The sequence below is a fragment of the Streptomyces sp. NPDC057249 genome, from assembly GCF_042669245.1.
Taxonomy (GTDB): Bacteria; Actinomycetota; Actinomycetes; order Streptomycetales; family Streptomycetaceae; genus Streptomyces.
In genome coordinates this window covers 1-112924 of sequence record NZ_JBHUXS010000013.1, presented here as the reverse complement: position 1 = coordinate 112924, position 112924 = coordinate 1, and the positions used below count along the sequence as shown (strand labels likewise).

The following is a 112924-nucleotide window of genomic DNA, read 5'->3' as shown; positions in this document are numbered from 1 at the left end:
CTTGCCCGCGTTCTCGATGACGACGGGGACGCGGTAGGCCTTGTTGCCCTTGGTGTGCCCGATCGCGAATTCGCTCGGCGTGTACGTCGTCGGGTCGCCGACCGTGACCGTGAGGTCGTCGTCGTACACGGCCGAGTCGCCGGCCTCCAGCGCCTCGCCGGTGGGCTTCTCCTCCTTGCCCGCCTTGTCGTCGCCCTTCGCCGCGCCGTCCTTGTCCGCCTTGTCGCCGCCCGCCTTCGGCTTCGCGGACGCCGTCGTGTCCGACACCGCCTTGTTCAGGTCGTCCACCGCGTCGTCGACCGCCTTGAAGGTGATCACCGCGCCGACCACCGACATGATCAGCGCGATCAGCGCGAGGACCGTGCCGAACGTGGCCATGTTCTTGTTCGTCGCCTCGCCCCTCTTGGCGCGGCCCCGGCCGACGAGCCCCAGGATCAGCGCGATCGTCCCGAGGATGCCCGCCAGCCAGAAGAGGAACGGGATCAGGCCGGAGACCGCGCCGATGAGCCCGAGGATCAGGGCGGCGATGCCCAGGCCGTTGCGTGCGGGGCGCAGACCGGGCGCGTGGGCGGGGCCGTACGGCTGCTGGGGCTGGGAGTGCGGAGGCTGCGGGGACTGCGGCGGCTGCGTGAACTGGGACATGGCTGTGCCCTTCGGCAAGTACGGGATGACTGGTGAGCGGTTCGACCGGGTCGCTCGTTCAGCGACAGGTCAATCACAGCATCATCTGTGAACCGAGTCAACACGGTTCACGCGAAACGGGTTCGTGCACGCCGTGAATCGGTGGCGAGTGCGCTGCTGTGAACGGGTCGGTATGCTCACCCCGACCCGCCAGCGGTACAGCACAGGGAGACAGCAAGTGCCGGAGAACGCGACAGAGGTGACCGCCGCCGGGATCGCCCGCCTGGCGGGCGTGGGGCGCGCCGCCGTCAGCAACTGGCGCCGTCGGCACGCGGACTTCCCCCAGCCCGTGGGCGGCACCGAGACCAGCCCGTCCTTCGCCCTGCCCGAGGTCGAACGGTGGCTGCGCGACCAGGGAAAGCTGGTCGAAGTCCCCCTCCGCGAACGCGTCTGGCAGCAGCTGGCCGGCCACCCGGCAGGCCCCGTCACCGCCCTCGTCCACACCGGCTGCGCCCTGCTCCTGGTGCACCGCAGCCCCGCCGCCTGGCGGGAGATCACCGGCGTCTCCGACGAACGGATGGCCGGGGTGCTCTCCCTCGCGCTGGACGACGCCCTCGCCGACCGCTTCGGACCCGCCGGGAACGGACGCGCCGTCCGCACCCCGGACCGCGCCGAACTCCTGCCGTCCGTGCCGCTGCTGCGCGGCGCCGCCGAGCTGGCCGCCGAGACCGGCGTCCGCGAGACGTACGAGTTCCTGCTCGGCCGTCAGCTCGACGCCAACCCGCGCCAGTACACGCTGACCCCGCCCGGTCTCGCCGAACTGATGGCGGAACTGGCCGGCACCGGCCGACCGGACGTGCGCACCGTGCTCGACCCGGCGGCGGGCACCGGCGCCCTGCTCACCGCGGCCCTCGGCGCGGCGGACGCCTCGGGAAGCACCGAGGCCACCGCCCCCACCGCCCTCCACGCCCAGGAGAGCGACCCCGGCCTCGCCGCCGTCACCGCACTCCGCCTCGTCCTGCGCACCGCGGACACCCCGCGCACCACCCCCGCCGGCCGCACGGTCGACGTGCGCACCGGGGACACCCTGCGCACCGACGCCTTCCCCCGGCTGGCCGCCGACGCCGTGCTCTGCCACCCGCCGTTCAACGAGCGCAACTGGGGCCACGACGAACTCGCCTACGACCCCCGCTGGGAGTACGGCTTCCCGGCCCGCACCGAGTCCGAACTCGCCTGGGTGCAGCACGCGCTGGCCCGGCTGCGCGACGGCGGCACCGCCGTCCTCCTGATGCCGCCCGCCGCCGCGTCGCGCCGCTCCGGCCGCCGCATCCGCGCCGACCTCCTGCGCCGGGGCGCCCTGCGCGCCGTCATCGCGCTCCCGGCCGGCGCCGCACCCCCGTACGGCATCCCGCTCCACCTGTGGGTGCTCCGCAGGCCCGGCGCCCAGCCGCGGCCCAACCCCGAACTGCTGCTGATCGACACCGCCGAGCCCGCCGAGCAGGCCACCGGTGGCGGCCGGGACCGCCTCGACCGGCCGGCCCTGCGCCGGGCCGTGCTCGACGCCTGGCACACGTACGACGGATCGGGCGGAGCCCGCACGGGCGAACAGCCGGAAACCCCTCCCGGCGCCGCCGCCCGCACCGTCCCCGTCATCGAACTCCTCGACGACGACGTCGACCTCGCCCCCGCCCGCCACCTCCCGTCCCCCGCCGCCACCGGCGGACCCGCCGAGCTGGCCGGCGTACGGGAGCGGCTGACCAGGACCCTCGGGCTCGCCACGGACCTCGCCCCGCCGCCCCCCGCCCCCGCCGCGCCCGTGCACCGCCCGGTCACCACCATCGGCGAACTCGCCCGGGCCGGCGCCCTCCAGCTCCGCCACGGCGGCGCGGGCACCGGGACCGGCCCCGTCCTCACCGAGCACGACGTGCTGGGCTCCGCCCCGCCCTCCGGCACCCCGGCCGCCGGCGGCACCCCCGAGGAGCCCGTCCTCGTCGCGGCGGGCGACGTCGTCGTGCCCGTGCTCGGCGGCGTCACCGTCGTCCGGGTCGTGGACGAGGCCACCGCGGGTGCCGCGCTCGGCCGCAACCTCCAGCTGCTGCGCCCCGACCCGGCCGTGCTCGACCCCTGGTTCCTCGCCGGCTTCCTGCGCGGCACCACCAACAACCGGCAGGCCAGCAGCCACGCCTCCACCGCCACCCGGCTCGACGCCCGCCGCCTCCAACTGCCGCGCCTGCCCCTGGCGGAGCAGCGGCGCTACGGCGAACGGTTCCGCGCGCTCGCCGCGTTCGAGGACGCGCTGCGCCTCGCCGGACGGCTCGGCGGACAGCTCGTCCAGGGCCTCTACGACGGCCTGACGGACGGTACGGTCACGCCGGAGTGACCGGAACCACAACGGTTCCGTACAACCCCGGGCCCTCTGTCGGTGTCGCCCCTTACGCTCGGAGCCGCACGCACGCCCGTGTGCGCGCGGACGTTTCACGACCAGGCAATCCAGGAGCAGCCATGTACGCCCAGGGTCTTCCGCCCACGGCGCCGCGCCGGGTCCCCGGCAGGGCCTGGATCGTCGCCATGCGCGTGCTGTTCCCGCTGCTCGCCGTCTGCTCCCTCGGCCTGCTCCTGTGGGCGCCGCTGCTCCGGCTGGCGTTCGTCCGCCGCCGGGCCCTCGACTGGTGGACGGCCGGCGCCGGCTTCGTGTTCGTCTGCGTGCTGCTGCCCATCCTCGGCAGGGACGACGCGAACCCGGAGCCGAACGGCGTCGACAACGTGTTCATCCCGCTGCTGCTCCTGGCGCTGGCGGGTGCCTGTGCGCACTACCTCGTCGCCGATGTGCGTTTCTACGCGCGGCTGACGGGGAAGACCGCGGGCTTCCCGCAGCCGGGCCCCGGGCACGCGTACCTGACCACCGTGCCCACACCGCCGTACGGACAGCCGCAGCCCTATCCGCCGCACCCCGGGCAGCAGCACCCCTACCCGCTCCCGCTCACGCGCTGCCCCCAGCCCGAGGACGCCCGCCCCGCCCCGCAGCACCCCGCGCCGCCCCAGCGCATCGACCAGGTCCGCGCCGAGCTGGACGAGCTGAGCGACTACCTGCGCAAGGAGGGGGGCCGGTGAGCGGCCGTCTGATCGGCGGGCGGTACGAGCTGGCGACGATCCTCGGCCAGGGCGGCATGGGCCAGGTCTGGACTGCCTACGACCAGCGCCTCGACCGCCGGGTCGCGGTCAAGCTGCTGCGCCCCGACCGGGTCACCGGACCCATCGGCAGCGAGGCCGCCGACGAGCTGCGCCGCCGCTTCGTCCGCGAGTGCCGGGTCACCGCACAGGTGGACCACCCCGGCCTGGTCACCGTGCACGACGCCGGCAGCGACGGCGACGACCTGTTCCTCGTCATGCAGTACGTGGAGGGCGCCGACCTCGGTGACCACCTCGCCGAGCACGACCCCTACCCCTGGCCCTGGGCCGTGGCGGTGGCCGCGCAGCTGTGCGCCGTCCTCAGCGCCGTGCACGCCGTGCCGATCGTCCACCGCGACCTCAAGCCCCGCAACGTGATGGTCCGTCCGGACGGCACCGTGCTCGTCCTCGACCTCGGCGTCGCCTCCGTCCTCGACACCGACACCACCCGCCTCACCAACACCGGCTCGCCCATCGGCTCCCCGGCCTACATGGCCCCCGAGCAGGCCATGGGCGGCGCGGTCGGCCCGTACACCGACCTCTACGCCCTCGGTGTCCTCCTGCACGAACTGCTCAGCGGCGACGTGCCGTTCGCCGGGTCCACCGCCCTCGGCGTGCTCCACCGGCACCTGTACGAACCGCCCCTGCCGGTCCGCCGCATCCGGCCCGACACCCCCGAGGCACTGGAAGCGCTCGTGCTGCGGCTGCTCGCCAAGGACCCCCAGCACCGCCCGGCCAGCGCCCAGGAGGTGTACGAACACCTCGCCCCGCTGCTGCCCGCGCGCGGCTCCCGGCCGCCCGCCGGGCCGCTCGACCCCACCCGCCCGTTCCTGCGCCCGCACGCCCCCTGGCCCGACCGCGCCGCGGTCCCGCCGCCGGCCGTGCCCGCCGCCCCGCCCGCCCGGACCGACGTCGCCGCCGCCGTGGACGAGGTCAAGCGGCTCCTCGGCGAGGGGCGCATCACCCAGGCCGTGGACATGCTCGGCGGGCTCCTCCCGGTCGCCGCCGAGCAGCACGGAGCCGGCTCCCCGGTGGTCCGCATCCTGCGCAAGCAGTACGCGGCGACCCTCATGGACGACGGCCAGTACCGCCGCGCCCTGCCCGAACTGCGCCGGCTCGCCGACGACCGGGCGGCCGAGGCGGGCCCCGCCGACCCGCAGACCCTCGGCCACCGCTGCGACGTCGCCCAGTGCCTGGAACAGCTCGGCGAACCCGCCGCGGCGCTCGCGGAGTACCGCGCCGTCCTGCCGTACTACGAGAACCAGTACGCCACCGGCAACGACCCGGCACGCTCGTACGAGATCCGGCACCGCATCGGACAGCTGCTGCTCGCCCTCGGCGACCACGCGAACGCGCGCGCCCAGCTCCAGTCCCTCCTGTACGACACCGAGCGCGCCTACGGCCCGCACCACCCGCTGCCCGCCGACCTGCGCCGCCGACTGGAACGGCAGATGGAGGTCCGGGGCGGCTGAGACCCGGGACGGGCCGTTCACCCGATGGCCGTCCACCGGCCACACCGGGCTCCGGAAGGCGACACATCGACCGGTTGATGTACATGGGTGCTGATCTCGCTGGTGGTGCCTTGCTACAACGAGGAAGAGATCCTCGAACGCTTCCATGAACGCGTCACGGACGAAATGTCCCGCCTGGGGCACGCGTTCGAGGTCGTGTACGTCGACGACGGAAGCGCCGACCGGACCCTGCCCCTCGTCCAGGAGCTGGCCACCGCCGACGCGCGTGTCCGCTACGTCTCCTTCAGCCGCAACTTCGGCAAGGAGGCCGCCATGCTGGCCGGTCTCCAGCACGCCGAGGGGGACGCCGTCGTCCTGATGGACGCCGACCTCCAGCACCCGCCGGAACTGGTCGGCCGCATGCTCCAGGAGCACGCCCGGGGATACGACCAGGTCATCGCCCGCCGCACCCGCGCCGGCGACCGCGTCACCCGCACCCTCACCGCCCGCGCCTACTACTGGCTGATCAACCGCCTCGTGGACGTCGAACTGGTCGACGGGGTCGGAGACTTCCGGCTCCTGTCCCGCCACGCCGCCGACGCCGTGCTCTCCCTCACCGAGTACAACCGGTTCTCCAAGGGCCTCTTCGCCTGGGTCGGCTTCCCCACCACGACGTTCAGTTACGAGAACGCCGTACGGGAACAGGGCCGCTCCGCCTGGACCTTCGGCAAGCTCCTCAACTACGGCCTGGACGGGCTGCTCTCCTTCAACAACAAGCCCCTGCGCGCAGCCCTCTACCTCGGCCTGCTCCTCACCTCCGTCGCCCTCGCCTACGCCGCCTGGATCGTCGGCGTCGCCCTCGTACGGGGCGTCGACACCCCCGGCTACGTCACCCTGCTCGTCGTCGTCACCGCGCTCGCCGGCGTCCAGATGGTGCTCGCCGGAGTCGTCGGCGAATACGTCGGCCGCATCTACTACGAGGTCAAGCGCCGCCCGCACTACCTGGTGAAGGCCACCAACACCCGGGCCCGCGAAACCGCCGAGCCGGAGCCCCGGGAGTTCGCGCGCCGATGACGGTCACCGCACAGATGGCACGGTTCGCCCTCGTCGGCGCGGTGAACACCGGCACGTACTACGGCCTCTACCTGCTCCTGCTGCACCGGCTGCCGTACATCGCCGCCCATGTGGTCGCCTTCGCGCTCAGCATGATCGGCTCGTTCTTCCTGAACTCGTACTTCACGTACCGCACCCGGCCCACCTGGCGGAAGTTCCTGCTCTTCCCGCTCACCAACGCGGCGAACTTCGTCATCACCACCGGCGGCGTCTACCTCCTGGTCGGCCTGGCCGGATTCAGCGACCGCTACGCCCCGCTGGTGGCCGCCGCGGCCGCCATCCCCATCACGTTCGTGGTCTCGCGCACGATCATGCTGCGGCCGGACGCACCCCCGAAGGCGGCCGAACGCGTCGGGTGAGCCGCCCGGCGGCAGACCACATCCCCAACTCCTCCCGAATCGTTGGTCGAATCAGTGGCCCGGACCGGTTCCACTCCCTAACATCGATCACCGCAAGGCTTTGTGCTCCGCCGCACAATCTCCTCGGGAGGCTCCTTTGCACCGCCGCCGTCGCACCGCGCTCACCGTCTCCGCCGCGCTGCTCGCCGCAGCGCCGCTCCTCACCGCCTGCGGCAGCCAGGCCCACCCCGGCGCCGCGGCCGTCGTGGGCGGCGACCGGATCACGGTGTCCACCGTGCAGGCGCAGGTGGCCGACGTACGCGAGGCGCAGGGCTCGTCCGCCCACTCCGCCCAGCTCACCGACCAGTCCGGCCAGCTCGCCCGGGCCAAGCTGCACGGGCTGATCCTGGACCGCGTCCTCGACCGGGCCGCGGCGGACGCGGGCGTCACGGTGAGCCGCGCGGAGATCCAGCAGATGCGCCAGTCGGCCGTCGCGCAGTACCGCGGCGAGAAGGGGCTCCGGCAGGCCGTCCTCCAGGAGCGCTGGCTGGCCCCGGGCCAGATCGACGCCTTCCTGCGCGAGCAGATCCAGATCACCAAGCTCGGCCAGGCCCTCGACGCCGACCCCTCCACTCCCGAGGGCACCAAGGCCATCGGCGACGCGCTGACCAAGGCGTCCAAGGCGCTGAACGTCGACGTCAACCCCCGCTACGGCACCTGGGACGACCAGCAGATCCAGCTGGCCGACTACAAGGCCCCGTGGATCTCCCAGGTCACCAAGCCCGCCGAGGCGGCAGCCGGGGCCGGGGCCTGAGCCTCCTCGGACGGCCGGGGTAGATTCGGGGCGTGAACGCTGAAGACCCCGGCCGCATCGTCCTGCTCACCGTCAGCCACCGGGTCGCGCCCGGACTGCTGTCCTGGCCCGCCTGGCAGGCGCTGCACGGCGCCGACGAGGTGCGCTGCGGCGAGCCGGAGCAGCCGCAGCTGCCGTATCTCGGCGAGGCCGGCGTCACCGTCACCCCGGGCGTCCCGGACGCCCATGAACTCGTGGACGCCTGCGCGGGCGGCCGGACCGTGGTCGTCCTCACCGGCGGCGCGGGCAACCAGCCGCTCACCGACGGCCTGGCCCGGCTGGCCGGCTCCGGACGGGTGCGGATGCCCGACCTGGAGCTGCTGCCCGGCTCGTACGACCTGCCGGGCGCCCGCCTCCTCGACCTCGTCCAGATCATGGACCGCATCCGGGCCGAGTGCCCGTGGACCTCGCAGAAGACCCACGAGGGCCTCGCCAAGTACGCCATCGAGGAGGCGTACGAGCTGGTGGAGGCGATCGAGGCCGGCGACCGCGAGGAGCTGCGCGAGGAGCTCGGGGACGTGCTGCTCCAGGTGGTCTTCCACGCGCGCATCGCGGAGGAGGATGAGGAGGAGCCGTTCTCCGTGGACGACGTCGCCGGCACGCTCATCGAGAAGCTGATCCACCGCCACCCGCACGTCTTCGGCGACGAGACCGCCGAGACGCCGGAGGACGTCCACGCCCACTGGCTGCGCACCAAGGCGATCGAGAAGCAGCGGGAATCGGTCACCGACGGCGTCCCGCTCGGCCAGCCCGCCCTCGCGCTCGCCGCGAAGCTCGCGGGCCGGGCCCGTACCGCCGGCATCGACGTGCCGCTCCCCGAGGGCGACGACATCGGCCACCGCCTCCTGGCCCTCGCCGTACGCGCCCAGGAGGAGGGCGTCGACCCGGAGGCCGCGTTGCGCGCCGCGGGACGCGCGTACCGGGACGCGATCCGGACGGCGGAGGGCACCGGATAACGTCGGGGAGTGAACGACAGCCCCGGCGGCCCTTCGCTATCCCGTCTTGGCATCCACTGCCGCGAATTCCACCGGCAGGGTCCGGAGGCCACGCATGATGAGACCGCCTCGCCACCGAAGGTCACCCGGATCCACGGCGAGCTGTATGTCGGGCAGGCGACGGAACAAGGTTTCCAGCGCGGTGCGTCCCTCAAGCCGTGCGAGCGGGGCCCCCAGGCAGTAGTGGATGCCGTGCCCGTAACCGAGATGCTGGTTGTCCCGACGGGACAGATCGAGAGAGTCCGGCTCGGGGAACCGGGCCGGATCGCGATCGGCCGCCGCCAGAACCACGAGCACGGGATCACCCTGGCCAATCCGCGTTCCTCCGATGTCAAGCGGCTCCGTGGCATAGCGCCAGGTGGCCAGCTCCACCGGCCCGTCGAAGCGCAGCAGCTCCTCGATGGCGGTGTCCAGAAGGCGGTCGTCTCCTCGCTGGACCGCGCTCTGGAACACGGCACGTTGCGAGGGGTTCCGGAAGAAAGCGTGCGCGCTGTTGCCGATCAGGTTGATGGTCGTCTCGAAACCCGCGAAGAGGATCACGAAGCACATCGCGGCGGCCTCGTTCTCGGTGAGGTGTTCTCCGTGGTCGCTCGCCCGGATCAGTGCTGAGATCAGGTCGTTGCCGGGGTTCTTCCGCTTGCGGTGGATCAGTTCCGCGAGATAGGCGCGGATCTTCTTCACGGACCGTGCGACCCCACCGCGCGGGCCGCCGCCGTGCCGGATCATCATGCCTGCCCAGTCCCGAAAGTCGTCCTGATCCTCCTCGGGTACGCCGAGCAGATCGCAGATGGCATAGATGGGAAGCGGAAAGGCGAGGTCGTGGATCAGATCCGCCTCTCCCCTTTCCGCGAAGTCATCGATAAGCCGATCCGTCAACTCCTGCACGCGGGGCCCGAAGGCGGCGATCGTCCGTGGTGTGAACGCCTTGGATACAAGCCGACGCAGTCGCGTGTGATCGGGCGGGTCGATGTTCAGCAGGTGCGTCATGAGATTGGCGCTGCGCTCGCCCGGGATGCCGGTCTTGCTCTTGCCTTGGGCATCCTCCGCGTGGTGCGCCGGATTCTTCGAGAGACGGCTGTCCGCGAGCGCCTGCCGCGCGTCTGCATAACGGGTAACGAGCCATGCCTCCACACCGCTCGGCAAGGTCGTCCTGTGTACGGGGCTGTGCTCCCTCAGCCAGCCGTAGGCGGGATACGGGTCGGTGGCGAACTCCCAGGTGAAGAGTTCGGGCGGCGGAGTGCGGTTCACATGACGACGGTATCCGGCCCCGTGGCTCCGGTCGTGACGGAGGCGACCGGGGGACTGGTCGACGATCACCCCACACGAACGAGTGATGGGGCGCCCATTTCCTCAGAAACGGTTCGTATGCGCAGCATATTCTCTTCGGAAAATGGCACCGGCCTCACAGCGCTTGGTAGAGCGCCATGAGGCCGAAACCCTTCCCGGCGGTGCGTCAACACCCCGGGGACGGAACAGTCTCGGAGGACTGAACATGCCCATTGTGGCACGCCTACGCCTGCCCGCATCAGCTGCGATCGTCGTGGCGAAGTACACACGCGTCTCCACCGGCGAGCAGGTCGACGGCTTCGGTCTGGAAGACCAGAACCAGGTCTCCTCTCGGCCAGTGAGGACATCGACACCAGCACGGAGACCGGTTGGTCCCAGTTCATGCGCCACATCACCCTTGCCGAGATGGAGTGGCGGCGTATCAGGGAACGGACATGCGCCGGCCGCGAGCTGAAGATCAGCTACGGCGGCTGGCCCGGCGGCCCCGCCCCCTACGGCTACAGGATCGCGAAGGACACGACAGCGGTAGGCGGGCGGCAGAAGACGTTCAGTGTTCTGGTCACCGATGATGACGAGTCCAGGGTGCTCTACGCTGCCACCGAGTGCATCGTCGACCGGGGCATGAACATCTCCGAGGCGTCCGAAGAGCTGAACGCGAGAGGGCTTCTCACCCGCAGCGGTCTGCCGTGGGGTGCGGCGAATCTCCGCAACCGCCTGCATAGCGGGACCATCCACCGCGGCTACGTCGTCTATCGCAAGACCGACCGAGGTGCCGGCAGGAACAACACTCGGCTCCGCGAAGACGGCAGCCCTGTCCACGGTGACCCGATCAGGATCGGTGTTCCGCCCATTCTGTCCGAGGAGCGCGCCGGGCTGCTCATGGAGACGCTCGGAAGGATCGGGTTCCAGAACGGTCGCATCGACGACCGGAGCTATCCCCTGGCCGTCGGGGTGTGGCGGCGTACCGGCATTCAATGCTGCCCCCGCTCACCGTGACTATTCAGCCGGGTGCCGGGCTTCCGCCGCAGATGCGCAGCGAGGCGTTCGACGTCAGGAAAACGCCGTGATGCCGAAGGTTTGGTGGCCTACGCGGTTTCGTGGCGACACGTGCGCACACCGAGAGAAGTGACGTCCCGTCAAATCTGTGACTTCCACGTGATCTCTGCTGCATCGACTTGTGACTCACGTTCGAGTTTCGCTAGGTTCACCGTTCGACTCACCAGTCGCTTGTCAGTCACACGGAAGGCATCTCCCATGGGCTCCGCGAACGGCAGACACCGCCGCCCTCGTCAGGCACCCGCCATCGTCGTCGCCGCAGGCGTGACCGGCTCGGCCATCGCCATCCCGCTGCTCGGCGCGGCGAGCGCACACGCGGCGGACTCCTCGACCTGGGACCGGGTGGCCGACTGCGAGAGCGGCGGGAGCTGGAGCGCCGATCTCGGCAACGGCTCGTACGGCGGCCTCCAGTTCACGCCGGAGCTGTGGAAGGCGTACGGAGGCGACGCGTACGCCGAGCGTGCCGACCTCGCCAGCCGCTCGCAGCAGATCGCGGTCGCCGAGCGGGTCCTGGCCGCCAAGGGCCCGACGGCGTGGCCGAGCTGTGCGGTGGTCTCCGGGCTCACCCGGGCCGCGGGCGCGGCGGACGTGGACCCGGGCGACGAGGACGCGGACGAGCCCGCCCGGAGCGCCGACGCGGGCCTCGACGCCGGTCTCGGCACCGACCCGGTGGACGACGCCTCCTCGGGCTCCTCGGCCACCCCCTCGGACGAGGCGGCCGACGGGGCCGCCGCGGGCAAGGAGGCCGGCAGGAGCTCCGGCAAGCACGCGGGCCGGAGCGCGGAGGAGAGCGGCAAGGGCGAGGCGTCCGCCTCCCCGACGGCCGACCCCTCCGCCGACCCGTCCGGCACTCCGTCCGCCGACCCGTCCGGCACGCCCCCGGCCGACCCGTCCGCGGACCCGTCCGGCAGCGCGACGGACGACGCGCGGGCGCAGGGCGGCAAGCACCGGGGCGCCCCGGCCGCCGACGACGCCTCCGGGGCGGCCGACGGGCGTGACACGGGCCGGCACGCCTCGCGGGGTGACGGCGACGCACGTGACAGCGCCACGCGGCCGGCTGACGACACGTACACCGTACGGCCGGGCGACAACCTCTGGGCGATCGCCGACGCGCAGGACCTGCCCGGCGGCTGGCCCGAGCTGTACGAGGCCAACAAGGACGAGGTGGGCTCCGACCCGGACCTCATCCTGCCCGGCCAGAACCTCGATCTGGGTCTGGCCGGCCAGGCCCCGGAGAAGGTCGCCGAGAGCGCCGGATGAGCCGTTAGAGGCCCCTGCGCTTTGGGTGGTTTAAGAGGCCCATGTCCCACTTTTGACCGAGTGAGACATGGGTCTCTTTGCGTGAACTGACGCTTCTTGTCCGGGAGGTCCGGTCACATCCGTTCCGACCTGCGCAAACGAGGGTTCGTCGGATGCTCTTACGGGATGATTATCCGGTATGTCCGTCTTTGAATATGACCGTTGGGTGTGATTACGGTCGGAACCGCTCGCACCGCGGGCCCCGTCGACCGTCACGCCGAATCCTGCCGTCGGTCGGAGGGAACAGACGCGAAAGCGCCGTAGGCAGGAGCGGGGGACCCAGGTAGGCGCTGGGCCTGATCGTCGGGAGACGTGACAGGACCGGCTAGGGGTGAAGTCGCGCCAGGAGCGCGGCCGGGCAACTCACTTGGCCCGAACCCGACAGCTCACCTCGCAGGCGTCGGTGAGGAGAAGACTCGATGCTGCTCAACCGCAAGGGCAACAAGCACCGCCGCCCCTCCAAGGCCGTCCGTGTCGCCACGCTCGCCGGTGTCGCCGGTGCCGCCGTCGCCGTGCCGCTGATGGGCGCCACCAACGCCTCCGCCGCCTCCGTCGCCACGTGGGACGCCGTCGCCCAGTGCGAGTCCGGTGGCAACTGGTCGATCAACACCGGCAACGGCTACTACGGCGGCCTGCAGTTCTCCCAGTCCAGCTGGGCCGCCGCCGGCGGTACGCAGTACGCGCCCCGCGCCGACCTGGCCACCAAGGCGCAGCAGATCGCCACCGCCGAGAAGCTCCTCGACATGCAGGGCCCGGGCGCCTGGGCCTGCGCCGGTGCCGGCAACCTGACCAACGACGGTGTCGACCCGGGCGTCGACACCGGCTCCGGTGCCGCGAAGCAGGAGGCCGCCCCCAAGCAGGAGGCCGCCCCGAAGAAGGCCGAGCGCACGGAGGCCCCGGCCACCAACCGCTCCGACCGCTCGGACGCCCCGAAGAAGACGGTCACCACCCCCACCGGCAAGAACGTCGCCAAGGGTGACGGCGAGTACAAGGTCGTCGCCGGTGACACGCTGAGCAAGATCGCCGCCGACCACCACGTCAAGGGTGGCTGGGAGCGGCTGTTCAAGCTGAACAAGGACATCGTCCAGGACGCCGACCTGATCTACCCGGGCCAGCAGCTCCACCTGACGAAGTAACGCGGTCCCTCCTCGCTGACCGCTCAGGCCGCCCCGGCCCGGCACGCACTCTCCCCCCGTGTGTGCCGGGCCGGGGCACGCCGGTTCCGGGGCGGGACGGCCCCCGTGATCGTTCAACTGTTGTAGTTACCGGTCAGTAAATATTTGCCCTTTCGCCCCGGTACGCCCGCCCTTGGGTCCTTTTTCGTCCCAGGGGACGGGCGGTCGGCCGACGCAGACGGCCGGGCCGGTTAGGCTCTTGTGGCAAGGCCAAAGCGACCCTGCACAACCAGCGTCATATCCCAGAAGGAGATGCCTCGTGCCGTCCATCGACGTCGTCGTAGCCCGGGAAATCCTCGACTCCCGGGGCAACCCCACGGTCGAGGTCGAGGTCGGCCTCGACGACGGCAGCACCGGTCGTGCTGCTGTTCCGTCCGGCGCCTCCACCGGCGCGTTCGAGGCCATTGAGCTTCGTGACGGCGACCCCAACCGCTACCAGGGCAAGGGCGTCGAGAAGGCCGTCCTCGCCGTGATCGAGCAGATCGGCCCGGAGCTCGTCGGCTACGACGCCACCGAGCAGCGCCTCATCGACCAGGCGATGTTCGACCTGGACGCCACGGAGAACAAGGGCTCGCTCGGCGCCAACGCCATCCTCGGCGTCTCCCTCGCCGTCGCCCACGCCGCCTCCGAGGCCAGCGACCTCCCGCTGTTCCGCTACCTCGGCGGCCCGAACGCGCACCTGCTGCCCGTTCCGATGATGAACATCCTGAACGGCGGCTCGCACGCCGACTCCAACGTGGACATCCAGGAGTTCATGATCGCGCCCATCGGCGCCGAGTCCTTCTCCGAGGCGCTGCGCTGGGGTGCCGAGGTCTACCACACGCTGAAGAAGGTCCTGAAGACCAAGGGCCTGTCCACCGGCCTCGGCGACGAGGGCGGCTTCGCGCCGAACCTGGAGTCCAACCGCGCCGCCCTCGACCTCATCATCGAGGCCATCAAGGAGGCCGGTTACGCCCCGGGCAAGGACATCGCGCTCGCGCTCGACGTCGCCGCCTCGGAGTTCTACAAGGACGGCTCGTACGAGTTCGAGGGCAAGTCCCGCTCGGCCGCCGAGATGACCGAGTACTACGAGGAGCTGGTCTCCGCGTACCCGCTGGTCTCCATCGAGGACCCGCTGTACGAGGACGACTGGGCCGGCTGGAAGGTCATCACCGACAAGCTGGGCGCCAAGGTCCAGATCGTCGGCGACGACCTCTTCGTCACCAACCCGGAGCGCCTGGCCCGCGGCATCGAGGAGGGCTCCGCCAACGCCCTGCTCGTCAAGGTCAACCAGATCGGTTCGCTGACCGAGACCCTGGACGCCGTCGAGCTGGCCCAGCGCAACGGCTTCAAGTGCATGATGTCGCACCGTTCCGGCGAGACCGAGGACGTCACCATCGCCGACCTCGCCGTCGCCGTGAACTGCGGTCAGATCAAGACCGGCGCCCCGGCCCGCTCGGACCGCGTCGCCAAGTACAACCAGCTGCTGCGCATCGAGGAGATCCTCGACGACGCCGCGGTGTACGCGGGCCGCTCGGCGTTCCCGCGGTTTCGCTCTGCGAACTGACGAACACGGCAAGGGCTGACGCCCCCCGCGGGTGTCCCCGCCTCCGTCCGTCCCCGCGTCCGGTCACGTACCGTGTGCGGGGACGGACGTCGTAATGGGGAGGCGGGAACATGGCCGTGAAGGACCGGGACCGGTTCTCCACCGCGACCCGGCTGCGGCTGCTCGGTGAGCAGACCGCGGCCCGCGTCTACCGGTCCCAGAACCGGCGCCAGGCCCGCCGCTCCCGGCTCACCGGCCGGGCCGCCTTCCTGGCCCTGGTCGTCTGCTCCCTGGTCGTCGCCCTCGCGTACCCGATGCGGCAGTACGTGTCGCAGCGCGACGAGATCGCCGACCAGCGCAGGCAGGCGAGGGAGGCCGAGGCGCGCACCGAGGAGCTGCGGGACCAGAAGGCCCGGCTCCAGGACGACGCGTACATCAAGCGGCTGGCCCGCGAGCACCTGCACTACGTTCTTCCCGGGGAGACCGGCTACACCGTGGTCGACCCCGACGCGGCCAAGGAGCGCGACGGGAAGCCGGCCGAGACGGACCGGCCCTGGCACTCCAACCTGTGGGACGGCGTGGACAGCGCCGACCGCGGCTGACGGCCGTACCCACCCCCGTACCTCTGCAGAACCCGCGGTTCGAGCAGTCCGATCAGCACCCTAGGCAGGCATGGAAACGCCCCCTCCCCAGACCGAGCCCACCGTCCCCACCGAGGCGGACATCGCCGCGTTCCGGCAGCAGCTGGGCCGCCCGCCGCGCGGGCTGCGCGCCATCGCGCACCGCTGTCCGTGCGGCAACCCGGACGTGGTCGAGACGCAGCCCCGGCTGGAGGACGGCACGCCGTTCCCGACGACGTACTACCTGACGTGCCCGCGCGCCGCGTCCGCAATCGGCACGCTGGAGGCGAACGGGGTCATGAAGGAGATGACCGAGCGCCTGGGCACCGATCCCGAGCTGGCGGCGGCCTACCGGGCGGCGCACGAGGACTACATCGCGCGGCGCGACGCCATCGAGGTGCTGGAGGGCTTCCCGAGCGCCGGCGGCATGCCGGACCGGGTGAAGTGCCTGCACGTGCTCGTCGGACACTCGCTGGCGGCCGGTCCCGGTGTCAACCCGCTGGGCGACGAGGCGATCGCGATGCTTCCGGAGTGGTGGCGCAAGGGTCCGTGCGTGTCGCCGTGCGGCGAGCAGGGCACGGACGAGGGCTGAGGGGGCGGCAGACATGACACGCGTGGCCGCCATCGACTGCGGCACCAACTCGATCCGCCTGCTGGTCGCGGACGCCGACCCGGTCACCGGGGAACTCGTCGAGTACGCCCGGTGCATGGAGGTCGTCCGGCTGGGGCAGGGCGTCGACCGGACCGGCCGGCTCGCCCCCGAGGCGCTGGAGCGCACGTTCGCCGTCTGCCGGCGGTACGCGGCGGTGATCGAGGAGCACGGTGCCGAGCGGGTGCGCTTCGTCGCCACCTCCGCCTCCCGGGACGCCGAGAACCGGGACGACTTCGTGCGCGGGGTGCTGGACATCCTGGGCGTCGAGCCGGAGGTGATCAGCGGGGACCAGGAGGCCGCGTTCTCGTTCGCCGGGGCCACCAAGGAGCTGACCGGGCGCGACGACCTCGCGAAGCCGTACCTGGTCGTGGACATCGGCGGCGGCTCCACCGAGCTCGTCGTGGGCGACGACCGGGTACGGGCCGCCCGGTCCGTGGACATCGGCTGCGTCCGGATGACCGAGCGCCACCTCGTGCGGGACGGCGTCGTGGCCGATCCCCCGCCGCCCGAGCGGATCGAGGCGGTCCGCGCCGACGTGGCCGCCGCCCTGGACCTGGCGGAGGAGACCGTCCCGCTCGCCTCGGCGGCCACGCTGGTGGGCCTGGCGGGGACGGTCACCACGGTGGCCGCGATAGCCCTGGGGCTCAAGGAGTACGACTCCGAGGCGATCCACCACTCCCGCGTCTCCCTGGAGCAGGTCCGGGAGATCACCGCCCACCTGCTGGCCTCGACCCATGCGGAGCGGGCGGCGTTCGGTGCCATGCACCCGGGCCGGGTCGACGTGATCCCGTCCGGTGCGCTGATCCTCCAGGCCGTGATGGAGCGGACCGGGGCGCGCGAGGTCGTGGTGAGCGAACACGACATTCTGGATGGAATCGCCTTCTCGCTGGCCTGAGCCGGGCGCTCATGCGTCGTCCCGCCCGCACTGTTGAGTGGGCGGGACGTGCCTGGTGGGGCGCCTTCCGGGCCGCCTCGCCACCAACTTCGTGAACTTCTTCACAAGGAATTGCCCACCCCGGGCCGGTCTTCTGCCCCGGATGGGTCGCGCCGGGGGTGAGCGGGGTCACTCGAGGGCCGGACCGAAGGGTTCCGGGAGGGGCGCGGCCGAGCGGGCCGGGAAGGCCCTCCGTCCGGGGCCGAGGGCCAAGGGCCAGCTCGCAGGCGGTGAACAACGTTCACCACGGTAACGGGGTTCCCGGTGCGGGTCATGACCTGGGTCACGTGAGCGGCGAACTATAGCAGAGGGTGGCCACAACCTTGTGAAGGGGCTCACGAGCATGCCCCCCGAGTGGGGTGGATACTCGATGGCATGAGCACCACGGAGCGTCCCAGGATCCTCGTAGTAGGCGGTGGGTACGTAGGTCTGTACGCAGCTCGGCGCATCCTCAAGAAGATGCGCTACGGCGAGGCGACCGTCACGGTCGTCGACCCCCGGTCGTACATGACCTATCAGCCCTTCCTCCCCGAAGCTGCCGCCGGCAGCATCTCGCCCCGGCATGTCGTCGTCCCGCTGCGACGCGTCCTGCCCAAGGCCGAGGTGCTCACCGGGCGGGTCACGACCATCGACCAGGACCGCAAGGTCGCCACGGTCGCGCCGCTCGTCGGCGAGGCCTACGAGCTGCCCTTCGACTACCTGGTCATCGCGCTCGGCGCGGTCTCCCGCACCTTCCCGATCCCCGGCCTCGCCGAGCAGGGCATCGGCATGAAGGGCATCGAGGAGGCCATCGGCCTGCGCAACCACGTCCTGGAGCAGCTGGACAAGGCCGACTCCACGACCGACGAGGACGTCCGCCGCCGGGCCCTCACCTTCGTCTTCGTGGGCGGCGGGTTCGCCGGTGCGGAGACCATCGGCGAGGTCGAGGACATGGCCCGCGACGCGGCGAAGTACTACACGAACGTGAAGCGCGAGGACATGCGCTTCATCCTCGTCGACGCCGCCGACAAGATCCTTCCCGAGGTCGGTCCGAAGCTCGGGACCTGGGGCCGCGAGCACCTGGAGTCCCGTGGTGTCGAGGTCTTCCTCTCGACCTCCATGGACTCCTGCGTCGACGGCCACGTGGTGCTGAAGAACGGCCTCGAGGTCGACTCCAACACCATCGTGTGGACCGCCGGTGTGAAGCCGAACCCGGCGCTGGCCCGCTTCGGCCTGCCGCTCGGCCCCCGCGGCCACGTGGACACCACCGAGAAGCTCCAGGTGCAGGGCACCGACTACATCTGGGCCGCGGGCGACAACGCCCAGGTCCCGGACATGGTCGGCCGCAAGGCGGGCAACCCCAACGCCTGGTGCCCGCCGAACGCCCAGCACGCGCTGCGTCAGGCCAAGGTCCTCGGCGACAACGTCATCTCCGGGATGCGCGGCTTCCCGCAGGGCGACTACAGCCACGCCAACAAGGGCGCGGTCGCCGGCCTCGGCCTGCACAAGGGCGTGGCGATGATCGTCATGGGCAAGATGAAGATCAAGCTCAAGGGCCGCCTCGCCTGGTACATGCACCGTGGCTACCACGGTCTGGCGATGCCCACCTGGAACCGCAAGATCCGGATCTTCGCCGACTGGACCCTCGCGATGTTCCTCAAGCGCGAGGTCGTCTCCCTCGGCGCCATGGAGACGCCGCGCGAGGAGTTCTACGAGGCCGCCAAGCCGGCCCCCGCGCCGGCCGCCGCCAAGCCCGTGGGCGAGAAGGCCAAGGCCTCCTAGCTCCGCGAGGCCGCAACGGCCGCAGTACGACGCCCGAAGGGGCCGTCCGCCATCCGTGGTGCGGGCGGCCCCTTCGGCGTATCCGGGTGCGAGCGGGCGGCGTACGGGCACGGGCCGCACCCCCGGCGGATGGGTGCGGCGTGCACCCTTTTTGCCGTTCCCTTGCCCGGTAGCGGGATGGCGGAGCCGTCGCAGACTGTTATGGGGGATGTACCACGCCGAGGCGCCCCGGGTGCCGGGGGCGTGGTCCGGGACATGTGTGGGCATGTCTGGGCACGTCGGGAAACACCGTCACGGAGGTGTGCGCCATGGCTGACGCCGCATTGCGGCTGACCGCTCTCGCCCAGCAGTTGCTGGGCCAACCCCTGCCGGTCCGCGTCCGGGCCTGGGACGGCAGCGAATCCGGACCGCCCGGGGCCCCGGTCCTCGTCATCAGGAACCGCCGGGCCCTGCGCCGGCTGCTGTGGAAGCCGGGCGAACTGGGCCTGGCCCGTGCCTGGGTGGCCGGCGAGCTCGACATCGAGGGCGACCTCTACGAGGCCCTGGACCTGATGGCCGGGCTCATCTGGGAACGCGGCCCCGACGCGCCGGGTGGTCTCCAGGCGCTGCGCGACCCGAAGGTGCGCGCCGCCGCCGCCGACCTGCTGAAGCTGTCCGGGCCCTGGCTGCCGCCCGCGCCGCCGCCCGAGGAGGTGCGCCGTCGCAGCGGCACCCTGCACACCAGACGCCGCGACAAGGAGGCCATCAGCCACCACTACGACGTGGGCAACGACTTCTACGAACTGGTTCTGGGTCCGTCCATGGTCTACTCCTGCGCCTACTGGGAGGACGCCGGAACCCTGGAGGGCGCCCAGCGCGACAAGCTCGACCTCGTCTGCCGCAAACTGGCCCTCAAGGAGGGCGACCGCCTGCTGGACGTCGGCTGCGGCTGGGGCTCCATGGCCATCCACGCCGCCCGCGAGTACGGCGCCCGCGTCACCGGCGTCACCCTCTCCACCGAACAGGCCGCCTACGCCCGCAAGCGCATCGCCGACGAGGGCCTGACCGACCGGGTGGAGATCCGGGTCCAGGACTACCGGGACGTCCGGGACGGACCCTACGACGCCATCTCGTCCATCGGCATGGCGGAGCACGTCGGCTCCGTCCGCTACCGGGAGTACGCCGACGACCTCTTCGCCCTCCTCAAGCCCGGCGGACGCCTCCTCAACCACCAGATCGGGCGCCGCCCGGAGAAGGACGAGTCGGCGTACGAGATCGACGCGTTCATCGACGCGTACGTCTTCCCGGACGGGGAACTGGCCCCGGTCGGCCGGACCCTCGCCATCCTGGAGGAAGCCGGCTTCGAGGCCCGTGACGTCGAGGCGCTGCGCGAGCACTACGCGCTGACCCTGCGCCAGTGGGTCGCCAACCTGGAGCGGGGCTGGGAGAGCGCCGTGAAGATGGTCTCGCCCGGCCGGGCCCGGGTCTGGCGGCTCTACATGGCCGCGTCCGCCCTCTCCTTCGAGCGCAACAAGATCGGGGTCAACCAGATCCTCGCGGTGCGCCCGGAGCCGGACGGCGCCTCGCGCATGCCGCTGCGCGCCCGCGCCTGGAAGGCCGACGCGACCGCCTGAGCGGCGCGGAGCACGGGAGCACGCACGGAAGGGGCCGGTGTCCGCGGACACCGGCCCCTTCCCCGTACCGCTGCGGTCACTCGGTCTTGATGGCCGTCAGCATGTTGAGCCTGGCGGCGCTGCGGGCGGGCCACAGGGCGGCGAGCACGCCCACGGCACCGGCCAGGAGCAGGAAGACCGCGATCCGACCCCAGGGGATCACCAGCACGTACTGCGGGATCTCCGCGGCGACGGTCTGCCCGATCGCCCAGCCGAGGAACAGCCCGAGCCCGATGCCGACGAGCGCGCCGAACAGCGAGATCACGACCGCTTCGAGCCGGATCATCCGCTTGACCCGGCGCCGGTCCAGGCCGATCGCCCGCAGCATCCCGATCTCCTGCTGGCGCTCGAACACCGACATGGCCAGGGTGTTGACGACCCCGAGCACCGCGATGATCAGGGCCATGCCGAGCAGGCCGTACATGATGTTCATCGCGAGGTTGACGCCGCCGCCGAACATGTCCCGGATGTCCTGACGGTCCATGATGCTCATGCCCGGGTTGTCGCCCAGCGCGTCCACCAGCGCCTGCTCGTTGGCCGCGCTCGCGCCGCCGTCCGTCTTGACCCAGACCTCCTGGATGTCGCCCTTGCCCTCGTGCGGGGCGACGGTGGCGCGGGGGACCAGGACCGGCGAGAGGAACTCGTTGTCCTCGTAGAGCGCGCCGACCTTCAGCGTCTCCTTCTGCTTGTCGTCGTACGTGACCGAGACGGTGTCCCCGGGCTTCCAACCGTGCGACTTCGCGGTCTTCTCCGCGACCGCGATCTGCCCCTTCTCCAGGGTGTCCAGTGAGCCGGCCACGGTGTCGATGGTGAGCACCTGCTGCACGTCGCCCGGGGTGACGCCGGACGCCGAGACGCCCTGCCCGCCGATCGTCAGCCAGACGGCCTGCTGGGGCGAGGCGGCGGTGACGCCGTCGGCCTTCTCCAGGGCGGTCAGCGCCGCCTCGTCGAGCGGGCCACCGCTGGCCATCGAGACCACGTAGTCGGCCTTGACGTTGTCCGTGGTCACCTTGTCGACCGCCTGGCCGAGGGTGACGCCGAGCACCGAGATCCCGGTGACGAGGGTGAGGCCGATGGCCAGCGCGGATGCGGTGGCGCCGGTGCGCCGGGGGTTGCGGACGGCGTTCTGCGCGGCCAGCTTGCCGGAGACCCCGAACAGCCGCCGCAGCAGCGGGCGCACCAGGGCGATCACCGGGCGGGACAGCAGCGGGATGAGGACGATGACGCCGATCAGCGCGACGAACGTGCCGCCCGCGATGAGCAGCTGGCCGTCCGACCCGGCCTTGGCCGCGCCGCCGACGATCGCCGCCGTGCCGAGCAGCGTGATGACGCCGCCGATGGTGTTGCGCACGACGAGGGACTTGACCGTGGCCACCGCGTGCGCGCTGTTCATCGCGGCGACCGGCGGGATCTTCGCGGCCCGGCGGGCCGGCAGCCAGGCGGCGAGGACGGTGATCAGGACGCCCACGGCGAACGCGGCGATCACCGTGACCGGGGAGATCACCAGCGGTCCGGCCGGGATCTTGCCGCCGAGCAGGCTCATCGCGGAGCGCAGCCCGGTCGCGAGGCCGAGGCCCACCGCGAAGCCGACGACGGAGGCGATGAGGCCGACCACGGCCGCCTCCAGGAGCACCGAGCGCTTGACCTGGCGGCGGGACGCGCCGACGGCGCGCATCAGGGCCAGCTCCTTGGTGCGCTGGGCGACCAGCATGGTGAAGGTGTTGGCGATCAGGAAGACGCCGACGAAGAGGGCGACACCGGCGAAGGCGAGCAGCAGCTTGTTGAGGTCGCTGAGCTCCGACTCGATGTCCTCGGCCTGCTTGTCCGCGCGGACCTTGCCGGTCTCCGCCTCGGCGTCCTTCGGCAGCAGCGGCTTCACGGCCGCCAGCAGCTTCTCGTCGGAGGCGCCGGGCGCGGCGGCGACGGAGACGTCCTTGAACTCGCCGGGGCGCAGGAACAGCTTCTGGGCGACGGGCGTGTCGAAGAGGACCAGGCTGCCGCCGGCGTTGACCGCGCCGTCCTCGGTGGTGAAGATCCCGGTCAGGGTGTATTCCTTCACCGGCCCGTTCGTGGCGACGCGTACGGTGTCGCCGACCTCGTACTCGCCCTTCCGCGCGGTGTCCTTGTCGAGCGCGACACCGCCGGGCTCCACGGGGCCCTTGCCCGAGGTGAAGTCGTACGCGGGGTCCCGGCCGTCCTCGCCGGGGGCGAAGTTGGAGCCGGTGTTGGACCAGCCGTTGCCGATGAGCTTGCCGTCGGGGTCGGCGACCCCGGCGAAGCCGTCGACCCGGCCGGTGGCGGACGCGACGCCGTCCAGGGCCCGGATCTTCTTCAGGGTGGCCTCGTCGACGGCCTCGGTCTCCTTGTCGCGCTGGTCGGCGTAGGTGGTCACGGCGACGGCGATGTCGTCGTAGCTCTTGGCCGACTGGTTGCGGAAGGCGTTGCCGAGGGTGTCGGTGAAGACCAGGGTGCCGGAGACGAAGGCTACACCGAGCATCACGGCGAGGATCGTCATCAGCAGTCTGGCCTTGTGCGCGAGCACGTTGCGCAGGGCGGTACGGAACATGTCTGTCAGTCCTGGGTGTCTGCCGGCCCCGGGAACGGAGGGCCGGAGGAAGAGGTACGAAGCGCCGGTGCGGGCCGGCTCAGCTGGTGCGGCCCTTGGCGTCGAACGCCTTCATCCGGTCCAGCACCCCGTCGGCGGTGGGGTGGATCATCTGGTCGACGATCGCGCCGTCCGCCAGGAAGATGACCCGGTCCGCGTAGGAGGCGGCGACCGGGTCGTGGGTCACCATCACGACGGTCTGGCCGAGTTCGCGCACGGAGTTGCGGAGGAAGCCCAGGACCTCGGCGCCGGAGCGGGAGTCGAGGTTGCCGGTCGGCTCGTCCCCGAAGATGATCTCGGGCTGCGAGGCCAGGGCGCGGGCCACCGCCACGCGCTGCTGCTGGCCGCCGGAGAGCTCGGTGGGGCGGTGCTTCAGCCGGTCGGCGAGGCCCACCATGTCGATGACCCGGTGCAGCCACTCCTGGTTCGGCTTGCGGCCGGCGATGTCCATGGGGAGCGTGATGTTCTCCAGGGCGGTGAGCGTCGGCAGCAGGTTGAACGCCTGGAAGATGAAGCCGATCTTGTCCCGGCGGAGCTGGGTGAGCTGCTTGTCCTTGAGCGCGCCCAGCTCCGTCTCGCCGATGCGCACCGAACCGCTGCTGAAGCTGTCGAGCCCGGCGACGCAGTGCATCAGCGTGGACTTGCCGGAGCCGGACGGGCCCATGATCGCGGTGAACTCGCCCTGCGGGAAGTCCACGGTGACCCGGTCGAGAGCGGTCACGCGGGTCTCGCCCTCGCCGTAGACCTTGGACAGTTCCGTGGCGCGGGCGGCCACCGCGGTGGCGCGGTGAGCGGTGGACATGGTGGTCACAGCAGACTCCAGGGTGGGGTGCGTACGGGAGGGGGCCCGCCCGGCGGCCCGCCGCGTCGGCGTCGGCCCCGGGTCGGGGGTACCGCTCCATCGTCCCCGCCGGACGGCCACCGGTCGTCACTCCCGGTGCCCGTTCCCGGGGCCCTCTTGAGTCGCATGATCCGCCCGCCGGCGTCCTCCTCGGGTATGACATCCGGCCCCGTGCGGTCTACGGGGTCTTCCTCGGCGCCCCCGTCGACCCGCGCGGCACCAGGCGGGCCGTCCTGTCCTCGGACCCCTCCGCGCCACCGTCCGCGACCAGGGACAGCAGGGTCCGGGCCGCGAGGCCCCCGTACGCCGGGATGTCGCGGCTCAGCGCCGTCAGCGGGGGCCGGACGACCCGGGAGAGCTGGGAGTCGTCCCAGGCGACGAGCGAGAGGTCGCCCGGCACGTCGAGCCCCATCTCCTGGGCGACCGACAGCCCGGCGACGGCCATGATGTCGTTGTCGTACACGATCGCGGTGGGCCGCCCGGGCGCGCTGACCAGGCGGCGGGTGGCGTGCGCCCCGTCGTCGCCGGAGTAGCCCGTGTGCACGACGACGGGCTCACCGAGGCCCAGTTCGGCGCAGACCTCGTGCTGGGCCCGGTCGCGCAGGGCGGTGTGGTTCAGCTCCGGCATCCCGGCGACCCGGGCGACCGAGCGGTGGCCGAGGGCGGCGAGATACGCGAAGGTGTCGCGGACCGCCGCCGCGTCGTCGGACCAGACGGCGGGCAGCGGACCGGCCGCCGAGGGATGGCCGATCGCCACGGCGGGCAGGCCGAGTCCGGCGACCCCCTCGATGCGGGGGTCGGCGCCGCGCAGATCGGTGAGGAAGACGCCGTCCACCCGGCCCTCGCCCCACCACCGGCGGTAGACCTCCAGCTCCTGGGCCGGGTCCGTGACGACCTGGAGGAGCAGGGCGCAGCCGCGCGGCGACAGCTCGGACTCGATGCCGCTGATCAGCTCCATGAAGAAGGGCTCGGCGCCGAGCAGCCGGGCGGGCCGGCACAGCGCGAGGCCCACCGCGTCGGCCCTGGCCCGGGTGAGGGCGCGGGCCGCGCTGTTGGGGCGCCAGCCGATCTCCTGCGCGATGGCCTTGATGGCGGACCGGGTCGCGGGGGAGACCCCCGGCCGGTCGTTCAGCGCGTAGGACACGGCGACCTTGGACACCCCGGCGCGGGCCGCGATGTCGGCGATCGTGGGGCGGTGCTTGGGCATGTGACCTCGCTTAACCGGTTCGTGCAGCGTGCACATCCTAGCCGCCGGGGCGGGTGCCCACGGCTTCCGGCAGCGACTGCGGCCGCTCGGCCCGTCTGTGCCTTACACGAAATGGGAGCGCTCCCGCACTCTTGACAGGGGCATGAGGCGGCCTTAACTTCACGGCACTTACCCGGTTCAGTAACTCCGCTCGGCAGGGACGGCGGGGAGAAGGAGGGACGATGGGCACGGGATTCCGGGGACGGATCGCGGCCACGCTCGCCGTGATCGCACTCGCCGCCACCGCGTGCACGGGGGGCGGCTCATCGGGTGGCTCGGGCGGCTCCGGCGGCGGGGGAGGCGGCGCCCTCCCCCGTAACGAGACGCTCTACACCACGGGCACCCAGTGGGGGCCGCCGGCCAACTACAACCCGCTGCACAACTGGGACCACGCCACCGGCACCAAGGGCCTGGTCTACGAGACCCTGTTCCACTTCGACCCCAACGCGGGCAAGCTGACGCCCTGGCTCGCCGAGTCGGGCAGCTGGACCGGGGACAAGACCTACGAGGTGAAGCTGCGCCCCGGCATCAAGTGGTCCGACGGCAAGCCCCTCACCGCGAAGGACGTCGCCTACTCCTACGAAATCGGGAAGATCGAGGCGTCCGCCTTCCACAGCCTGTGGAGCTGGCTCTCCGGCGCCGAGGCGGTGGACGCCACCACCGTCCGCTTCACCTTCAAGGAGGCCCGCTACCAGGAGTGGGACTTCACGCTCTACGGGCAGCCCATCGTCCCCGAACACATCTGGGGCGAACGCTCCGAGAAGGAGGTCCTGGACGGCGTCAACGACAAGCCCGTCGGCACCGGCGCGTACACGCTGAAGAGCCACACCCAGGACCGGGTCGTCTGGCAGCGGCGCGACGACTGGTGGGGCGTGAAGGCGCTCTCCATGAAGCCCGCGCCCCGCTACATCGTGGACGTCTCCAACCCCAGCAACGAGGTCGTCATCGGCCAGCTCGGCCAGAACCAGCTGGACCTGAGCAACAACTTCCTGCCCGGCGCCGCCTCCCTGGTCAAGAGCAAGAAGGTCGTCTCGTACTACGACGAACCGCCCTACATGCTCTCCGCCAACACCGCCTGGCTGGTGCCCAACACCACGAAGAAGCCGATGGACGACGCCGCCTTCCGCAGGGCGCTCGCCGCCTCCGTGGACACCGGGAAGATCGTCAAGGGCGTGTACGGGGGCCTGGTCAAGGGCGCCGACCCGACCGGGCTGCTCCCGCAGTGGGACACGTACATCGACAAGGGCCTCGTCGCGAGCGAGGGCTTCACCTTCGACACCGCCGAGGCCAAGCAGATCCTCGCGGACGCCGGTTACAAGGACACCGACGGCGACGGCCTGGTGGAGAACAAGGACGGCTCGAAGATCAGCCTGAAGCTGGCCGTGCCCACCGGCTGGACCGACTGGATGGAGGCGGCCAAGGTCATCGCCTCGTCCGCCAAGGCCGCCGGGATCAAGATCACCACCGAGTTCCCCGACGCCAACGCCCTCAACGAGCAGCGCGGCAAGGGCGACTTCGACCTCGTCGTCAACAACGAGCGCCAGCTCTCCAGCACCCCGTGGACGTACTACGAGTACATGTTCCAGCTGCCCGTCCAGAAGCAGCAGAACACCGTCAACTTCGGCCGCTACGAGAACGAGGAAGCCTGGAAGCTCGTCCAGGAGCTCGGCGCGGTGAAGACCGACGACACCGAGGGCATGAAGAAGGTCATCTCCCAGATCCAGGCCATCCAGCTGAAGGAGATGCCCGTCATCCCCCTCTGGTACAACGGCCTGTGGGCCCAGTCCACCACCGGCACCTGGACCAACTGGCCCTCGGACGCGCCCGGCGCGCCCAAGTCCGCCCCCGCGATGTGGCGCAACTGGCTGGAGATGGGCGGCTTTGAAACGCTCACCCAGCTGAAGCCCGCCAAGTGACACGGCAGTTCTGAGAGCGGCCGGTCCTCGGGGGCGCCCTTCCCCCGGCCGGCCGCTCCCATTCCACGACCGCCCCGCCGTGCGCGCCGACCTGACCGCAGCCCGCACGGCGGGGCTCTCCCCGGGGAGCCCTCTTGCGCCGCTACTTCGCCCGCAAACTACTCATCTACGCGCTGACCTTCGTCGTCGCCGTCACCGTCAACTGGATGATCCCGCGCTTCATGCCGGGCGATCCGGTCGCCGCCATGGTGGCCCGCGCCCGGGTCTCGCAGCCCGAGGCCGTCGAGGCCATGCGCGCCTATTACAACGACCTCTTCGGCTTCGACGAACCCGTCTGGCAGCAGTACCTGCACTTCTGGAGCGCCCTCCTCCAGGGCGACTTCGGCCTGTCCATCTGGGTGTTCCCCAAACCCGTCGCCGACGTCCTGCTCGACGCACTCCCGTACACCCTCGGGCTGATGATCCCGGCCGTCCTGCTCAGCTGGTTCGTCGGGAACTGGGCCGGGGCGCTCGCCGCCCGCCGCAAGGTGCTCGACAACACCGTGCTCCCGGCCGGCTACCTGCTCACCGCCATGCCCTACATGTGGATCGCCGTCATCCTCGCCTGGGCGCTCGGCTCCAAGGCCGGCTGGTTCCCGCTCTCCGGCGGATACAGCCTCGACATCCAGCCCACCTGGTCCTACGACTTCGCGGCGGACCTGTTCCAGCACTGGGTGCTGCCGTTCCTGTCGCTGTTCCTCGTCGCGCTCGGCGGCTGGGCCATCGGCATGCGCAACATGATCATCTACGAGCTGGAGTCGGACTACTCGAACTACCTCTCGGCCCTCGGCGCGCCCCAGCGCCTCATCCGCCGCTACGCCTTCCGCAACGCCGTCCTCCCGCAGATCACCGGACTCGCCCTCCAACTGGGCGTCCTGGTCGCCGGAGCGCTCGTCACGGAGATCGTCTTCGCGTACCCCGGACTCGGCTCGCTCATTCTCGCCGCGATCCAGAACCAGGACTTCTTCCTGCTCCAGGGCGCGTTCCTGTTCATCGTCATCGGGGTCCTGATCGCCAACTTCCTCATCGACATCGTGTACGTCGTCGTCGATCCCCGTACCCGCACCGGCATGGCAGGAGGCCAGTCATGAGCACCGCGCCCGAACCGGCCACCGCGCCCGAACCTGCCACCGAGCCCTCCGCGCCCGCCGCCCGGCCCGGCCGCGAGACGCTGCACTACGCCGTCCGCAACCCGAAGCTGCTCATCGGGTTCACCGTCGTCGTGCTGCTCCTGCTCGTCGGGATCATCGGCCCCCCGCTCCTCGACAACGCCGACCCCAACGAATACGTCGGCCCGCAGGCCGCGCCGCCCGACTCCACGTACTGGATGGGCACCACCACCTTCGGGCAGGACGTCTACGCCCAGTTCGTGCACGGGCTGCGCGCGACGTTCCTGGTCGGCGTCGTCGGCGGGGCCATCGCCGCCGTGATCGCCATGCTCGTCGGCTTCCTGGCCGGCTACCGAGGGGGTGCCGTGGACGAGATCCTCAACATGCTCACCAACGTCGTCCTGGTACTGCCCGCGCTCGCCGTGCTGCTGATCATCAACGCGTACCTCGGGGTGCGCTCGGTGCCGGTGCAGGGCCTGTTCATCGGGCTCACCTCCTGGCCGTGGGCGGCGCGGGCCATCCGGGCGCAGACCTTCTCGCTGCGGACCCGCGAGTTCGTGGACCTCGCCCGGCTCAGCGGGAGCGGCACCTGGCGGATCATCTTCCGCGAGATCGCGCCCAACATGAGCTCGTACCTCTTCATGATGTTCATCCTGCTGTTCGGCGGCTCGGTCCTGATCGCCTCCTCGCTCGACTTCATCGGGCTCGGCCCCACCGAGGGCGTCTCCCTCGGGCTGATGCTCCAGAGCGCCCAGCAGTGGAGCGCCCTCCAGCTGGGCATGTGGTGGTGGTTCGTCCCGCCCGGCGCCGGGATCACCGCGATCGTCGGAGCGCTGTACGTCGCCAACGTCGGCCTCGACGAGGTCTTCAACCCCAAGCTGCGGGAGGCCTGACCATGACCGCGACCGATCGCAGGGAGGTCTGAGCGCATGACCCTGACCGTGACCGACCTCCGGGTCCACTACCGCACCCTGCGCGGTGAGGTGCGGGCCCTGGACGGCGTCTCCTTCGACCTCGCCGACGGGGAGATCCTGGGCCTCGCCGGCGAGTCCGGGTGCGGCAAGAGCACGCTCGGCAAGTCGCTGATCCGCCTCGACGGCCGGATGCGGCACGCGGGCGGCACCGTCACGCTGGACGGCGACGACGTGCCCGTGGCCGACGACCGGGCGATGAACGCCTTCCGGTTCCACCGGATCTCGCTCGTCCCGCAGTACTCCATGAGCGCCCTCAACCCGACCCGCCGCATCGGCCGCATGATCCGCGAGCTGCTCGCGTCGCGCGGCGCGAGCGTGGACACCGCCGAACTGCACCGCAGGCTCGACCTGGTGGGCCTGGACCACGACGTCCTGGACCGCTATCCGATCGAGCTGTCCGGCGGGATGAAGCAGCGCACCGTCATGGTGATCTCCACCCTGCTCGACCCGTCCGTCCTCATCGCCGACGAGGTCACCTCCGCGCTCGACGTCTCCACCCAGCGCGCCGTCGTCGGCGCACTCACCGGGCTGCGCGACAAGGGCCTGGTCACCAGCATGATCTTCGTGACCCACGACCTCGGGCTCACCTCGCACATCGCGGACTCCATCATGGTCATGTACGCGGGCAAGCTCGCCGAGAAGGCGCCCACGAAGACCCTGACGACCGCGCCCCGCCACCCATACACCAAGCTCCTGCTCGGCGCGCTCCCCGAGGTCGGGGCCCGGCACGCCGACCGGCCCCTCACGGGCATCGCCGGAGCCCCGCCCTCGCTCCTGAACCCCCCGGCCGGCTGCCGCTTCCGCGACCGCTGCCCCGTCGCGGACGAGCGCTGCGCCGAGGAGCCCCCGGTGATCGAGATCGCCCCCCGCCACTCCGTCGCATGCTGGAAGGCCTGATGCTGACCCTCGACCACGTCACCAAGACCTACCGGGCCGGGGCGTTCGGCGGCGGCTCCGTCACCGCCGTCGACCGGGTCTCCTTCACCGCCGCGCCCGGCGAGGTCGTCTCCCTCATCGGCGAGAGCGGCAGCGGCAAGTCCACCATCGGCCGGATGATCCTCGGCCTCACCGGCGTCAGCTCCGGCACCCTCACCCTGGACGGGCAGCGGGTGCGGCCCGGCAAGGACTTCTACCGCCGCGTCCAGGGCGTCTTCCAGGACCCCTTCTCCTGCTACAACCCGGTCTTCCGCGCCGACCGCGTCTTCGACCTGGTCCGCCGCGCCTACCACCCGGGCGTCCGCGACGCGGAGTGGGCCGACCGCGTCGAGAAGGCGGTACGCGATGTGCGGCTCGACCCCGCGCAGGTCCTCGGCCGCTACCCGCACCAGCTCAGCGGCGGCCAGCTGCAACGCCTGCTCATCGCCCGCGCCCTCCTGCTCGACCTGAGCTTCCTGGTCGCCGACGAGATCACCAGCATGCTCGACGCCTCCACCCGCATCGACGTCCTCAACCTCCTGGCCGGGCTGAAGGAGCGCGGACTCGGCGTCCTCTACATCACGCACGACCTCGCGCTCGGCACCTACCTGGCGGAGAAGACGGTGGTGCTGCGCCGGGGCCGGGTGGTCGAACGCGGTGACACCCGGAAGGTGTTCGGCAATCCCCTCCACCCGTACACCCGCACCCTGCTCGCCGCCGTGCCCCGCCTCAACCAGCCGTGGGACCCGCCGGAGCCGGTGACGTCCTGCGCGTTCCACGAGGCGGGCGGCGGCCCGCCCGGGGGGCCGGAGGCGGCCACCACCGACCTGCGCGAGACCGAACCGGACCACTTCGTCGCCTGCGCCCAGCTCCCCGACTGCGGAAGGACCCCCGCGTGACCCTTCGCCACCTGCCCCTGCACGACGGCTGGACGCTCCGCCCGGCCGGACCCGTGCCTTCCGGGCTCCCCACAGGAGGCATTCCCGACGGCATCCCCGCCACCGTCCCCGGTTGCGTCCACACCGACCTGCTGGCCGCCGGGCTCATCGAGGACCCGTACTTGGACGACAACGAGACCCGGCTCGGCTGGATCGGCCGTACCGACTGGGCGTACCGCACCGCCTTCGACTGGACGCCCGACGGCCACGACCACGCCGACCTGTGCTTCGACGGCCTCGACACGGTCGCCACGATCCTGCTCAACGGCACGGAGATCGGCCGGACGGCGAACCAGCACCGGTCGTACCGCTTTCCCGTACGCGCGTCGTTGAACGAGGGCGAGAACACCCTCGACGTCATCTTCACCGCGCCCTACGCCTACGCCGAGGAACTCCGCGACCGCCTCGGCGACCGCCCCGGCGCGTACACGGAGCCGTACGCCTTCATCCGCAAGATGGCCTGCAACTTCGGCTGGGACTGGGGCCCGACGCTGGTCACCTCCGGCATCTGGCGCCCGGTCGCCCTGGAGACGTGGAGCGGTCCGCGCCTCGCGTCCGTGAAGCTGCTGCCCGATCTGGACCCGGAGGGCGTGCCGTTCCTGACCGCCGAGCTGGAGATCGAGCACGACGGCCTCGAACCGGTCTCGGGTTCGGTCGGCGTGGTCGGCGCGGCAGCCGTGTTCGTCGTCGGGGCCGACGAGCGCCGCGCGGCCGTCAGCCTCTCGGTCCCGCAGGCCGAGCCCTGGTGGCCGCACAGCCACGGCGAGCAGCCGCTGTACGAGGTGGAGGTCCGCGTCGGCGACCACGTCCGCCGCCTCCGCACGGGGTTCCGGGCCGTCGCGCTCGAACAGGAGGCGTTCCGGATCTCGGTGAACGACGAGCCGGTCTTCGTACGCGGGGTGAACTGGATTCCCGAGGACTGCTTCCCGTCCCGCCTGACGCGGCAGCAGCTCTCCGACCGCCTCGACCAGGCCGTCGCCGCCCACGTCAACCTGGTCCGGGTGTGGGGCGGCGGGCTCTACGAGAGCGACGACTTCTACGAGCTGTGCGACGAGAAGGGGCTCCTGGTCTGGCAGGACTTCCCGTTCGCCTGCGCCGCGTACCCGGAGGAGCAGCCGCTGTGGGACGAGGTGGCGGCCGAGGCACGTGAGAACGTCACCCGGCTGGCCCCGCACCCTTCCCTCGTCCTGTGGTGCGGAAACAACGAGAACCTGGAGGGACACGCCGACTGGGGCTGGCAGAAGGAGCTCGGCGACCGCACCTGGGGCCACGGCTACTACCACCGGCTGCTGCCCGGGATCGTCGCCGAGACCGACCCGACACGCCCGTACTGGCCGGGCTCGCCCTACTCCGGCAGCCCCGACGCCCACCCGCAGGACCCGGAGCGGGGCACGATCCACATCTGGGACGTGTGGAACCGCGCCGACTACCGGGCGTACGCCGACCGGGTGCCGCGCTTCGTCGCGGAGTTCGGCTTCCAGGGCCCGCCCGCCCACGCGACTCTGCGCCGCGCGATCAGCGGCCCGCTCACCCCGGACGCCCCGCTGCTGGCCCACCACCAGAAGGCCGCGGACGGTGCCGCCAAGCTGCTGCGCGGCCTGGGGGACCACCTGCCGCAGCCCGGCACGGACTTCGACGACTGGCACTGGCTCACCCAGCTCAACCAGGCCCGCGCCGTCGCGTTCGGCATCCGCCACTTCCGCTCCCACGCGCCGTACTGCATGGGGACCATCGTCTGGCAGCTCAACGACTGCTGGCCGGTCGTCTCCTGGTCGGCGGTCGACGGTGACGGCCGCCGCAAGCCGCTCTGGCACGCGCTGCGGTCGGTGTACGAGGACCGGCTGATCGCCGTCCGCGACGGCTCCGTCCACCTGGTCAACGACACGGCGGCCCCCTGGGCGGGCGCCCTCCGCCTGACCCGGCACGCCCTGGACGGCACGGTCCTGGCCGAGGAGACCCTGCCGGTCACCACGGCACCCCGCACCACGACGAGCGTCCCGCTGCCCGCCCCGCTCGCGACGCCCGCCGACCCGGCCCGCGAACTCCTGTCCGCCCGCCTGGACGACACCAGGACCCTGCACTTCTTCGAGGAGGACACGCGCCTCGCCCTGCCGCCGGCGCGCTACGGGGCGACGGTGACGGCGGAGGAGGACGGGGACGCCGGGGCCCCCGCGTACCGCGTCGAGGTGACGGCGGAGACCCTTCTCCGGGACCTCTGCCTCTTCCCCGACCGCCTCCACCCGGACGCCGGGGCCGACACCGCGCTCGTCACGCTCCTCCCCGGCGAGAGCACCACGATCCGGGTCACAGGTGCGGTGCTGGAGGACCCGTCCGCGCTGGCGACCCGCCCGGTGCTGCGGTGCGTGAACGACCGGATCGCGACCTAGAATCAGCCACCAGGTGGCGCGCCCCTGGCGATCAGTGGCGCGCCCCTGGCGAATCGACTGTGTCGGTGCGGCGACTTTCCGTCAATTCGCCAGGCACCCCCGCACTGCCGCCATCTTGCCCGGGCATGTGGGTATGCCTCCGACGTGCGCTGACGGAGACTCAAGAGATCGATAAATAAGACAACATCGAGCCACTGTTCGGCAGATCGCACCGGGCCCCCCGGATAGGGTCATGTGCCAACGCGGAGCCGCGCGCCAAGCCCGGATGGTGGAATGCAGACACGGCGAGCTTAAACCTCGCTGCCCCTCGGGGGCGTACCGGTTCGAGTCCGGTTCCGGGCACTACTATCGGCAAGTGTCCTCACCTGCGGTGATGGCTGGTTTCCCGTGCGTGTTCCCCGATTGGCGGGAACGCTGCGGGAAGACATCGCTACTGTCCGTCCACGGCGAGCGCGCACCCCCGAAAGAACAAGGCTGGTGAGGTCACCAGCTACCGGGTGAAGTGGCGGCTGGGCGGAGGGCGTGAGGCGCCCGTGCAGACAGAGCGCTTCGACGACGAGCCGGCCGCCGAGGTGTTCCGCGACGCGGTCAACGAACATGGTCAGCAGTGGCCTCCCGTTCATGGGGCCGGCCGTGTACTCCCGGACGGGACGGAGCTGGCAAGCTCGGCGGACGTCCATGGCCCGCAGGGGCGGTGGGGGTGGGACTTCGAGGAGTCCTCCCACCTCGCCTCCTACGCCGGCCTGGCCCCCGCCACCAAACAGTCCGGGACCTCGATCCACGGCGAACACGCACCCCGAGGCGGCAACCGGCAGCTCAAACGGGCGATGTTCCTGTCCGCGTTCGCCTGCATGAACGCCGACCCCGCCTCCCGCACCCACTACGACAGGCAACGAGCCCGCGGCAAGGCCCACACCCAGGCCCTCCTCCGCCTCGCCCGCCAGCGCATCGGCGTCCTGTTCGCCATGCTCCGCGACGGCACCTTCTACGAATCCAGGCCACCGAAAGACATCGAGCTCGCCGCATAACCCCAGCAAGCTCGAACCACCCCAAACCCGACAGGGTTGTTGCCTTGACGAAAGACATAGTCTCCCTGAGCCTGGCGCTGCTCTCGCCCCAGTACTTCAGAGCCTTACTGATGGCCTCCGCACACCGGCGTCGTCCTCAATGGACACCAGAGCCTCAGCGGCATTCACGCATCACCATTTCCTCTGGCTGCCGCTCTGTCACTCCTCAACTCCTCCCGGGGAGCGGAACGCGAGAGCATCCTGAGTACCTGCCTCAGGCTCCGCCGGTCCTTCCCCTGGCGACGCATCAGGCGTCGCTCGTCGCGCCGGGCCCGCAGTCGCCGGCGTTGTCGACCGGGTGAGCGCCTTCCTTGTCGGGGCGATGTCCGGCGCCCGGCTCCTTGGCAGGGCGTTCGCGGAGATCGAGGCGGCCGCCGGAAGTGTCCGGTGACCGCCCCGGTAGGTGGGATCGTCGAGGCTGGAGCGGTCGGGCAGAGCGTCGCCACCGCGCTCGTGGCCGCCGCGTCACCTGGCCGGCTCCTGGTCGGGTCCCGCCAGGACCACCAGGCGCGCGGGCTCGTCGCGGACCTCCAGGACCTCGCGGTCACCTCCAGGCCGCGGTCCCAGGTCGGGGCCGGAGCTGCGGCCCCGACCTGCCCGGCTGCGACGCCGTGGTGATCGCTCTACGGGCCCGCTTCACGAACACGGCCGCCCAGGACATCCGCCGTGGCGGGTCGGCGACGAACGCCCCGGCGCTCGGCGAGGAGCCGCGCGGGTACGGCGGGATCGCCCTCGTCGTCACGAACCCCGTGGACCTGATGGCCCGTCCCTTCGGCGAAGTGTCCGGTTGCAGCCGAGTCTTCGGCATCGGGTCGAACCTGGACTCCGCCCGCTACCGACTGACGCCGGCGCAGATCGTCAGGGTCCCGCCCTCGCTGGTGTCCGGGCACGCGGTCGGCGAGCACGGAGACCGCGCGCTCGTGTGCGCGTCGACCACGAGCATCGCCGACCAGCCGATCACGGTCCCGATGCGAACGGTCACCGAATCCCTGCGGGAACGGCCGGCACTGATCCGGGACGGCATCGGCCGTACCCGCTGCGGTCCGGCCGGGACCGTGCTCTCCACACTCCGCAAGGCCCTCGGCCTCCACTCCTCCGCAGTCGTACGGCCGGACGACGACGCGACCCTCCTCACCCTCGGCGACAAGGGGGCCGGGAAGACGATACGGCGCTGCTGCCCGCCTCGGACGGGTGGCAGCTCCTCCGCCATCAGGCAGCAGGACGCTCGCCCGAGACGATAAGGGTGGCGGCAGGCCGGGGGCCTTCGCCGGCAGGCACCTCCGTGACTCGGATCGAGGCAAAGCCGGCTTCGTCCAGAGCCTTCGTCCAGACGTGCTCTTGCAGGACCCACCGGCGCATGGTCGCGGCCTCACCGTCCGGGGTCTTCGCCGGTACGTCAGCGGCAGTGAAGTCCGGCTGTGCGGGCGCGCCGGTCAGGTAGTGGGCGAGGGTGGAGAAGACCAGCCTGCCGCCCGGCCGGAGAGCACCGGCGGCCGCCGGGAACAGCATGTGAGGGTCGGTGAAGTCCACGGCCCCGAAGACGCTGTACAGCACGTCGTAGGCGCCCGGGTTCGCGCGGAGGTGGGCGACGACGTCCTGGTGGACGAGGCGCAGGCGTGGGGTGAGCGTGGCGTAGAGGGCAGTGGCCATGCTGTGCTGCGCGGGCGAGGCGTCCACCGCGTCGATGCGCTCCGGGGCGTGGTGCACAGCCAGGTGAGCGGCGTGGCGTGCGGCGCCGGAGCCGAGGTCCGCGAGTGTTCTGCCGGTGATGTCGCCGAGGATCTCCGGGCCCGGCCCGCTGGTCTGGCCCCAGGCCCAGTGAAAGCAGTCGGGGAGGGCGTGGTCCTGTTCGGCGCGTACGCGGCCGTAGTGGTGCCATAGGTCTGTGGTCGTCACCCGGGCCATCTTGGCGGTGCCACGAGCGGGCTTCTGCCGGTTCGGATGAATGTCACCCGGGCGTGACTCGGGGGCCCGGCCGGTGAGTTCGGGCCCCCGAGGGTGAGGTGCGTATGTCAGTGCGAGTCGTTGCCCGGGTGGCAGGGGCCGCAGGTGCTGGAGTCCTCCCACAGGGGGAGGTCGACCTCCCAGCCGGCGCGGGCGACGAGGTGGGCGGTCTTCATGACCGACCCGTCGTCCTTCATCTCGACCAGCGGCACGTGGTGCAGGAAGTGCCCGCCGTTGTGCGTGGCGCACAGCTCGGCGTAGGCGACGGTGTCCAGGATGATCGTGTGAACGCCGACGTCTACGAGCTTGCTCGGGGCGAGCCCCAGACCCTCGCCCCGGTGGTGCATGGCGGTGAGCAGGTAGGCGTACCCCTGGCCGAGGACGCGGGCTGCCATGACGGAGTCGTAGGGGTAGTCCCGCATGAGCAGGCCGACCTGCTTGCCCCAAAGGTCGGCCGGCACGATGCGGCGCGGGTCGCGGGCCGGGCCGGTCACTGGGTTGGTGGCGACGGGGGTTGCGGTTGCCATGGTGCCTCCTTTGGGCGGTGCCCCACGGGGGTGCGGGGCGATGTAACGAGAACACCGCACCCGGCGCGCCGACAGTGAGCAACTAGCTCTCCTCGCAAGCCGTTTGCACATCCTGCAAGCGGTCTCGACGGGTGCCGTCCCGCGCCCGTACCGTGGTGGCCCCCGGTCGTGTAGCAGGGGAGGGGCCAGTGCCCGGTGACCCGCTCTGGAACAGCGCGAAGGTCAGGGAGTTAGTCGCTCGGCGTCAACCGGGCGGTCTCGTGCGGCTAGGCCGTGAGCACCGAGGATGGACGCTCGCGGAACTCGGCGAGCACCTGGGGTGCTCGGCGGCGACGGTCTCACGGATGGAACGCCGCACCCAGGTCACCGACCTGACGCTCATTCACCGGGCCGCGTCCACGGTCGGTATTCCTCAACACGTCCTGGTGAGTTCTCTGGCGCCCCCGGCTCGATCCGAACCGGCCAGCACTAGAGTGTCGGCCAGTCCGCACGCCGAGGAGGACCCGATGCGCCGCCGCTCGTTGCTCGCCGCCACGGCGACCGTCCCGGCCGCCATGCTGCTCGGCATGGATCGCGCCCTACCGGACACCCCGCCGCCCACGGGCCGGGGTGCCCTGGACGCCCGCGTGGCCTCCGCTCGGGACCTGTACGACAAAGGCGCCCACACGCAGCTCCTCGGGCTGCTGCCGGGCCTTCTGGCCGACGGGCACGCCGCTGCCTCCTCGCGCCGCGAGCTGGATCAGGCCCGGCTGTCCTCGGTCTACAGCCTGAGCGCCGCCCTGCTGATCAAGCTCGGTTCGTACGAGCAGGCCCGCCTCACCGCCGACCGCGCGCGTACCTGGGCTGAGGTGTCCGGGTCCCCGCTCGCCGCTGCCGCTGCCTCCCGCGAGCTCGCGATCGTGCTCCGCCACCAGGACCGGGGCGAGGAAGCCCAGACCCTCATGGAGTCGGCCGCGGCCCGGGTGGAGTCCACGGGGCTGCGGACCGACGCGGCATCCTCGGCCTACGCGCAGATGCTGTGCACACTGGCCTACACCGCCGCCCGAGGCGGCCGACGCACCGAAGCCCTGGCCATGGCCGAGGAGGCCCGGCACGCCGCACGCCGACTGCCGGTCATCGCGCCCGCCGGCCGTCTCTTCCCGATCAGCCCAGCGGCCGTGGACCTCTACACCGTCGGGGTCCACTGGGCCCTGGGGGACGCGGGCGCGGCGCTGGAGGCCGGGCGGAACCTGCGGCCCGAGCACTTCGCCACGGCGGAGCGGAAGGCGCGACTGGGGACCGACATGGCCCGCGCCTGGTGGGCCTAAGGGCGCCCGGCACAGACCGCCAGCGCTCTCCTCGACGCCCACCGTGCGAGTCCTGGTGAGGTGAGGGACCGGCCCGCCATCCGCAGCATCGTGACCGAGTTGGCGCAACGCCACCCTCGGGCCACCGGCGTACGAGAACTTCGTGCCGCCGTGTCCGCCCCACATCTGGCCGGCTGAGACCGCCCTCGCGGAGTCTGCGACGGGCCACAGGCGGGACGAGCGCGCGATGACGTATGTGAACGGTCGCTGATGGACCCGCTTGCCTGCCCTGCCGGGGCAGAGCGACGAGATTTGGGCAGCCGGGCGTTTCCGTCGAATCGCCGCCAACCACCCGTGCGCCCACGGGCGCACGGGTGCGCGGAGGAACGGGTGTGGACGGGACGGAACGGGAACGGACGGGAAGAACAGGGCAGGTCAACAGCGAAATGCCTGGTCAGAGGCTTGCGCGGGTCCGTTCGAGTCCGGTTCCGGGCACCATCGCGTACCAGATCCCGACCCCCCAGGTACCCGGAACGATCACCCCCGAACCACGGAAACGGCAACCCCCACGACGCCGGCCAGGCCCAGGGCCGCGTGCAGCGCGCCCATGATGCGCAGGTTCCGGAGTCGGTCCTGCGCGTGCACGTAGTGGTGGAACGCGGGGTGCTCGATGCCGTTGCGGCGGCGGATGCGGCGGAGCTCGCGGGGCGTGAAGTGGACCGGGTTCAGCCAGGTGTCCCGGACGTACCGCGCGAACCCGCGGTGGTTCGTGGCGAGGGCCAGCCCCAGCAGATGCAGTGCGGCGAAGGCCAGCAGGAACATGACGGCCTTCATCCGGCCCTCCCGTGTCGGTCGGTGAGCCGCTGACCGTACGAGCCGCCCCGGTGCGGCCGACAGACCCGGTACCGGCAGATCTGCGGGGCGGCTCGTTGCCGTGATGGAGCGGTGGACGTCCACGGGCTGAGAAACCCGGTCGGGCCCCGGGCCCTCCTACCGGCAGGTTGTACGCATGACGGATGCGGATCAGTTCAAGCACGACCTGCGGCTCTACCTCCAGGACGCCCGTGACGCCTTCCTCTGGAAGCTCGACGGGCTGTCGGAATACGACATACGGCGCCCCCTCACCCCCACCGGTACCAACCTGCTCGGGCTCGTCAAGCACGTGACCGGGGCCGAGGCGTTCTACCTCGGGGCCGCCTTCGGCCGACCCGTCGACGCGCCGGCCCTGTGGATCGCCGGGGGCGCCGAGCCGAACGCCGACCTGTGGGCCACGGCCGGGGAGTCCCGCGAGGAGGTCGTGGGGCGGTACCGCCGCGTGTGGGCGCACTCCGACGCGACCGTCGAGGCGTTCGGGCTGGACGCCGTGGGCGTGCTCCCCGGGGAGGACGGGCGGGACGGCCCCGGGCTGTCGCTCCACCGCATCCTCGTCCACCTCGTCGCCGAGACCCAGCGCCACGCCGGGCACGCCGACGTCGTCCGGGAGCTGATCGACGGGACGGCCGGGCTGCGGAAGGGCGGCGAGGACATGGCGCCGGGTGACGAGGCATGGTGGCGCCGTCACCGGGAACGGGTGGAGGACGCGGCCCGGGAAGCGGGCGGACGCGCCGCAGGGTGACCGCGCACGGCCGGTCCGTTCGGGGAAAGATCCTCCTTCGGCACTAGGACGATTGCTTTGCCTACCCATTACCCTTGTGGGAAGGCCACGCTGGGTGGCCATGGAGGAGTGAGATGAGGAGCAGCAACCCGGTCTTCTCGCGACGGGGCTTCAGCCGCGACAACGGTTACGCGGGCTTCAACGCGGCGCCGCAGGCCGGGGCCCCCGCAGCGGGTGCCAACCCGTACGCGCAGGGCACCGCCCCGAACCCGTACGCGACGAACCCCTACGCGCCCACGGGCGCCCCCGCGCCGGCCCGCACCGGCGCGATGACGATCGACGACGTCGTCACCCGCACCGCGATGACGCTGGGCACGGTCGTGCTCGGTGCCGCGCTCGCCTGGGCGCTGCTGCCGGTGGACGAGGCGAACCTCGGCAAGTCGTACGGCATCGCCATCGGCGCCGCGCTCATCGCGTTCGTGCTGTCGCTCGTCCAGTCGTTCAAGCGCAAGCCCGTACCCGCGCTGATCCTCGCGTACGCCGCCTTCGAGGGCGTCTTCCTCGGCGTCATCTCCAGCGCGGTCAGCACGTACATCGGGCCGGGCGTCGTGATGCAGGCGGTGATGGGCACCATGTGTGTCTTCGCCGGTGTGCTGCTCGCGTACAAGATGCGCTGGATTCGCGTCACCCGCCGGTTCTACGGCTTCGTGATGGCCGCCGCCATGGGCTTCCTGCTCCTGATGGCCGTCAACCTGCTGTTCGCCGCCTTCGGCGGCGGTGACGGCCTCGGCTTCCGCAGCGGTGGCCTCGGCATCCTCTTCGGTGTCATCGGCATCATCCTGGGCGCCTGCTTCCTGGCCCTCGACTTCAAGCAGGTCGAGGACGGCATCGCGTACGGCGCCCCGCGCGAGGAGTCCTGGCTGGCCGCCTTCGGCCTCACCATGACCCTGGTGTGGATCTACCTGGAGATGCTGCGCCTGCTCTCCATCCTCAGCGGCGACGACTGACCGGCCCTGCGGACCCGAAGCGGCCCGTGGTCTCCCTCCGGAGGCCACGGGCCGCTTCCGTGCGTACGGCGATAGGGTCGCGGGGTGCTCGATACGACCCCCCTGATCATCGCCGTGGACCGATTCGCCGACCGGCTGCGCGCCGCCCCGCAGAGCAGGCTGCAGCGGGGGGCGGCGGCCCGGGGCCTCGCCCTCGCGCGTGAGCTGTCGGCGCGGGCCCAGCGCGCCGAGGAGCCCGGCCGGGAGCCCAGGATCATGCCGGACGCCGGGGTGTTCGCCGTCGGCGACCAGCTCGCCGTCGCCGGCCGCGACCTGGCCGTGGCACTGGAAACGGCCCCGTCCGAGGAGCTGGACGAGGCCGTGCGATGCGTCGAGGAAGCGGCCGCGCGGGCTTTCGAGTAAGGCGCGCGGCACACGGGGGAGGGAGCGCTGGGGCTGCCTCCCGGGGGACCGGGGGACCGACGTCGGCGCGTGCTCAGAAGCTCGCTATGACGCGGTCGGCGAGTATGTACACGTTCTCCTTGCCGCACGAGAACGTCAGCGCGTACGCCCCCGAGACGCCGGAGCCGCCCAGCAGCACCGGGTGCTCGCCCGCGCGCAGCGACTCGGCCAGGCGCTCGGCCGTCTCGCGGTGGCCGGGGGTCATGCAGAGCGTCGTGCCGTCGGCGAACACGTACACGTCGAGCGTGCCGAGCGGGCCCGGGCGCACGTCGGACAGCTCCGTGCGGCTGTCGGCCAGCTCCTCCAGCCGGTTCACCGTGCGCTCGTGGTCGGTGACCACGGGCGTCTGCACGGGGACGAAGTCGGGGTGCGAGGGGTGGCGGCGGCGGGCCGCGGCCAGCTCGGGGGAGTCCTCGGCGAACTCCGTCTCCGGCAGCTCCGCCAGCTCGGTCAGCTCGTCCAGGGCTTCGGCCGCTTCGAGGTCCATCGCGTCGAGACCGGCGAAATCGCTCTGGCGGGGCACGAAGAACGGGGCGTCCTCGCCGAGCCCGGCCAGCCCGCCCAGCAGGGACGGGGCGTCGGCGGCGTCACGGGCCTCCTGCGAGGCCCAGAACGCGCGGGCCTCGGCGAGCTCCCGCTCGCGCTCCTCGGCCAGCGCCTCGGCGACGGCCGCGCGTATTTCTTCGGCGGAGGTGGTGTCGTTGCGGGTCTGAGCGGGTACAGCGGCTGTACGGGCGTGCCCGTCGGCCAGCTCCTTCCGGAGCGCCGAGACCTGCCTGCGCAGCCCGTGAGCGGCGTGCAGAGCGGCGGCGCCCACGGCCGTGGCAGCGGCGGTGGTCAGCAACAGGGCAATAGGCATGGCGCTCACTGACATACTCCCGGTTTCAATCGATCCCCCGACTTCCTACATCAGCTTGTGCCCTGACGGCACCGTGTGTCAGTGCATTACGTCACGAAATGGACAGGACTTTGGGCCCGGTGTGAATCACTGGTGTAGGTGTGACCTGCGCAAACGACTCTCCCCCAGGAGATAGATCACATCCTGGGGGAGATTCGGTCACGGTCGGGGCTCGGCGGCCCGCAGGGGCCCGAAACCCGCGCTGATCAGCTCAGACGCTCGATGACCATGGCCATGCCCTGGCCGCCGCCGACGCACATGGTCTCCAGGCCGAACTGCTTGTCGTGGAACTGCAGGCTGTTGATCAGCGTGCCGGTGATCCGCGCGCCGGTCATGCCGAAGGGGTGGCCGACGGCGATGGCGCCACCGTTGACGTTGACCTTCTCCAGCGGCAGACCCAGGTCGCGGTACGAGGGGATGACCTGGGCGGCGAACGCCTCGTTGATCTCCGCGAGGTCGATGTCGCCGACGGTGAGCCCGGCCCTCTTCAGCGCCTGCTTGCTGGCCTCGACGGGGCCGTAGCCCATGATCTCGGGGGAGAGGCCGGAGACGCCGGTGGAGACGATCCGGGCGAGCGGCGTCAGGCCCAGCTCGCGCGCCTTGGTGTCGGACATGATCACGAGCGCGGCGGCGCCGTCGTTGAGCGGGCAGCAGTTGCCCGCCGTGACCAGGCCGTCCGGGCGGAAGACCGGCTTCAGGCCCTGGACGCCCTCCAGCGTGACGCCCGCGCGCGGGCCGTCGTCCTTGGCCACGACCGTGCCGTCCGGCGTGGTCACCGGGGTGATCTCGCGCTCCCAGAAGCCGTTCTTCAGGGCCTCCTCGGCGAGGTTCTGCGACCGTACGCCGAACTCGTCCATGTCCTGACGCGTCACGCCCTTGAGCCGGGCCAGGTTCTCCGCGGTCTGGCCCATCGAGATGTAGGCGTCCGGGACCAGGCCGTCCTCGCGCGGGTCGTGCCAGCTCGCACCGGACTCCTCGGCGCGGGCCGCGGTACGGGCCTCGGCCTCCGCGAAGAGCGGGTTGTGCGTGTCCGGCAGGCTGTCCGAGTTGCCCTTGGCGAAGCGGGACACCATCTCGACGCCGGCCGAGATGAAGACGTCGCCCTCGCCGGCCTTGATGGCGTGCAGGGCCATGCGGCTGGTCTGCAGGGAGGACGAGCAGTAGCGGGTGACCGTGCAGCCGGGAAGGTGGTCCATCCCCATCTGCACGGCGATGATGCGGCCCAGGTTGTTGCCCTGCTCGCCGCCGGGCAGACCGCAGCCGAGCATCAGGTCGTCGATGTTCTTCGGGTCCAGCTCGGGGACCTTGGCCAGCGCGGTCTGGATGATCGACGCGGTCAGGTCGTCCGCGCGCAGGTCCTTGAGCGACCCCTTGAAGGCCCGGCCGATGGGCGAACGGGCGGCAGAGACGATCACGGCTTCGGGCATCACGCGGCTCCATGAGGGCTGAGGGCGGACAGGCTGCCTGAGGGATGCGGCAGACCCGGCGGTACGGCACGACTGCTCTGGAAATTACCCGGACGTAGCGCCCGGGTCACCCGACCCGGCATGTGATGCGGGCCTCTTTTCTAAGCGAGCGCTCAGTCAACGGACCCCTTTCCGGGGCGCCCGCTCGGCCGGTGGACCCAGGCGTGCCGCGGTGAGCCGTCCGCGCCCGGGTCCGCCCGGTGGCCGAGGCGCGTCGAACCCCCGGGCTCCGGGTGCGGATGCGGGTGCGGCTCCGTGGCGGCGGGCAGGCGCCGCCGCCTGCGGTGCTTGAGCAGGGCCCAGGGCGCCCGGGCCCCCGTGACCTCCGTACCGGCCTCCTTGGCCGCCTGGGAGGCCGCCTTGGCCACCGGCAGCATGTCCTCGCGCCGGGCGCCGTCCAGCCGGTCCGACTCCGGCCACAGACCGAGCACCGCGCACAGGGTCGGCAGCACCGCCATCGACGCGGTCGCGTACCCCTCGGCCGACGGGTGGTAGTTGTCCGGGCCGAACAGCTCCCGCGGATTCGCCTCGAACTCCGGGCCCAGCAGATCCCCCAGCGACACCGTGCGCCCGCCCTGCTCCACCGTGCCGATCGTCTGCGCCGCCGCCAGCTGCCGGCTCACCCGCCGGGCCAGCCAGCGCAGCGGCTGGTACACCGGCTCGATCGTGCCCAGATCCGGGCAGGTGCCGACCACCACCTCCGCCCCGGCCGTCCGCAGCCTGCGCACCGCCGTCGTCAGGCAGCGCACCGACTGCGTGGCGGGCATCCGGTGCGTCACGTCGTTCGCCCCGATCATGATCACGCACACGTCCGGCGTCCGCGCCGGGTCCGCGAGCATCAGCGAGACCTGCCGCTCCAGATCGTCCGAGCGGGCCCCCGGCAACGCGACATTACGCAGGTCCACCGGCCGCTCGGACACCGCCGCGAGCCCCGACGCCAGCAGCGCCCCCGGGGTCTGCCCGGCCCGCCGCACCCCCTGGCCGGCCGCCGTGGAATCCCCGAGCAGCCCGAGGCGCAAGGGCTCCGCCGGGCCCGTGAACGCCACTCCGTACCGTCCGTCCGCGCTCGGCGGGACCGGGGCGATACCGCCGCCCACCTGCCGCTTCGCCAGCTGGACCTCCGCCAGCAGGACGCCTACCGCCGCGGCGCCCAGCAGCCCGATGCTGCCCCCGCCGTAGGCCGCGCCCGCCGCGATCCGCCGTGCCACTCTCGCCGTCGACACAGTCCGGTCCACCTCCTCGTCCCACGTACCGCCGTACAGCCGTACACAGAGCTACCTGCCCGCTACCGACCGTTGTTCAATCGCGCCGCCCAATCCCGTGTCCGTGCGCATACGCTTGCCGGACCATCTCGGAGATCCCGGAGTACACGGTGCAATACCACGATTCGATGATCAGTCTCGTAGGCAATACCCCGCTGGTGAGGCTGCGCAGTGTCACGGCCGGCATCCAGGCGACGGTCCTGGCCAAGGTCGAGTACTTCAACCCCGGCGGGTCGGTCAAGGACCGCATCGCCCTGCGCATGATCGAGGCCGCCGAGCAGAGCGGCGAGCTGAAGCCCGGCGGCACGATCGTCGAGCCGACGAGCGGCAACACGGGCGTCGGCCTGGCGATCGTCGCGCAGCAGAAGGGGTACAAGTGCGTCTTCGTCTGCCCGGACAAGGTGTCCACGGACAAGATCAACGTACTGCGCGCCTACGGTGCCGAGGTCGTCGTCTGCCCCACGGCGGTCGACCCCGAGCACCCCGACTCGTACTACAACGTCTCCGACCGGCTGGTCCGTGAGACGCCGGGCGCCTGGAAGCCCGACCAGTACTCCAACCCGAACAACCCGCGCTCGCACTACGAGACCACCGGTCCGGAGCTGTGGGAGCAGACGGAGGGGAGGATCACCCACTTCGTGGCGGGCGTCGGGACGGGCGGCACGATCAGCGGCACCGGCCGCTATCTGAAGGAGGCCAGCGGCGGCCGGGTCCGGGTCGTCGGCGCCGACCCGGAGGGCTCGGTCTACTCCGGCGGCTCCGGCCGGCCGTACCTCGTGGAGGGCGTCGGCGAGGACTTCTGGCCGTCGGCGTACGACCGCGAGGTCACCGACGAGATCGTCGCCGTGTCGGACAAGGACTCCTTCCAGATGACCCGCCGGCTCGCCAAGGAGGAGGGGCTGCTCGTCGGCGGCTCCTGCGGCATGGCGGTCGTGGGCGCCCTGGAGGTCGCGAAGCGGCTCGGGCCCGACGACGTGGTCGTCGTCCTGCTCCCGGACAGCGGGCGCGGCTACCTGTCGAAGATCTTCAACGACGAGTGGATGGCGGACTACGGCTTCCTGGAGGACACCGGGCCGTCGGCGCGCGTCGCGGACGTCCTCAACCACAAGGAGGGGCCGATCCCGACCCTCGTCCACATGCACCCGGAGGAGACGGTCGGCGAGGCGATCGACGTGCTGCGCGAGTACGGCGTCTCGCAGATGCCGATCGTGAAGCCGGGCGCGGGCCACCCGGACGTGATGGCCGCCGAGGTCATCGGCTCGGTCGTGGAGCGCGAGCTGCTGAACGCCCTGTTCGCCCAGCGCGCCTCGCTCGGCGACCCGCTGGAGAAGCACATGTCGGCGCCGCTTCCGCAGGTCGGCTCCGGCGAGCCGGTCGAGGACCTGATGGCGGTGCTCGGCGGCGCCGGCGCGGCGGACGCGGCGATCGTGCTGGTGGAGGGCAAGCCCAAGGGCGTCGTCAGCCGCCAGGACCTGCTGGCGTACCTGGCGAAGGACGCTCCGGCCGCCGCGAAGTAGCCGGGTGGCTGCGCGCTTCGCGGAAACGGTACGCGCACGTCACGTGGGCGCAGCACCGGCTTAACACGGCCCGGGCACAGTGGTGGGTGTCGGCGGGGGAGACCCGCCGGCACCGGAACGGCGACAACGGACTACGGAGCGGCTCCCGGACCTCCACCGTCGCCCGGACGCGCACCCGGCCCTGACCCGGACCGCGTTCCTCGCGGGGACCGCCGTCGTCCCGCCCCCTGGGAAACCGGGGGTGCGGCGGCCCCCGCGACCACCGTTCTACGCGCGCGGCCGAGGCGCGTTTCCGTCGGCGGCCCAGCTCGCCAGCAGGGCGATGCGCTCGGCGGTCTCCGAACCCGGCTCCGGGGTGTAGACGACCAGCGAGAGATCCGGCTCACCGGGCACCGCCAGCGTCTCGTACGGCAGCGTCAGCGCGCCGACCACGGGGTGGGCCATCCGCTTCACGCCGTACGTCTTCGCCTTCACCTGGTGGTCCGCCCACAGCCGGCGGAAGTCCTCGCTCTTCAGCGACAGCTCACCCACCAGCGCCGCGAGTTCCCTGTCGTCCGGGTGCAGCCCCGCGTCCAGCCTCAGATACGCCACCGTCCCCGCCGCCACCGCCGGCCAGTCCGGGTACAGCTCCCGCGCCCCCGGGGCCAGGAACGCCTGGCGCGGCATGTTCCGCTCGGCGGCAGGCATCCGGGAGAAGCCGGAGAGGGCGTCCCCCAGCGCGTTCCACGCCAGCACGTCCATCCGGCGGCCCAGCACGAAGGCGGGCGCCCGGTCGAACGTGTCGAGCAGCAGCCGCAGCCCCGGACGCACCCGGCGCACCGAAGGGTCCTGCGCCCTGCGGCCCTTGGGGCGCGCCACCGTCCGCAGATACGCGTGCTCCGTCTCGTCGAGCCGGAGCACCCGGGCTATCGCGTCGAGCACCGCGTCCGAGACGCTGGGCCCGCGCCCCTGCTCCAGCCGGATGTAGTAGTCCACGCTCACCCCGGCGAGCTGCGCCACCTCCTCGCGCCGCAGCCCGGGGACCCGCCTGCGGCCGTACGAGGTGAGCCCCACGTCCTCCGGGCTGATGCGGGCACGCCGTGAGCGCAGGAAGTCACCGAGTTCGCCGTCCATGCCCCGATCGTAGGAGAACGGTCTCCGCCCAGCCTGGTACCGGCAGACCCAGGAACAACGCATCCCTGGGTGGGCGGCGCTCCCCGGCGCAGTGTGGAGCCCGGGCCGGAAACGCCGGCCCCGGACACCGCACCAGGGAGCACCCCATGCCGTACGAGACCCTCGCCGACCGCACCGCCGTCATCACCGGAGCCGCCAGCGGCATGGGCGCGGCGACCGCCCGGCTGCTCGCCGCGCACGGCGTACGGGTCGCCCTGCTGGCCCGCCGCGCGGAGCGGCTGGAGGAGCTGGCCGCGAAGATCGCCGCGGACGGCGGCCGGGCCCTCGCCGTCGCCGCCGACGTCACCGACCAGGCGTCCGTGGACGCGGCGGCGGACCGCGTGCACGCCGCGTTCGGCCCGGTGGACCTGGTCGTCAACGCGGCCGGGGTGATGCTGCCGAACCCCGTGGACGCGGGGCGCGCGGACGAGTGGCAGCGGATGCTCGACACCAACGTGTCCGGTGCGCTGCGCGTCATCCGGGCCTTCACCGCGGACCTGCTGGCCGTCGCCGCCGAGGGCCGCACCGCCGACCTGGTCAACATCTCCTCGATCGGCGCGCACATCACGTTTCCCAGCTACGCGGTCTACGGCGCCACGAAGGCCGCGCTCACCTACCTGTCGGCCTCGCTGCGCACCGAACTCGGCCCGCGCGACGTCCGCGTCACCAACATCGAGCCGGGCCTCACCGAATCGGAGCTGGCCGGGCACGTCGACAACGCGGGGCTCAGCGACCAGCTGGACGGCATGTTCGAGGCGCTGGGCGGCCTCTCGTCCGACGAGATCGCCGACCTCATCGCGTACACCACGAGCCGCGCCCGCCACGTCAACCTGCGTCAGCTGGTCGTGCTGCCGACCCGTCAGGCGTGAGGCATCAGTCCTCCCAGTCGGAGGCCGTCCGGCGCTCCTCACGGCCCCGGAACAGCCGCCTGCCGTGCCCGGCCTGGAACGCGTTGACGCCGACGATCCCGAGCCAGGCCACGACGAGCCCGCCGAAGCCCGCGTTCGCGACGCCGATCGCGGACAGCGGGACGGCCAGGACCAGGGAGACGATGCCGAAGCCGTAGCGCTCGCCGAAGTGGCCCGACGGCCGCTCCGGGGCCCGCGCGCCCCGCGCCACGGCGGTCCGCTCCTCGGCGAGGTGCCGCCGGACCCTGCGGTCGAGCGTGGCGTCGAGCCGCTGCTCCACCTTCTCCAGGAACGACTCCACGAGCGCGGAGTCGTAGTCGGCCCCCAGCTCGCTGCGGGCCTGCAAAGTCGCCTTGAGCTCCCTGTCGAGCTCGGTGTCGGGTGCGTCCATGGTTCTCACGGTACGGAGCGGAGGCGGCCGGGACAGTGGGGCTAGCCCCCCGGTTCCGGGTCCGACGAGGGGGCCGGCCGCCACCCGTTGCATATGGACATGCAGACACCTTGCTGGCTGAATGGATTCGTCGGCGCCGGGCCGCGGCGCGGCGGATCTACCGAGGGGACAGGATGAGCGGGAGCAGCCCGGCCGCGCGGTTGCAGGAGCTGTTCGAGGGACGCCGGCTCACGCCCACGCAGCGGCGCATCGCGCACTCGATGGTGCGCAGGGCCGGAGACGCCCCGTTCCTCTCCAGCGTCGAACTGGCCGAGCTGGCCGGGGTGAGCCAGCCGTCCGTCACCCGGTTCGCCGTCGCGCTCGGCTTCGACGGCTACCCCGCGCTGCGCAAGCACCTGCGCGAGGTCGCCCCGGCCGGGGCAGAGGCGGGCGAGGGCGCCGAGACGTACAACGAGTACCAGCAGGCGGTGCTCGGGGAGATCGAGAACCTGCGCCACCTGGCCGAACTCCTCGCCGACCCGGGCCCCGTCGAGCGGGCGGGCCGGCTGCTCGCCGCGTCCCGTCCGCTGCCGGTGCTCGGGCTGCGCGCGGCGTCCTCGCAGGCGCGCGGGTTCGGGTACTTCGCGGCGAAGGTGCACCCGGACGTGCGAGTGCTCGACGAGGGCGGCAGCATGCTGCACGACCGGATCGACGCCGCCGGGCGGGCCGGGGCGACGGCACTGATCTGCTTCGCGCTGCCCCGCCACCCGCGCGAGGTCGTGGACGCCCTGGCGTACGCGCGGGGCCGGGGGCTCACCGTGGTGTCGGTGGCCGACTCCGCGTTCGCGCCCGTGGCCCGCCACAGCGACCTGCTCATCCCGGCCGCCGTCGGCACCGGTCTCGCCTTCGACACCGCCTGCGCTCCGATGCTGCTGGGCCGGGTCCTCCTGGAGGCCATGTGCGACGCCCTGCCCGACGCCCAGGCCCGCCTGGAGGAGTTCGACGCGGGGGCGGCGGCGCGGGGGCTGTTCGTGGAGTAGCGCGCGGGGCGGAGACCGGTGCCCCGGCCCCGCCCCGGCGGCGGAGCCGCCCCTCAGACCTCCAGGTCCGCCTCGATCTTCTTCAGCTGGTGGCGGGCCATCGCCAGGTTCGCCCGGCCGCTGTCCAGGACCAGGTAGAGGAACAGGCCGTTGTTGCCACGGGTCCTGAGGAGGCGGATCAGGTGGTACTGGGTGCCCAGGGTGATGAGGATGTCCTCGATCTCGTCCTTGATGCCCAGGTGCTCCATGGTGCGGAGCTTGGCGCGTACGACGTCGGTGTTGCCGGCCGCCGCGACCTCCAGGTTGAAGTCCTTGCCGCCGCCGAGCGTGCCCAGCGCCATGCCGCTCGTGTAGTCGACGAGGGCGACACCGGTGGTGCCCTCGATGGACGACATCGCTTCCTTCAGTGACGCTTCGGTGTTCGCCATGAGTGGTGCTCCCTTTCTCTGACCGGCCACCGCGGCCGGTTCCGTTGCGTGGTGAGGGTGGTGCGAGAGACGTCAGTGGGCTCAGGTCGGGCGTTGCGGGAGGGCGCCCGGCTGCTGCGGGGCGCGCGGCGCGGGGGCCGGCTGCGGGGCCCGGGCCAGGGCGCGGTCGATCAGTTCGCCGATGCGGGAGCCGGCCCGGCGGCCCTCCAGATGGAGCCGGCCGACGTTGATCCGGTCCTCGGCGAGCAGGGTCAGGACGGCCTGGGACCCTGCCGCGTAGGTCGCGATGTAGCCCGTCTCGCCGCGTACGAGGAGCTCGCGGAAGCCGTTGCGCCCGGTCGCCTCGGTCATCCGGATCGCGACGCCGAGCGCGGCGGCGGTGAGGGCGGCGACCCCCTCGGCCTCGACGCCCGGGGTGTCGTGCGCCAGGACGAGCCCGTCGGTGCTGGCCGCCAGGGCGCCGGAGAGGAGCGGCACCCGTGCCCGTAACCGCTGGAGCTCGGCGAGGACGTCCTGCGCTTCGGCTTCGGGCACCATCAGCTGTCTCCTTCCGGCACGCTGTCTGAGCGCGCGTATCACAGGGCCTCCAACGCGTCTCGGAGCCGGCGCAGCAGGGCGACGTCGGGGTCGGCCGTGACCTCGGGGAACGCGATCCGGCCCGGGTCCGGGGTGCCCGGGGCCGCCGGAGGGACCGGCTCGACCAGACCGGCCGCCGCGAGCCGCCGCAGGTCGACCAGGACGTGGAACGCGGACCTGCCGAGCTCCTGCGCGATGCCGGTGGCCGTACGCACCCCGTCCACGCGCTCCAGCACATGGCGCCGTCCCGTCGGCACGGGCGCGTCGGACGGCCGGCCCGTCCGCGTCAGCGGGGCCGTGTCCACCGCGGCGTCCGGCCAGATCCGGTCCAGCAGTTCGCGGCGCCGCAGGGTCTCGCGCTGCACCGCGTCCACCGGTACCGGCCGCACGGGACCGATCCAGTGCGCGACCCCGTACCGGAAGCGCGCGGGCGTCCGGGTCGGCGCGAGGGCGAAGAACGCCGCGTCGTACAGGGCGCCCAGGTGGCACAGCTCCAGCGCGCCGCCGGGCACCCGGCCGCTGTCCACGAGATGCCGGCCGACCCGCTGCCCGGCCCCCGCCTCGGCCACCGCGTCCCACCAGCCCTCGCGGCGCAGCGCACCGCCCCGGGTCAGCAGGACGTCGATCCCGGGCGTCGCGGGGGACTCGGCGTGCACGACCTCGCCGTCGGCGAGGTACAGCGTGCCCCGGTCGCGCATCAGGGCGCCGGTGGCCCGCTCGGCGGCGAGGCGCTGGAGCATCGGCGAGAGCACCGGGGCGGCCGTCTCGTCCGCGAGGGCGGCGGCGGTCACGCGAGGACCAGCCGCTCGGCGATCTCGCCGAGGCGTATCCGGGCGAGCGCGAGGTTGCCCTCGGCGCGGTCCAGCCACAGGTGGAGGAAGACACTGCTGTCGAAGTCCGTCTCCACGAACCGGAGGACGTGGTAACCGGCGCGGGTGGTGACGATGACGTCCTCGACCGGGGGAGCGCTCCCGGCCGCGCCCGCCGCCGGCTCCGGCGCCCCGAGGGCGAAGGCGGGCTGTTCCGCCGCCATCCGCGCCACCTCGGCCGTCTCCGCCGCGGTGGCCTCGTGGTCGCCGTTGGGCGATTCGCCGACGGTGCCGAGGGCGAGACCGCTCGTCCAGTCGACAACGGCGGCGCCCCTGGCGCCGGGCAGTCTCATGACGTCGAGCAGGCACTCGTCGATTCCGGGCACGCGGATTCCCCTCCGACACGGCGTTCGGCTGTGACCCCGAGGTTACGCATCGTGCTCTCTCCTGGTGGAGGTTCTGGCATTTTCCATCGGTACATGCGGGCGGTTGGTGGAGAATGCCCCGCCGCGTGCCGCTTCCGGCGGACCGGTGGGTCCGCGCGGCCCCGCCTGTTGACTGGTCGTATTCAGCCGCTCAAGATGTGAATAGAAAAATCACAGTCGCGAGGAGGCACCGCCATGTCAGGACCCCGCCCCGTACGGGCGCCGCGCGGTACGGAACTGACCGCCCTGGGATGGCAGCAGGAAGCCGCCCTGCGGATGCTCCAGAACAACCTCGACCCCGAGGTCGCCGAGCACCCCGACAAGCTCGTCGTCTACGGCGGCACCGGCAAGGCGGCCCGCGACTGGCGCTCGTTCGACGCGATGGTCCGTACGCTGCGCACGCTCAAGCAGGACGAGACGATGCTCGTCCAGTCCGGGCGGCCGGTCGGCGTCATGCAGACCCATGAGTGGGCGCCGCGCGTCCTGATCGCCAACTCCAACCTGGTCGGCGACTGGGCGAACTGGGAGGAGTTCCGCCGCCTGGAGGCGCTCGGACTCACCATGTACGGCCAGATGACCGCCGGTTCCTGGATCTACATCGGCACCCAGGGCATCCTCCAGGGCACCTACGAGACCTTCGCCGCCGTCGCCGCGAAAAAGTTCGGCGGAACGCTGGCCGGCACGATCACCCTGACCGCCGGACTCGGCGGCATGGGCGGCGCCCAGCCGCTCGCCGTGACCATGAACGACGGCGTCGCGATCTGCATCGACTGCGACCCGCGCGCCATCGAGCGCCGCATCGAGCACCGCTACCTGGACGTGAAGGCCGACTCCCTGGAGCACGCGCTCCAGCTCGCCGTCGAGGCCCGGGACGCCCGCCGCCCGCTCTCCATCGGCCTCCTGGGCAACGCGGCGGAGCTGCTGCCGCGGATGCTCGCCGAGGGCGCCCCCATCGACATCGTCACCGACCAGACCAGCGCGCACGACCCGCTGGCCTACCTGCCGGCCGGCGTCGACTTCGACGACATGGCCTCGTACGCGGCCGAGAAGCCCGCCGACTTCACCGGCCGGGCCCGCGAGTCGATGGCCCGGCACGTCGAGGCGATGGTCGGCTTCATGGACGCCGGCGCGGAGGTCTTCGACTACGGCAACTCCATCCGGGGGGAGGCGCAGCTCGCCGGGTACGCGCGCGCCTTCGACTTCCCCGGCTTCGTCCCCGCCTACATCCGGCCGCTGTTCTGCGAGGGGAAGGGCCCCTTCCGCTGGGCCGCCCTGTCCGGCGAGGCGTCCGACATCCACAAGACGGACAAGGCGCTGCTCGAACTCTTCCCGGAGAACGAGTCCCTGCACCGCTGGATCAGGATGGCCGGCGAGCGCGTCCACTTCCAGGGCCTGCCCGCCCGCATCTGCTGGCTCGGCTACGGCGAACGCGACCGGGCCGGCGAGCGCTTCAACGACATGGTGGCGAGCGGCGAACTCGCGGCGCCGCTGGCGATCGGGCGCGACCACCTGGACTGCGGGTCCGTCGCCTCCCCGTACCGCGAGACCGAGGCCATGCTCGACGGCTCGGACGCGATCGCCGACTGGCCGCTGCTGAACGCCATGGTCAACGTGGCGTCGGGCGCCTCCTGGGTCTCCCTGCACCACGGCGGCGGTGTCGGCATGGGCCGGTCCATCCACGCCGGGCAGGTGACCGTCGCGGACGGCACCGGGCTGGCCGGCGAGAAGATCCGGCGGGTGCTGACGAACGACCCGGGCATGGGCGTGATCCGGCACGTCGACGCGGGCTACGAGGCCGCGGACGCGGTGGCTGCGGACAAGGGTGTGCGGGTGCCGATGCGGGAGGGCGGGGCGTGACGGCCGTGCGGCCGGGTGGGGCGGGGGGTGGTGCGGGTACGCCGCCGGGTGCGGGTTCCGTTGTGCCCACCCGTTCCGCCCTGCGGAACGATTGCCCACAACGCGGGTCCTTCCAGGAGATGTGGCGGGAGCTTGCTCCCATTGGGCGGCACGCCGACAGCGGGGGATACCGGCGGTACGCGTGGACGGCCGCCGACGCCGAGTGCCGGGCGTGGTTCCGGGCGCAGGCCGAGGCCCGGGGGCTGACGGTCGAGACCGACCGGAACGGCAACCAGTGGGCCTGGCTCGGGGACCCGCTCGCCGGGGACGCCGTCGTCACCGGCTCGCACCTCGACTCGGTGCCCGACGGCGGCGCCTTCGACGGACCGCTCGGCGTCGTCTCCTCGTTCGCCGCGCTCGATGAACTCCGCCGCAGGGGAGTGGAGTTCACCAAGCCGCTGGCCATCACCAACTTCGGGGACGAGGAGGGCGCCCGGTTCGGCCTCGCCTGCGTCGGCTCCCGGCTCGCCGCCGGACAGCTGACCGTCGAGGCGGCGCACCGGCTGCGCGACGCGGACGGCGTCACCCTCCCGCAGGCCATGTCCGCCGCCGGACACGACCCCGACGCCATCGGCCCCGACCCCGAACGGCTCGCCCGGATCGGCGCGTTCGTGGAGCTCCACGTCGAGCAGGGCCGCGCCCTCGACCTCACCGGCGACCCCGTGGGCATCGCCTCCGCGATCTGGCCGCACGGGCGCTGGCGGTTCGACTTCCGGGGCGAGGCCAACCACGCGGGCACCACCCGGCTCGCCGACCGCCGGGACCCGATGCTCACGTACGCCGAGACCGTCCTCGCCGCCCGGCGGGAGGCGGAACTCGCGGGCGCCCTCGCCACCTTCGGCAAGGTCGCCGTCGAGCCCAACGGGGTCAATGCCATCCCGTCCCTCGTGCGCGGCTGGCTCGACTCGCGCGCCGCCGACCAGGACACCCTGGACACCGTCGTCACCGCCGTCGAGCGCGCCGCCCGGGAGCACGCGGACCGGGCCGGCATCGACCTCGACGTCGTCCGCGAGTCCTTCACGCCCGTGGTCGAGTTCCGGCACGCCCTGCGCGACGAGCTGGCCACCCTGCTCAAGGGCTCCGCCCGCGGCACCGGCCGCCCGGTGCCCGTGCTCGGCACCGGCGCCGGGCACGACGCGGGTATTTTGTCCGCTTCGGTCCCGACCGCCATGCTGTTCGTACGGAACCCGACCGGCATCTCGCACTCGCCGGCCGAACACGCCGCCGAGGACGACTGCGCGGCCGGGGTCACCGCACTCGCCGACGTACTGGAAGGTCTCGCGTGCCGCTGACGACGGAGGCGACGGGCACACCCGTCACCAAGACGTACTGGCTGTCCCACGCCTGGCTCGGCACCCATGTCGAGCCGGGCGTCGCCCTGGACGTGTCCGACGGGCGGATCGCCCGCGTACGCACCGGGGTGGACACCGCACCGCCCGGCGCCACCGCGCTGCGCGGCCTCACCCTGCCCGGCCTGGCCAACACCCACTCGCACGCCTTCCACCGCGCCCTGCGCTCCACCGTCCAGGTGGGCTCGGGCACCTTCTGGACCTGGCGCGAGACCATGTACCAGGTCGCGTCCCGGCTCACGCCCGACACCTACTACGCGCTGGCCCGCGCCGTGTACGCGGAGATGGCGCTCGCGGGCATCACCGCGGTCGGCGAATTCCACTATCTGCACCACGCGCCCGGCGGCACGCCCTACGACAACCCCAACGCCATGGGCGAGGCCCTGATCGCGGCCGCCCGCGCGGCCGGCATCCGGATCACCCTGCTCGACACCGCCTACCTCTCCGCCGGATTCGGCTCCGGGCCCGACGACTACCGGGAGCCCGACCGGCACCAGGCGCGCTTCAGCGACGGGACCGCCGACGCCTGGGCCGAACGCGCCGCCCTCCTCAAGGGCGACGACCACACGGTCATCGGCGCCGCCGTCCACTCCGTGCGGGCGGTCCCGGCCGGGCAGCTCGCCACCGTCGCCCGCTGGGCCGAGGAGCGGCAGGCCCCCCTGCACGTCCACCTCTCCGAGCAGACCGCCGAGAACGACGCCTGCCTCGCCGCCCACGGACGCACCCCGGCCCGGCTCCTCGCCGACCACGGCGTCCTCGGACCCCGCACCACCGGCGTCCACAACACCCACCTCACCGACGAGGACATCGCCCTCATCGGCGCCACCTCCACCGGCACCTGCATGTGCCCGACCACCGAACGGGACCTCGCCGACGGCATCGGCCCTGCCGCCGCGCTCCAGCACGCCGGCTCCCCGCTCTCGCTCGGCAGCGACAGCCACGCGGTGATCGACCTCTTCGAGGAGGCCCGCGCGATGGAGCTGAACGAGCGCCTGCGCACCCGCAGGCGCGGCCACTGGACGGCCGCCGCCCTGCTGCGCGCCGCCTCCGCCGACGGCCACGCCGCGCTCGGCCGGCCCGGAGCGGGCGTCCTCGAACCGGGCGCCCCCGCCGACCTGGTGACCCTCGCGCTCGACTCCGTCAGGACAGCGGGACCGGTGCCACGACTGGCAGCGGAGACCGCCGTATTCGCCGCCTCCGCAGCGGACGTCCGCCACACCGTGGTGGCGGGGCGCCACCTCGTGCGCGACGGGCGGCACACCCTGGTGGACGACGTCCCCCGGGCGCTCGCCGAGGCCATCGGCGCCCTGCGTCCCTGAGCAGCGGCCCGGCGCACTTCCCCGGCTCCCACCGCCCCGGCTCCCACCGCAAGGAGAGCAGTCCCCCGATGACGACCACCGCCATCACCCACATCTCCGCACTGGTCACCAACGACCCCTCCCTCGGCGACGAGTCCCCCCTCGGACTGATCCGGGACGCGGCCCTCGTCATCGAGGGCGACCGCGTCGTCTGGACCGGCCCGTCCAGCAAAGCACCCGCCACTGACAACGCCGTCGACGCGGGCGGCCGGGCCGTGCTCCCCGGCTTCGTGGACTCCCACTCGCACCTGGTCTTCGCGGGCGACCGGACCCAGGAGTTCAACGCCCGGATGTCCGGCCGCCCCTACAGCGCGGGCGGCATCCGCACCACCGTTGCCGCCACCCGCGCCGCCACCGACGAACAGCTCTCCGCCAACGTCGCCCGCTACCTCTCCGAGGCCCTGCGCCAGGGCACCACCACCTTCGAGACCAAGTCCGGCTACGGCCTCACCGTCGAGGACGAGGCCCGCGCCCTGCGCGTCGCCGCCCGCCACACCGACGAGGTCACCTTCCTCGGCGCCCACATCGTCTCCCCGGACTACGCCGACGACCCGGCCGGTTACGTGGACCTGGTCACCGGCCCGATGCTCGACGCCTGCGCGCCGTACGCCCGCTGGATCGACGTCTTCTGCGAGCGCGGCGCCTTCGACGGGGACCAGGCGCGGGCGATCCTCACCGCGGGCCGCGCCCGGGGCCTGCACCCCCGGGTGCACGCCAACCAGCTCGGCCACGGCCCCGGCGTCCAGCTCGCCGTGGAGCTCGACGCCGCCTCCGCCGACCACTGCACCCATCTCACCGACGCGGACGTCGACGCCCTCGCCCAGTCGGACACCGTCGCGACGCTGCTGCCCGGCGCCGAGTTCTCCACACGCGCCGCCTGGCCGGACGCCCGCCGGCTGCTCGACGCGGGCGCCACCGTCGCCCTGTCCACGGACTGCAACCCGGGCTCCTCGTTCACGTCGTCCCTGCCGTTCTGCATCGCGCTCGCCGTGCGGGACATGGGCATGACCCCGGACGAGGCCCTCTGGTCCGCCACGGCGGGCGGCGCGGCGGCCCTGCGGCGCGACGACGTCGGCCGGCTCGCCCCGGGCGCCCGCGCCGACCTGGTGATCCTGGACGCGCCCAGCCACGTCCACCTCGCGTACCGGCCGGGCGTGCCGCTCGTGCACGAGGTGTGGCGGGCCGGCGCCCGCGTGGTCTGACCCCCTCAGGGCCGTCCCGGAAAGCGGAAGGACCTGCCCCGGCCGGGGCAGGTCCTTTCCGGCTGTCCGCGCGCACGGCGCGGGAGGCGGCTCACTCGTCCAGCGTCAGACCCCTGCGGAGCTTGACCAGGGTGCGCGAGAGCAGTCTCGACACGTGCATCTGGGAGATGCCCAGCTCCTCGCCGATCTCCGACTGCGTCATGTTGGCGACGAACCGGAGCGAGAGGATCTTGCGGTCCCGGCCCGGCAGCGAGGCGATGAGCGGCTTCAGGGACTCGACGTACTCGATGCCTTCGAGCCCGTGGTCCTCGTAACCGATCCGGTCGCTCAGCGCGCCCTCGTGCTCGTCCTCCTCGGGCTTGGCGTCGAGCGAGCTCGCGGTGTACGCGTTGCTGGCGGCCATGCCTTCCACGACCTCGTCGCGGGTGAGGCCGAGGCGGTCGGCGAGCTCGCCCACGGTGGGCGCCCGGTCGAGCTGCTGGGCGAGCTCGTCGCCCGCCTTGGCCAGGTCGAGCCGCAGCTCCTGCAGGCGGCGCGGGACGCGCACGGACCAGCTGGTGTCGCGGAAGAAACGCTTGATCTCGCCGACGATGGTCGGCATCGCGAAGGTCGGGAACTCGACGCCCCGGCTGAGCTCGAAGCGGTCGATCGCCTTGATCAGGCCGATCGTGCCGACCTGGACGATATCCTCCATCGGCTCGCTCCGGGAGCGGAACCGGGAGGCGGCGAACTTGACCAGGGCCAGGTTCAGCTCGACGAGCGTGTTGCGTACGTAGGAGTACTCCGGCGTGCCCTCTTCGAGGGTCTCCAGCCGGGTGAAGAGCGTCTTCGACAGGGCCCTGGCGTCAACCGCCCCCACCTCGGTGTAGGGCGGGATCTCGGGAAGTCCCTCAAGTCCGTCGAGCGCTTCGGTGTGTGATTCGGTCAGTCCCTGAGGACATGCCGACGGCGCGTTGTGGGTACGCGGTACGTCGAGCCGGGGTGACATGTGGTCTCCTCCATCGTTCTCGGCATATGGCTGCCGATGCCCATACGTGTTCCTGCGGTGAAGCGGCGCCTCCGAAGCCGGTCGCGTGTTTTTGGGGTCCCTCTACCCTTACCCGCTCGCCATGACTCGGTACAACCTCCAATTACCCGTATATGTCCGCTTTGTTGAGGTCTCTGGCTACCGCGTGGGCGAGGGAACGCGTACTGTTCCAAGAACATCAGTGACAGCTGTGCACGCATCCGCAGGACGGGGATGCGGACAGTGACGAGCGGTGAAGAGGGACGGGCATGGACCGCGGGACGGTCGGCAGTGCGAACCGGGGTCGGCTTCAGGTCGAGGTCCGGACCGAGGGGTGCAGCGAGGTGGTGACACCCGTGGGTGAGCTCGACCACCACACGGCGGATCTGCTGCGCGAGCCGCTGGAGAGCGCGGTCGAACAGGGGCGTGCGCGCCTGGTGGTCGACTGCTCGCGACTCGACTTCTGTGATTCCACCGGGCTGAACGTGCTGCTCGGTGCACGCCTCAAGGCGGAGGCAGCCGGGGGAGGGGTTCATTTGGCCGCGATGCAGCCCGTGGTGGCGCGGGTCTTCGAGATCACCGGGGCCGAGGCGGTATTCACCGTCCACGCCTCCCTCGCCGAGGCGCTGGAGACCTGACCGGGCCGCGCTCCGGCGTGCCCTGCCGCCTCGCCCGTCGCGTGAGTTACGCGATCCGCGAAGCGGTAAGGGGTGTGGTCTCGGTTCGGCCGGGCAGGAGATCTTCCGGCGAGCCCGGGCGGCCTGGCCCTCCGTGCCTGTGCGGTTCCTGTATCAGTGTCCGTATCGGTATTCAATAGTCGTATCTGTTCAATGGTTCTTATCTGTCCAATGGCGACATGGTGAATCGGTGAGGTGAAGCGCTGATGAGCACCACCCGGCAGCATCCGCCGGGCGACCTCGGCCGCGAGCCGGAGGGCGCGGGCGTTTCCTCCGCCGAGCCCGTCCGGCCGGCCGAGGCCGCCGAGCGGCAGTGGCGCACGCTGTCGTTGCGGGAGGCCACCGGCATCGTGCCGACGGCCCGTGATTTCGCCCGCCAGGCGCTCCACGACTGGGGCTGGCTGCCCGCGTCCAGCGCCGACCGCCGCGCCGCCGCGGAGGACGTCCTGCTGGTCGTCTCCGAGCTGGTCACCAACGCGTGCCTGCACGCGGGCGGTCCCGACGAGCTCCGGATCGCCCGCAGCGCCAAGGCGCTCCGCGTGGAGGTCGCCGACGGCGGCGCGGGCCAGCCCTCGCCGCGTACGCCGCACCGGGCCGGGCGCCCCGGCGGCCACGGCATGTTCATCGTGCAGCGGCTCTGCCTGGACTGGGGGGTCGTGCGCGTGCCGGGCGAGCCCGGCAAGACCGTGTGGGCGGAGCTGGCCGCCCCGGCGTAACGGCGTCCCGGGGCACCAGGCGTACGGAAGGGCCGCCGCACCGGCGAATCGGTGCGGCGGCCCTTCCGTCTTCCCGTACGGGCTACGGGATCAGTGCACGTCGCCCATGTTCCGGGAGACCTTCTTGCGGTACATCCAGATGCCCACACCGGCGATGACCGCGAGGACCGCCTCGAAGGCGACCGCTCCCGTGGTGTCCAGGTCGACCCCGATCGCCGGGGCCGTCAGCAGACCGGTCAGGGAGTCGCCCGCGGTGACCGCGAGGAACCACACGCCCATCATCTGCGCGCTGTACTTCGCCGGGGCCATCTTGGTGGTCACCGACAGGCCGACCGGCGAGAGGCACAGCTCCGCGACCGTCTGGATGAAGTAGATCGCCACCAGCCACATCGGGCTGACCCGGCCGCCGTTGGCGGCGGTGTCGATCAGCGGGATCAGGAAGACGACGAAGGAGATGCCGATCAGCACGAGGCTGGAGGCGAACTTGACGGCGGTGCTCGGCTCCTTGCCGCGCTTGTTCAGCCACAGCCAGCCCGAGGCGACCACGGGGGCGATCGCCATGATGAAGATCGGGTTCAGCGACTGGTACCAGGACGTCGGGAAGTCGAAGCCCAGCAGGTGGTTCGTGGTCGAGTTCTCGCCGAAGATCGACAGGGTCGAGCCGTTCTGGTCGTAGATCATCCAGAAGACGGCGGCGACCACGAAGAACCAGATGTACCCCGACAGCTTGGACTGCTCGGTCGACGTCAGCTCCTTGTCGCGCTTCATGCGCGTCAGGACCGCGACCGGGATGACCAGACCGGCGATGCTCAGCGGCACGGTGGCCCAGTCGGCGAAGTTGCCCGTGACGGCCATCAGGCCGTACAGGACGGCCGCGACGGCCAGCCAGATCAGGCCCTTGCGCAGGGCGGACCGCTTCTCCTGCTCGGTGGCGGGCGTCGCCACGACGTCGCTCTGCGGGCTCAGGTGGCGGGTGCCGAGCATGAACTGCGCGAGGCCCAGGGCCATGCCGAGCGCCGCGAGCGCGAAGCCGAAGTGCCAGTTGACGTTCTCGCCGACGGTGCCGATGGTCAGCGGGGCGAGGAAGGCACCCACGTTGATGCCGATGTAGAAGAGCGTGAAGCCACCGTCGCGGCGCGGGTCCTCCGGGCCGTCGTAGAGGTGGCCGACCATCGTGGAGATGTTCGCCTTCAGCAGCCCGGAACCGAGCGCCACGAGCACCAGGCCCGCGAAGAAGGTCACCGAGTTCGGCACGGCGAGCGTGATGTGGCCGAGGATGACGACGGCGCCGCCGATGGCGACCGTCTTGCGCGGCCCCCAGAAGCGGTCGGCCATCCAGCCGCCGGGCATGGCGAGCAGGTAGACCATCGCCATGTAGACCGAGTAGATCGCCGTGGCCGTGGTGGCGTTCATGTGCATGCCGCCGGGCGCGATCAGATACAGCGGGAGCAGTGCCTTCATGCCGTAGAAGCTGTAACGCTCCCACATCTCGGTCATGAAGAGCGTGGCCAGGCCCCGGGGGTGGCCGAAGAAGGTCTTCTCGCCACCAGCGGTGCTCGACGGGTCCTTCGTCAGGCTGGACGCCATGATCGATCCTTGTGTGCTCGGGACGCGGCGCCTCGATGAAGCGGGTACGCGCCCGGTGGGGGGAGGCCGGCACCGCCGCGCGTACGCCCATCCGCGGCGGGATCCACACCCGGAGCGCCTTCATCGGCGGTCCGGGCCCGGCCCACAGGTCATTCACTGAAACTTCCGGACCGGCGGGTACCGGCCCCGCACACAAAAGAGACCCTTGGCGCTCAGAGCTGCCCAAAGGTCCTTGAGTAGTGCAATAGGCGTTGAGACACCATACGACACGACAGAGCCCGATATGGAAGGACTTGAGAGATGGATCACAGGTCCAGGTGCAACCACACTCGCATATTCGAAGGTCCTCCCGGTAACGGCGCCCAGTCCCGCAGGGCTCTCGGATCACCTCCCGGGCTGTCCGCCGCGCGGACTACCATCAGTGCATGACCCGTGTACTGCTCGCCGAGGACGACGCATCCATCTCGGAGCCGCTGGCCCGCGCCCTGCGGCGGGAGGGGTACGAGGTCGAGGTGCGGGAAGACGGACCGACGGCGCTCGACGCCGGACTCCAGGGCGGCATCGACCTGGTCGTGCTCGACCTGGGGCTGCCCGGGATGGACGGTCTCGAAGTCGCCCGCCGGCTGCGTGCCGAGGGTCACACCGTGCCGGTCCTCGTCCTGACCGCCCGCGCGGACGAGGTGGACACGGTCGTCGGGCTCGACGCGGGCGCCGACGACTACGTCACCAAGCCCTTCCGCCTCGCCGAGCTCCTCGCCCGGGTCCGGGCCCTGCTGCGGCGCGGCGCCACCGAGCCCGCCCCCCAGCCCGCCACGCACGGCGTCCGCATCGACGTCGAATCGCACCGGGCCTGGATGGGCGAGGAGGAATTGCAGCTCACCGCGAAGGAGTTCGACCTCCTGCGGGTCCTCGTCCGGGACGCGGGCCGGGTCGTCACCCGCGACCAGCTGATGCGCGAGGTCTGGGACACCACGTGGTGGTCGTCCACCAAGACGCTCGACATGCACATCTCCTGGCTCCGCAAGAAGCTCGGCGACGACGCCGCCAACCCGCGCTACATCGCCACGGTCCGGGGCGTCGGCTTCCGCTTCGAGAAGAGCTAGCACCTGTAGCGTCCCCGGAGTCCGACCGCCCGAGCCGACCGACGTACAGAAGCAGGCATGCGCCGACGACTGATCAACTCGACCCTCGCCGTCGTGCTCGTGGTGATCGCCGTCTTCGGCGTCTCCCTCGTCATCGTCGAGACCCGCACCATCAGCAGCAGCGCCCAGGAGAGCGTCGACTCCGAGGCGCTGCGGCTGATCAGCGTCATCGAGAGCCGGCTCCTGGGCTCCGAGCGGATCAACCCCGGGGTGCTCGCCGAGCAGATCGACGACAGGCGCTACGCCCTCGTCAAGATGCCCGGCCGCGCCCCCATCGAGGTCGGCGAGCGCCCCGGCGGCAGCGTGATCACCGCCACGGAGACCGGCGAGCACGGTGAGACGGTCACCGTCGAGGAGTCCCGTTCCGCCGTCACCCGCGAGGTCGGCCGCACGCTGATGATCATCGGCGCGGTGGCGCTGCTGGCCATCGTCTCCGCCGTCCTCCTCGCCGTACGCCAGGCCGACAAGCTCGCCTCGCCGCTCACCGACCTCGCGGAGACCGCCGAACGCCTCGGCTCCGGCGACCCCCGCCCGCGCCACAAGCGGTACGGGGTGCCCGAGCTGGACCGCGTCGCCGACGTCCTGGACTCCTCCGCCGAACGGATCGCCCGGATGCTGACCGCCGAACGCCGGCTCGCCGCGGACGCCTCCCACCAGCTGCGTACGCCGCTCACGGCCCTGTCCATGCGGATCGAGGAGATCTCGCTGACCGACGACCCGGAGACCGTGAAGGAGGAGGCGCACATCGCCCTCGCCCAGGTCGAACGGCTCACGGACGTGGTGGAGCGGCTGCTGACCAATGCCCGCGACCCCCGGACCGGCTCGGCGGTCGTCTTCGACCTGGACGAGGTCGTCAAGCAGCAGATCGAGGAGTGGCGTCCGGCCTACCGGAGCGAGGGCCGCGCCATCGTCTGCTCCGGCAAACACGGGCTGAGCGCCGTCGGCACCCCGGGCGCGGTCGCCCAGGTCCTGGCCGCGCTGATCGAGAACTCCCTGATGCACGGCGGCGGCACGGTCGCGCTGCGCACGAGGGTCACCGGCAACCAGGCGGTCATCGAGGTCACGGACGAGGGCCCCGGCGTCCCGGCGGACCTGGGCGCCCGGATCTTCGAGCGGACCATCAGCGGCCGCAACTCCACGGGCATCGGCCTCGCGGTCGCCCGCGACCTCGCCGAGGCGGACGGCGGACGCCTGGAACTCCTCCAGCAGCAGCCCCCGGTCTTCGCCCTCTTCCTGAGCCGCATGGCCCAGAACAGAACGGAACCGGAACGCCCGGTCAGGTAGCCGCTAGCGACGCGCGGGATCGGCCTCGACCCGGGCTCCCGGGGCGGGCACGGTCACGAGGCCCCCTTTGCCGGCAGCGGCCTCCGGCTCCTCGGCGACCGGCGCGGGCAGCGCCTTGAAGACCCACGTCCGGTACGACCAGAAGCGGAACAGCGTCGCGACGCCGATCCCGACGATCTTGAAGACGTTGCTCTGGACCGGGGTGTCCCAGCCGAACCCGTACGTCGCCACGTACAGCACGCCGGTCTCGATCACCGCGCCCACCGCGCTGAACAGCAGGAACAGGGTCAGCTCACGGGTCCGGCCGGTCTTGTCGCGGTCGCGGTACGTCCAGTAGCGGAAGCCCACGTAGTTGCAGAGGATCGCGACGAACGTGGCGAGCAGACCGGCCCGCACCGTGGGGATCTCCGTGTAGCGCCACAACAGGTTGGACACGGCCATGTTGACGACCAGACCGAAGGCGCCGACCACGCCGAACTTGGCGATCTCCCGGGCCAGCAGCTCCAGCCGGGCCCGCAGTGCGCCTCGCTCGCTCATGTGATCGCTCAGTCCGTCCGTAGGTCCCGCTCCGGGTTCCGTCAACCCGGCCATGCTAACCAGGTCGCCCGCCGGACGCCTGTGCGTACGGAACGCGTGTGGCGCGGGCCCGGCACCCGCCCACGGGCGCGGGCGGGTGGTGCGGATACCCTGGGAGCGTGACGTTCCCGGTAGTCGGCATGGTCGGTGGCGGTCAGCTCGCCCGTATGACCCACGAGGCGGGCATCCCCCTCGGCATCAAGTTCAAGCTCCTCAGCGACACCGCTCAGGACTCCGCGGCCCAGGTGGCGGGTGAGGTCGTCGTCGGCGACTACCGCGACCTGGAGACGCTGAGGACCTTCGCGCGCGGCTGTGACGTGATCACCTTCGATCACGAGCACGTGCCCACCGAGCATCTGCGGGCCCTGGAGGCGGACGGCATCCCCGTGCGCCCCGGCCCCGACGCTCTGGTGCACGCCCAGGACAAGGGGGTGATGCGCGCGAAGCTCACCGAGATCGGCGCGCCCTGCCCCCGCCACCGCCTCGTGGAGAACCCGGCCGACGTCGCGGCCTTCGCGGCGGAGGGCGGTGGCTTCCCGGTCGTCCTCAAGACCGTGCGCGGCGGCTACGACGGCAAGGGCGTCTGGGTGGTCCGCTCCGAGGCGGACGCGGCCGAGCCGTTCCGGGCCGGAGTCCCGGTGCTCGCCGAGGAGAAGGTCGACTTCGTACGGGAGCTGGCGGCGAACATCGTGCGCTCCCCGCACGGCCAGGCCGTCGCCTACCCGGTCGTCGAGTCCGTCCAGGTGGACGGCGTCTGCGACACGGTCATCGCCCCGGCCCCCGAGCTGGACGAGGCACTGGCGGGCGAGGCCCAGCAGCTCGCGCTGCGCATCGCCTCCGAGCTGGGCGTCGTCGGGCACCTCGCGGTCGAGCTGTTCGAGACCCGTGACGGCCGCATCCTCGTCAACGAGCTGGCCATGCGCCCGCACAACTCCGGCCACTGGACCATGGACGGCGCGATCACCTCGCAGTTCGCCAACCACGTCCGCGCGGTCCTGGACCTCCCCCTCGGCGACCCGCGCCCCCGCGCCCCCTGGACGGTCATGTGCAACGTCCTCGGCGGCGACTACCCGGACATGTACCAGGGCTACCTGCACTGCATGGCGCGCGACCCGCAGCTCAAGATCCACATGTACGGAAAGGACGTGAAGCCCGGCCGCAAGGTCGGACACGTCAACACCTACGGCGACGATCTGGCGGACGTGCGCGAGCGCGCCCGGCACGCGGCCGACTACCTGCGAGGAACGATCACCGAATGACCTCCCCCGCCTCCGCCGCGCCCGTCGTCGGCATCGTCATGGGCTCGGACTCCGACTGGCCCGTCATGGAAGCGGCGGCCAAGGCCCTGGACGAGTTCGCGATCCCGTACGAGGTCGACGTCGTCTCGGCCCACCGCATGCCGCGCGAGATGATCGCGTACGGCGAGAACGCGGCGGGCCGCGGCCTCAGGGCGATCATCGCGGGCGCGGGCGGCGCCGCCCACCTGCCCGGCATGCTCGCCTCGGTCACCCCGCTGCCCGTCATCGGCGTACCGGTCCCGCTGAAGTACCTGGACGGCATGGACAGCCTCATGTCCATCGTCCAGATGCCCGCCGGCATCCCCGTCGCCACGGTCTCCGTCGCCGGGGCGCGCAACGCCGGACTGCTGGCCGTCCGCATCCTGGCCGCTGCCGACCCCGAGCTCCAGGGCCGGATGACGGAGTTCCTGGGCGACCTGAACGACCAGGCGACCGAGAAGGGCAAGCGGCTGCGCCAGAAGGCGGCGGGCGCGGACTCCTTCGGCTTCGGGAAGTAGGGCACCATGACGGACCGACTGGACCGGGCCCGGGCACTCCTCGCCGAGTACCCGGTGGTCGACGGCCACAACGACCTGCCGTGGGCGCTGCGCGAGCAGGTCGGCTACGACCTGGCCGTACGCGACATCGCCACCGACCAGTCGGCCCACCTGCACACCGACATCCCCCGGCTCCGCGCCGGGGGCGTCGGCGCCCAGTTCTGGTCCGTCTACGTGCGCTCCGACCTCGCGGGCGACGCCGCCGTCAGCGCGACCCTGGAACAGATCGACGTCGTCGCCGAACTGCTCGACCGCTATCCGGCCGACCTCCGGGGCGCCCTGACCGCCGACGACATGGAGGCCGCCCGCGCCGAGGGCCGGATCGCCTCCCTGATGGGCGCCGAGGGCGGCCACTCCATCGCGAACTCGCTGGGGACCCTGCGCGGCCTGCACGCCCTGGGCGTCCGTTACATGACGCTCACCCACAACGACAACATCGCCTGGGCGGACTCCGCGACCGACGAGCCCGGGGTGGGCGGCCTCTCGCCGTTCGGCCACGAGGTCGTCCGCGAGATGAACCGCACCGGCATGCTGGTCGACCTCTCGCACGTCGCGGCGACGACCATGCGGGACGCGCTCACCACCTCCGTCGCGCCGGTGATGTTCTCGCACTCCTCCGCGCGCGCCGTCTGCGACCACCCGCGCAACATCCCCGACGACGTCCTCGGCCGGCTCCCGGCCAACGGCGGCATCGCCATGGCCACCTTCGTGCCGAAGTTCGTCCTGCCCGAGGCCGTCGCCTGGACGCGGGCGGCCGACGAGAACCTGCGCGCGCACGGGCTGCACCACCTGGACACCACCGAGCGCGCGATGAAGCTGCACGCCGCGTTCGAGGCGGCGAACCCGCGCCCGGCCGCGACCGCGGCCACCATCGCCGACCACCTCGACCACATGCGCGAGGTCGCCGGCGTCGACCACATCGGCATCGGCGGCGACTACGACGGCACCGCCTTCCTCCCGCAGGGCCTGGAGAGCGTCGCCGGCTACCCGAACCTGATCGCGGAGCTGCTGCGCCGGGGCTGGTCCGCCGCCGACCTGGCCAAGCTCACCTGGCAGAACGCCGTACGGGTGCTGCGCGCCGCCGAGGACGTGGCACGGGACCTGCGCGCCCGGCGCGGCCCGTCGCACGCCACGATCGAGGAGCTGGACGCCCCGGCGGCCTGAGCCGACGGGGCGCTCGCCCGGTCAGCAGGCGCAGAGGCAGAACGGGTGCCCCGCCGGGTCGGCGTACACCCGGAAGGTGCGCTCCCGGTCGTCCGCATCCAGCACCGTCGCACCCAGCGCCAGCACCTCCCGCTCCGCCGCGTCCAGGTCGTCCACGGTCAGGTCCAGGTGGAACTGCTGCGAGGCGTCGGCACTCGGCCACTTCGGCGGTACGAAGCCGGGGGCGGCCTGGAAGGCGAGCGGGGCGCCCGCACCTCCCCTGAGGTCCACCCAGTCCTCCTGCTGTTCCACCTCGCCGCCGATCAGCGCCGCGTAGAAGTTCGCCAGAGCGACGGGGTCGGGGCAGTCCAGGACGACGGCACCCACTGCGGCCAGAGCCATGTTGCTTCCTCCTCGGGCAGACTACGGACAGGCGGTTACCGTTTGATGGGTCCAACCGGTAACCGTGACCGCATGCTCTCGCATCGGGGGTAACGTCGCAACCATGAATGAGAGGGATTCCGCGCCCGGCGGACTCGCGCTGGTCGAAGCGCTGGTCAACAGCCTGAACGTCGAGACCGGCGCGGACAGCCTCGACACGGCGGAGGGACGCGCCGCCTTCGCCCTCGCGGAGCCGGACGTGCCGGCGGCGCGCGTGCTCCGCGAGGCCCTGCGCGCGGTCTGCCTGGTCCACGCGGGCCACCGCCCGGACGACGACGACCCGTCGCGCCTGCTGGAGCGGCTGCTCGCCGAGGCGCCGCTGCGGGTCACCGTGGACGCGGCGGGCGGGGCGGCGCTCCGCCCGGTGGAGGCTCCGCCCGGGCTGACCGCACGGATCGCCGCCGCCATCGCCGCCGCGTCGGCCGACGGGACCTGGGCCAGGCTCAAGGCGTGCGAGGCGGCGGACTGCCGCTGGGCCTACTACGACCGCAGCCCGGCGGGGCGCCGCCGCTGGTGCTCGATGTCGGTGTGCGGCGCCCGCGCCAAGATGCGTACGTACCGCGCGAGGCGCGGCTGAGAAGCGGTGCGGGTCAGGCGGTCGGGCGGCCCATCGCGCGGAAGGTCCAGCCGGCCTCGCGCCACGCGGCGGGGTCGAGCGCGTTGCGCCCGTCGAGGATGATCCGGTGGCCCGCGACCGCGCCCAGCGCCGCCGCGTCCAGCTCGCGGAACTCGCGCCACTCCGTCAGGTGCAGCACGACGTCCGCGCCGCGCACCGCGTCGAGCGCGCTCTCCGCGTAACCGAGGGTGGGGAAGACGCGGCGGGCGTTCTCCATGCCCTTCGGGTCGAAGACGGTGACCTGGCCGCCCTGGAGGTGGATCTGGCCGGCCACGTTGAGCGCGGGCGAGTCGCGTACGTCGTCCGAGTCGGGCTTGAAGGTGGCGCCCAGCACGGCGACCCGCTTGCCGAGGAAGGAGCCGCCGCCCACGGCCTCGCGGGCCAGCTCGACCATGTGGCCCCGGCGGCGCATGTTGATCGAGTCGACCTCGCGCAGGAACGTCAGCGCCTGGTCGGCGCCCAGCTCACCGGCGCGGGCCATGAAGGCGCGGATGTCCTTGGGCAGGCAGCCGCCGCCGAAGCCGATGCCGGCCCGCAGGAACTTCCTTCCGATGCGCTCGTCGTGGCCGATGGCTTCGGCCAGCTTCGCGACGTCGCCGTCGGCGGCCTCGCAGACCTCGGCCATGGCGTTGATGAACGAGATCTTGGTGGCCAGGAAGGAGTTGGCGGCCGTCTTCACCAGTTCGGCGGTCGGGTAGTCCGTCACGACGAACGGGGAGCCCTCCGCGACCGGGACGGCGTACACCTCGCGCAGCACCTTCTCGGCCCGCTCGCCCGCCACGCCGACGACGATCCGGTCCGGGTGCAGCGTGTCGTCCACCGCGAAGCCCTCGCGCAGGAACTCCGGGTTCCACGCCAGCTCGGCGTCGGCGCCCACGGGGGCCAGCTCCGCGAGGCGGGCGGCGAGGCGGGCGGCGGAGCCGACGGGCACGGTGGACTTGCCGACGACGAGGACGGGGCGGGTCAGGAGCGGGGCCAGCGAGTCGAAGGCGCTCTCGACGTAGGTCATGTCGCAGGCGTACTCGCCGTGCTTCTGGGGAGTGTTGGTGCAGACGAAGTGCACGTCGCCGAAGTCGGCGACCTCTTCCCAGGAGGTGGTGAACCGCAGCCGTCCGGTGGAGCCCTCGATGCCCGCGACGTGCCGCTGGAGCATCTCCTCCAGGCCCGGTTCGTACATCGGGACCCGGCCGGCGGACAGCATCTCGATCTTCTCGGGCACCACGTCGAGGCCCAGGACCTCGAAGCCGAGTTCCGCCATGGCCGCGGCGTGCGTGGCGCCCAGATAGCCGGTGCCGATCACGGTGATCCTGAGGGCCATGCAGTCCTCCTGTGAGGTGCGGACAGAGATGCGGTGCACGAGCATAGTCCCGCCCGTGAAGGCTCCCCTTTCCGGCTGTCGCGCAGCTCACGGCCCGAGCGCGTATGCCGGGGGAGGGTCGAACACCTAAAATTGGGTTACTTAACGGTAGTTAGCACCCTGGGAGTGTGAGCGTCTTGGCGGGTTCGACCGATTTCGACCTGTACCGTCCGGCTGAGGAGCACGAGATGCTCCGTGAGACGGTGCGTGCGCTCGCCGAGGCGAAGATCGCCCCGTTCGCGGCCGCGGTCGACGAGGAGGCCCGCTTCCCGCAGGAGGCGCTGGACGCCCTCACCGCCGCCGATCTGCACGCGGTCCACGTACCGGAGGAGTACGGCGGCGCCGGCGCCGACGCGCTCGCCACGGTCATCGTGATCGAGGAGGTGGCCCGCGCCTGCGTGTCCTCCTCCCTGATCCCGGCCGTCAACAAGCTCGGCTCGCTCCCGGTCGTCCTGTCCGGCTCCGAGGCCCTGAAGAAGAAGTACCTGGGCCCGCTGGCCAAGGGCGACGGCATGTTCTCGTACTGCCTCTCCGAGCCGGACGCGGGGTCCGACGCGGCCGGCATGAAGACCCGCGCCGTGCGCGACGGCGACTTCTGGGTCCTCAACGGCGTGAAGCGCTGGATCACCAACGCGGGCGTCTCCGAGTACTACACGGTCATGGCCGTCACGGACCCGGAGAAGCGCTCCAAGGGCATCTCGGCCTTCGTCGTGGAGAAGTCCGACGAGGGCGTCTCCTTCGGTGCCCCGGAGAAGAAGCTCGGCATCAAGGGCTCCCCGACCCGCGAGGTCTACTTCGACAACGTCCGCATCCCCGCCGACCGCATGATCGGCGAGGAGGGCACCGGCTTCGCCACCGCGATGAAGACCCTGGACCACACCCGCATCACCATCGCGGCCCAGGCCCTCGGCGTCGCCCAGGGCGCGCTGGACTACGCCAAGGGGTACGTCCAGGAGCGCAAGCAGTTCGGCAAGCCGATCGCGGACTTCCAGGGCGTCCAGTTCATGCTCGCCGACATGGCCATGAAGCTGGAGGCCGCCCGCCAGCTCACGTACTCGGCCGCCGCCAAGTCCGAGCGCGTCGACGCCGACCTCACGTTCTTCGGCGCCGCCGCCAAGTGCTTCGCCTCCGACGTCGCGATGGAGATCACCACGGACGCGGTCCAGCTCCTCGGCGGCTACGGCTACACGCGGGACTACCCGGTGGAGCGGATGATGCGCGACGCCAAGATCACCCAGATTTATGAGGGCACGAACCAAGTTCAGCGGATCGTGATGGCGCGGAACCTGCCGTAACAAGGCCCCGGCGCAGCCCCCGGCCACGCCGCCGGGGGCTGTCGCATGCGTGCGCTGATCAACTCGCGTCGGGCCGTTGTTAGGCTGCGGTCGTTGGCCAGTGCATCACAGTGGGGGAGCGGGCCGATGGACGTGACGGATGTCTTCGAGCCACTTCAGGCGACCGACCCGGCCGAAGTGGCGGGCTACCGGCTCGCCGCCCGCCTCGGTGCGGGCGGCATGGGCCGGGTCTACCTCTCGCACACCGAGGACGGCCGGGCCGTGGCGGTCAAGGTCGTACGGCCGGAGCTGGCGGACGACCCGGACTTCAGGAGGCGGTTCGGCCGGGAGGTCCGGGCGGCCCGGCGGGTGCGCGGCACCTACACGGCCGAGCTGATCGACGCCGACGCGGAGGGCGCGCCGCCCTGGCTGGCCACGCTGTACGTGCCCGGTCCGTCGCTCGCCCAGGCGGTTGCCCGTCAGGGCCCCCTGCCGGCGCCCGCCCTGCTGTCGCTGATGGCGGGGATGGCGGAGGCGCTTCAGGCCATCCACGCCGAAGGCATCGTGCACCGGGACCTGAAGCCGTCCAACGTGCTGCTGGCCGCCGACGGGCCGCGCGTGATCGACTTCGGCATCGCCCTCGCCACCGACGGAACGTCGTACACCACGACGGGGCACCCGATCGGCACCCCCTCGTACATGGCCCCGGAGCAGGCTTCCGGGGAGGGCGCCACGGCGGCGAGCGACGTCTTCGCCCTGGCCCAGACGGCGGCGTTCGCGGCGCTGGGCAAGCCGCTCTACGGAGACGGCCCCGGCGTCTACGTGCTGTACCGGATCATCCACTCCGAGCCCGACCTGACCCTGCTGCCCGAGGCCCTGCGGCCGCTGTTCGCCCGGTGCCTGGCCACCGACCCGGCCGAGCGGCCCGCCCCCGCGGAGATCGCGGAATGGTGCCGGGAGCGGCTGGCCGCGGAGGCCGACGCGGACGGGGCGCACGCCGTGTGGCGGGAGATCACCGGCCCGGAAGTCACTGTTCCGGCCCCGGTGCCCGAGTCCACCCTGGTGCGGTCGGACCCGTGGGCCGCGCCGCCGCCCCGGCCCGCGGACCCGGCCGAGCGCGGGGCCCGCAGGCGACGCGTCGCGCTGGTGTCGGCCGTCGGGGTGGTGAGCGCGCTGCTGGTCCTCGGCCTGGCCTGGCGGGCGATGGGGCCCATGGGCGGGGGAGAGCACCGGAACGACGCGGGGGCGTCCGAGTCGGCCACCCCGTCGTCGGGGGCGCGGAAGACGACGCCGGAGTCGCAGGGGCCCTCGTCGGAGGGCGAGGCCGCCGAGGCGCTGACCGCGCCGAGCCCGTCGCCCTCGCCCCGGGAGCCGCAGGCGGAGCCGTACGCCCCGATCTCGGTGGACGCGAAGCACTCGATAGACCTCGCGAATCCGTACAAGAAGCTGGACGGCGACTCGGGGGACATCCGCTTCAGCTGCAAGTCGACCGGTTGCGAACTGACGAGCGACACGAGCGTCTTCATGCCGATGTCCGGCAAGGCGGGCGCCACGCTCGACGAGTGCCGCCTGTTCCTCCCGCACAGCAAGATCCGCAGCCTTCCGCTGGCCGGCTCGGCGAGCGGGAGCGAGATCTGCGTCATGAACGACTCGGGAGACATCGCGCTGTACGTGATCACGACGAAGTCGACCGCGATACCCGACCTCGCGTTCGTCATGGGCGACCTGACGGTCTGGCGCGACGCGCTCTAGCGTTACGCCTCGCCCTTGCGCCGCACCATCTCCCCGATCCACACCGGGGCGTACGGCGACGTGCACCCCCGGGGCGTCGGGTAGTCCTTGAGCACGCTCAGCCGCTCGCCGATGTCCAGCGCGCGGGCGCGGTGCTCCGGGTGCTCGATGCCGATCCGGGCGAGGCAGGTGTTCATGGCCCACTGGAGGCGGTCGGGGGCGTCCCGCATCTCCGCCTCGATGACGTCGAGCAGCGCGTCCAGGTCGAGGCCGTCGGGCTTCTTCACGACCCGGTCGGCGGTCAACGCCCACCCGGCGCTCGCGACGACCGGATCGGCATCCTCCGTCCAGGCGAGGCGCAGCTCCTCCGCGTACGGGCTCTTCTTCACCACGTAGCCCACCAGCCAGTCGTGCACCTTCGGTGCCCGCGCCTCGCGCAGCATCCGGTCCAGCTCGTCCCGCGCGTACGCCTTCGGCCGGCAGACCAGCAACGCGACGAGCCGCGCGGCGGTGTCGTCGCTCTCCCACAGCTCGACGGCCAGCTCGTGCCGCTTCCCCAGCCGCTTGGCGAGGGCGCGCAGCTTGGTGAGGTTCACCCCGTGGTCGTCGCCATGCCGCGCGTTGACGGCGCGCGCCTTGGGGTCGTCCAGCGCGGCGAGCTCGGCCATGACGTCGGTGGCGGTGGGATCGGTCACGGGGTGCGGAACACCTCTTCGGCGGAGGAGGCCGTGGTGGCGCGCTGGAGCCAACGGTGCAGGAGCTGGGGGTCGGTGCAGGTGGCGATCTTCTCGCGGTCCGCGTCGGCGAGGGCGATGCCGCGTACCCCGAGAAGCAGCAGGAGACCTTCCGCCCGGCCTTCTGCCCGGCCTTCCGCCCGGCCCTCGTCCCGGATCTCCTCCGACATGGCGGACTTGTAGAAAGAAGTGTCCACGGCCACCAGGTTCCTCCACTGTTGTGCGACCGGACGACTGCCCAGGCCTTGAGCTGTGAGTTCGACGATGGGGTCGGTGATGTCCTCGGGCGCGTCCCGCAGTGCTGCGGACAGCGTTTTCAGTATGGCACCGACGTCGGGATTGTCGGCATGTGTGATGGCTGCGAGGGTGGCCAGGGCGAGGTCTTTGCGGGCTTCCGCGACGTTCTTGATGACGGGCATGTTGTGAGGCCCGGCGACGAGTGGGCTGAGAGTGAGCGTCTGCCAGGGCTTACGGCTGTGCGTTACGGCAGTCGCGGCAGGCGCCCGGCTCCGGCGCACGGAAGGCTCTGTTGCAGTCGTCGCAGTTCTGGAGCGGGATGACGGTGGGCGGCGCGGACGGGGCCGGGAGCGGGGGTGGCAGGAGGGCCGTGATCCGGTGGCGGAGGAGGCGGGCCGGGTGGGCGAGGGGTGCCGGGAGGTCTGCGGTGAGGGCCCGGCGGATGGCGTCGGGGTGCGCGTCGCGCTCCAGCCAGGCTGCCACCCCCGGGGTGAGGGTGGCGATGTCCGCCTCGGAGAGCGTCAGCACGGGCGCGTGGCGGCGGAGGTCCGCGAGGAGCAGGGCGGCGGTCCGGTGGAGGGCGTTGGTGGGGATGGCGGGCCGGGGGAGTGGCCATGGCGCGGGTTGCGGCCGCCGGGGCGGAGGCGCTGGGGCGGCGGTGCGGTCGTCCGGCTCGGCGGGCGGCGGAGTCGTGGCGCGCGGGGCGGTGTACGGCTCCGGGGGTGCCAGGGGCGTGGCGTACGGCCGGTTGTGCGACTCCGTACGCGTGCGTACGCGGCCGTCCCGCAGGCGTACACGGATGCGGCGCAGGTAACCCGCTTCCTCCAGCTCGCGCAGCGCGGCGGCGATCCGCATCTCGCTCTCCGGGAAGCGCGCGGCGAGCACCTTGACGCCGATCTTCGCGCCCTCGGGCAGTGACTGGATGTGGACGGCGAGCCCGATCGCGAGGAGGGAGAGGTCTCCGTGCTGCGCGAGGTGGTTGCCGATGACCGTGAAGCCGGACGTGTGGCGGGCGTTGACGTGGATGACACCGGAGGTCGGTGTGACGTCGCCGGGGGAACCGGGCGGGGCGCACGGGGGCGCGATAGCCTGCTGGGCAGTCATCGGGAAGGGGCCTATCTTCCTCGGTGGTCAGGCCCTGCCCGGGATTCGCTGTCCCGGTCGGGGCCGACTCGTGTCTGGGGTGGGTGCCGCGAGCATATGCCCGACAACCGACCCCAAATCCAGCTCAGTTGGCATTTGTCACCCGCGCGAGTGATTGGCGTTCGGACGGGGTTCGGGTGGGGTGAGGTTGGGTTCTTTCCCGAGGTTCTTTCAAAGCATGTGACGTCGTGGCGCACCGGGTCGCGGAAACCCGCGACCCGGTGGGCCACGTCCCGGTGCGGTGAGTGTCCGGCGCTTGTCCGGCGTTGTCCCGGCTGTCCGGCGTGACGTATGGGGACGTCAGCGGTTGAAGAAGAACGGCACGCACGTCGGAAGTGGGGTACGGATGAGCGCCAACAACGAGACGGACGAGCACGGTTGGGACGTCGATCCCGAGGACGAGTCGGGCGCGGCGGTGGTCGCCGCCGTGGGCCGCCAGCTCAAGGCGTGGCGCGAGGCGGCGGGGATGCGGGCGGCGGAGTTCGGAGTACTGATCGGGTACGGGGAGGACCTGATCTACAAGGTCGAGGGCGGCAGGCGCATCCCCCGGCCCGAGTACCTGGACAAGTCGGATGACCTCTTGGGCGCGCACGGCAAGATCGCGGTGATGAAGCAGGACTTGGCGACGGTGCGGTACCCGAAGAAGGTTCGGGATTTGGCGAAGATGGAGGCTCGGGCCGTGGAGGTGGCGGTGTATGCCGAGCATGGCATTCATGGCCTCTTGCAGACGGAGGGGCACGCTCGGGCCCTCCTGGAGACCCGGCAGCCGTCCTATTCGTGCGATGAGGTCGAGCGCGGGGTCGCGGCCCGAATGGCGCGTCGTGCGATCTTCGATCGCACGCCGGCCCCGACGCTCAGCTTTGTCCTGGAAGAGGCTGCGCTGCGCCGGCCTATCGGCGGCAGAGCGGAATGGCGAAGGCAGTCGGAGCGCCTGCTCGTCATTGCGCACATGAGGAACGTGTCCTTGCAGATCATGCCGCTCAACTGCGAGACACATCCTGGGTTGGACGGTGGGATCGAGGTGTTGAAGTTCGGTGACGGCACGGCAGTCGGTCGCTCATGGGGCGCCTTCAACGGACGCCCAGTCACTGACCCGAAACAGCTCCGAATCCTGGAACTGAGGTATGGCATGATCCGAGCCCAGGCCCTTACGCCAGCGGAGTCACTGGCCTTGATCAAGCAAGTGCTGGGAGAGACATGACCGACAACCCCTCTGCCGGGAACGCTTCTGCGATGAACTGGTTCAAGAGCAGCTACAGCGACAGCAGCAGCGGCAACAACTGCATCGAGGTTGCCGCCACGTCCGGCACCGTCCTCGTCCGGGACTCCAAGGACATCCACCGCGCCCACCTCGCCCACGCCCCGCATGCCTGGGCCGCCTTCGTCACCTACGCCGCCCATACCGCGTGACGCACCCCCGCCTGCCCACCACCGAGGCCGCCGTCACCGCCGTACGGGAAGTCGCCCAGGCGTACGACCTGGAGGTGACGGTCACCGACGACATCGGGGCCGACCGGACCTCGCGGCGGGAGGCCGCCGGGGCGTTCGCCGTGACCGACGCCGACGGGTCCCTGCCGCACGAGGCGTTCGTGGAGCTGGGCGGGGCCCCGGCCGTCACCGTGCAGGTGTTCCCGGAGGACGACGCGCGGATCACCGTCGACGGGGTGGTCTTCGAGGACGTGCCCAGGGACTCCGTGCCCGCGTTCCTGCGGTCCGTGTACAGCGGCACGGCGTACGTGAAGGGCCGGCTGTTCCCGCCGGGGCAGTGGCTCGTCGTGCCGCTGCCCGGGGACGAGACGTACAAGGAGCTGGTGCCGCACGCCCTGCTCAGCCCCTGGCTGTCCCGCAACTTCCGCAATGGCTGAGGACATGGACCGGCTCGCCCGGCTCTTCGACGCCCTCGGGGCCGAGGACGCCGAGGGGTGGGCCGAGTCCGAGGCCGAGGAGGGGCTGCCGCAGCTGGCCCGGTACCGGTTCCTGCGCATGGTGTGGCAGGACATCGACGCCTGGAGCACCACCGCGTCCGACTGGGTCGCCGCCTACCGCGCGGCGGGCGCGGCCGGCGGTGCCGTCGAGCGCGCCGTGGCCCTCGGGCTCACCGCCGACGAGCTGGGCGAGATCGCCCGCGAGGTGGCCAGGGAGACCGCGTTCGCCCTGCTCCAGGGGCTGGACGACCCGGCACGGGGCGACGAGCCGGACGAGGTGGCGGGGCGGCTGCCCGGGTGGGCGCTCGCGGAGCTGTCCGCGCGCGCCGAGCCCACCGGGCGCGTCCTCGGCGCCCTGCACGAGGACCTGAACGAGACCGAACCGCAGACCCCGACCAGCCGCGGAACCGCGCCCCTCAGTTCTCCGTGACCGTGACCTTCTCGTCGTTCTTCAGCTGCTCCACCAGCTTCTTCACCTTCGCCTTGTCCCAGGCGAGGTTGGACCCCAGGTTGCCCGCGATCGGCATGTTCATCGACGTGCCCTCGCCGCCGGTGACGCCCTTCATCGCGAAGAACATCTTGCCGAGCGACCAGAGCGACATGTCCTTGTCCACGATCAGCGTGTCCAGGCCGGCGCCCATCGTCGGGTACAGCTTGAACGGGTTGACGATCGTGGAGAAGGTCGCCGTCTGGCTCGCCAGGGCCGCCAGGAACTTCTGCTGGTTCTTCGTGCGGTCCAGGTCCGAGGTGAAGGCGTGGCGGGTGCGGACGAAGGCCAGGGCCTCCTGGCCGTTCAGGGTCTGCTTGCCGGCCTGGAAGTCGGCGCCCGACCACTTGTCCTTGAACGCCTTCGGGATGTCCAGCTCCACCCCGCCGATCGCGTCCACGACCTTGGCGAAGCCGCCGAAGCCGATCTCGACGTAGTGGTCGATGTGCAGGCCGGTGTTGTACTCGACCGTACGGACCAGCAGCTCCGGCCCGTCCGAGGCGTACGCGGCGTTCAGCTTCGTCGTCTTGCCCGTGGCCGGGTACTTCTTACCGGACTCGGAACCGACGAACGACGGGATCTCGACGTTCGAGTCACGCGGCAGCGAGACCAGCGTCGGGCCGTTGTCGCCGGTGTGCAGGATCATCATCGAGTCGGTCCGCTTGCCGTCGGCCGAACCCGTGTGGAGCCGCTTCTTGTCCTCGGACGTCATGCCCTCGCGGCTGTCCGAGCCGACGATCAGGTAGTTCGTCCCCTTGCCCGCCTCCGGCCGCTCGATGACCTTCGACAGGTCGACGGCGCGGTTCAGCTTGGAGTCGGCCCAGAAGTACGTGCCGACGGAGACGCCGAGCAGCGCGACGACCAGGACCAGCGCGCCGATCTTGATCCGGCGGCCCCAGTTGGGCGCGGGTCTGGGGCGGCCCTGGGCCGGGCCCCGGTCGCCGCCGCCGGAGCCGGGGCCGTGGCCGCCGCTGCCGGAGCCGTAGACCTGGCCCGTGTTGTACCCGCTGTCGTAACCCTCGTCGTACTGCGGGTAGCCGCTGTCGTAGCCCGAGGGCTGCTGCGGCACCGGGCGCTGCCTCGGCGGCGCGGGGCGCTGCTGCGGCGGGGCCGGGCGGCGCTGGACGTGCGGCATCGAGCGGGCGCTCTCGGGCCGCTCGCTCGCGCTGCCCTGCCCGTAGCGGTTGCCGCTGCGGTTGTCGTCGGTCCAGCCCTCGGGCCAATCGTTCATACGGACCAGTGTGCAGGCCGGGGCCGTGCCTCTTACAGGGCGGGAGGAAAATCGCACCAGGGCTGTTGCGAAGCTGATGCATTGCGACGCCGTTCCGGCCCCCGCATAAGGTGGAGGGCATGACAGATCAGGCTCCGCGCCCGGAGAGCGACATTCCGGCCAAGCCCACCGCGGCCTCCCGTACCACCCTCAGCCACATCATGACCGGCAGCGACACCAATCTGCTGGGTACGGTGCACGGCGGCGTGATCATGAAGCTGGTCGACGACGCGGCGGGCGCCGTGGCCGGCCGGCACTCCGGCGGGCCCGCCGTCACGGCCTCGATGGACGAGATGGTCTTCCTGGAGCCGGTCCGCGTCGGCGACCTCGTGCACGTACGCGCCCAGGTCAACTGGACCGGCCGCTCCTCCATGGAGGTCGGGGTCCGGGTCATGGCCGAGCGCTGGAACGAGTCGACGCCGGCGACCCAGGTCGGCAGCGCATACCTGGTGTTCGCTGCGGTCGACGCGGACGGCCGGCCCCGCCCCGTACCGCAGGTCGTCCCGGAGACCGAGCGCGACAAGCGGCGTTACCAGGAGGCGCAGATCCGCCGTACGCACCGCCTGGCGCGGCGGCGCGCGATCAGGGAGCTCCGCGAGAAGCGGATCGCCGAGGGCATCGAGGACTGACGGCGCGAGGCGACCGGTGGGCGCGGGCTCACCCCCTGAACGGTTCCGTCCTTAAACGCCGGACGGGCTGGGATGGCCGAGCGCCGGACGGGCCGGGATCGCCCGCCTCATGCGCACGCCACCTCGTCCCCCTTCACCGCGCCGAACCTCCCGGGCTCCGGCTCCTCCGCGTGGACCCGCGCGACCGTGTGGTGGTCGGTGCCCGCGGTCACCCGCATCGTCGCCCCCTGCCCCGGCACCGCCCGCAGCTCGGCGCCCGGCAGTGCCGCCGCCAGCGTCTTCGCGGACCGGTCCCAGCGCGGGTCGTACGTGACCAGGGTGCGCTTCAGGTCGTGCTGTGGTGCGGTGAGCGGCGCCCGGGTCGTGTCGAAGCCGGTGGCGTGGAGCGCGGCGTCGACCTCGGAACCGAGGCCGTCCTTCGCGGTGCCGTTGTAGACCTGGACGCGGATCTGCCGCGGCGGGACGTCCACCTTCTTCGCGGGGGTCTTCTCGGCGGGCCGGGCGGCGGTCAGGGGTTTGTCCTCGCGCAGGGCGGTGAACAGCTGCTTCGACTTGACCGGGTCCCACTTCACCGTGGAACCGATGCCCTTGACCTGGTACGCGACATCGCCCATCGGGACCGAGGCGAATTCGGACGAGGCCGCCGAGAACCCCCGCATCGCCCGGCCGATGGAGAGCATCTGCTCCGTGTCGAAGCCCCGGTCGGCCCGTACGGACTTGAGCATGGTCGAGGCGACCTCCCGGAACTTCACCGGGTTCAGCAGCACCCCGCTGCTCGTCGCCTGCTTGATCAGCGACGCCATGAACTTCTGCTGGCGCTGCATCCGCCCCAGGTCGGCGGCCCCGTCGATGTGCCGGGACCGTACGTACTGGAGCGCCTGGCCGCCGTCGAGCGTGTGGGGGCCGGGCGCGAGGTCCAGGCCCGTGTAGGAGTCCTTCAGCGGGCGGGTCGTGCAGATCTTCACCCCGCCGAGGGTGTCGACCGTGGTCATGAAGCTGGTGAAGTCGACCTCCAGATAGTGGTCGATCTTGACGCCGGTCATGTGCTCGACGGTGCGCACGGTCAGCGCCGGCCCGCCCTCCGCGTACGCCGCGTTCAGCTTCACCGGGTGCGCCGCGTGCTCCTCGCCGGTCGTACGGTCCCGGTGCGCCGGGATCTCCGCGTAGCTGTCGCGGGGGAGGCTGACGACGCTGGCGCGCTCCTCGTCCGCCGAGAGGTGGACCAGCATGATCGTGTCCGTGCAGTGGCAGGGTTCACCGCCCAGCCGGTACTTCCGCTTCTCGTCCTCGCTGATCTTCTCGCGGCCGTCGGTGCCGACCAGCAGCAGATTCATGCCGCGCCCGCCCGCCGGCCGGTTCTTCATGTCCTTGAACGGGTCGATGCGGTCGATCCCGCTCTCCAGGTTCGTCACGACCGCGTGCCCGATCCCGCCCGCCCCGAGCACCAGGACCGAGAGCCCGGTGGCGACCCGCATGCCCCAGCGCGGCCGCCCGTCCTGCTTTCTCGGCCGCCGGCGCCGCGCGGGCGCGGGGCGGGGCCGGGCGGGACGGGGCGAGCGGTGCGGCGTGGGCACGGGGAGACACCTCCGCGGTGCGAGGGGGACCGTTCGTACGGTAGGCCCGTACGATCCTCATCCCGGGAGGCCGCCCGGCGGCGCGCGCCGCCGTCCCCCATTCGCGGTAACGTGGCGGCCGAATACCGCCTGGTGGGGTACGAGCCCCCGGCGCCCCCGAGGACCACCCGAGGACCACATGTCTGCCGCGCAGCCTCCCGCCGTCTCCGTGATCATGCCGGTGCTCAACGAGGAGCGCCATCTCCGTAACTCCGTACGCCACATCCTGGAGCAGGAGTACGCGGGCGAGATGGAGGTCGTGATCGCGCTCGGCCCCTCCACGGACCGTACGGACGAGATCGCCGCCGAACTGGTCGCGGAGGACCCCCGCGTCCACACCGTGCCGAACCCGACCGGCCGCACCCCCGCCGCCCTCAACGCCGCGATCAAGGCGTCCAGCCATCCGATAGTCGTCCGCGTCGACGGCCACGGGATGCTCTCGCCGAACTACATCGCGACCGCCGTCCGCCTCCTGGAGGAGACGGGCGCGCAGAACGTCGGCGGCATCATGCACGCCGAGGGCGAGAACGCCTGGGAGGACGCCGTCGCGGCGGCCATGACCTCGAAGATCGGCGTCGGCAACGCGGCCTTCCACACCGGCGGCCAGGCCGGCCCCGCCGAGACCGTCTACCTGGGCGTCTTCCGCCGGGAGGCGCTGGAGAAGGCCGACGGGTACAACGTCGAGTTCATCCGCGCGCAGGACTGGGAGCTGAACTTCCGCATCCGCGAGTCCGGCGGCCTGATCTGGTTCTCGCCCGAGCTGCGCGTCCAGTACCGCCCCCGCCCCTCCGTCCGGGCGCTCGCCAAGCAGTACAAGGACTACGGCCGCTGGCGCCATGTCGTCGCCCGCTACCACGCCGGCTCCATCAACCTGCGCTACCTGGCGCCCCCGACCGCCGTCGTCGCCATCGCGGCCGGCCTCGTGGTGGGCGCCGCGGTCACCCCGTGGGCGCTGGTCGTCCCCGGCGGGTACGTCGCGGCGATCGTCGCGGGCTCCCTCCCGGCGGGCAAGGGCCTGTCGCTGAAGGCCCGCGCGCAGATCCCGGTCGCGCTGGCGACCATGCACATGTCCTGGGGCTACGGCTTCCTGACAAGCCCGCGCTCGCTGGCGAGGAAGGTCATCGCGAGCCGCCGCCCGGCGATCGCCGAGCCGGGCGCGCCGGTGGCCTGACCTGCGCGGACAGCGAGAGGGGGCGCCCGGCCGGACCGGGCGCCCCCTCTCGCGTACCGCCTGTCAGCTCTTTCCGTCCCACCGGTAGACGGAGTAGATGTCCATGCACTGACCCTCGTCCGCCGCGTTGAGGTCGTCCGCGCCTTCCGGAAGATCACCCGCCTCGACCTTCGGGGCCTTGTAGACGGTCCCCTCGCGCCAGTCCGCACCGACCACCACGGTCAGCCCGCCGGCCTTCGGGTCGGCCTTGACCGCCGTGGTCGGGAGGCCCAGTGCCTTGGCGACGGACAGGGCGTCCGACTTGCCCTGGTCCCCGTCCTCCTTCGCGTACCGCACCACCGTGTCCTTGCTCGGCTCGGCCGGCTGCGAGGTCTCCGCCTCGGCGAAGCCCTTGCCGTGCAGGATGTCGGCGACCTCGCCGGCCCGCCCGTCCCTGGGGGCCTGGCCGACGCCCGTGCCGTTGAGCACCGAGACGCCCAGCGTCGCGGGGTCCGCCGCGGGGGGCCCGGAGGGCTTGTCGGACGAGGGCTTCTTCTTCTCCTTGCCGTTCTTGTCGAACGCGACGTCCTCGCGGACCAGCCGCCACAGGGCGTCCGCGGACTTCTCGACGGGGACGAGCTTGTTCCGGTCCTGCGACCACTCGGCCGTCGGCATCGTCGTCATGGTGATGCGGTTGATCGGTACGCCCTTGAGCTGCATCGCCAGATCGAACAGCTTCTTGACCGAACGGATCTCGTCGGAGACCTGGAGGGCCTTGGTGGCCGTCTCCGCGAGGTTCATCAGCCGGCCCGCGTCCGACCACAGGTTCTGCTTCTTCAGCGTGCGCAGCATGGAGTTCATGTACATGTGCTGCGCCTTGGCCCGGTTCTGGTCGTTGCCGAACGCGTGCCGGGTACGCAGCCACTTGAGCGCGTCCTCGCCCTGCACCGTGTTCTTCCCCTTCGGCAGCTTGAGACCGGAGCCGCCGGGCACGAGCCGCGTGGGCTTGTCCCACACGCCCGTCTTCACGCAGACCTCCACACCGCCGATCGCGTCCGCCATGGCCACCACGCCCGCGAAGTCGAGCATGATCCAGTGGTCGATGTAGACGCCGGTCAGCTTCTCCCAGGTGGTCAGCGTGCAGCCGGGGCCACCGCGCTGGAGGGACTCGTTGATCGGCCTGTTGTCCGTCGCGGGGTACTCCTGGCCGGTCTCCGAGTCCGTGCACTCGGGGATCGGGAGGATCGTGTCGCGCGGGATGCTGACCAGCGAGGAGTTCTTCCGGTCCGCGGAGATGTGCAGCAGCATCTGGACGTCGGCCCGGGGCTTGTCCCCGACCGTGTCCTTGCTGCCGCCGAGCTTCACGTTCTCCGCGCTGTTCCTGCTGTCCGAGCCGATCAGCAGGATGTTGAGCGGGCTCTGGCCCTCGGCGTTCGGCGCGGCCTTCTTCACACCGCTCTCGCCGCCGCTGCGGGCGCTGCTGCGGATGTTGTTGTTGAGGTGGCGGTAATAGAGGTATCCGGCGGTGGCGGTGCCCAGTATCAGCACCGCCATGGATATCGCTATCCACCGGAACACACGGCGTCTTCGGGACTTCTTCGCAGCCCGCTTACGCGGTTTGGCACGCCGGTGGCCCGCCCGGCCGCCACCCGCCTCGCCCGGCCCGGCGTCCACGGGGTGCGCGCCGTCCCGGTCGCGGACGCCCTCGTCCCCGCCTCTCCGGCGGGAGTGCGTCCGCGACCGCGTCCCCTCCTCAGGCGTGCTGCTCCGTCCCACCAGGACCCCCCTGCTGCTCAGACTCGTACGGCGCGGTGCCGCGGTGTCACTTGGAGCACCCCGCGGATTCGGCGCTGGACTTCGGAATGTCGATCTTCTTCGGCGCCGTGATCGGCGTACCGGCCGCCTGGAAGTCCTTCCCCAGCGTCAGCACCATCGCCTGCAGCCCCTCGGCGTCGGTGGTGCCCGGCTTCATCGCGGAGCTGGGAAGCCCCATCATCGCGGCGAGGGCACGGGCCTGGTCCGCCTGGTTCGGGGCGTACTCCAGCGTCGTCTTGGCGATCTTCTCGGGCGCGTTGGCCTTGTTCGTGGACTTCAGGACGCCCTTGGTGTTCTGCAGCCAGTTGACGGTCTGCTGGGCGCCGCCGCCGACCTCGCCACCGTTGTACACATCGACCCGGACGTCGGCCGGTGCGGCCTTGGTTCCCTTGAGGAGCGCGTCCTGCTTGCTCTTGGCCTTCTTCTTCTGCGCGGCCACCTCGGTGAGCGAGGTGTCGTCGCGCAGCATCGAGAACAGCTGCTCCGCCTGCGTCGGGTGCGGGACGACCGTGACGGGCTTGGGCTCGTCGGGGTTGTCGATCACCGGCATGGTGACGAACGTGATGTTCTTCGTGTCCGTCTTGGTGATCTCCTTGGCGAGCGTGCTGAGCTTCTTCACGTCGCCGATGGCCTTGTCGACGGTCAGGGCCTTGGTCGCCGCGTCAGCCACCTTGAACAGCTTCGTCGGGCTGGTCAGCGTGTCGTCCGACTTGGCCTGCTTGATCATCGAGCCCATGAACTGCTGCTGGCCCTTGATCCGGTCGAGGTCGCTCTCGTTGGAGTAGGCGTGCCGCGTCCGTACGAACGCCAGCGCGTCCTCGCCCTGGACCTTGTTCGGGCCCGCGGGCAGATCGAGGTGGGACTTGGGGTCGTTGATGGCGTGGTCGAGGCAGATGTTGACGCCGCCGACCGCCGTGGACAGGGTCTTCACCGCGTTGAAGTCGACCATCATGAAGTGGTCGATCTTCACCCCGGTCAGCTCCGTGACCGTCTTCATCGTGCAGCCGGGGTCGCGGCCGGCCTCGCCGAGGCTCCGGTTGAACCGGACGTGCTGGACGCCCGGGATGTTCTTCTTGGAGCCGTCCTCCTGCACGGAGGTGCAGTCCGGGATGTCGGTGATGAGGTCGCGCGGGATGCTCATCGCCGTGGCGTTGGTGCGGTCCTCGGAGACGTGGAACAGGATGTTCGTGTCCGCGTGGCCGACGCTGCCCTTGTCGCCGTAGCCCTCGTTGCCCTTACCGGTCCGTTTGTCCGTACCGATGATCAATATGTTGATCGGGGCGTTGGCGGTGACGACGTCCTTGTTGCCGGCGTCGCCGATGTCCACGGTGTTGATGTTGCCGTTGAGGCGCTGGTACAGCCAGTAGCCGCCGGCCGAGACACCCACGAGCACGAACGCCATCACGCCGCCCGTCCACAGCAGCGCCTTCTTCTTGCGCGACTTGGGGGCCTTGCGCTTACGGCGCCCCGGGCCGGCGTCACCGGGTGCGGGGCGCTGCTGGCCGCGCGTGCCGTTCGCCGACCGCCGCCCGCCCTGGCGCGGCACCTCGGTGGCGCGCCTCGGGGAGTCGCCCGCGGGAGTGCGGCGCGGAGGGCTCGACGGCCCGCGCTGGGCCGGAGGGACCGATGACCGGGGGGTGTTCCCTCCGGAGTGGTTCAGTCGCAGTTCGTAATCGCCGGTGTCCGGGTTGAGAACCCACTGGTCTGCGGGATCATCCATGTCTTCCGCCCGCCCACGGCTTTGCGCATCCACGGTTGCTCGAGTCCTCCGTCGGTGCCACGCGAGGCGCCTCCCCCGAAAAGGCGCTCAGTCTTTCTCTCCAGAAGTGCGCGGCCGGACGGCCGGTAGCACCGGATCGCGTCACACTATCCGTCTCATTCGGCGTCCAGCGACGCGCGTGACACATTCCACGGCCCTTACAACCGGGCATTCTTCCCATTGCGCGCGGAATGGTGGTGTCTGTTTGGCCATTGCTTTACCGCTTGCACAGGTCGGTCGCGGCATTGTTCCCCGAATACGTAGGTGTGGGCGACGGCCCCGACGCATCGGCCGGGCCAGGGTTCTTGTCGTCACTCTTGAGCTTGTCGGCGGGCACCACCGCGACCGGCTTGTCGTCGCGCAGCCGCTTGAACAGCTTGTCCGCGTCGGGCTGCACCAGTTCGTCCCGGTTCCTATTGAGGTGGTACGGCTGCCGGGGCACCGTCAGGAACTGCACCTTGTCGGTGGGCACGTCACGCATGCCCCGGACCAGGTCGTAGAGGTCCTTGAGGCTGTCCAGGCCGGGGTCGGTGGTCAGCGCCTTGGTGGCCGCGTCCAGCACCGGGTAGAGCCGCGTCGGGTTGAGCAGGACGCCGTTGCTCTGCACCTTGTTGACGAGCGCCCCCAGGAACTGCTGCTGGCGGTCCATGCGGTCGGTGTCGCTCCCGTTGCCGAGCGACTTCCGGGCGCGGACGTAGCCGAGCGCCTGCTCCCCGTTGAGCTTCTGGCGGCCCGCGTCGAGCTTGAGGTGGGCGTCCTTGTCGTCGACCGGCTCCTTGAGGCAGACCTCCACCCCGTCCACCGCGTCGACCATGTCCTTGAAGCCGTTGAAGTCGATGACCATGTGGTGGTCGATGCGGATGCCCGTCATCTTCTCGACGGTCCGGATCGTGCAGGCCGTCCCGCCCATCTCGAAGGCCCAGTTGAACTGCGCGAACTGCGCCCTGGTGGCGGTCTTGTCGGCCTTGTGGCAGGCCGGGATGTCCACCATCAGGTCGCGCGGAATCGACATCGCGGTCGCGCTCTTCCGGTCCGCCGCCAGGTGCAGCAGGATCGTCGTGTCCGAGCGCTGGCTGCCGCCGTCGTCACGGCCGTACTCGCGGTTGTCGCCGGCCCGGCTGTCCGAGCCGATCAGCAGGATGTTCTCCGCGTCGTGCACGACGGAGACCGGCCGCTCCTTCTCGTACGCCTTCAGCTCGGCCGCCGCCGAGGTGTCCGTCCGGATGTTGCCGTCCAGCTTCTTGTACAGCCACCAGCCGACGCCCGCCGCGACGAGCACGACGAACGAGGCGCCGAGCGCGGTCCAGCGCAGCCAGTGGCGCTTGCGCCGCACGGTGATGTCGAGACCCCCGCCCCCGTCCTGCGGTGGCTCCTCCGGGGCGGGCCCCGGACCGCTGCCGGACCCGCTGCGGGTCTCACCGCCGGGGGCGGCCGCCGCGCCGGGCGTTCCCTCTTTTTCGGGGTCGCCCGGGGTGCCGGCGCTATCGGTCACGTCTGCGTCCATCCTTCACGTTCGGCGGCGCGCTGGGCCGCCGGTCGCAGAAGTAGACGGCTGAACCTCACGCTTGGTTGTGCCTCGGCTGGTCTGTACGGCAGATCATGTACCGGAGTCGATCGCCGACACGGGGGACTCGGCCCACGATGGGCCGGACGGGTGCCCCTCTCGTGCCTCTTGTCATACCGGTCCCGGGTGCTGTCACACCGTCAGCGTGACCCGCTCGCTCTCCACCCGCTGCGCCAGCGCCTCCGCGCCCACCCGGTCGAGGTGGCGGCACAGGACCACCGAACCCCCGGTCGCCAGCGGCGCGTAGAGCCCGGCGCTGAGCCCGTCCCAGGTGTCGTACGGACGCCCCGACAGCAGCCGTGAACCGGCGCCCAGGCCCAGCGCCGCACCGTCCTCGCGCCCCCGCGCCACCAGTTCCGCCGCCGTGAACGCGACCCCGCCCACCGTCAGCGCCGGAGCGTCCGGGTCCACCGGGGCGAACGGCGCGAACCGGTCACCCTGCCCCGGCACCTCCACCGCGTAGTCCGCGAAGCCCTCGGGCGCCTGCGGGAACCGGCCGCCCAACGGGCGCAGCGCCAGGGCGATCCGCTCGCCCCGGCAGGCGCGCGCCGCGTCCAGCGTGTCCGGACCGGAGACGACCAGGTCGGCGGCGGCCGGGTCGCCCCCCACCTCGGCGACCACGCCGACCGAGGCGCACGCCAGCAGCCAGACCGCGGACTGCCAGTGCGCGGGCAGCAGCAGTGCGAGCCGGTCGCCGGGCTCGGCGGCCAGATCGCCCTGGAGCAGATTGGCCGTCTTGGCCACCCAGTTGGCGAAGGTGGCCACCGACAGTTCGACGCGCTCTCCGGTGGCGTCGTCGTAGAAGGTGACCAGGGGGCGGGCCGGGTCCGCGGCGAGCGCGGAACGCAGCAGGTCGGCGGGGGTGCGGTCGCTGGCGTTCATGGGCGGAAGCGTACGCGGCCGGGCCGGCCGGCGACGGGCCCGGCGACAGCCGAGCACACCCGCTCGTCGGACGCGCAACCGAATGCCGGGGAGCGCGTCTCTACAAAGAACCGGGGACCGTCGGAACGCCGTCGTCCCCGCAAGGCCGTTGAGCCCCGCCGTCGGATGGCGGCCCCTGCGGCTGCATACACTGGCCAGCCGTAATACGCCCGGCCCCAGCAGGAAGCGAAGACAGTGCTGTGACAGAGGCAAAAGAAGCGATCCTCCTGGTCGGCGGCAAGGGAACCCGGCTGCGCCCCCTCACGGTGCACACGCCCAAGCCCATGGTTCCGGCGGCGGGCGTCCCCTTCCTCACGCACCAGCTGGCGCGTGCCCGGGCCGCCGGAGTCGAGCACATCGTCCTCGCCACCTCGTACCTGGCCGAGGTCTTCGAGCCGTACTTCGGCGACGGCTCCTCGCTCGGCCTGCACATCGAGTACGTCACCGAGCGCGAACCGCTCGGCACCGGCGGCGCCATCCGCAACGTCGCCCACCGCCTCGCCTCGGGCCCGGACGAACCGGTCCTCATCTTCAACGGCGACATCCTCACCGGGCTCGACATCCGGGCCCTGGTCACCTCGCACGCCGACTCCGGCGCCGACGTCTCCCTCCATCTGACCCGGGTCGAGGACCCGCGCGCCTTCGGCCTCGTGCCGACCGACGGCACCGGCCGCGTCACCGCCTTCCTGGAGAAGCCGCAGACGCCCGAGGAGATCGTCACCGACCAGATCAACGCCGGCGCGTACATCTTCCGCCGCTCGGTCATCGACACCATCCCGGCCGGCCGGCCCGTCTCCGTCGAGCGCGAGACCTTCCCCGGCCTCCTCGCCGACGGCGCCCACCTCCAGGGCATGGTCGACTCCACGTACTGGCTGGATCTCGGCACCCCGCAGGCGTTCATCAGGGGCTCCGCCGACCTGGTGCTCGGCCGCGCGCCCTCCCCGGCCGTGCCGGGCCGCTGCGGCGACAGCCTCGTCCTGCCGAGCGCCTCGGTCGCCTCCGACGCCAAGCTCTCCGGCGGTACGGTCATCGGCGACGGCGCGGTGATCGGCGCGGGCACCCGGATCGACGGCTCCACCGTGCTCGCCGGCGCGGTCGTCGAACCCGGCGCGGTGATCACGGACTCCCTGGTCGGCGAGCGCGCCAGGATCGGCGGCCGTACGGTGCTGGCCGGCGCGGTCGTCGGCGACGGCGCGGAGGTGGGTGCCGACAACGAGCTCCGCGACGGCGTCCGCATCTGGTGCGGGGCGCGCCTGCCGGACGCCTCGGTGCGGTTCTCCTCGGACGAGTGAGCGACCCGGCGACTCCGGCCCGTACGGGGACCGGGTGGCCGAAAATCGCCGTACCCTCGACAGGCAGCCCCGACGACCGAGGACCTCATCCGTGGCAGGACGATTCGCTCCCCGCAACGCCCGGCGCGCGCCCGTCCCGCACCAGGCGGCGGCCACGCCCGTACCGGCGGCGCAGACCCGTGTCTGGACGCCGCCGGGCCCGCTCGACCTGAGGCTCGTCCTCGGCCCGCTGCGCCGGGGCCCCGCCGACCCCACGTTCCGGATGGTCGCCGACGGCTCCGTGCGCCGGGCCAGCCGCACCCCCGAGGGCCCCGGCACGCTGCACGTCGTCGCCCGCGACGGCCGGATCGAGGCGTCCGCCTGGGGGCCCGGCGCGCCCTGGCTGCTGGACCAGCTGCCCACGCTGCTCGGCGCGGGCGACGACCCGTCGGCCTTCACCCCGCGCCACCGCCTCCTCGCCCAGACCCACCACCGCCGCCCCGGACTGCGGCTGCTGCGCACGGGCCTGGTCCTGGAGTCGCTGATCCCGTCGGTCCTGGAGCAGAAGGTCACGACGGACGAGGCGTACCGCGCCTGGCGCCTCCTGGTGCGCCAGTACGGCGAGCCCGCGCCCGGCCCGCAGGAGTACGGCCTCTATGTCATGCCGGACGCCCGCACCTGGTCGCTGATCCCGTCCTGGGACTGGCACCGCGCGGGCGTCGACAGCAAGCGCTCGGCGACGATCCTGCGCACGGTCCGGGTGGCCCGCCGCATGGAGGAGGCGGCTGCCATGGACCTCCCCGACGCGCTGACCCGCCTCCAGGCGGTCCCGGGCATCGGCCCCTGGACGGCGGCGGAGACCCTGCAACGCTCGAACGGCGCGCCGGACGCCGTGACGGTGGGCGACTACCACCTCCCCGGCATCGTCGGCCACGCCCTGGCGGGCAACCGCCACGCGGACGACGAGGAGATGCTGACCCTGCTGACCCCGTACGAGGGCCAACGGCACCGGGCGACCCGCCTCATCCTGCTCTCGGGCGCGACGCCGCCGCGAAGGGCGCCGCGCTTCCAGCCGAGGGACATCGCGCGGCTGTGAAGTCAGCCCGCCTGGCGGTGAAACCAAGCCCGTCCGGCGATTGAGGACGAGGCCCCAGCCACATCAAACCCGCAGACGAGCATCGGGCCGGGCCAAAGCCAAGCGCGCAGACGAGCACGGGGCCGGGCCAGAACCAAGCGCGCAGACGAGCACGGGGCCGGGCCAGAACCAAGCCCGCAGACGAACACGGGGCCGGGCCAGAACCAAGCCCGCAGACGAGCATCGGGCCGGGCCAAAATCAAGCCCGTCCGGCGATTGAGGACCGGGGTCCGGGGCAGAGCCCCGAAACCCCACCGCGCCGCGTCAGCTCAACGCACCACGAGGAAGTCCTCCGCGTCCCGACCGCCCCGCGGCGCGGGCGCCGCCACCGCGTGCCCCACGGCCACCGCCCCCAGCGGGTCCCAGGACTCCGGCAGGCCCAGAACGTCCCGCACCACATCCCGGCAGAACATCGTCGAGGACACCCACGCCGACCCCAGCCGCTCCCCGGCCAGCGCCACCAGGAAGTTCTGGATGCCGGCCCCGGCGGCGACCACGAACATCTCGCGCTCCGCGCCGTCCCGCCGCTCGTCCCCGTAGGTGTGCGAGCCGTCCATGACCATGCACGGCACCACCAGATACGGCGCCCGGCGCAGCACGTCGCCCCGCCGCACCCGCTTGGCGACCGACTCCTCGCTCTTGCCGTCGCGCCGCAGATCCGCGATCCACGCATCCCGCATCGCGTCGAGCAGCCGGGTCCGCGACTCCGGGGACTCCAGCAGGACGAACCGCCACGGCGTCGTGTGGTGCGGCGCCGGCGCGGTCACGGCGGCGGCGACCGCACGCCGCACCGCCCCCGCGTCCACCGGCTCGTCCGTGAACTCGCGCACCGTACGCCGCTGCGTCACCGCCTCCCGGACCGCCTCGGAGGTCCCCAGCCGGAACATGTCGTCGGCCGCGACCCGCACCAACGCGCGGGCGTCCTGCTCGTCCGCGTCCACGACGTGCCCGAGCCCGCGCACCACGGCGACGGGCAGCCCGTCCGTCTTGCCCTTGACCAGGTCACCGGCGGCGGCCAGCTCGTCGGCGGTGGCGATCACGGTCGCGCTCAGCGGATTGCCGTGCGCGTCCCGCCCGCCCCGCAGGTCGTCCAGCACCCGGACTCCCGCCGCCCCGATGGCGACATCGGTCAGCCCGTTGCGCCAGGGCCGCCCGAAGGTGTCCGTGACGAGGACGCCGACGTCGACGCCGAGCGCCGCCCGCAGCCCCTCCCGGATCGCCCGGGCCGAGGCGTCGGGGTCCTCCGGGAGCAGCAGGACCGTTCCGGCGGGGGTGTTCGACGCGTCGACACCGGCCGCCGCCATGACCAGGCCCTGCCGGTTCTCCACGATCCGCAGCGGGCCGCGCCGCGCCACCACCCGTACCGTCTCGGCGTCGATCGCCGCCTCCCGGTCGGGGGCCCGCACGATCCGGCCCTCCGCCTTGGAGACGATCTTCGAGGTGACGAGCAGGACGTCACCGTCGACGAGCCCCGGCCCGGTGGCCGCGATCAGCTTCGCGAGGTCGTCCCCGGGCTGCACCTCGGGCATCCCGGGCAGGGCCCACACCCGGTAGGAGGGGGCGTCGGCCGAGCTCACGCGCGGACCTCCCCGGCGAGGGCGAGCGCCTGCCGCGCCATCTCGGCGGTGGCGGCGACGTCGGTCATCATCAGCGGTACGGACCGGCAGCGGATGCCCGCGGACTCCACCCGCCCGACCGCCGCCGCGTCCACGGTGTCGACCAGCCAGCCGTCGAGCAGCCCGGAGCCGTAGTGCTCGGCGACGGCGGCGGCGGTGGCCTCGACGCCCACCGCCGCGAGGACCTTGTCGGCCATCCCGCGCACCGGCGCGTCACCGACGATGGGGGAGAGGCCGACGACCGGCACGCCGGCCTCGGCGATGGCCTCGCGGATGCCGGGCACGGCGAGGATCGTCCCGACGGAGACGACCGGGTTGGACGGCGGGAAGAGGATGACGTCGGCCTCGGCGATGGCCTCCAGGACACCGGGCGCCGGCTTCGCCTGCTCCGCGCCGACGGGCACGACGGCCCGCGCCGGCACGGCGGCCCGCAGCTTCACCCAGTACTCCTGGAAGTGCACCGCCCGGCTCTCGCCGGCCTCCTCGATCGCCACGTGCGTCTCGACGCGGTCGTCGGTCATCGGGAGCAGCCGGACGCCCGGCTTCCAGCGGGCGCAGAGCGCTTCGGTGACGGCGGAGAGCGGGTAGCCCGCGCCGAGCATCTGCGTACGGACGATGTGCGTCGCGAAATCGCGGTCGCCGAGCCCGAACCACTCGGGGCCCACGCCGTAGGCGGCGAGCTCCTCCTTGACGTGGAACGTCTCGTCGGTGCGGCCCCAGCCCTGCTCCTCGTTGATGCCACCGCCGAGGGTGTACATCACGGTGTCGAGGTCGGGGCAGACCTTGAGCCCGAACAGATGGATGTCGTCACCGGTGTTGCCGATGACCGTGATGTCCGCGTCGGGCGCGGCCTCCTTGAGACCCCGCAGGAAACGAGCACCACCGATACCGCCGGCCAGAACCACAATGCGCATGCAACCAGTCTGTCAGGCGAAGCCTGATCCTTGTGGGGGTGGTGGTGGGCGGCGGGTGGGACTGTCAGGCGAAGCCTGGTCCTTGTGGGGGTGGTGGCGGGCGACGGGTGGGACTGTCAGGCCGTCGCGGCCGCCGGGGCGCACTGCGCCGCGTGCATCGGCATGTCGGTGAGGCCCGGGTAATACACGTGCAGGCTGACGGCCGGTTCCAGGGAGTCGTTGACGACCTCGTGGACGTAGCCGGGCGCGAAGACGCGCTGGGCGCCCGCGCCGAGCGACCGCTTCCCCCGCTCTGTGCGCTCGGTCAGCTCACCGTCGAGCACGGTCAGGACACCGGAGGACGGCCCGTGGTCGTGCAGCCCGCTGCCCTGGTCGGGCACCCAGCTCAGCAGCCAGACCTCGTAGCCGGGTCCTACGCGCAGGCGGTGGTACCAGCGGGTGGTGGCGTCGTACCGGACGAGCGGCGCCCACCGGTCGCGGTCGGCGGCGATGCTACGGGTGAGGCCGACGAACTCCGCGACGGTGGCGGGGTGTTCGGGTGCGGGGCGGAGAAGGTGCTGGACCTCCAGGAGGTCGCCGGCGATCTGGAGGTCGCTGTCGCTGCTGTTCATGGAGCGTGATTCCTCGGCAGGGTGCGAGTGCGGCGGGCGGTGCGAGGGCTCGTCGCGGGGTCCGGGAACCGCGGCCGGGAGGCCGTGTGCGGTGGGCCCCGGGAGCGGGGGCGGACGAGCGGTGCCGGGCCGGAGCGGATGGGCTACGACGGCGTCGGCGGCATCAACAGCTGGGACAGCTGGAACAGCGACAGCGAGCCTGGACAGCGCTGCGGAACCCACGGGCGCGGGTCGCGTACGTCGCTGAGGTCACTGGCATGGCATCAAGGAGAACCGGAGAGCCGCCCGGTGTCAACCCAATGCCCGGTTTGGCGGCAATGTTTCACCTCATCCGGTTACTCCGATCGGAGAAAGGTTTTAGCGGCCCTCACCGGGGACAGGTGGCGCAGCAGTCGTGCCGCCAAACATGGGCGCGACGCCGTGACCCGAATGTGATCTTGGTCGCTTCGGTGATCGAATCGAAACGTGTGCGAGCCCGCGGCGGTTTGTCTCCATGGCGGGTGCGGACGCGGTAGAGCCCATGGCATATGTCAGGTTTTTGGTGATTTGAACACTTAACGCATACGGTTGGTGCCGCAGGGTGAATACCGAGGCCAATAGCAGATCCGGGCTTGACCAGCCAGAGCTACACGCTTGTAATTTCACCCGTGTCGTTCGGCCGATTCGGTAACGGCCGCATCACGGGACGCAAGAGACAGACGAGGGGCGCACATGACCGAGCTGTTCCAGCAACTGCTGGTCGAGGACGCGGACGAAGAGCTCGGCTGGCAGGAGCGCGCGCTGTGCGCCCAGACCGACCCCGAGTCCTTCTTTCCCGAGAAGGGTGGATCGACCCGCGAGGCCAAGAAGGTCTGTCTCGCCTGTGAAGTCCGGTCCGAGTGCCTGGAGTACGCCCTCTCGAAGGACGAGCGGTTCGGCATCTGGGGCGGCCTCTCCGAGCGCGAGCGCCGGCGTCTGAAGAAAGCTGTGATCTGAGCGGGCCGACCGGGCCGACCGGGCCGCCCGGCCCGGCCCACCGCGCACGGACACCGCGGCCCGCCGCCTGCACCCCCGCAGGCGGCGGGCCGTCGCCGTACCCGGGCGGCGCCACCGCCATGCCCGCACCCGCCCGGAACCCGCGCCGGCCGGTACCCCTCCGCGCCCTCGTTCAACCGCTCCGCGCCACCCCGGTTATCCCTACCGTTAGTGTGGGGCCCCGTCCGAGACGCGCCAACGACCCGACAGAGCGCGCGTGTACACCGATGCAGCCCCCGGGGGGACGTCCCCCGGACCCGGCCGGAGGGCCCGTACCTCGATGTCCGTGCACAGCCAATCAACGGCGCCGTACGCGGCCGCCGCCGCCCCCGAGTTCCCCCGGCATGTCGTCACCGCCGTGCTCGTCTCCCACGACGGCCAACGCTGGCTGCCCGACGCGCTCGCCGGACTGCTCGGCCAGGAACGCCCCGTACAGAACGCCGTCGCCGCCGACACCGGCAGCGCCGACGACTCCGCGCGCCTGGTCACCGAGGCCCTCGGCGCCGACCGCGTCCTGCACCTGGCGCGGCGTACGAGCTTCGGCACCGCCGTCGAAGAGGCGAGCCGCACGGCCGGCGTCCTCACCCCGGACGACCTGCCCTACCTGAAGCGGCCCAGCGGCTGGGACCCGGTCACCCGGACCTGGCACGACGAGGCGTACGAGATGCCCGAACTGCCGCACGGCGAACCGGTGCAATGGCTCTGGCTGCTCCACGACGACTGCGCGCCCGCGCCCGACGCGCTCGCCGAGATGCTGCGCGTCGTGGACAACGACCCGCACGCCGCGATCGTCGGCCCCAAGCTGCGCGGCTGGTACGACCGCCGCCAGCTCCTCGAAGTCGGCGTCTCCATCGCCAACAGCGGCCGCCGCTGGACCGGCCTCGACCGCCGCGAGCAGGACCAGGGCCAGCACGACCAGGTCCGCACCGTCCTCTCCGTCTCCACCGCCGGCATGCTCATCCGCCGCGACGTCTGGGAGGAACTGGGCGGCTTCGACCGCAGGCTCCCGCTCATGCGCGACGACGTCGACCTGTGCTGGCGCGCCCACCTGGCCGGCCACCGGGTGCTCGTCGCCCCCGACGCCGTCCTGCGCCACGCCGAGGCGTCCGCCCGGGAACGCCGCCCCATCGACTGCGCCGGCCGCAACGTCGCCAGCCCGCACCGCGTGGACAAGGCGGGCGCCGTCTACACGATGCTGGTCAACGCACGCGGCAAGAAGCTGCCCTGGGTGCTGCTCAGGCTCGTCCTCGGCACCCTGCTGCGCACCCTCGCCTACCTCGTCGGCAAGGTCCCGGGCCAGGCCCTCGACGAGGTCACCGGCCTCCTGAGCACCCTGCTGCGCCCCGGCCGCATCCTGGCCGCCCGCCGCGCCCGCGGGAAGGGCGCCGTCGACGCCGCCGAACTGCGCGGCCTCTTTCCCGCACCCGGCGCCACCGTCCGCGCCACCGTCGAACAGGTCGCCGGAAACTTCGGCGGCGGCTCCGACGCCGACTCCGGCGGCTCCCGGCACGGCGCCGTCGAGTCCGGACCGGGCGGCGACGACGCCGACTACCTGGAGATCGACCAGTTCGCCCGGCTGAAGAAGGTGGGCCGCAAACCGGGACCGGTCCTCTTCGCCCTGCTCCTCCTGGTCTCCCTCGTCGCCTGCCGCGACCTGATCGGCGGCGGCGCCCTCGCCGGCGGCGCCCTGCTGCCCGCCCCCGGCGACGTCTCCGACCTGTGGGCGCGGTACGCGGACGGCTGGCACACCGTCGGCACCGGCGGCACCCAGACCGCCCCGCCCTACCTCGCCGTCATCTCGGCCCTGTCCGCGCTGTTCCTCGGCTCCACCGGCTTCGCGCTCACCCTGCTGCTCGTCTGTTCGGTCCCGCTCGCCGGACTCACCGCGTACTTCGTCACCCGCCCGCTGCTGCCCTCACGGCTGCTGCGGGCCTGGGCGAGCGTCGCGTACGCCTTCCTGCCCGCCGCGACCGGCGCCCTGGCGACCGGCCGGCTCGGCACCGCCGTCCTGGCCGTCCTGCTGCCGCTGCTCGCGCGCACCGCCGTCTCCGCGCACGGCATGCGCGCCTCCGGCGACGCCCGCGGCAGCTGGCGCGCCACCTGGGCGTACACCCTGCTCCTCACCCTCGCCATGGCGTTCACGCCGATCGTGTGGCCGCTCGCCGTGGTCCTCGGCCTCGGCGTCCTGGTGCTGCGGCGCGGCGACATCACCGCGTACGGGCTCCGCTTCCTCGCCGCCGTCGGCACTCCGGTCCTGGTCCTCGCGCCCTGGTCGCTCTCGCTGCTGAGCAGCCCGTCCGCGTTCCTTGAGGAAGCCGGCCTGGAGACCGGTACGGGCTCCGCCTCCGCGCTCGACCTGCTCGGCATCAGCCCCGGCGGCCCGAAGGCGGCGGGCGGCGTCCTGCTCCTCGGCATCGTCCTCGCGGCGCTGGCCGCCCTGCTGCGCGGGGAGCGGCAGTTCGCCGTCCGGACCGCCTGGGTGGCCGCGCTGGTCGCCCTCGCGTTCGCCGGGCTCGCCAACGGCTCCGGCTGGGCGGGCCCCGCCACGCTGGTCTACGGCGCCGCGCTCATCGCCGCCGCGCTGGTCGGCGCGGACGGCGCCCGCATCCGCGTCGCCGAACTGAGCTTCGGCTGGCGCCAGCCGGTCGCCGCCCTGATCGCCCTCGCGGCGGGCGTGGCCCCCGTGCTGGCCGCCGCCGGCTGGATGATCGGCGGCGCGGCGGGCCCGCTGGAACGCCGCGACCCGGTCCAGGTGCCCGCGTTCGTCGCGGAGGAGAGCGGCACCCGCGACCAGCCGCGCACCCTGGTCCTGGGCGGCACCTCGTCCGCCTCCGTCGACTACACCCTCGTCCGCGGCTCGGGCGCCCGGCTCGGTGACGCGGAGCTGGCCGAGGCCCAGGGCGGCAACAGCCACCTCGACAAGGTCGTCGCCAACCTGGTCGCCGGCTCCGGCGCCGACCAGGGCAGCCAGCTCAGCGGTTTCGCGATCCGCTACGTCCTCGTGCGCGACGGGGCGCCCAAGCGGATGAGCCGGGTGCTCGACGCGACCCCGGGCCTGAGCCGGCTCAGCCAGCTCGACGGCAGCGCCCTGTGGCGGGTGGACCGGCAGGTCGCCCGGGTCATGATCGTCCCGGGCGAGGCCGGCGACGAGCCGCTCCCCGTGGGTTCCCAGCCGGTCGAGGCGCACACCAAGATCCCGGCGGGCGGCAACGGCCGGGTGCTGCGCGTCGCCGACGCCGCCGACCCCGGCTGGCAGGCCACGCTCAACGGCCGCGCGCTGACCGCGAAGACCGTCGACGGCTGGGCCCAGGGCTTCGAACTGCCCGCCGAGGGCGGCACCCTGGACCTCACCTACGAGGAGCCCTTCACCCACACCGTGTGGATCTGGGCGCAGATCGCGCTCGCCGTGGTCCTCGTGGTCATGGCCCTGCCCGGCCGCCGCCGCGAGATCGACGACGACCTGCCCGAGGAGGCCGAGGCGGTCGCCGCCGAACCGGTCGCCGGTGAGGGCCGCCGCGCCCGCAGGCTGCGCGCCGCCGCCCTGGCCGAGAGCGAGGCCGCCGAGGGCGCCCCCGAGCAGCAGGACGCGGAGGGGGCCCCGGCCCAGGAGGAGACCGGCGAGCAGCCCGCGTACGTTCCCGCCCAGCAGAGCGCCGAAACCGACCCGGCGGCCCCGGAGGGCGACGACGGCGTCTTCGTCCCGCAGCAGCAGTACGGCGACTGGGACGCCGGACAGGGCCAGTACCAGGACGCGGGCTATCCGCAGTACCAGGACGGCGCCCCGTACCAGGACCCGTACGCGGAAGGGCAGCAGCAGCCGGACACCGGCGGCTACGACCCGTACGGCTACCCCCGGTACCAGGACGGCGGCCAGTACGCGGGCCCCTACGACCTGTCCGCGTACGACCCGCAGTCCTACGACCCGAACGGGTACGGCCCCGAGGCCGGGCAGTACGGCGAGCAGCACCCGTACGACCCGCAGAACCCCGAGAACCCCGCCCCGGGCCAGAACCCGTGGCCGACCGGTAACGCATCGCGAGGCGAGTCCGAGTGAAGTCCACCAGCAGCCTGTCCCTCATCGCCGGGGCGGTCGCCCTGGCCGCCGTCACCGGGTTCGCCGTGCTCAACGAGCCGTCCGGCGGCAGCACGGCCGAAGCGCGGACGGCCGTCCGGCTGCCCGTCGAACGGACCAGCCTGCTCTGCCCGGCGCCCGGCCTCTCCGACCTCTCGGAGACGGCGTACACGGCCTTCACGCCGTCCGGCACGAGCGGCGGCTCCGCCGCGGCAGGCACTGCCGAGCTCCTGTCCTCGGCGAAGGACGGCGGGACGAAGGCCGACGACAAGTCCGGGAAGTCCGACGACAAGGACAAGAAGGACAAGGAGGAGAAGGGCAAGAAGGACAAGCCGGTGGTCTCCCTCAAGGAGCCCGGCAAGCCCGCCACCGGCGAGGCGTCGGGCGCGGACTCGCCCGCCCTCATCGGCACCGCGACGGGCCGGCTCGCACCCGGCTGGACCGCCCAGCAGACCACCACCATCGAGGCGGGCGACGGACGAGGGCTGCTCGGCATCAGCTGCACCGCACCCGACACCGACTTCTGGTTCCCGGCGGCGAGCACCGCCAAGTCCCGCGAGGACTACGTCCACCTGACCAACCCGGACGACACCGCCGCCGTCGCCGACATCGAGCTGTACGGCCCGGACGGCTCCCTCAAGTCCGACGTCGGCGAGGGCATCACGGTCCCGGCGGGCTCCGGCGTGCGCGTCCTGATCTCGACGCTCACGAGCAAGGCCGCCGACGACGTCACCGTCCACGTCACCACCCGCACCGGCAGGGTCGGCGCGGCCGTCAGGACGGCGGACGACAAGACCGGCAGCGACTGGCTCACGGCCTCCGCCGAACCCGCCGGCACGCTCGTGCTGCCGGGCATCCCGGCCGACGCGACCTCGGTCCGCCTGGTGGCCTTCGCCCCCGGCGACGACGACGCCGACCTCGACCTGAAGCTGCTCGGCAAATCCGGCGCGGTCACCCCGGCCGGCCACGAGGAACTGCACGTCAAGTCACACATGACCGCCGGAATGGACCTCAAGGACATCACCCGGGGCGAGGCGGGCTCGCTGATGCTGGTGCCCTCCGAGAAGGACAAGGCCACCCCGGTCGTCGCCGCCCTGCGCGTGGTCCGGGGCAAGGGCGACGGACAGGAGGTCGCCTACATCCCCGCGACCGGCCCGGTCGGCGCCCGCGCGACCGTCGCCGACAACCGGTCCAAGGGCTCCGTCCTCTCCCTCACCGCCCCCGGCGCCGCCGCGACCGTCAAGGTCACGGCGTCGGCGGGCAGCGGCGGCGGTACGCCGGTCAGCAAGACGTACAAGATCGCGGCGGGCACGACCACGGCGGTCACCCCGCCGGTGCCGAAGGGCCTCAAGGGCACCTACGCCCTGACGGTCGAGACGCAGTCGGGCGGACCGGTGCACGCCGCGCGCACCCTCACGGAGAAGGTGGACGGCATCCAGATGTTCACGGTGCAGACGCTGCCGGACGACCGGGGCACGGTGGAGGTCCCGACGGCCCGGCAGGACCTGTCGGTGCTGGACGACTGAGCGGGGCGGCCGAGAGGGCCGCTACTCCTGCCCGTAACGGGGGTCGACGGACTCGGGCGCCAGGCCCAGCAGCTCCGCGACCTGCTCGACCACGATCTCGTGGACGAGCAGCGCGCGCTCGTCCCGGCTCTTGGTGCGCAGTTCGACAGGCCGCCGGTAGACGGTGATGCGGGCGGGCCGGCCCTTCTCGGCGGAGACCGCGTCGCCCAGCGGAACCGTCTCCTCCGCCGTCTCCGGCACCTCCAGGACGACGAAGTCGACCTCCGCCAGCTGCGGCCAGCGCCGCTCCAGCCGCTCCACCGAGTCCTGGACGAGGTCGCGGAAGCTGTCCGCGCGGCTCGTGGACAGCGGCACCTGCGGCGGGGCGACGGGCCCGCGCATTCCTCGGCCGTGTCGGTCCCGGCGCCGCGGACGCGGCTCGGACGGGCTGGGCGGTACGGAACTGTCCATCACCGACGCAGCCTAACCCCCGACGCCCCGCCCGGCCGGAGGGCGAGCGGGGCGTCGGGGGTCAGGCAGGTCCCGAACGATCCGCCCCCACCCCACCCGACCCCACCCCGACTCGTCCCGAACGATCCGCCCCGCGCCGCCCTGTCCGCTCCTGAGCGATCCGGCCACACCGGAGCCCGATTCCAGCCCCGCTCGCGACCGCCGGGCCGACGCCTTGTGAAAGGTTCGCGGCACAGAGGTGACCGGAATCATCGCCGTCAGGACCCTCGCCCTCTCCTCCCGCGCAGGTCAGCGGAGTTGTCCGGGGGGCGCGTGTGCCGGAGGTCACAGGGCGACACGGAGGGGTGAGCCGGGGGAGAGTCGTCGCAGCCCGCTCAAGAGTGCGGTACCGTCCAACATCGTGAGCCCTGTACGTCGCTGTTCGCGCACCGCGTGCGGCCGCCCTGCCGTCGCGACACTGACGTACGTCTATGCCGACTCGACTGCGGTCCTCGGCCCGCTCGCCACCTACGCCGAGCCCCACTGCTACGACCTCTGTGCCGAGCACAGCGAGCGGCTGACCGCGCCACGGGGCTGGGAGGTCGTCCGGCTCTCCGACCCCTCCGCGCCCACCCGTCCCAGCGGCGACGACCTGGAAGCGCTGGCCAACGCCGTACGGGAAGCCGCGCGTCCGCAGGAGCGCGGCGACGGAGCCCCGGGCGGCCGCCGGACCGCGGACCCGATGGAGGTCGCCCGCAGGGGGCACCTCCGCGTCCTGCGCTCACCCGACTCCTGAGGGGCCGTCGGCCGCCGGGTACGTTGGGCGGTCCGCAGCAACCCCCAGGAGGACCGGCCCGTGACCACAGACCTCTCGCAGCTCGTGAAGGCGTACGACGTGCGCGGAGTCGTGCCCGACCAGTGGGACGAGAAGCTGGCCGGACTCTTCGGGGCCGCCTTCGTCGAGGTGACCGGCGCGGACGCGATCGTCGTCGGCCACGACATGCGCCCCACGTCCCCGGCCCTGTCCGGGGCGTTCGCACGGGGCGCGGCGGGGCGCGGCGCCGACGTCACGCTGATCGGCCTCTGCTCGACGGACCAGCTGTACTACGCCTCCGGGGCGCTGGACCTGCCCGGCGCGATGTTCACCGCCTCGCACAACCCCGCCCAGTACAACGGCATCAAGATGTGCCGGGCGGGCGCGGCGCCGGTGGGCCAGGACACGGGCCTGGCCGAGATCCGCGCGCTGGCCGAGGAATGGTCGGAGAAGGGCGCCCCCGAACCGGTCGCGACCCCGGGGGAGGTCACCGGGCGCGACACCCTCACGGACTACGCCGCCCACCTGCTCTCCCTGGTGGACCTGACGGAGATCCGCCCCCTCAAGGTCGTCGTGGACGCGGGCAACGGCATGGGCGGCCACACCGTCCCCACGGTCTTCGCCGGGCTGCCCGTGGACCTCGTTCCGCTGTACTTCGAGCTCGACGGCACCTTCCCGAACCACGAGGCCAACCCCCTGGACCCGAAGAACATCACGGACCTCCAGGCCCGCGTGGTGGCCGAGGGCGCCGACCTGGGCCTCGCCTTCGACGGGGACGCGGACCGCTGCTTCGTGGTGGACGAACGGGGCGAGGGCGTCTCCCCGTCGGCGATCACCGCCCTGGTCGCGGCCCGGGAACTGGCCCGCAACGGCGGCCGGGGAACGATCATCCACAACCTGATCACCTCCCACTCCGTCCCCGAGGTCGTACGCGAACACGGCGGCACCCCCGTCCGCACCAGGGTCGGCCACTCCTTCATCAAGTCCGAGATGGCCGCCCACGGCGCGATCTTCGGCGGCGAGCACTCGGCCCACTACTACTTCCGCGACTTCTGGAACGCCGACACGGGCATGCTCGCCGCCCTCCACGTCCTCGCCGCCCTGGGCGGCCAGGCGGGCCCCCTTTCGGCCCTGGTCGCGCAGTACGACCGCTACGCCGCCTCCGGAGAGATCAACTCCACGGTCGACGACCAGAAGGCCCGCACGGCAAAGGTCGCCGCCGCCTTCACCCACCGCGAGAACGCCACCACGGACACCCTGGACGGCCTCACGGTGACGACCCCCACCTGGTGGTTCAACCTCCGCCCGTCCAACACGGAACCGCTGCTGCGCCTGAACGTGGAGGCGAAGGACGAGGAGACGATGGACCGGGTGAGGGACGAGGTACTGGCCCTGATCCGCGACTAGCGAGCCCCTGCCGCGCTGCGGGCCGCCGGTCCGGGGGTGCGTGCCCCGGGTCCGGTGGTGCGTGCCCCGGGTCCGGTGGTGCGTGTTCCGGGTCCGATGGTGCGTGCCCCCGGTTCGGTGGTGCGTGTTCCGGTCTGGCGGTGCTTGCGGGTCCGGCCGGGCTAAGGGCGGGCCGCGCCCGCCGGCCCGACGGCGCCTTCCTGGTCCGGCGCGCCCGGCCCGACCTCCCGGCTCTGGGGCGCCCCCCTGGGCCACCCCAGGCCCAGCGGCGGCCCCCGGCTTGGCCCCCGGCCCTGCGCCGCCACCCGGCGTGGCCCCCTGGCTCGGCGGCGTCCCCTCGGCCTGGCCCCCGTGGCCCGGCGGCGCCCCCCGGCCCCGCCGCGCTCTCCAGTCCCGCCGGCGTTTGAGGCGCGGGGTCCGGGGCAGCGCCCCGGTTTCGGGAAGGGGCGGGTAGGGGACAAGGCCCGCCGCAGGCGCGCACCGCCCCCGCACCGCACCCACCCCCCCCGCACCGCACCCACCCCCCCGCAACCGCACCGCACCCCCACGCCCCACGACACGCCCCCCACCCCACCCCAGCGGTAGGCTGACCACGCCCCCACAAGGGCCCAGCCAACAGACCGCCCGAAGGGACACCCCATGCCGCTCGAAGCCGGCCTCCTGGAGATCCTGGCCTGCCCCGCCTGCCACGCCCCCCTGGACGACCAGACGGCAGCCGACACCCCGGAACTCATCTGCACCGGCACGGACTGCGGCCTCGCCTACCCCGTCCGGGACGGCATCCCCGTACTCCTCGTCGACGAGGCCCGCCGCCCGGCGTGACCGGCTCGACCGGCGTAACCGGCCCCAAGCGGCCACACCGCACCCGCACCCGCCGGTGACCGGCATGTGATCGGAGGACCGCCCCATGCTCGACGAGTCGTTGCTCGACGCCCCCGACGCCCTGGCCCGAGCCGACCGCCGCGACCTGCTCCGCGGCGCCGCCGAGGCCGGGGCCCGGGTCCGCACCGCCGCCCGGCACGCGGCGGAGGCCGGGATCACCGAGCTGAAGCCGGAGGGCCGCCCGCGCGCCGTCCTGGTCGCCGGCCCCGGCACCGCCGCGACCGGCGTCGCGGACCTCATCGCCGCCCTCGCCGGCGCCGCCGCCCCGGTCACCCGCATCCCGCCGACCGGCGTCGCCCCCGCCCCCGGCGCACTCCGCTGGACCCTGCCCGGCTGGGCCGGCTCCATGGACCTGCTGCTCATCGCCACGGCGGACGGCTCCGAACCGGGCCTCGCCCTCCTCGCGGAGCAGGCGTACCGCCGGGGCTGCACGGTCGTGGCCGTCGCCCCACTGCGCTCCCCCCTCCGGGAGGCGGTGCACGGCGTGCACGGCGTCGTCGTCCCGATGGCCTCCGCCCCGCACGGCGAGTACGACGCCGAGACGTCGGCCGCAGGCCCCGGCACCCTCTGGGCCCTGCTCACCCCGCTCCTCGCCCTGCTCGACCGCGTCGGCCTGGTCACCGCCCCCGCCGACGCCCTTCAGAGCGTCGCCGACCGCCTGGACCGCACGGCGGAGCGCTGCGGCCCGGCCATCGCCACGTACGGCAACCCGGCCAAGACCCTCGCCGCCGAACTCGCGGACACCCTGCCCCTGATCTGGACGGAGGGCGAAGCGGCCGGCCCGGTCGGGCGCCGGTTCGCCGCGGTCCTGGCGGAGCTCTCGGGCCGCCCGGCCCTCGCCGCCGCACTCCCGGAGGCGCTTCCCACGCACGGGGGCCTGCTGGCGGGCGCCTTCGCCGCGGGCGCGGACCCGGACGACTTCTTCCGCGACCGCGTCGAGGAGGCGGAGCCCCTGCACGCCCGGGTGGTGCTGCTCCGCGACCGCCCGACCGGCGGCCTCAGCGCCGCCCCGGCCGCCCGCGAACTCGCCCTCGGCCACGACACGGCGATCAGCGAACTGGAACCGGAGGAGGGCAGCACGCTCGAATCCCTCGCGGAACTGCTCGCCGTCACCGACTTCGCCGCGGTCTACCTGTCGCTGGCCTCGACGTCCGGCGCCTGAACACCTCGTACCACGTCCACCCAGCGCGGCACACCGCACCGCACCGCACACAGCAACACAAGGACTGATCCATGGACCGGCTCTCCAACACCGTGCGCCCGTATGCCTGGGGCTCGACCACCGCGATCCCCGCCCTGCTGGGCGTCGCCCCCACCGGCGAGCCGCAGGCGGAGATGTGGATGGGCGCCCACCCGGGCGCCCCTTCCCGGATCACCCGCACCGAAACGGGCACCACCCACGCCGAGCAGTCCCTCACCGACGCCATCGACGCCGATCCCGCCCGCGAACTGGGCCCGGCGACCGTCGAGAAGTTCGGCCCCCGCCTGCCCTTCCTCCTCAAGCTGCTCGCCGCGGGCGCCCCCCTCTCCCTCCAGGTGCACCCGAACCTCGACCAGGCCAAGGCGGGTTACGCGGACGAGGAGAGCCGGTCCGTCCCGATCGACGCCCCCCACCGCACGTACAAGGACGCCAACCACAAGCCCGAGCTGATCTGCGCCCTCACCCCCTTCGACGGCCTGTGCGGGTTCCGCCGTCCCCTGGAGGCGGCCGAGGCGATGGAGGGCCTGGGCGTCGACTCCCTCAAGCCGTACGCGGACCTGCTCCGCGCCCAGCCCGAGGAGGCCGCGCTGCGCGAGGTCCTGACGGCGATCCTCACCGCGGACCCGGACGAGATGGCCGAGACGGTGACCGCCGCCGCGGCCGCCGCGGAACGGCTCGGCGGCGCCTACGCCCCGTACGCCCGCATCGCCCACCACTTCCCCGGCGACGCCGGCGTCATCGCGGCCATGCTGCTCAACCACGTACGGCTCCAGCCCGGCGAGGCGCTGTTCCTCGGCGCCGGCGTCCCGCACGCGTACCTCGACGGCCTCGGCGTCGAGATCATGGCCAACTCGGACAACGTGCTGCGCTGCGGCCTGACGCCCAAGCACATCGACGTACCCGAACTCCTGCGCATCGTCCGCTTCGAGGCGACCGACCCGGGCATCCTGCGCCCGGAGGCCTCCCCGTCGGGCGAGGAGCTGTACGAGACGCCGGTGGACGAGTTCCGTCTCTCCCGCTTCGACCTGTCACCCGGCGCCGCCCCCGCCGAGCTGACGGCGCCCACCCCGCAGATCCTGCTGTGCACGGCGGGCGCTCCGAGCGCCGGTGACCTCGCCCTCGCGCCCGGCGAATCGGTCTTCGTACCGGCGGGCGAGCGGGTACATGTGTCCGGAGCGGGCACGCTGTTCCGTGCGACAGTGGTGGCCTGACGCACCGTCCGTGACGAGGGCTGCAACAATGTGCCGCCACACCGCGGCCGTCGGAGCCGCAGACCGAAGAAGGGACACCAGGCACCCATGAGTGCGTCAGGCGGAACCAAGGCGATCGTGGCGGCACTCGGCGCCAACCTCGCGATCGCAGTGGCCAAATTCGTGGCGTTCCTGTTCAGCGGGTCCTCGTCGATGCTCGCGGAGAGCGTCCACTCGCTCGCCGACTCCGGCAACCAGGGCCTGCTGCTCCTCGGCGGCAAGCGGGCCCAGCGCGAGGCCACCCCGCAGCACCCCTTCGGGTACGGCCGCGAGCGTTACATCTACGCCTTCCTGGTCTCCATCGTCCTGTTCTCCGTCGGCGGCATGTTCGCGGTGTACGAGGGCTACGAGAAGATCAGGCACCCCCACGAGCTGGAGGCCTGGTACTGGCCGGTCGGCGTCCTGGTCTTCGCGATCATCGCCGAGGGCTTCTCCTTCCGTACGGCGATCAAGGAGTCCAACGAGTCGCGCGGCTCGCTCAGCTGGACGGAGTTCATCCGCCGCGCGAAGGCCCCGGAACTGCCCGTCGTGCTCCTTGAGGACTTCGGCGCGCTCATCGGTCTGATCCTCGCCCTCGGCGGCGTCGGCCTGGCCCTCGGCACGGGCAACGGCGTCTGGGACGGCATCGGGACCCTCTGCATCGGCATCCTGCTGATCGCCATCGCGATCGTGCTGGCCGCCGAGACCAAGTCCCTGCTGCTCGGCGAGGCCGCAGGTACCGACCAGGTCGAGAAGATCAAGGACGCGGTGGTCGACGGCGACACCGTCACCAAGGTCATCCACATGCGCACGCTCCACCTCGGCCCGGAAGAGCTGCTGGTCGCCGCCAAGATCGCGGTCCAGCACGACGACACCGCCGACGAGGTCGCCAACGCGATCAACGCCGCCGAGTCCCGCATCCGCGCCGCCGTCCCCATCGCCCGGGTGATCTACCTGGAGCCGGACATCTACAACGCCGCGGCGGCAGCGGCCGGCACCAACCCGGCCAAGACCCCCGGCGGCACCCACGCCACCCCCGGCCCCGAAGCCCCCGGCCCGGAAGCCCCCGAGCCGGGCGCCGCCGAGCCGGGCGCCGAGGCAGCCGACACCCCGGCACGCCCGGAAGGCACCGGCCCGACGGAATCCGGCCACTGACCGCACCGGACCCGCCATCGCACACCCGACACAGCCGCTCCCGCCCCGGACCCGCGCCGGTGGACTGGGAGCGGCTGCGCCGTTCGGTGTAGATTCGACGGCAGTGTCAGACGTCGCTGCTGATGGCGGTCGATCGGTCCGTACGCCGGACCGGCCGAGGGAGAGAGGGCCTCCGACGGACTGCGCTGCGAGCGCCCGGGCATTCGTGTGCCCGCCGCCGCAGAGCCGCCCTACCCACCCTCGACTCCACAACGAGGAGCAGCCCGTTATGACGACGGTCGCCAACCAACAGGACTTCAAGGTCGCCGATCTTTCTCTTGCCGCTTTCGGGCGGAAGGAGATCACGCTTGCCGAGCATGAGATGCCCGGTCTGATGTCGATCCGTAAGGAGTACGCCGCGGCGCAGCCGCTGGCGGGTGCTCGTATCACCGGTTCGTTGCACATGACGGTGCAGACGGCGGTGCTGATCGAGACGCTGGTGGCGCTTGGTGCGCAGGTGCGCTGGGCGTCGTGCAACATCTTCTCCACCCAGGACCATGCGGCCGCGGCGATCGCGGTCGGTCCGGAGGGGACTCCCGAGGCGCCGGCGGGTGTGCCTGTGTTCGCGTGGAAGGGGGAGTCGCTGGAGGAGTACTGGTGGTGCACGGAGCAGGCCCTGACCTGGCCGGACACCCCGACCGGCGGTCCGAACATGATTCTGGACGACGGCGGGGATGCCACCCTCCTGGTGCACAAGGGCGTCGAGTTCGAGAAGGCGGGTGCGGTTCCGGACCCTGCGACGGCGGACAGCGAGGAGTACGCGCACATCCTGACGCTGCTCAACCGGACGCTGGGTGAGTCGCCGCGGAAGTGGACGCAGCTGGCGTCGGAGATCCGTGGTGTGACGGAGGAGACCACGACGGGTGTGCACCGTCTGTACGAGATGCACCGCGACGGCACTCTGCTGTTCCCCGCGATCAATGTGAATGACGCGGTGACGAAGTCGAAGTTCGACAACAAGTACGGCTGCCGCCACTCTTTGATCGACGGGATCAACCGGGCCACCGATGTCCTGATCGGGGGGAAGACGGCGGTGGTGTGCGGTTACGGGGACGTGGGCAAGGGCTGCGCGGAGTCGCTGCGTGGCCAGGGCGCCCGCGTGATCATCACGGAGATCGACCCGATCTGCGCGTTGCAGGCGGCGATGGACGGTTACCAGGTCGCCACCTTGGATGATGTGGTGGAGCAGGCGGACATCTTCGTCACGACGACGGGCAACAAGGACATCATCATGGCCTCGGACATGGCCCGGATGAAGCACCAGGCGATCGTGGGGAACATCGGTCACTTCGACAACGAGATCGACATGGCGGGCCTGGCGAGGATCGAGGGCATCGTCAAGGACGAGGTCAAGCCGCAGGTCCACACGTGGACGTTCCCGGAGGGGAAGGTCCTGATCGTGCTTTCCGAGGGCCGTCTGCTGAATCTGGGCAATGCGACGGGTCACCCCTCCTTCGTGATGTCGAACTCGTTCGCGGACCAGACGCTGGCGCAGATCGAGCTGTTCACGAAGCCCGAGGAGTACCCGACCGACGTCTACGTGCTGCCCAAGCACCTGGACGAGAAGGTCGCCCGGCTCCACCTCGAAGCGCTCGGCGTCAAGCTCACGACCCTGCGCCCGGAGCAGGCGGCGTACATCGGTGTCGAGGTCGAAGGCCCGTACAAGCCCGACCACTACCGCTACTGATTCCCTGACCGGCCCGGTACTGATTCCCGGACCGGAACCGGCCGGACCTCGCACGGTCCGGCCGATCCGGTCCGGGACCGGGCGCTCAGCGCGCCCCGGGCCGATCAGCGGCAGCGACGAACGCAGGCCCCCGCACCCCCGTGTCGGGGGCCTGCGCCGTACCGCACCCGCACGAGCCGAGGACTCGAAGGACCCCATGCCCCGCGGCCGATATTCGCTCCACGACGTCCACGACCACACCCCTCTCGGCGAAGAACACTTCCACTGCGCGCCCGGCCCTTCCGGCTGGCGCTACATCTCCCAAACGACCGCCCCGTCCGGCAGTCACCTGGGATCAGTCGACCTCACCCTCGATGAACTCGGCCGCCCCCTCCGACTCGAACTCCATTCCGCCGACTGGCAGGTCCGAGGTGCCGCCCTGGAGGGCCTCACCTGGGTCCGTACCGATCCGACGGGCGCTCACGCCACCGAAGGCAATGTCCGCGCCCACGCCTTCAACGGCACTTCCCCCGCTTTCCTCGTCGCGACCGCTCGTCTGCTGCGCCTCACCCCCGCTTCCCCCGAGACCCGCGTCCGGGTCGTCACCTTCACGGACCCGGTCCTCGCCCCCCGTACCCTCGACCAGTCCTGGGCCCTGGTGAACAGTGAAGCGCACCCCACTGACAACGGCCCCCTGAAGGTGGACGAGTACCAGGTCAGCGCCCTGGACACGGGGGAGCGGCACACGATCCACCTGGCCGGCGACGTGGTGCTCTCCGCCCCCGGCATCGAGCTCGAGGACCTGGACTCCCCGCCCTCCGACCGCTAGGACCTGTCCGGCGTCACGCGGGCGGCACGAACCCGGTGACGGGCGGACGCCCCGCCTCCCCGCCGCCCGTATCGGCAGGGGGACGTACGGAGACTTCGGCCGTCCGTTCGCCGGCCCGAGGCCCCTGTGTGACCGCCCGGCCCGGACCGGCACCGGCGGAGCCGTGCACCACGCCGGCCTGAGCGGCCTGCCACGCCCTGCGCGCGTCCCGTACCTGCCGCTCATGTACCACGGCGGCCAGGTAGGCGGGGGCCGGGACGCCCGGCGGGGCCGGCACTCCGGTGCGTGTGACGACCTCGGCGCCGAGACGTTCCGCCATGGCCCCGCCCACGGCGGCGTCGAGCTCATGCATCCGCGTCAGGTACTGCCGTACCGCGAGCCACAGCTCATCCGGAACCGCCGACAGGTCCAGCTGGGCGAACCGCCCCACCAGCCACGGCGGAGGCGGCGGAACGGCCACGGTCCGTCCGGCCGGCACCCGTTCGCGTACGACGAGCGTCCCCGCGAAGACGTCCCCGAGCCGTCGGCCACGTGGCGAGACCAGCGACGCGACGACGGCGACCACCCCGAACGTCAGCAGGATCTCCACCACCCCCATCGCCCCACGCACGAGCGCGTGCCGGAACCGGATCGGCCCTCCGTCGTCCCGCACCACCCGAAGCCCGCACGCCAGCTTCCCCGGGGAACGGCCGTGGCTCAGCGTCTCGACCGCGATCGGGCCGCCCACCGGCACCAGCAGAAAAGCGGCGACGGACACCGCGGCCCAGGCCGCGTCGTCCAGTGAGCCACTGGCGAGGGCCAGCCCCAGCGCCACCAGACCGAAGGCCGTTCCCGCCACGACCAGATCGATGGCCAGAGCCAGCGCACGGCTCGGCAGCTTCGCCGGCCGGAGTCCCAGCACGACCGCGTCCCCCGTCACGAGCTCACTCATCGCCCACCCCTCCGTCCGCAGGCCCCTGCCCGGCGGCCCCACAGTCTGCCAAGCTGACCCCCGACGCCACAGGCGTACGACCCCGTACACCCTTGCCTGGAGCAGCAGCCGACCATGGACCTCGATGTCTTCGTCCACACACACCGCGTCGAGTGGGACCGGCTGGACCACCTCGTGCGCCGAGGGCACCGGCTGACGGGCGCGGAAGCCGACGAACTCGTCGACCTCTACCAGCGCACGGCGACCCATCTCTCCCTGATCCGGTCCAGCGCCCCGGAGCCGCTGCTCGTCGAGCGGCTCACACAACTGGTGGCCCGCGCCCGTTCCATGGTGACCGGTACACGCCGGGCCTCCTGGCGCGACGCCACGCGATTCCTCACGGCCGGATTTCCCGCCGCGGTCTACCGCTCCCGGCACTGGTGGATACCGACCGCGGTCCTCTCGACGCTTCTGACCGCGCTGATGGGCTGGTGGATCGGCACGCATCCGGAGGTCCAGTCGGCCATCGCCGCTCCGGAGGACCTCCGCCGCATGACGGTCCCGGGCGGCGAGTACGAGACGTACTACTCCAGCCACCCGGCGACTTCCTTCGCCGCCCAGGTCTGGACGAACAACGCGCAGGCCGCCGCCATGTGCCTGGTCCTGGGCGCGTTCCTCTGCGTGCCGGTGCTCTGGGTCCTCTTCGTGAACGTCGTCAACCTCGCGGTGGGCATCGGCCTGATGTCCTCGGCGGGCCGCCTCGACACGTTCCTCGGCCTGATCCTTCCGCACGGACTGCTGGAGCTGACCGCCGTCTTCGTCGCCGCCGGCACCGGCCTGCGCCTCGGCTGGACCGTGATCGACCCGGGCCCGAGGACCCGCCGCGCGGCCCTCGCCCAACAGGGACGCGCCGCGCTCGGCATGGCCATCGGCCTGGCACTGGTGCTGTTCGTGTCCGGGGTGATCGAAGCCTTCGTGACCCCCTCCGGCCTGCCGACCTGGGCCCGCATCTCGCTGGGAACGGCCGCCGAGCTGCTCTTCCTCCTGTACGTCTACGTACTCGGGGGACGCGCGGCCCGCGCCGGCGAGGCGGGCGACCTGGACGAGGTCGAACGAAGCGCCGAGGTGCCGACCGCCGCCTGATGTGCATCCGGCGTCGCTGACCTGCTAGTCTCCTCCTCGCCCCAAAAAACCGTTGACACGGCGAAGTGGGGGAGGTAGGTTTAAACGGTTGCCTCGAACTGGACAAGTTCGGTTGCGACCAGTTAATATCTGTCTCGCTCTGATGGGAAATCGAATTTCCGCAGAGCCATTCGATTCCCACTTTCTGAAGTTGAAGCCGATTAGGTTCGGCCGAAATGCTTCTGATAAAGTCGAATCAGCCGCAAGGCAAGGCCACTTCAACGGCCGCCGGAATCACACTTCGAACTGGAAACGGAACGAAATGAGTCTGGTAAGGTTGAAACCGCCGAAAGGCAAAAGGAAAGACCCGCTTCGACCGGGAATCGGACACGAAAGAGTCTGATAGAGTCGGAAACGCAAGACCGAAGGGAAGCGCCCGGAGGAAAGCCCCAGAAAATG

The 112924-nt window shown here is 72.0% G+C and carries 99 protein-coding genes, 1 tRNA gene, 3 pseudogenes and 1 riboswitch (1 of these 104 cut by a window edge); of the genes and pseudogenes, 67 read left to right on the top strand and 36 right to left on the bottom strand.

Going from position 1 to position 112924, the window contains the following annotated elements; genetic code table 11:
- Positions 1–642: the 5' portion of a DUF4190 domain-containing protein gene (locus ACFUJY_RS23800; protein ID WP_383302966.1), read on the bottom strand. The gene continues 234 nt to the left of window position 1, outside the view; only the first 642 of its 876 coding nucleotides appear in the window; its start codon is at positions 640–642; its stop codon lies beyond the left edge, outside the window.
- Between the two features lie 217 nt (positions 643–859).
- Between ACFUJY_RS23800 and ACFUJY_RS23795 the strand changes: the two genes are divergently transcribed.
- From ACFUJY_RS23795 to ACFUJY_RS23765, 7 genes are all read left to right on the top strand, one after another.
- The gene (locus ACFUJY_RS23795; protein ID WP_383302964.1) at positions 860–3001 is read left to right on the top strand and encodes an N-6 DNA methylase; all 2142 of its coding nucleotides are present in this window, start codon (positions 860–862) and stop codon (positions 2999–3001) included.
- Between the two features lie 122 nt (positions 3002–3123).
- Complete coding sequence (locus ACFUJY_RS23790) at positions 3124–3732, top strand: hypothetical protein (protein WP_383302961.1); 609 nt, start codon at positions 3124–3126, stop codon at positions 3730–3732.
- Positions 3729–5261: a protein kinase gene (locus ACFUJY_RS23785; RefSeq protein WP_383302958.1), complete on the top strand. Its 1533-nt coding sequence runs from the start codon at positions 3729–3731 to the stop codon at positions 5259–5261. The genes ACFUJY_RS23790 and ACFUJY_RS23785 overlap by 4 nt, the downstream gene beginning before the upstream one ends.
- 87 nt (positions 5262–5348) lie before the next feature.
- Entirely contained in the window at positions 5349–6314 is a 966-nt protein-coding gene (locus tag ACFUJY_RS23780) for a glycosyltransferase family 2 protein (protein ID WP_383302956.1), read from the top strand.
- Positions 6311–6712, top strand: coding sequence for a GtrA family protein (locus ACFUJY_RS23775; protein ID WP_383302954.1), 402 nt, complete (start codon positions 6311–6313; stop codon positions 6710–6712). The genes ACFUJY_RS23780 and ACFUJY_RS23775 overlap by 4 nt, the downstream gene beginning before the upstream one ends.
- A gap of 136 nt (positions 6713–6848) precedes the next feature.
- Positions 6849–7505: a SurA N-terminal domain-containing protein gene (locus ACFUJY_RS23770; RefSeq protein ID WP_383302953.1), complete on the top strand. Its 657-nt coding sequence runs from the start codon at positions 6849–6851 to the stop codon at positions 7503–7505.
- 32 nt (positions 7506–7537) lie between these two features.
- On the top strand, positions 7538–8500 hold the full coding sequence (locus tag ACFUJY_RS23765) for a nucleoside triphosphate pyrophosphohydrolase (protein WP_383302950.1): 963 nt from the start codon (positions 7538–7540) through the stop codon (positions 8498–8500).
- 36 nt (positions 8501–8536) lie between these two features.
- On the opposite strand, the gene ACFUJY_RS23760 is transcribed toward ACFUJY_RS23765, so the two are convergent.
- Positions 8537–9787, bottom strand: coding sequence for a cytochrome P450 (locus ACFUJY_RS23760; RefSeq protein ID WP_383302947.1), 1251 nt, complete (start codon positions 9785–9787; stop codon positions 8537–8539).
- A 420-nt stretch (positions 9788–10207) separates the two neighbouring features.
- On the opposite strand from ACFUJY_RS23760, the gene ACFUJY_RS23755 reads away from it, so the two are divergent.
- The 9 genes from ACFUJY_RS23755 to ACFUJY_RS23715 all read left to right on the top strand — a co-directional run bounded on the left by ACFUJY_RS23755 (position 10208) and on the right by ACFUJY_RS23715 (position 20461).
- Positions 10208–10822 (top strand): recombinase family protein, encoded by a 615-nt coding sequence (locus ACFUJY_RS23755; RefSeq protein ID WP_383302945.1) that lies wholly within the window; start codon positions 10208–10210, stop codon positions 10820–10822.
- A 258-nt stretch (positions 10823–11080) separates the two neighbouring features.
- Positions 11081–12142 carry a transglycosylase family protein gene (locus ACFUJY_RS23750; RefSeq protein WP_383302942.1) on the top strand — a complete coding sequence of 354 codons (1062 nt, stop codon included), beginning with the start codon at positions 11081–11083 and terminating at the stop codon, positions 12140–12142.
- 285 nt (positions 12143–12427) lie between these two features.
- Positions 12428–12596: riboswitch (cyclic di-AMP (ydaO/yuaA leader) on the top strand.
- Positions 12597–12600: 4 nt separating this feature from the next.
- Positions 12601–13317 (top strand): transglycosylase family protein, encoded by a 717-nt coding sequence (locus ACFUJY_RS23745; RefSeq protein WP_383302939.1) that lies wholly within the window; start codon positions 12601–12603, stop codon positions 13315–13317.
- Positions 13318–13615: 298 nt separating this feature from the next.
- Positions 13616–14902, top strand: coding sequence for a phosphopyruvate hydratase (eno, locus tag ACFUJY_RS23740; protein WP_164641804.1), 1287 nt, complete (start codon positions 13616–13618; stop codon positions 14900–14902).
- 110 nt (positions 14903–15012) lie between these two features.
- A complete protein-coding gene (locus ACFUJY_RS23735; RefSeq protein ID WP_383302936.1) occupies positions 15013–15483 on the top strand; it encodes a septum formation initiator family protein in 471 nt (156 codons plus the stop codon).
- Between the two features lie 70 nt (positions 15484–15553).
- A complete protein-coding gene (locus ACFUJY_RS23730) occupies positions 15554–16093 on the top strand; it encodes a DUF501 domain-containing protein (protein ID WP_383302934.1) in 540 nt (179 codons plus the stop codon).
- 13 nt (positions 16094–16106) lie between these two features.
- Positions 16107–17048, top strand: coding sequence for an exopolyphosphatase (locus ACFUJY_RS23725; RefSeq protein WP_383302932.1), 942 nt, complete (start codon positions 16107–16109; stop codon positions 17046–17048).
- A 414-nt stretch (positions 17049–17462) separates the two neighbouring features.
- Positions 17463–18848: an NAD(P)/FAD-dependent oxidoreductase gene (locus ACFUJY_RS23720; protein WP_383302930.1), complete on the top strand. Its 1386-nt coding sequence runs from the start codon at positions 17463–17465 to the stop codon at positions 18846–18848.
- A 308-nt stretch (positions 18849–19156) separates the two neighbouring features.
- Entirely contained in the window at positions 19157–20461 is a 1305-nt protein-coding gene (locus ACFUJY_RS23715; RefSeq protein WP_383302927.1) for a class I SAM-dependent methyltransferase, read from the top strand.
- Positions 20462–20537: 76 nt separating this feature from the next.
- On the opposite strand, the gene ACFUJY_RS23710 is transcribed toward ACFUJY_RS23715, so the two are convergent.
- The 3 genes from ACFUJY_RS23710 to ACFUJY_RS23700 form a co-directional block, all read right to left on the bottom strand.
- The gene (locus ACFUJY_RS23710) at positions 20538–23066 is read right to left on the bottom strand and encodes an ABC transporter permease (RefSeq protein WP_383302925.1); all 2529 of its coding nucleotides are present in this window, start codon (positions 23064–23066) and stop codon (positions 20538–20540) included.
- A gap of 79 nt (positions 23067–23145) precedes the next feature.
- The gene (locus tag ACFUJY_RS23705) at positions 23146–23916 is read right to left on the bottom strand and encodes an ABC transporter ATP-binding protein (protein ID WP_383302923.1); all 771 of its coding nucleotides are present in this window, start codon (positions 23914–23916) and stop codon (positions 23146–23148) included.
- Positions 23917–24124: 208 nt separating this feature from the next.
- Positions 24125–25153, bottom strand: coding sequence for a LacI family DNA-binding transcriptional regulator (locus tag ACFUJY_RS23700; RefSeq protein WP_383302920.1), 1029 nt, complete (start codon positions 25151–25153; stop codon positions 24125–24127).
- A gap of 221 nt (positions 25154–25374) precedes the next feature.
- On the opposite strand from ACFUJY_RS23700, the gene ACFUJY_RS23695 reads away from it, so the two are divergent.
- The 10 genes and pseudogenes from ACFUJY_RS23695 (at position 25375) to ACFUJY_RS23650 (ending at position 35778) form a co-directional block, all read left to right on the top strand.
- Complete coding sequence (locus tag ACFUJY_RS23695; protein ID WP_383302917.1) at positions 25375–27108, top strand: ABC transporter substrate-binding protein; 1734 nt, start codon at positions 25375–25377, stop codon at positions 27106–27108.
- A gap of 134 nt (positions 27109–27242) precedes the next feature.
- Positions 27243–28238, top strand: a complete 996-nt coding sequence (locus tag ACFUJY_RS23690; RefSeq protein ID WP_383302914.1) for an ABC transporter permease — start codon at positions 27243–27245, stop codon at positions 28236–28238.
- A complete protein-coding gene (locus ACFUJY_RS23685; protein WP_383302911.1) occupies positions 28235–29149 on the top strand; it encodes an ABC transporter permease in 915 nt (304 codons plus the stop codon). Before ACFUJY_RS23690 ends, ACFUJY_RS23685 begins: the two co-directional genes overlap by 4 nt.
- 36 nt (positions 29150–29185) lie before the next feature.
- Positions 29186–30127, top strand: a complete 942-nt coding sequence (locus tag ACFUJY_RS23680; RefSeq protein WP_383302908.1) for an ABC transporter ATP-binding protein — start codon at positions 29186–29188, stop codon at positions 30125–30127.
- Positions 30112–31044 carry an ATP-binding cassette domain-containing protein gene (locus ACFUJY_RS23675; protein ID WP_383302905.1) on the top strand — a complete coding sequence of 311 codons (933 nt, stop codon included), beginning with the start codon at positions 30112–30114 and terminating at the stop codon, positions 31042–31044. Before ACFUJY_RS23680 ends, ACFUJY_RS23675 begins: the two co-directional genes overlap by 16 nt.
- Positions 31041–33470, top strand: a complete 2430-nt coding sequence (locus ACFUJY_RS23670; RefSeq protein ID WP_383302902.1) for a glycoside hydrolase family 2 protein — start codon at positions 31041–31043, stop codon at positions 33468–33470. The genes ACFUJY_RS23675 and ACFUJY_RS23670 overlap by 4 nt, the downstream gene beginning before the upstream one ends.
- 259 nt (positions 33471–33729) lie before the next feature.
- Positions 33730–33812 (top strand) — tRNA-Leu (locus ACFUJY_RS23665).
- 374 nt (positions 33813–34186) lie between these two features.
- Positions 34187–34498: pseudogene (locus tag ACFUJY_RS23660) on the top strand (transposase); the annotation flags it as partial.
- Between the two features lie 426 nt (positions 34499–34924).
- A complete protein-coding gene (locus ACFUJY_RS23655; RefSeq protein WP_383302900.1) occupies positions 34925–35155 on the top strand; it encodes a hypothetical protein in 231 nt (76 codons plus the stop codon).
- Entirely contained in the window at positions 35149–35778 is a 630-nt protein-coding gene (locus ACFUJY_RS23650) for a hypothetical protein (protein WP_383302898.1), read from the top strand. The genes ACFUJY_RS23655 and ACFUJY_RS23650 overlap by 7 nt, the downstream gene beginning before the upstream one ends.
- On the opposite strand, the gene ACFUJY_RS23645 is transcribed toward ACFUJY_RS23650, so the two are convergent.
- Complete coding sequence (locus tag ACFUJY_RS23645) at positions 35747–36433, bottom strand: class I SAM-dependent methyltransferase (protein ID WP_383302896.1); 687 nt, start codon at positions 36431–36433, stop codon at positions 35747–35749. The genes ACFUJY_RS23650 and ACFUJY_RS23645 overlap by 32 nt on opposite strands.
- Positions 36434–36549: 116 nt before the next feature.
- A complete protein-coding gene (locus ACFUJY_RS23640; protein ID WP_383302894.1) occupies positions 36550–37008 on the bottom strand; it encodes a hypothetical protein in 459 nt (152 codons plus the stop codon).
- A 188-nt stretch (positions 37009–37196) separates the two neighbouring features.
- Here ACFUJY_RS23640 and ACFUJY_RS23635 point away from each other — a divergent pair.
- Positions 37197–38492 (top strand): annotated as a pseudogene (locus ACFUJY_RS23635) (multiprotein-bridging factor 1 family protein).
- Positions 38493–38831: 339 nt separating this feature from the next.
- On the opposite strand, the gene ACFUJY_RS23630 reads toward ACFUJY_RS23635, so the two are convergent.
- Positions 38832–39128: a hypothetical protein gene (locus ACFUJY_RS23630; RefSeq protein WP_383302891.1), complete on the bottom strand. Its 297-nt coding sequence runs from the start codon at positions 39126–39128 to the stop codon at positions 38832–38834.
- A gap of 175 nt (positions 39129–39303) precedes the next feature.
- On the opposite strand from ACFUJY_RS23630, the gene ACFUJY_RS23625 reads away from it, so the two are divergent.
- The 3 genes from ACFUJY_RS23625 to ACFUJY_RS23615 all read left to right on the top strand — a co-directional run bounded on the left by ACFUJY_RS23625 (position 39304) and on the right by ACFUJY_RS23615 (position 41297).
- Entirely contained in the window at positions 39304–39909 is a 606-nt protein-coding gene (locus ACFUJY_RS23625; protein ID WP_383302889.1) for a DinB family protein, read from the top strand.
- Between the two features lie 113 nt (positions 39910–40022).
- On the top strand, positions 40023–40895 hold the full coding sequence (locus ACFUJY_RS23620; RefSeq protein ID WP_383302887.1) for a Bax inhibitor-1/YccA family protein: 873 nt from the start codon (positions 40023–40025) through the stop codon (positions 40893–40895).
- An 84-nt stretch (positions 40896–40979) separates the two neighbouring features.
- Positions 40980–41297 carry a hypothetical protein gene (locus tag ACFUJY_RS23615; protein ID WP_383302885.1) on the top strand — a complete coding sequence of 106 codons (318 nt, stop codon included), beginning with the start codon at positions 40980–40982 and terminating at the stop codon, positions 41295–41297.
- 73 nt (positions 41298–41370) lie between these two features.
- On the opposite strand, the gene ACFUJY_RS23610 is transcribed toward ACFUJY_RS23615, so the two are convergent.
- From ACFUJY_RS23610 to ACFUJY_RS23600, 3 genes are all read right to left on the bottom strand, one after another.
- The gene (locus tag ACFUJY_RS23610; RefSeq protein ID WP_383303213.1) at positions 41371–42180 is read right to left on the bottom strand and encodes a hypothetical protein; all 810 of its coding nucleotides are present in this window, start codon (positions 42178–42180) and stop codon (positions 41371–41373) included.
- A 260-nt stretch (positions 42181–42440) separates the two neighbouring features.
- On the bottom strand, positions 42441–43661 hold the full coding sequence (locus tag ACFUJY_RS23605; protein ID WP_383302882.1) for an acetyl-CoA C-acetyltransferase: 1221 nt from the start codon (positions 43659–43661) through the stop codon (positions 42441–42443).
- Between the two features lie 152 nt (positions 43662–43813).
- Positions 43814–44908: an SGNH/GDSL hydrolase family protein gene (locus tag ACFUJY_RS23600; RefSeq protein ID WP_383303210.1), complete on the bottom strand. Its 1095-nt coding sequence runs from the start codon at positions 44906–44908 to the stop codon at positions 43814–43816.
- A gap of 164 nt (positions 44909–45072) precedes the next feature.
- Between ACFUJY_RS23600 and ACFUJY_RS23595 the strand changes: the two genes are divergently transcribed.
- On the top strand, positions 45073–46479 hold the full coding sequence (locus ACFUJY_RS23595) for a cystathionine beta-synthase (RefSeq protein ID WP_383302879.1): 1407 nt from the start codon (positions 45073–45075) through the stop codon (positions 46477–46479).
- A 267-nt stretch (positions 46480–46746) separates the two neighbouring features.
- Here the strand turns inward: ACFUJY_RS23595 and ACFUJY_RS23590 are convergent, their stop codons facing one another.
- Entirely contained in the window at positions 46747–47592 is an 846-nt protein-coding gene (locus ACFUJY_RS23590) for a helix-turn-helix transcriptional regulator (RefSeq protein ID WP_383302876.1), read from the bottom strand.
- Positions 47593–47738: 146 nt separating this feature from the next.
- On the opposite strand from ACFUJY_RS23590, the gene ACFUJY_RS23585 reads away from it, so the two are divergent.
- Entirely contained in the window at positions 47739–48500 is a 762-nt protein-coding gene (locus ACFUJY_RS23585) for an SDR family oxidoreductase (protein ID WP_383302873.1), read from the top strand.
- A 4-nt stretch (positions 48501–48504) separates the two neighbouring features.
- On the opposite strand, the gene ACFUJY_RS23580 is transcribed toward ACFUJY_RS23585, so the two are convergent.
- Positions 48505–48930: a hypothetical protein gene (locus ACFUJY_RS23580; RefSeq protein WP_383302870.1), complete on the bottom strand. Its 426-nt coding sequence runs from the start codon at positions 48928–48930 to the stop codon at positions 48505–48507.
- 173 nt (positions 48931–49103) lie between these two features.
- Between ACFUJY_RS23580 and ACFUJY_RS23575 the strand changes: the two genes are divergently transcribed.
- Complete coding sequence (locus tag ACFUJY_RS23575; RefSeq protein WP_383302868.1) at positions 49104–49949, top strand: MurR/RpiR family transcriptional regulator; 846 nt, start codon at positions 49104–49106, stop codon at positions 49947–49949.
- Between the two features lie 53 nt (positions 49950–50002).
- Here the strand turns inward: ACFUJY_RS23575 and ACFUJY_RS23570 are convergent, their stop codons facing one another.
- The 4 genes from ACFUJY_RS23570 to ACFUJY_RS23555 form a co-directional block, all read right to left on the bottom strand.
- A complete protein-coding gene (locus tag ACFUJY_RS23570) occupies positions 50003–50377 on the bottom strand; it encodes a hypothetical protein (RefSeq protein ID WP_383302867.1) in 375 nt (124 codons plus the stop codon).
- A gap of 81 nt (positions 50378–50458) precedes the next feature.
- Complete coding sequence (locus ACFUJY_RS23565) at positions 50459–50914, bottom strand: roadblock/LC7 domain-containing protein (RefSeq protein WP_361021756.1); 456 nt, start codon at positions 50912–50914, stop codon at positions 50459–50461.
- 38 nt (positions 50915–50952) lie between these two features.
- Positions 50953–51693: a transcriptional regulator gene (locus ACFUJY_RS23560; RefSeq protein WP_383303208.1), complete on the bottom strand. Its 741-nt coding sequence runs from the start codon at positions 51691–51693 to the stop codon at positions 50953–50955.
- A 47-nt stretch (positions 51694–51740) separates the two neighbouring features.
- Complete coding sequence (locus tag ACFUJY_RS23555) at positions 51741–52148, bottom strand: hypothetical protein (protein WP_383302863.1); 408 nt, start codon at positions 52146–52148, stop codon at positions 51741–51743.
- Positions 52149–52382: 234 nt separating this feature from the next.
- Between ACFUJY_RS23555 and hutU the strand changes: the two genes are divergently transcribed.
- From hutU to hutI, 4 genes are all read left to right on the top strand, one after another.
- Positions 52383–54044, top strand: coding sequence for a urocanate hydratase (gene hutU / locus ACFUJY_RS23550; protein ID WP_383302861.1), 1662 nt, complete (start codon positions 52383–52385; stop codon positions 54042–54044).
- 119 nt (positions 54045–54163) lie between these two features.
- Entirely contained in the window at positions 54164–55375 is a 1212-nt protein-coding gene (locus tag ACFUJY_RS23545) for an allantoate amidohydrolase (RefSeq protein ID WP_383302859.1), read from the top strand.
- Positions 55366–56751, top strand: a complete 1386-nt coding sequence (locus ACFUJY_RS23540; protein ID WP_383302856.1) for a formimidoylglutamate deiminase — start codon at positions 55366–55368, stop codon at positions 56749–56751. The genes ACFUJY_RS23545 and ACFUJY_RS23540 overlap by 10 nt, the downstream gene beginning before the upstream one ends.
- A gap of 68 nt (positions 56752–56819) precedes the next feature.
- The gene (hutI, locus tag ACFUJY_RS23535; protein ID WP_383302854.1) at positions 56820–57992 is read left to right on the top strand and encodes an imidazolonepropionase; all 1173 of its coding nucleotides are present in this window, start codon (positions 56820–56822) and stop codon (positions 57990–57992) included.
- A gap of 91 nt (positions 57993–58083) precedes the next feature.
- Here hutI and ACFUJY_RS23530 read toward each other — a convergent pair whose 3' ends face one another.
- Positions 58084–58980, bottom strand: coding sequence for an RNA polymerase sigma factor SigF (locus tag ACFUJY_RS23530; protein WP_383302851.1), 897 nt, complete (start codon positions 58978–58980; stop codon positions 58084–58086).
- A 287-nt stretch (positions 58981–59267) separates the two neighbouring features.
- On the opposite strand from ACFUJY_RS23530, the gene ACFUJY_RS23525 reads away from it, so the two are divergent.
- Complete coding sequence (locus tag ACFUJY_RS23525) at positions 59268–59636, top strand: STAS domain-containing protein (protein ID WP_383302848.1); 369 nt, start codon at positions 59268–59270, stop codon at positions 59634–59636.
- A 245-nt stretch (positions 59637–59881) separates the two neighbouring features.
- Positions 59882–60391 (top strand): ATP-binding protein, encoded by a 510-nt coding sequence (locus ACFUJY_RS23520; RefSeq protein ID WP_383302846.1) that lies wholly within the window; start codon positions 59882–59884, stop codon positions 60389–60391.
- Between the two features lie 90 nt (positions 60392–60481).
- Here ACFUJY_RS23520 and ACFUJY_RS23515 read toward each other — a convergent pair whose 3' ends face one another.
- Positions 60482–61978: a peptide MFS transporter gene (locus tag ACFUJY_RS23515; RefSeq protein ID WP_383302844.1), complete on the bottom strand. Its 1497-nt coding sequence runs from the start codon at positions 61976–61978 to the stop codon at positions 60482–60484.
- A 425-nt stretch (positions 61979–62403) separates the two neighbouring features.
- Here ACFUJY_RS23515 and ACFUJY_RS23510 point away from each other — a divergent pair, with 425 nt between their 5' ends.
- Positions 62404–63081: a response regulator transcription factor gene (locus ACFUJY_RS23510; RefSeq protein ID WP_018104033.1), complete on the top strand. Its 678-nt coding sequence runs from the start codon at positions 62404–62406 to the stop codon at positions 63079–63081.
- Positions 63082–63138: 57 nt separating this feature from the next.
- Positions 63139–64404, top strand: a complete 1266-nt coding sequence (locus tag ACFUJY_RS23505; RefSeq protein ID WP_383302841.1) for an ATP-binding protein — start codon at positions 63139–63141, stop codon at positions 64402–64404.
- A 3-nt stretch (positions 64405–64407) separates the two neighbouring features.
- Here ACFUJY_RS23505 and ACFUJY_RS23500 read toward each other — a convergent pair whose 3' ends face one another.
- Positions 64408–64941 carry a GtrA family protein gene (locus ACFUJY_RS23500; RefSeq protein WP_383302838.1) on the bottom strand — a complete coding sequence of 178 codons (534 nt, stop codon included), beginning with the start codon at positions 64939–64941 and terminating at the stop codon, positions 64408–64410.
- 98 nt (positions 64942–65039) lie between these two features.
- Between ACFUJY_RS23500 and ACFUJY_RS23495 the strand changes: the two genes are divergently transcribed.
- Genes ACFUJY_RS23495 through ACFUJY_RS23485 form a run of 3 tightly spaced genes read left to right on the top strand, consistent with a single transcriptional unit; the run spans position 65040 to position 67978 of the window.
- On the top strand, positions 65040–66239 hold the full coding sequence (locus ACFUJY_RS23495; protein WP_383302835.1) for a 5-(carboxyamino)imidazole ribonucleotide synthase: 1200 nt from the start codon (positions 65040–65042) through the stop codon (positions 66237–66239).
- Positions 66236–66775, top strand: coding sequence for a 5-(carboxyamino)imidazole ribonucleotide mutase (gene purE / locus ACFUJY_RS23490; protein WP_383302833.1), 540 nt, complete (start codon positions 66236–66238; stop codon positions 66773–66775). The genes ACFUJY_RS23495 and purE overlap by 4 nt, the downstream gene beginning before the upstream one ends.
- Positions 66776–66781: 6 nt before the next feature.
- On the top strand, positions 66782–67978 hold the full coding sequence (locus ACFUJY_RS23485) for a dipeptidase (RefSeq protein ID WP_383302831.1): 1197 nt from the start codon (positions 66782–66784) through the stop codon (positions 67976–67978).
- A gap of 21 nt (positions 67979–67999) precedes the next feature.
- Here the strand turns inward: ACFUJY_RS23485 and ACFUJY_RS23480 are convergent, their stop codons facing one another.
- Positions 68000–68359: a VOC family protein gene (locus ACFUJY_RS23480; protein WP_383302829.1), complete on the bottom strand. Its 360-nt coding sequence runs from the start codon at positions 68357–68359 to the stop codon at positions 68000–68002.
- A 103-nt stretch (positions 68360–68462) separates the two neighbouring features.
- Between ACFUJY_RS23480 and ACFUJY_RS23475 the strand changes: the two genes are divergently transcribed.
- Positions 68463–68975, top strand: coding sequence for a CGNR zinc finger domain-containing protein (locus tag ACFUJY_RS23475; RefSeq protein ID WP_383302827.1), 513 nt, complete (start codon positions 68463–68465; stop codon positions 68973–68975).
- 13 nt (positions 68976–68988) lie between these two features.
- On the opposite strand, the gene ACFUJY_RS23470 is transcribed toward ACFUJY_RS23475, so the two are convergent.
- Positions 68989–70332, bottom strand: a complete 1344-nt coding sequence (locus ACFUJY_RS23470; protein ID WP_383302825.1) for a UDP-glucose dehydrogenase family protein — start codon at positions 70330–70332, stop codon at positions 68989–68991.
- A 176-nt stretch (positions 70333–70508) separates the two neighbouring features.
- Here ACFUJY_RS23470 and ACFUJY_RS23465 point away from each other — a divergent pair, with 176 nt between their 5' ends.
- Positions 70509–71666: an acyl-CoA dehydrogenase family protein gene (locus ACFUJY_RS23465; RefSeq protein WP_073968504.1), complete on the top strand. Its 1158-nt coding sequence runs from the start codon at positions 70509–70511 to the stop codon at positions 71664–71666.
- A gap of 126 nt (positions 71667–71792) precedes the next feature.
- Complete coding sequence (locus tag ACFUJY_RS23460) at positions 71793–73397, top strand: serine/threonine-protein kinase (protein ID WP_383302823.1); 1605 nt, start codon at positions 71793–71795, stop codon at positions 73395–73397.
- Between the two features lie 2 nt (positions 73398–73399).
- Here ACFUJY_RS23460 and ACFUJY_RS23455 read toward each other — a convergent pair whose 3' ends face one another.
- The 3 genes and pseudogenes from ACFUJY_RS23455 to ACFUJY_RS23445 all read right to left on the bottom strand — a co-directional run bounded on the left by ACFUJY_RS23455 (position 73400) and on the right by ACFUJY_RS23445 (position 75451).
- Positions 73400–74044, bottom strand: a complete 645-nt coding sequence (locus ACFUJY_RS23455) for a DNA alkylation repair protein (RefSeq protein WP_383303204.1) — start codon at positions 74042–74044, stop codon at positions 73400–73402.
- Between the two features lie 23 nt (positions 74045–74067).
- Positions 74068–74607 (bottom strand): annotated as a pseudogene (locus ACFUJY_RS23450) (hypothetical protein); the annotation flags it as partial.
- On the bottom strand, positions 74579–75451 hold the full coding sequence (locus ACFUJY_RS23445) for a helix-turn-helix domain-containing protein (protein ID WP_383302821.1): 873 nt from the start codon (positions 75449–75451) through the stop codon (positions 74579–74581). The pseudogene ACFUJY_RS23450 and the gene ACFUJY_RS23445, both read right to left, overlap by 29 nt.
- A 385-nt stretch (positions 75452–75836) precedes the next feature.
- On the opposite strand from ACFUJY_RS23445, the gene ACFUJY_RS23440 reads away from it, so the two are divergent.
- From ACFUJY_RS23440 to ACFUJY_RS23425, 4 genes are read left to right on the top strand one after another with little or no spacing between them, the layout of a single operon-like run.
- On the top strand, positions 75837–76691 hold the full coding sequence (locus tag ACFUJY_RS23440; protein WP_383302819.1) for a helix-turn-helix domain-containing protein: 855 nt from the start codon (positions 75837–75839) through the stop codon (positions 76689–76691).
- A complete protein-coding gene (locus ACFUJY_RS23435; RefSeq protein WP_383302817.1) occupies positions 76688–76900 on the top strand; it encodes a DUF397 domain-containing protein in 213 nt (70 codons plus the stop codon). The genes ACFUJY_RS23440 and ACFUJY_RS23435 overlap by 4 nt, the downstream gene beginning before the upstream one ends.
- Positions 76897–77355: a hypothetical protein gene (locus tag ACFUJY_RS23430; protein WP_383302815.1), complete on the top strand. Its 459-nt coding sequence runs from the start codon at positions 76897–76899 to the stop codon at positions 77353–77355. The genes ACFUJY_RS23435 and ACFUJY_RS23430 overlap by 4 nt, the downstream gene beginning before the upstream one ends.
- The gene (locus tag ACFUJY_RS23425; protein WP_383302814.1) at positions 77348–77845 is read left to right on the top strand and encodes a hypothetical protein; all 498 of its coding nucleotides are present in this window, start codon (positions 77348–77350) and stop codon (positions 77843–77845) included. Before ACFUJY_RS23430 ends, ACFUJY_RS23425 begins: the two co-directional genes overlap by 8 nt.
- Here the strand turns inward: ACFUJY_RS23425 and ACFUJY_RS23420 are convergent.
- On the bottom strand, positions 77832–79133 hold the full coding sequence (locus ACFUJY_RS23420) for an LCP family protein (protein WP_383302811.1): 1302 nt from the start codon (positions 79131–79133) through the stop codon (positions 77832–77834). The two genes, ACFUJY_RS23425 and ACFUJY_RS23420, sit on opposite strands and share 14 nt — an antisense overlap.
- 119 nt (positions 79134–79252) lie before the next feature.
- Here ACFUJY_RS23420 and ACFUJY_RS23415 point away from each other — a divergent pair, with 119 nt between their 5' ends.
- Positions 79253–79801 (top strand): acyl-CoA thioesterase, encoded by a 549-nt coding sequence (locus ACFUJY_RS23415; RefSeq protein WP_093708548.1) that lies wholly within the window; start codon positions 79253–79255, stop codon positions 79799–79801.
- A gap of 107 nt (positions 79802–79908) precedes the next feature.
- Here the strand turns inward: ACFUJY_RS23415 and ACFUJY_RS23410 are convergent, their stop codons facing one another.
- On the bottom strand, positions 79909–81276 hold the full coding sequence (locus ACFUJY_RS23410; RefSeq protein WP_383303201.1) for an LCP family protein: 1368 nt from the start codon (positions 81274–81276) through the stop codon (positions 79909–79911).
- Between the two features lie 277 nt (positions 81277–81553).
- On the opposite strand from ACFUJY_RS23410, the gene ACFUJY_RS23405 reads away from it, so the two are divergent.
- Positions 81554–82585, top strand: coding sequence for a glycosyltransferase family 2 protein (locus ACFUJY_RS23405; protein ID WP_383302808.1), 1032 nt, complete (start codon positions 81554–81556; stop codon positions 82583–82585).
- A 63-nt stretch (positions 82586–82648) separates the two neighbouring features.
- Here the strand turns inward: ACFUJY_RS23405 and ACFUJY_RS23400 are convergent, their stop codons facing one another.
- From ACFUJY_RS23400 to ACFUJY_RS23385, 4 genes are all read right to left on the bottom strand, one after another.
- Positions 82649–84118, bottom strand: a complete 1470-nt coding sequence (locus tag ACFUJY_RS23400; protein ID WP_383302807.1) for an LCP family protein — start codon at positions 84116–84118, stop codon at positions 82649–82651.
- Positions 84119–84386: 268 nt separating this feature from the next.
- Positions 84387–86099, bottom strand: a complete 1713-nt coding sequence (locus ACFUJY_RS23395) for an LCP family protein (protein WP_383302804.1) — start codon at positions 86097–86099, stop codon at positions 84387–84389.
- A 256-nt stretch (positions 86100–86355) separates the two neighbouring features.
- Complete coding sequence (locus ACFUJY_RS23390) at positions 86356–87630, bottom strand: LCP family protein (RefSeq protein ID WP_383302802.1); 1275 nt, start codon at positions 87628–87630, stop codon at positions 86356–86358.
- Positions 87631–87834: 204 nt separating this feature from the next.
- The gene (locus tag ACFUJY_RS23385; RefSeq protein ID WP_383302799.1) at positions 87835–88584 is read right to left on the bottom strand and encodes a TIGR03089 family protein; all 750 of its coding nucleotides are present in this window, start codon (positions 88582–88584) and stop codon (positions 87835–87837) included.
- Between the two features lie 239 nt (positions 88585–88823).
- Between ACFUJY_RS23385 and ACFUJY_RS23380 the strand changes: the two genes are divergently transcribed.
- Positions 88824–89915, top strand: coding sequence for a sugar phosphate nucleotidyltransferase (locus ACFUJY_RS23380; RefSeq protein ID WP_383302797.1), 1092 nt, complete (start codon positions 88824–88826; stop codon positions 89913–89915).
- Between the two features lie 91 nt (positions 89916–90006).
- Positions 90007–90990 carry a DNA-3-methyladenine glycosylase family protein gene (locus ACFUJY_RS23375; protein ID WP_383302795.1) on the top strand — a complete coding sequence of 328 codons (984 nt, stop codon included), beginning with the start codon at positions 90007–90009 and terminating at the stop codon, positions 90988–90990.
- A gap of 308 nt (positions 90991–91298) precedes the next feature.
- Here the strand turns inward: ACFUJY_RS23375 and ACFUJY_RS23370 are convergent, their stop codons facing one another.
- The 3 genes from ACFUJY_RS23370 to ACFUJY_RS23360 all read right to left on the bottom strand — a co-directional run bounded on the left by ACFUJY_RS23370 (position 91299) and on the right by ACFUJY_RS23360 (position 94170).
- On the bottom strand, positions 91299–92606 hold the full coding sequence (locus ACFUJY_RS23370; protein ID WP_383302792.1) for a coenzyme F420-0:L-glutamate ligase: 1308 nt from the start codon (positions 92604–92606) through the stop codon (positions 91299–91301).
- The gene (cofD, locus tag ACFUJY_RS23365) at positions 92603–93559 is read right to left on the bottom strand and encodes a 2-phospho-L-lactate transferase (protein WP_383302789.1); all 957 of its coding nucleotides are present in this window, start codon (positions 93557–93559) and stop codon (positions 92603–92605) included. Before cofD ends, ACFUJY_RS23370 begins: the two co-directional genes overlap by 4 nt.
- A gap of 116 nt (positions 93560–93675) precedes the next feature.
- Entirely contained in the window at positions 93676–94170 is a 495-nt protein-coding gene (locus ACFUJY_RS23360; RefSeq protein WP_383302787.1) for a cysteine dioxygenase, read from the bottom strand.
- Between the two features lie 711 nt (positions 94171–94881).
- Here ACFUJY_RS23360 and ACFUJY_RS23355 point away from each other — a divergent pair.
- From ACFUJY_RS23355 to ACFUJY_RS23345, 3 genes are all read left to right on the top strand, one after another.
- Entirely contained in the window at positions 94882–95145 is a 264-nt protein-coding gene (locus tag ACFUJY_RS23355; RefSeq protein ID WP_383302784.1) for a WhiB family transcriptional regulator, read from the top strand.
- A 319-nt stretch (positions 95146–95464) separates the two neighbouring features.
- A complete protein-coding gene (locus ACFUJY_RS23350) occupies positions 95465–99238 on the top strand; it encodes a glycosyltransferase (protein WP_383302782.1) in 3774 nt (1257 codons plus the stop codon).
- Positions 99235–100782 carry a DUF5719 family protein gene (locus ACFUJY_RS23345; RefSeq protein WP_383302779.1) on the top strand — a complete coding sequence of 516 codons (1548 nt, stop codon included), beginning with the start codon at positions 99235–99237 and terminating at the stop codon, positions 100780–100782. Before ACFUJY_RS23350 ends, ACFUJY_RS23345 begins: the two co-directional genes overlap by 4 nt.
- 21 nt (positions 100783–100803) lie before the next feature.
- On the opposite strand, the gene ACFUJY_RS23340 is transcribed toward ACFUJY_RS23345, so the two are convergent.
- Positions 100804–101232 carry a metallopeptidase family protein gene (locus ACFUJY_RS23340; protein WP_203601512.1) on the bottom strand — a complete coding sequence of 143 codons (429 nt, stop codon included), beginning with the start codon at positions 101230–101232 and terminating at the stop codon, positions 100804–100806.
- A gap of 400 nt (positions 101233–101632) precedes the next feature.
- Here ACFUJY_RS23340 and ACFUJY_RS23335 point away from each other — a divergent pair, with 400 nt between their 5' ends.
- From ACFUJY_RS23335 to ACFUJY_RS23300, 8 genes are all read left to right on the top strand, one after another.
- On the top strand, positions 101633–102007 hold the full coding sequence (locus ACFUJY_RS23335; protein WP_383302775.1) for a DUF3499 domain-containing protein: 375 nt from the start codon (positions 101633–101635) through the stop codon (positions 102005–102007).
- Positions 102008–102067: 60 nt separating this feature from the next.
- Positions 102068–103432 carry a phosphomannomutase/phosphoglucomutase gene (locus tag ACFUJY_RS23330; RefSeq protein ID WP_383302772.1) on the top strand — a complete coding sequence of 455 codons (1365 nt, stop codon included), beginning with the start codon at positions 102068–102070 and terminating at the stop codon, positions 103430–103432.
- Between the two features lie 639 nt (positions 103433–104071).
- Entirely contained in the window at positions 104072–104254 is a 183-nt protein-coding gene (locus tag ACFUJY_RS23325) for a Trm112 family protein (protein WP_018103989.1), read from the top strand.
- Positions 104255–104339: 85 nt separating this feature from the next.
- Positions 104340–105476 carry an SIS domain-containing protein gene (locus tag ACFUJY_RS23320; protein WP_383302769.1) on the top strand — a complete coding sequence of 379 codons (1137 nt, stop codon included), beginning with the start codon at positions 104340–104342 and terminating at the stop codon, positions 105474–105476.
- A gap of 71 nt (positions 105477–105547) precedes the next feature.
- Positions 105548–106726, top strand: coding sequence for a mannose-6-phosphate isomerase, class I (gene manA / locus ACFUJY_RS23315; RefSeq protein WP_383302766.1), 1179 nt, complete (start codon positions 105548–105550; stop codon positions 106724–106726).
- Positions 106727–106813: 87 nt separating this feature from the next.
- Positions 106814–107899 (top strand): cation diffusion facilitator family transporter, encoded by a 1086-nt coding sequence (locus ACFUJY_RS23310; RefSeq protein ID WP_383302764.1) that lies wholly within the window; start codon positions 106814–106816, stop codon positions 107897–107899.
- A gap of 268 nt (positions 107900–108167) precedes the next feature.
- Entirely contained in the window at positions 108168–109625 is a 1458-nt protein-coding gene (ahcY, locus tag ACFUJY_RS23305) for an adenosylhomocysteinase (protein ID WP_383302762.1), read from the top strand.
- 196 nt (positions 109626–109821) lie between these two features.
- The gene (locus tag ACFUJY_RS23300) at positions 109822–110433 is read left to right on the top strand and encodes a hypothetical protein (protein WP_383302759.1); all 612 of its coding nucleotides are present in this window, start codon (positions 109822–109824) and stop codon (positions 110431–110433) included.
- 13 nt (positions 110434–110446) lie between these two features.
- Here ACFUJY_RS23300 and ACFUJY_RS23295 read toward each other — a convergent pair whose 3' ends face one another.
- Positions 110447–111364, bottom strand: coding sequence for an RDD family protein (locus ACFUJY_RS23295; RefSeq protein WP_383302757.1), 918 nt, complete (start codon positions 111362–111364; stop codon positions 110447–110449).
- 114 nt (positions 111365–111478) lie between these two features.
- On the opposite strand from ACFUJY_RS23295, the gene ACFUJY_RS23290 reads away from it, so the two are divergent.
- Positions 111479–112486, top strand: a complete 1008-nt coding sequence (locus ACFUJY_RS23290; RefSeq protein ID WP_383302755.1) for a stage II sporulation protein M — start codon at positions 111479–111481, stop codon at positions 112484–112486.
- Positions 112487–112924 lie beyond the last annotated feature (438 nt).

Coding starts and splice junctions, on each gene's coding strand:
- ACFUJY_RS23480 (WP_383302829.1), bottom strand. CDS start 68,359: ATGGCTCTGGCCGCAGTGGGTGCCGTCGTCCTGGACTGCCCCGACCCC.
- ACFUJY_RS23605 (WP_383302882.1), bottom strand. CDS start 43,661: ATGCCCGAAGCCGTGATCGTCTCTGCCGCCCGTTCGCCCATCGGCCGG.
- ACFUJY_RS23700 (WP_383302920.1), bottom strand. CDS start 25,153: ATGCCCAAGCACCGCCCCACGATCGCCGACATCGCGGCCCGCGCCGGG.
- ACFUJY_RS23620 (WP_383302887.1), top strand. CDS start 40,023: ATGAGGAGCAGCAACCCGGTCTTCTCGCGACGGGGCTTCAGCCGCGAC.
- ACFUJY_RS23290 (WP_383302755.1), top strand. CDS start 111,479: ATGGACCTCGATGTCTTCGTCCACACACACCGCGTCGAGTGGGACCGG.
- ACFUJY_RS23715 (WP_383302927.1), top strand. CDS start 19,157: ATGGCTGACGCCGCATTGCGGCTGACCGCTCTCGCCCAGCAGTTGCTG.
- ACFUJY_RS23455 (WP_383303204.1), bottom strand. CDS start 74,044: ATGGCCGAGCTCGCCGCGCTGGACGACCCCAAGGCGCGCGCCGTCAAC.
- ACFUJY_RS23590 (WP_383302876.1), bottom strand. CDS start 47,592: ATGGACGGCGAACTCGGTGACTTCCTGCGCTCACGGCGTGCCCGCATC.
- ACFUJY_RS23395 (WP_383302804.1), bottom strand. CDS start 86,099: ATGGATGATCCCGCAGACCAGTGGGTTCTCAACCCGGACACCGGCGAT.
- ACFUJY_RS23405 (WP_383302808.1), top strand. CDS start 81,554: ATGTCTGCCGCGCAGCCTCCCGCCGTCTCCGTGATCATGCCGGTGCTC.
- hutI (WP_383302854.1), top strand. CDS start 56,820: ATGACGACCACCGCCATCACCCACATCTCCGCACTGGTCACCAACGAC.
- ACFUJY_RS23530 (WP_383302851.1), bottom strand. CDS start 58,980: ATGTCACCCCGGCTCGACGTACCGCGTACCCACAACGCGCCGTCGGCA.
- ACFUJY_RS23340 (WP_203601512.1), bottom strand. CDS start 101,232: ATGGACAGTTCCGTACCGCCCAGCCCGTCCGAGCCGCGTCCGCGGCGC.
- ACFUJY_RS23680 (WP_383302908.1), top strand. CDS start 29,186: ATGACCCTGACCGTGACCGACCTCCGGGTCCACTACCGCACCCTGCGC.
- ACFUJY_RS23460 (WP_383302823.1), top strand. CDS start 71,793: ATGGACGTGACGGATGTCTTCGAGCCACTTCAGGCGACCGACCCGGCC.
- ACFUJY_RS23640 (WP_383302894.1), bottom strand. CDS start 37,008: ATGGCAACCGCAACCCCCGTCGCCACCAACCCAGTGACCGGCCCGGCC.
- ACFUJY_RS23695 (WP_383302917.1), top strand. CDS start 25,375: ATGGGCACGGGATTCCGGGGACGGATCGCGGCCACGCTCGCCGTGATC.
- cofD (WP_383302789.1), bottom strand. CDS start 93,559: ATGCGCATTGTGGTTCTGGCCGGCGGTATCGGTGGTGCTCGTTTCCTG.
- ACFUJY_RS23505 (WP_383302841.1), top strand. CDS start 63,139: ATGCGCCGACGACTGATCAACTCGACCCTCGCCGTCGTGCTCGTGGTG.
- ACFUJY_RS23420 (WP_383302811.1), bottom strand. CDS start 79,133: ATGAACGATTGGCCCGAGGGCTGGACCGACGACAACCGCAGCGGCAAC.
- ACFUJY_RS23560 (WP_383303208.1), bottom strand. CDS start 51,693: ATGCTCCAGCGCCTCGCCGCCGAGCGGGCCACCGGCGCCCTGATGCGC.
- ACFUJY_RS23710 (WP_383302925.1), bottom strand. CDS start 23,066: ATGTTCCGTACCGCCCTGCGCAACGTGCTCGCGCACAAGGCCAGACTG.
- ACFUJY_RS23310 (WP_383302764.1), top strand. CDS start 106,814: ATGAGTGCGTCAGGCGGAACCAAGGCGATCGTGGCGGCACTCGGCGCC.
- ACFUJY_RS23575 (WP_383302868.1), top strand. CDS start 49,104: ATGAGCGGGAGCAGCCCGGCCGCGCGGTTGCAGGAGCTGTTCGAGGGA.
- ACFUJY_RS23580 (WP_383302870.1), bottom strand. CDS start 48,930: ATGGACGCACCCGACACCGAGCTCGACAGGGAGCTCAAGGCGACTTTG.
- ACFUJY_RS23470 (WP_383302825.1), bottom strand. CDS start 70,332: ATGGCCCTCAGGATCACCGTGATCGGCACCGGCTATCTGGGCGCCACG.
- ACFUJY_RS23675 (WP_383302905.1), top strand. CDS start 30,112: ATGCTGGAAGGCCTGATGCTGACCCTCGACCACGTCACCAAGACCTAC.
- ACFUJY_RS23325 (WP_018103989.1), top strand. CDS start 104,072: ATGCCGCTCGAAGCCGGCCTCCTGGAGATCCTGGCCTGCCCCGCCTGC.
- ACFUJY_RS23425 (WP_383302814.1), top strand. CDS start 77,348: ATGGCTGAGGACATGGACCGGCTCGCCCGGCTCTTCGACGCCCTCGGG.
- ACFUJY_RS23295 (WP_383302757.1), bottom strand. CDS start 111,364: ATGAGTGAGCTCGTGACGGGGGACGCGGTCGTGCTGGGACTCCGGCCG.
- ACFUJY_RS23355 (WP_383302784.1), top strand. CDS start 94,882: ATGACCGAGCTGTTCCAGCAACTGCTGGTCGAGGACGCGGACGAAGAG.
- hutU (WP_383302861.1), top strand. CDS start 52,383: ATGTCAGGACCCCGCCCCGTACGGGCGCCGCGCGGTACGGAACTGACC.
- ahcY (WP_383302762.1), top strand. CDS start 108,168: ATGACGACGGTCGCCAACCAACAGGACTTCAAGGTCGCCGATCTTTCT.
- ACFUJY_RS23415 (WP_093708548.1), top strand. CDS start 79,253: ATGACAGATCAGGCTCCGCGCCCGGAGAGCGACATTCCGGCCAAGCCC.
- ACFUJY_RS23755 (WP_383302945.1), top strand. CDS start 10,208: ATGCGCCACATCACCCTTGCCGAGATGGAGTGGCGGCGTATCAGGGAA.
- ACFUJY_RS23790 (WP_383302961.1), top strand. CDS start 3,124: ATGTACGCCCAGGGTCTTCCGCCCACGGCGCCGCGCCGGGTCCCCGGC.
- ACFUJY_RS23565 (WP_361021756.1), bottom strand. CDS start 50,914: ATGGTGCCCGAAGCCGAAGCGCAGGACGTCCTCGCCGAGCTCCAGCGG.
- ACFUJY_RS23720 (WP_383302930.1), top strand. CDS start 17,463: ATGAGCACCACGGAGCGTCCCAGGATCCTCGTAGTAGGCGGTGGGTAC.
- ACFUJY_RS23515 (WP_383302844.1), bottom strand. CDS start 61,978: ATGGCGTCCAGCCTGACGAAGGACCCGTCGAGCACCGCTGGTGGCGAG.
- ACFUJY_RS23350 (WP_383302782.1), top strand. CDS start 95,465: ATGTCCGTGCACAGCCAATCAACGGCGCCGTACGCGGCCGCCGCCGCC.
- ACFUJY_RS23435 (WP_383302817.1), top strand. CDS start 76,688: ATGACCGACAACCCCTCTGCCGGGAACGCTTCTGCGATGAACTGGTTC.
- ACFUJY_RS23520 (WP_383302846.1), top strand. CDS start 59,882: ATGAGCACCACCCGGCAGCATCCGCCGGGCGACCTCGGCCGCGAGCCG.
- ACFUJY_RS23360 (WP_383302787.1), bottom strand. CDS start 94,170: ATGAACAGCAGCGACAGCGACCTCCAGATCGCCGGCGACCTCCTGGAG.
- ACFUJY_RS23485 (WP_383302831.1), top strand. CDS start 66,782: ATGACGGACCGACTGGACCGGGCCCGGGCACTCCTCGCCGAGTACCCG.
- ACFUJY_RS23725 (WP_383302932.1), top strand. CDS start 16,107: ATGACACGCGTGGCCGCCATCGACTGCGGCACCAACTCGATCCGCCTG.
- ACFUJY_RS23745 (WP_383302939.1), top strand. CDS start 12,601: ATGCTGCTCAACCGCAAGGGCAACAAGCACCGCCGCCCCTCCAAGGCC.
- ACFUJY_RS23630 (WP_383302891.1), bottom strand. CDS start 39,128: ATGAAGGCCGTCATGTTCCTGCTGGCCTTCGCCGCACTGCATCTGCTG.
- ACFUJY_RS23410 (WP_383303201.1), bottom strand. CDS start 81,276: ATGCGGGTCGCCACCGGGCTCTCGGTCCTGGTGCTCGGGGCGGGCGGG.
- ACFUJY_RS23320 (WP_383302769.1), top strand. CDS start 104,340: ATGCTCGACGAGTCGTTGCTCGACGCCCCCGACGCCCTGGCCCGAGCC.
- ACFUJY_RS23525 (WP_383302848.1), top strand. CDS start 59,268: ATGGACCGCGGGACGGTCGGCAGTGCGAACCGGGGTCGGCTTCAGGTC.
- manA (WP_383302766.1), top strand. CDS start 105,548: ATGGACCGGCTCTCCAACACCGTGCGCCCGTATGCCTGGGGCTCGACC.
- ACFUJY_RS23750 (WP_383302942.1), top strand. CDS start 11,081: ATGGGCTCCGCGAACGGCAGACACCGCCGCCCTCGTCAGGCACCCGCC.
- purE (WP_383302833.1), top strand. CDS start 66,236: ATGACCTCCCCCGCCTCCGCCGCGCCCGTCGTCGGCATCGTCATGGGC.
- ACFUJY_RS23500 (WP_383302838.1), bottom strand. CDS start 64,941: ATGAGCGAGCGAGGCGCACTGCGGGCCCGGCTGGAGCTGCTGGCCCGG.
- ACFUJY_RS23440 (WP_383302819.1), top strand. CDS start 75,837: ATGAGCGCCAACAACGAGACGGACGAGCACGGTTGGGACGTCGATCCC.
- ACFUJY_RS23570 (WP_383302867.1), bottom strand. CDS start 50,377: ATGGCGAACACCGAAGCGTCACTGAAGGAAGCGATGTCGTCCATCGAG.
- ACFUJY_RS23545 (WP_383302859.1), top strand. CDS start 54,164: ATGTGGCGGGAGCTTGCTCCCATTGGGCGGCACGCCGACAGCGGGGGA.
- ACFUJY_RS23585 (WP_383302873.1), top strand. CDS start 47,739: ATGCCGTACGAGACCCTCGCCGACCGCACCGCCGTCATCACCGGAGCC.
- ACFUJY_RS23300 (WP_383302759.1), top strand. CDS start 109,822: ATGCCCCGCGGCCGATATTCGCTCCACGACGTCCACGACCACACCCCT.
- ACFUJY_RS23685 (WP_383302911.1), top strand. CDS start 28,235: ATGAGCACCGCGCCCGAACCGGCCACCGCGCCCGAACCTGCCACCGAG.
- ACFUJY_RS23385 (WP_383302799.1), bottom strand. CDS start 88,584: ATGAACGCCAGCGACCGCACCCCCGCCGACCTGCTGCGTTCCGCGCTC.
- ACFUJY_RS23730 (WP_383302934.1), top strand. CDS start 15,554: ATGGAAACGCCCCCTCCCCAGACCGAGCCCACCGTCCCCACCGAGGCG.
- ACFUJY_RS23510 (WP_018104033.1), top strand. CDS start 62,404: ATGACCCGTGTACTGCTCGCCGAGGACGACGCATCCATCTCGGAGCCG.
- ACFUJY_RS23775 (WP_383302954.1), top strand. CDS start 6,311: ATGACGGTCACCGCACAGATGGCACGGTTCGCCCTCGTCGGCGCGGTG.
- ACFUJY_RS23625 (WP_383302889.1), top strand. CDS start 39,304: ATGACGGATGCGGATCAGTTCAAGCACGACCTGCGGCTCTACCTCCAG.
- ACFUJY_RS23475 (WP_383302827.1), top strand. CDS start 68,463: ATGAATGAGAGGGATTCCGCGCCCGGCGGACTCGCGCTGGTCGAAGCG.
- ACFUJY_RS23735 (WP_383302936.1), top strand. CDS start 15,013: ATGGCCGTGAAGGACCGGGACCGGTTCTCCACCGCGACCCGGCTGCGG.
- ACFUJY_RS23445 (WP_383302821.1), bottom strand. CDS start 75,451: ATGACTGCCCAGCAGGCTATCGCGCCCCCGTGCGCCCCGCCCGGTTCC.
- ACFUJY_RS23400 (WP_383302807.1), bottom strand. CDS start 84,118: ATGGCGGTGCTGATACTGGGCACCGCCACCGCCGGATACCTCTATTAC.